Below are 96,555 nucleotides of genomic sequence, written 5' to 3' on the forward strand. Positions count from 1 at the left end.
GCCGGATGCCCGACGCAGCAACTCGGACTTGTGGGCGGCGTAGGCCCTTAGTTCCTTCTTGAGCGGACTACTCACAGCTTCCTTCATACACCGGGATTGTACCTCAGCACCCTGCAAGCGCAAGCCTCGGGCGCAGGTCACCTCGCCCGACCTTCGACCACCGCAACCTCGTCATCGGGCGATTCACGCTTCGCGTCAGGAATCGGCAGTTGCGTCGCCGGGAACACGCGGTTCATTTAAGTGAACCGCGTGGGGTGGCAGTGGGGAATAGGGATGAGGGGCTGGGGATTAGGGACCAGGGTTTGAGGACTAAGGAATGAGGGTAGAGGAATGAGGGATGAGGATTGAGGACGAAGGACGAGGGACTGGGAGACTAGCGACTCGCGCCGGCGGCGCGCCCAATCTCGAATCGGAAATGGGTTGCCCGCTCGGCCGAGTCCGGTCAGTTAGCTGCTTGAGTCGGGCAGTTCGACGGTCGTCGTTCGGCCTTCGGTGTTTCTATGCGTCAGGCATCGCCTACGCTGCCCAGCGCGGGGCGATGAGTTCGGCCTGCTCCATCACGGTCTTGGTCGCCTGCTCCTGCTTGTCCGGCGGGTAGCCGTGGTTGCGGAGCACCCGCTTCACGAGCACCCGGAGCTTTGCCCTGACGCTTTCTTTCATCGTCCAGTCTATCGAAACATTGTTCCGAATCTTGTCCGCTACCTCGCGCGCTATCGTCCGTAGCGCCTCGTCTCCGAGGACTGCCACCGCGCTGTCGTTCGTCTCCAGCGCATCGTAGAACGCGAGTTCCTCAGGCGACAGCTTGAGCTCCTCTCCCCGCTGAGCTGACTTCCTCATCTCTTCGGCCAGCTTGATGAGCCGTTCGATGACCTGCAGTGTCTCGATGGTCCGGTTGTGGTACTCGGTAATGGCCCGCTCCAGCATCTCGGCGAACGACCGCGACTGCACAAGGAACGTCCGCGACCGCGTCTTTATCTCGTCGTTCAGGAGCTTGCGCAGCAACTCCACCGCGAGGTTCTTCTGCTTCATCCCGCGCACCTCGGCCAGGAACTCGTCGGACAGAATCGAGATGTCCGGTTTCTTCAGCCCCGCCTCGGCGAAGATGTCTATCGGCTTGTCCGCCGATATCGCCCGCGAGACTATCTGCTTGATGGCGAGGTCCAGTTCCTCTTCGGTCAGCCTGCGGCCCGGCGACTTGCGGCCAAGCGCGGCCCGCACGGCCTGGAAGAACCCGACGTCGTCCCGGATCTCCTTCGTCTTCTCGTGCGGCACCGACAGGGCGAACGCCACCGACAGTTCCTTCACCACCTGCGCGTAGCGCTCCTGCCCGTCCTCCTGCGCGAGGATGTGCTCCTGCGCCTTGGGCAGCAGGGCAACCCGCTGCGCCGGCTTGCCGGTCCAATCCGACCAGTCGAACCCATGGAACATCGCGCAGCAGACCTCGTACTTCTCGAGCATCTTGGCGACCGCTTCTTCCTGGCTGAATGTCGGCTTGCCCTTGCCGCCGCTCTCGGTGTACGCGGCCAGTGCCTTCTTCAACGAGTCCGCGATGCCGATGTAGTCGACCACCAACCCGCCCGGCTTGTCGCGGAACACACGGTTCACCCGCGCAATCGCCTGCATCAGCCCGTGCCCGCGCATCGGCTTGTCCAGGTACATCGTGTGTAGGCACGGCGCGTCGAACCCGGTCAGCCACATATCGCGCACGATGACAATCTGGAATGGGTCTTTCGGGTCCTTGAACCTGTCCGCGAGCTTCCGCCGCTTCTCCTTGTTGCGGATATGCGGCTGCCACTCTGCCGGGTCAGTCGCGGAACCGGTCATCACGACCTTCACGCGGCCTGCCTGCCGCGCCCCGCCGATAGCCGGCGCAGGTGGGTCTGACCTCCGAGCCCGGCCAGATTCAATCAAGCGCCGGATGCGCTTGCGCCCGAACCCCGTCTTCCACTCCTTCTCGACGCGGACGGCCTCTTCGCGCGATGCCACTATCTCGTAGTGAGCGATCCAGCGAGGTGGATGCCTCTTTGTCCATTCGGCAGCGGTCCCGGCTTTGTGCTCGCCCCAGCGGCGCATCAAGTCGTCGGTCTGCCCGATATAGATGCTGTCGTCCTCGCACATCAGGGCGTACACGCAGTACGTGCCGGTCGGCGGCGCAGGCAGGCCCGTTTCCTCGTCCCCGCCCCAGCCCGGCCTGAGCTTCACAATCTCGTCGTGCAGGTCAACGCATATCCGGCGGCTCATGCACACGACCATCGCCTTGCCGTCCATCACATCCAGCCGCTGCTCCCAGTGCTCGACCAGGTCCTCTGCGACCTCGGCAATCCGCTTCTTCGCGCCGACGACCTTTTCCAGCCGCGCCCAGCGGGACTTCAGCTTCTCCTTGTGCTCGACTTCCTCTTCCTCGGTCGCCTCCTCGAACTCGGCGTCCACCTTCGGCTTCTCGGTCTCGGGCAGGTCAATCTTCGCCAGCCGGCTCTCGTAGTAGATCGGCACGGTCGCCTTGTCTTCGACCGCGCGCTGGATGTCGTAGACGCTGATGTCGTTCCCGAACACCGCCCGCGTGTCCCGGTCAGCGGAAGAGATGGGCGTGGCCGTGAACCCGATGAACGACGCGCCCGGCAACGTGTCGCGCATGCTCCGCGCCAGCCCGTCAATGAAGTCGTACTGGCTCCGGTGCGCCTCGTCCGCAATGACAACTATGTTGCGCCGATTAGTCAGCGCAATACCCTCACTCTTGCTCCCTCTCCCATTGGGAGAGGGATGGGGTGAGGGTGCCGACTCCGTCGGCATGAACTTCTGAATCGTGGTGAACACCACTCCGCCTGATGCGACCTGTAGCAGCTTGCGCAGATGGTCCCGGCTCTCGGCCTGTACCGGTTCCTGCCGCAGCAGTTCCCTGCAACCGCAAAACGTGCCGAAGAGCTGGTCGTCGAGGTCGTTACGGTCGGTGATGACCACGAGCGTCGGGTTCTCCATTGCCGGATGCTCGACAATCCGGCCTGCGAAGAACGCCATGGTCAAGCTCTTGCCCGAGCCTTGCGTGTGCCAGACCACTCCGGCCCGGCGGTCGCCCTTGGGCTGTGAAGCCCGAACAGTCGCATCAACCGCGGCCTGCACCGCATGGAACTGGTGATACCCGGCCATCTTCTTCGTGAGCCTGCCCGACCCATCGTCGTCGAACACGATGAACCAGCGCACGAGGTCGAGGAACCGGCGCCGGTCGAACGCCCCGCGCAGCAGCACTTCCAGTTGCGGCCGCGAAGTCGGCTCGACCTCCTGGCCCTCAATCGTTCGCCACGGCAGGAACCATTCCTTGCCCGCGGTCAACGTGCCCATCCGCGCCTCAAGCCCGTCGGAAATCACCAAGGCATCGTTGTAGGTGTAGAGCGAAGGAATCTCGACCTTGTAGGTCTGGTACTGCCGGTACGCGGACCAGATGTCCGCAGCCTCGTCTGCCGGGTTCTTGAGTTCGATGCCGGCCAAAGGCAGGCCATTCACGAACAGCACGATGTCTGGCCTGCGATTGTGCCCGTTCTCGGTAACGGTGAACTGGTTCACCGCTACCCAGTCATTGTTGTCGAGGTCGTCGAAGTCAACCAACCGAACCGGATGCCCGCGCAGGTTGCCGTCCGAGGCCCTGTACTCGCTCGTGATGCCGTCCACCAGCCAGCGATGGAACTGCTGGTTATTGACGACCACCAGCGGCGCGTCCGGCCGCAGCACCCGCCGCTCCGCATCAGCCAGTGTGTCCTCGGGCAGGCCCGGATTCAGCCGCTGCACAGCGGCCCGGAACCGCTCCAACAGCACCGTGTCGCCATAGTCCTTCCGCTCAGCAAACAACTCACCCGGCGCAATCTCAGGGCCGTGCTTCACCTCCCAGCCCAGCTCTGCCAGCCAGTCTAAGGCAGCATCTTCGACGACGGATTCGGAGAAACGTCCTATCGCCATCTACACGCCACCAGCGCTTCGGAAAGGACGAAGTTGTAAGGACAAATGACAAACCAACGCGGAAAGGAGAAAGTACGAAGAGGAGAGTCCGAAGTCCGACTTCGTCATTTCCACTTTCCTCTTTGCTTTGTCCTTTGCACTTTCCACTTTCCTTTTGCCTTGCTACCCAATTCATTACCCAATTCGCACGACACTACCCAATTCCTTCGATGGCGCCTCTGCGGCCTCATCACGCCTCAGTGTCTCCGGCCACATCAAGGGCAAGAGCCAGCGGAACCGCCCAGATGCGCGGTGTCATCTGCGCGAATTCATCGCCCGTGTGGATGAGAAGTCCGTGCCCAGCAGCACCCCGGTACTCATCAAGAAAGGCGGCTAGCCCTTCCGTGTCTGCCAGGTGCGGGCGTCTCGACGTCTTGACCTCGACCGGCGTCAGTCTGCCCTCGTGCTCGATGATGAAGTCCACTTCCTTGCCCGCGGTTGTTCGCCAGTACAGAACTTCCGGGGCAGGGGTCAGCGTCTCACGCCAGGCCAGCAGGTCGCCAAGAACAACGTTCTCCAGGATGAAACCCGCCATGTCGCTAGCGGCAATCTGCCCGGCTGCGTGCAGACCGGCCAGGAAACAGGCCAGACCCGTATCGCTCAGGAAGAGCCGCGGCGCTTTGATCAGGCGCTTCGTGCGGTTCACGGCGTAGGCGGGCAACCGCTGAAGTAGATACGAGGCCTCAAGCAGGTCGAGGTAGCGGTGAGCGGTGGGCTGCGCAAGTCCGGCGTCGCGCGCCATGTCGCTCTGGTTCATCAGGCGTCCCGTGCGCAACGCGGTGATGCGCAGCAGGCGGCGGAAGTCGGCCAGGCGCTCGATGGTCGAGAGCATCTGCAGGTCCCTCTCCAGATACGTCTTCACGTACCCGTCCAACCACTCGACGCGGGTTTCACGGTCCCGGGCCAGCGCGGCAGGCGGCAGCCCGCCGGCCAACGCCGCGTCACGCCAGTCCATACTCCGTACTCGTCTTCCGCGGAGACGCTCGGGCGACTCCACAAGAACATCCCAAGGGCCGCACGCGCCGCAGCCGGCCCGTTCGGAACAGGTCATGGGCATAAGCGTCTTGTACACCGCGCGCCCGGCCAGCGACTCCGAGACTCGGCCGAGCAGGGCCAGATTCGATGAACCGGTCAGCAGGAACTGCCCGGCCACACGCTTGCGGTCAACCCGCCGCTTGATTGCCAGCAGCAACCCCGGACTGCGCTGCACTTCATCAATGGTCAGTGGAACTTTGGCGTCGAGGAGGGTGTCCGGCTCACGTTCGGCCCGGTCGGCCATCTCCACATCGTCCAGGCTCACGTAGGCGCGGCCCTGGCCGAGAATGTCGCGCGCAAGCGTGGTCTTACCGGTCTGGCGCGCCCCGGTCAGCACTACCACGGGCGCGCGCGACAACGCACGCCTCAGGGCCGGGGCCAGACAGCGCCCAAGCACCTCGTGACGATTATTCATGTCATGAATGATAACTATACCGTGTCCCGATGCAAGCCCCAGCCGCCGCCGGCACCCTCAGGCGGCGACCAGGTCTCAGCCCCTGGCCCGGTGCCCCAGACTCCAAGGTCAAGCTGAGATGGCCCGCTTGACCATCAACCCCGTGGGGCTACCTCCGTTCATGCTCTACCTGCTTCGCACTTCGCCGGAAAGAAGACCCCAGACCTGCCTATAGTCTTCCCCGGACATCGTAGCACCCGTGGGGGCGAATCGGCCCCATTCATCGTCACCTAGGGTCCGCAGGAAGTCACGGGCCACACCAACGGTCTGAGTGCCTGCAGTGGTACCGGTCTTGCGTTCGAACTCAGCCCCCAACGGCTCCGCGATGCTCCTTGGAACGCTATTCATACGCATGAGCACCGCCGCCTCGGTCTTGACGCCGTGATAGACCATGGCGGGGAGACTGTTGATGCTGCGCCTCGCTTCTGGTGATAGTCCGTCGAAGTCAACGCCGCTCATCTTGCATAGGGCAGAGAGTCCCCAAGGACCGTTATTAGTGAGGACCTTATAGATTGCTTTGCAGGTACTCGTTAACGCATCGGTGTCCGTCTTGCCCCGGAAGAACTCGGACGCGATTTCCTGAATCGAACGTCCGTCGACCCAGGCGCGCGTGATGTTCGCTATGAGTTGGTGGGACAACCCTTCGGAGCCGATCTCTGACAAGGCACCCTTGATTTCCGGAATCTGCATCATGATACCGACTAGATTTGGCAGCTGAGATGTAGCCGCGCTGCTAAAGAGGCTCATCGGTTCCCAGTCTGTCGGAGTCAATTCGCGTTGTAGTGTCCTCAACCCCCTCAAAGCCGCGACCACACCTTCTGGCGCGAATCCTGTAGCATCAGCCAAGGATGCAGGACCTGGGTTGGCAGCCAGCGTCCGCGCATAGTCGCTGGTGGCATTCAGTAGAGCTTGCGCCTTCTGCCCAGCGCCGACGTCCGAGCGTGCCTGCAGGACGCCGAAGCCGTAGGTGTTCCGTAGGAGTTGTTCCGTTTCTGCTAACACTGCGTCGAGATTCTGCTTCTCATTCCAGAGGTGGGCGACGTAGCATCGAAAATCGGACCATTGGTCTTGCTGAATGACGTTGGAAAGCTGATTGAGCTTGCCTTGGCGTTCCACTTCGTCGAGTAGCCCGATCAGTCGAGAGATCAAAGCTCCAGTGGTCTGGCTGACGAACTGCTTGTTTCCGTTCGGGTCGTTGCCTGCGGCCAGCCCTACGATGCCGACGCTCTCTTGATTCACCCGGCCTGCCCTGCCCGCGAGGTTCCAGAAGGTTCTTGGGTTCATCTCTTTCCCGTAGGGGTACTTTCTGGTCGCCAGGAAAATGGAAGAGACGGGGAAGTTGATGCCGTGGATGAGGGTCGTCGTTGTACAGAGCACACGCAGAGCCCCGATTTCCGCGAGCCACTCCATGAGCGCGCGGGTTTCGTCCGACAGACCCGTATGGTGAACCCCGACGCCACAGCCGAGCATTTCGACGAGCTCGAACTGCGGACTGATCTCTGTTTTCAGGAATCGCTGCACCAGGGTGATTTCCGGCGGCACGTCCTTGAACGGCTCGATGCTGTCCTTCACGGTCCGCGCGACGGACCAAACGTGGTCTATCTTCTGTGCAACCGCAATGCTGGTCCCGCGTTCGGAGAAGACTTTCGCCATGGCTCCTGCCTGGACCGACACACCCTTTGCTTTGGAGAATGGAATGCTCAACGGCTTGATGGTACCGACTTGGTGCCAGCCACGAAGATGAATGGTTTTGGGCGTGGTAATCAGGGTTTCGTACTGGAGTTTCCATCCGCCGCGAACAGAGTCGTCCTCTATGGCGTTGAAGAGCCCGACGGCTCGTTCATTCGGTTGCCACGGGGAGGTCCCGATGCTTATCGTCTTGCCCGCATCGGCTCCTAGCCATCTCGCCAAGTCCCCGGCGTTCGGAACATAGGGCATCAGCAGGAGGAAATTCGCCCGGTCACAGTCACGTTTGATGGTCGCCAGCAGGAGCTCAATCCGCAGACCCCGCTCCTCATCCTCGATGTTGTGTGCCTCGTCCAAGACGACAAGCGCCAATGGACGCGCGACTTTCTTGTTCCGAATCACCAGTTGCAGCTTCTCCGGCGTGGAAACCAGGACGTGAAAAGGAACGGTGTCCGTCTGCGAGAGCATCGCGTCCTCGAAGGTGTCTATCTCGATGGCCCCAGTTAGTTGCTCGACTCGGATGTCTAGTGGGCTGAAGTCCTCCCGGAAGCGTCGGGTCAACTGGGCCACGAGGGCGCGCGTCGGCGCGACGTAGGCAACCCATCCTTTCTCCACGTCGAATTGATTCAACGCCTGAAGCATGCGGAACTGCGCCAGCGTGGTCTTCCCTCCGGAGGTCGGAAAGTCCACGACCACCGCACGGCTCGCTTGGTCCAGCAACCCCTGTTCCTGCACCGCCGCGCGCTGCGGAGGCAGTAGTTCAAACATCGAGCGCGTCTTGGTCATGCTCTTCACGAAACTAGCAACACGGGAGTTGACGGCCTGAGCCACCTTCCAGAGCGAACCGGCGACCATCCTGCGGGAAGTGGCGTGCAGCCATCGAAGGATAACCTCGAGCGGAGCGTCTTGCGCGGCAGTGGCCGCTCTCCGGCCGGCCTCGAAGTGTTTGTCCAACTCGGCGTCAATCCCCACTGGTTGCCCCTGCAAGGTGTAGACCGCGAGGAGTTCCGTCGCCTTCGCCCAGTGGTACAACGCGATGAGGTGAAGGGCCGTGGCCTGCGCCTCAACATCGTCCCGGTTGGCCAGAACGCCTGTCTCGTACTGCACCTGGTCCTTGCGAAGACCAGCAACAACCTCCCCGACACCGTCGATGTCATCCCAGCCCTGTTTGCGCAGCAGTCGCACCCAGCAGTCGAACAGCCGATAGAGGACTCGACGGTCCCAGCTCACGTCCGCGACCGACGGTGGTTTGACCTCGCGGTCATGGTCCTTGAGCCAACGACGGAGGTCGGTCCACTGGTCACCGCAATATGCCAGCGCGGCCAGGTGCAAGACGTGGTATATCCGATCTTCAGGACCAGGCGGTATCGGCAAGGTTCGTCTCAAAGCGTATGCCCTGTAAGTCCCGGCCTGCGCCTGCAATCGCAGTTGAACACGTGCCACATCGTCCGAAGGATGAAGGAGCGCGTCCAGCCCCTCTATGGCCGCGATCTCATAGGCCATGGCTGCGCGCTCGACCAATCCACTGTCCGCAATGGTCTCATCTAGGTCAATGGTCATCTGGTGTCCAACGGCGGAGCGCATCACGCGAACCTTGGCCACGTCGTCGGCTCGCGCCAGTCTCTCGCCGCCGATGGCTTCGACCGCCCAATGATGGTCAACGCGGTTCAGGGCGTCTTCGGTCATGACCGTTTCAGTTCTTGCCATGTTCGCCCCCACGCGCCTGCAGGGCGCGTTGTGCAAGCGTACTGACGGACCTGCGCGGTAGGTACATCGCGCGCAACTCTACGCTCGTCTCCGCCGGGCAGCCGAGGGCCAACGTCTGCGCGCGGCTTGCCAAGTCTTCGCGCTTCGGCTCAACGTCTCTTACGAGGACCCCGAACAGGGAGAAATCGGCCGGGTTGGCGAGATAACGAGTCACGGCGCTTTGGTATCGAGGGAACCAGTCCTTTCCGTTCGCATGGTGTCCAAGGTACTTCACCAGAGGGTCCTTCACGTCCGTAGAATCGCGCAAGGCCTCCAATTGTCTTTTCAGGCCGTGGCGTCCGTCCATCACACTCGGCGGCCACGCTTCCTGCCCGGAGGTCTTTACCTCCCCAAACGCGAAGCGATGGGCATTTGCAGTTGCATCGGTCTTCTGGAAGCCCACGAGGTCTGTCCCCGAAGGGCTGGCGGCGGGGTTCTTGAGGTCCCGGCCAGATGGCCAAGGGAATTCGCAAGCTCGATGCTCGACCAAGAACGCTTCGGCCAAGCCTTCGCCGACGCGCCAGTTCTCCGGGGCTGCGCGACTACCAAGGACGCGTTTGACGCTCCCATCTGAGAAGCCTGTGGTCACGGCGCTCGTAAGGATAGCTTGAAGCTGGGCCGTCCCGGCGTCATCCCAAAGAATACGCGAGACGAATCCGCTCAGGGCCGCTTTCAGATCTGGCTCACTGAAGCTAGCCCCACGGGCAATGACCGGCGGTGAGTCGGCGTTGTACACCTCAGTACCGGCTGGAGTGGTAGCTTGCACTTGTCTAGCTACTGCGGCCACCGAGCATGGGCAATTCTACGTAAATGCTGATGGAACTGCAACCTTCTCCTCTCCGCTCATCAGCTTTGGCAGGAACGCGGACGTTTCGGCTTCGGCCCACACCCGCCGCCGCCGTCGTGCCCCGTCGCCATTCTCAGTTGTTCTCCCTCACCGAATCTTCACTTCCCCGCTCATCAGCTTTGGCAGGAGCGCGTCGCGGATGGCGGCGAGGGTCCGTGATTCAATGCGATTGTATGCAGCCTTCTGGTACAGCGGCGCGCAGATACGCTGGAACCCGTCCAGAATCGGCGCGGGCGGCAGCGGTATCGGCAGAGCTGCGATGACTTCGGCATGCACTGACGGATACGCGCCGCCGTCTGCCTGCGTCCCAAGATGCTCAAAGACGTCCGGTCGCGTCAGTGCGGCGTGGACGAAACTCCAAGGCGCCGCCGTTGGCGAGAAGACGGCGAAACCGGTAGAGGCAATCAGGCTCGTCGGCGGGTTCAAGCACAGGAAGTACGACTTCCGTTCCGGCCTCACAGTCGAGAGTACCGTGTCACCGTGCCGCAGTCGACGACGGGCTCTACTTGGCTCCGTGCCTCGGGAGAACACCTGCACGTTCACTACGTCGCCTCGCGTGACCTCGGATATCTCGATGTACTCTATCCGGTCCAAATCGTCGGTATCGCGTAGCGTCCACGCATTGAACTTGGCCACGTCCGCAACCGTTCCCGCTTTCCATCCCTTCGGAATCCCGCCCAGCGGCGAGTCGGTCATGCCCTTGTCGCGGAAGGGCTCGAAGTCCACGAACCATGACTTGAAGATCGCCCGTGCCATCTGCGCCAGCGTCTCGTTCATCTTCCGATTCAGCTCAATCTTGTCATCCAGCGCGCCGAGGATGCGGGCGATTGTACGTTGTCTGGCCACATCGGGAGCAGCGACGCGGAGCGCAGCGATATCCGGCCCCGTAATCGTCGTCACCGAAGTGCCGCGTGCGATTGACAGAAGTTGCTCCTGGCCCGCCGGGGAGCGGAAGTGGTAGAACCAGTATCGCGGTGCGGTACTCTCGCTGTCTAGACGCACGCGGATGAGGTTCGACGCGAACGTTGTCCTCCGGGACAACTCGCCCACAATGGCGCAATGTCCAACGCCCGCTGCGACAAGCGACGTGCGACAGAACAGCAGGTCATCCTTCACAACCTCCAACCTATCTAGTTCCTGCGGGGTAAGGTCAAGCAGATCCCGCTGTGCATCACAGACAACGTCGGTGTGGTATACCTCGCCCATCTTCACCACCGGCACGCCGTGGCCCTGAAACGGCGGCCCCTTGTGTATCCCGTTCCGCGTAGGGATGTCCATCAGGTCACCGAACGACGTCTCCCGCCACTCGCTCGGCATGGTCAGTCCTTGAGGAAAGAGTGAAGAGAGAAGAGTGAAGAGTGAGGATGGCTCACGGTTTGCGGCTGCGGCGTCTGCCGGCAGGTTTGTCGCGGGCGATGAAGTCGGAGCTGGAGCCGGTTCGGTCGTCGTCCGGGCCGAAACCGATGCGGCGCTTCTTCGGTTCCGGTGCGGGCGGCTGCATGAGTTTGCGGATAGCGTCGAAGACGACCTTGAACTGGACGTCGTACTTATTCTCCAGTTCGTCCATACGGCGGGCGAGGCCGGCGTTCTCGGCTAGGACTCGGCGCAGGCGGACGAATGTCCGCATTATCTCAACGTTGACCTGCACGGCTCGCGTGCTGCGCAGCACGCTCGACAGCATCGCCACTCCCTGCTCGGTGAAGGCGAGGGGCGGGTAACGCTCTCCACCCCAACTTGAGGTCACAAATTGTGACCTCAAGATGCGGTACTCGTCCGGCGTCAACTGGAACATGAAGTCTTCCGGGAACCGCTCTATGTTGCGCTTCACAGCCTGAACAAGCACTTTGGCCGGTACGCCATAGAGGGCGGCCAAGTCCGTACTGAGCATCACGCGATGGCCCCGTATCACCAATATGGCCTGTTCTATTCGTCGGGCCGGCATTAGCGGGCCACTTGATGTGCCAATTTGGCACTTCAAGTTGGTAGGACTATGCTCCATGTCCCAGTCCTTTCAGGTTCTTCCGAATCTCTCTCCAGCCCCGCCGACTCGGCGTTTGTGGCAAGCGCCGCTTGCACAATTGGCAATCGCCTGGACGTCATGGTCCCCGGCGAGAGTGAAACAGGCTGTTTCACTATTGCCCCGTTAGGATACTCGGCGGCGACGCGCACCTTGATGTTGTCACGCAGGGCAGTACAGCCGTATGGCAATTGTGCAACGGACCGTTGCACAATTGGTCGCTTAGAGGCCATGCCCCAGTCCTTTCAGGTTCGTCCGAATCTCTTTCTCCAGCTTCGCCGATTCGGCGAACTGCGACTCAAGCTCGGTGGTCAAGCGCTTCATCTTGGCCGCAAAGGGCTCGGCGTCCTCGGGCTGCGGTTCAGCGCCAACGTAGCGGCCGGGCGTCAGAATCCAGCCGTGCGAGCGTATCTCATCCAGTGTGGCAGACCGACAGAACCCTGGTATGTCTACGTATGCGGTGCTGGCTGGATTGCCCTCACCCGACCTTCGGTCACCCTCTCCCAATGGGAGAGGGTTGGGGTGAGGGTGAGCAGGATTGCACCTCCATGCGTGGTACGTGTCAGCAATCCTGCGTATGTCTTCTGGCATCAGTTCAAGATGCGTGCGGTCCACCATCGTGCCGAGCTTTCTGGCATCAATGAACAGGGTCTCGCCCTTGCGGTCGCGCAAAGCAGGGACAGTCCCGTCTCCGCTCGTTCCTCGCTTCGCTTGGTACAGTCCCTGTTTTGCGCGGGTGACGAACCAGAGACAAACGGGTATCTGCGTGGAGTAGAAGAGCTGGCCGGGCAGGGCAACCATGCAGTCAACGAGGTCTGCCTCGATGATGTTCTTGCGGATTTCGCCTTCCCCGGACTGGTTGGAGGACATCGATCCGTTGGCGAGCACGAATCCGGCCGAGCCGGTCGGCGCGAGGTGGTGGATGAAGTGCTGGACCCAGGCAAAGTTGGCATTGCCTTCGGGTGGCACGCCGTATTTCCAGCGCTTGTCGTCCTTGAGCCTATCCCCGCCCCAGTCCGAGTCGTTGAACGGTGGGTTGGCCATCACGAAGTCGGCTCGCAGGTCCTTGTGTGCGTCGTTGTGGAACGAGCCCTCGTTGTTCCAGGCGATGTTGCCCTCGATGCCGCGGATGGCGAGGTTCATCACGCAGAGCCGGTAGGTGGTCTGGTTCCGCTCCTGGCCGAAGATGGATACGTCGCCGACCTTGCCGCCGTGCTCCTGCACGAACTCTTCGCTCTGCACGAACATCCCGCCGGTGCCGTTGCACGGGTCGAAGACGCGGCCCTTGAACGGTTCGAGCATCGCAACCAGCAGGCGTACCACGCAGCGAGGAGTCCAAAACTGGCCGCCTTTCCTGCCTTCGGCGAGGGCAAATTCCCTCAGGAAGTACTCATAGGCCCGGCCGAGCAGGTCCTTGGACCGGCTCTCCTTGTCGCCCAAGGCGACCCCGGCGAACAGGTCAATCAACCCGCCAAGCGTGGTCTTGTCTATCTGCTCACGGGCGTAGTTCTTGGGCAGCACGCCTTTGAGCTTGGGGTTGTCGCGCTCCAGCGCGGTCATCGCGTTGTCGATGAGCAGGCCGATCTTCGGGTCTTTGGCGCGGCTCTGAAGGTAGGACCAGCGGGCCTCGGGCGGCACGAAGTAAATCTGCGCCATGGTGTAGGAGTCGCGGTCCTCCAGCGCTTCCTTGCGCTGGGCCGCGTCCTTGGCATACCATTCGCTCTTGGGGTTGGCGGTCTCGCGTTCCAGTTCGGAGTGGCGCTCGACGAACACGTCGGAAATGTACTTGAGGAATATCAGGCCAAGCGCGACGTGCTTGTACTCGGCCGCGTCCATCACGCCGCGGAGCTTGTCCGCAGCCTGCCACAGTTGGGCTTCAAAGCCCACGTTCGCGCCGTTGCCGTTCTTCTGCTGAATGTTCTTTGTTCTAGCCATTACGCCTCTCCTCAGGTGTCCCCAAAGGGGAGCCGTATGATAGTTTCGCGACTGACAAAGTCAAGCTGTCTGCAACGACGCAATGACGGGCATGGGCCCGTCCCGGTTGTAGATTGACGATTGGAGATTGGCCACGGCTGATAGCGGGCACCATGGTCATTTTAGATTTTGGATTGATGATTGAAGATTGGGCACGGCGGCGAACGGGCATAATGGCGATTTTGGATTCTAGATTGACGATTGTGGATTGGCCAAGGCTGCAAACGGGCATTCTGGCGACTTTGGATTCTAGATTGACGATTGGAGATTGGGCGGGCTTGTATATGTATTTGGCTACAAGACGCCGGGGTGGATTTCGTGCCTATCCGCTTGAAACGCTAGGCGTTAGGCCGGTGGCCCGCAAATCGACACCCCCACCCAGGGGATTACCCCGCAGATAGTAGACAGAATTCAGTAGACAGTAGACAGGGGGGTTATCTCCACCGCAATTCCCGGATGAACCTCCACCGGAATTCGCCGGGTTGGTCTACCGGTTGCCCTCCAACTTGCTCTCAGGGTTAGTCTACGGGTTGCTCCACCGGTTCCTCTCCGGGTTGGTCGGAGCGTTCCGGCCCGAGTAAGTCCGCGGGTTCCTGTCCGGGTTGCTCCCGAGGTAGCTCTGACCGTTGTCCTCCAGATTGCCCGGAGAATTGCTTCCCGGGTTGCTCCTCACGTTGCGGCACGAATTGCAGGCCACTCGACGGCCGCCAGACGGCGGGCCGCATTTCGCAGCAGTCCGTCCCGCGTCGTGTAGTTGGACTTACCCCGCCCGAAGCCGGTTTCTTTGCCCGCCGCCGCGGATAAGCGCCGAGTTGGGATTCCGCGCGTGGTTGCGGCCGCACGGCTGCCGGCTGTCAGCCGTCAGCCGTAAGCTGGCTAGTACTCCGCGTTGTCGATCTGCGCCTTCTGGAGCGCGCCGGAGTAGTCGAAGTACACCGTCTTCGGTTCGGAGAAGATGTCGTACGCGGTCCAGCCGCCTTCGCGGTGGCCGTTGCCCGTGTCCTTCACTCCGCCGAACGGGAAGTGGCACTCGGCCCCGATGGTCGGAGCATTCACGTAGGTGATGCCCGCCTCGATGATTTCTACGGCCTTCATCGCCAGGTTGACGTTCCGGGTGTAGATTGAGGACGACAGGCCGTAAGGCGTATCGTTCAGGACCTCCACCGCCTCGTCGAAGTCCCTGACCTTGATGCAGGAGAGCACGGGCCCGAAGATCTCTTCGCGGGCGATGCGCATGTCCGGAGTCACGTCGGCGAACACGGTCGGCTGGTAGAAGAAGCCCTTGTCATAGGCCCCGCCCTTGAACGGTTCGCCGCCGCAGAACAGCTTCGCGCCTTCCTTCTTACCGATTTCGACGTAGCCATGGACGGTCTCACGCTGGCCCTCGCTCACGCACGGCCCGACCTCGTTCTTCTCGTCAAGCCCGTTCCCGACCTTCAGTTTGGTGGCGCGGTCCACGACCATCTGGACCAGCTTGTCGTAGACCCCGGCCTGGACGATGAGCCGCGAGGTCGCGGTGCAGCGTTGTCCCGTCGTACCGAAGGCGCCCCAGAGCACGCCTTCAAGGGCGAGGTCGAGGTCCGCGTCGTCGAGCACTATCTCCGCGTTCTTGCCGCCCAGTTCGAGCGAGCAGCGCTTCAGGCTCCTGCCGCAGACTTCGGCAATTCTCCGCCCGACCTCGGACGAACCGGTGAACGACACGCCGCAAATGTCCGGGTGCTGGAGCAGCGCCTCGCCCACGGCCGAACCGCCGCCGTAGACGATGTTCACAACGCCCGCCGGCACTCCGGCCTCGGCGAGCGCCGACACGAACTCGTGCACCGATGCCGGCGTGTAGGTAGCGGGCTTGATGACCGCGGTGTTGCCGCAGGTCAGCGCCGGGAAGAGCTTCCACGAGGGAATCGCCATCGGGAAGTTCCACGGGCAGATCATGCCCCAGACGCCCATCGGCTGCCGGGTGACATAGCCCATCTTGTTCGCCAGTTCGCTCGGCACGACCTTGCCCCAGAGCCTGCGGCTCTCACCTGCGGCGTAGAGGCCGGTGTCGATGGCCTCCTGCACGTCCCCGCGCGTCTCTTTGAGCACCTTGCCCATCTCGCGGGTCATGATTTTCGCGCACTCTTCCTTGCGGGCAATCAGCTTCTCGGTCGCCCGGCGCATGATCTCGCCGCGCGCCGGTGCGGGCGTCGCCTTCCACTTCGGGTACGCAGCCCTGGCCGCGGCCACTGCCTCAGCCACGTCCGCGGCATCCGACAGCGGGAAGTTGCCAATCAGGTCGTCGCGATCCGCCGGATTGCGATTCTCGTACGTCTTGCCTGACTTCGCAGGCACGAACTTGCCGTTGATGAAATTCTTGTACTCAGCCATTTCGTCTCCTGTTTGAGCGTTTATGCTATCGCCAAATCGGCCGAGGTCAACGTGGCCGGTCAGACCGGCGACGGCCCTGGGCCTGCCGCGTACGAGACTGGCCCCTTGGTTGCCGATCACGGACCATGAAGTCTGAAGCCACGGGCACGACGCGCCGGGTGTGACGCCCCGCAGTACTCAAATAGGCATCGGCGGGCGAAGTTCGGGCTCGCCGGCGCGGTTGCAGATTCAGGGTGACCCGCGCATCGAGTGCAAGCGCTATCTTGGCCATGGTCTCGATGGAGAGGTTGTACTCGGTGTTGAGTATGCGGGTAACGTAGCCGCGGTTCGTACCCAGCTTCTCCGCCAGCTCTGTCCGCTTGACTCCCCGCGCTTCGAGCAGTCTCACAAGGCCATCGGCAAAGGCCAACTTCATCTCTTCTGCAAGGAGACGCGGGTCGTCTTCCGCCTGCCGCGACCATTCGCGGTATCGCTCAAGGCTCGTGCTCATCAGTACTCCTCAAGTAGCCGCCGCCTCAGTGTCTTGACCTTGGCAACGTGCGTCAGTAGTTCACGCGAACCTGGTTTCACGTGTCCGTGCGTGCATACCCAGTTCCTGCCATCCTGGAAGCAGAACAGCCTGACCGGAGGGTTTCGCAGCTTAAGCTCGTACACACCCGCGTCCAGCCGCATTAACTTCTGCTGGTTCGGCACGAACCCGTTGTCGGCCAGCGCACGGATGAGCGCCTCCAGCTTCAGGCGTACATCCTCCGGCAGATCCATCAGAAAGTCCGAAATCTCACACTCGTCATCCACGGTGATGGCAAAGACCGTGCTCCGCTGACCGGAGCGCAGCACGGCACGACTCAGCACGATGCTACCTTATAAGGTAACGAAGTCAAGCTTGGGACGGGCTTTGAATGCGGGGGCCGTCAGGCCGCGGCCGGAAGACGAAGGCGGAAGGGCACGAAGCGTCAATGGCCAAGTTCCCATGACCTGTCCGATCTGAGCCCAGTTCGGACTTCGGATTTCAATCGTCATTCGAGCTTCGTCGTTCGGACTTGGAGCACAAGTGGTCATTGGTGCCAGGGAATTGCACCTTCCACTTCCCCGTGACCTAGTCCTCAAAGAGAGATACCGTCTTGAACTGGCTCACGTCTACCAGGCCGCGGTCGGTGAGCTTCAGCTCGGGAATCACCGGCAGGGCAAGGAACGAAAGCGCCATGAACGGATTGGCCAGGCGCGAACCCCACACTTGCGCCTTGGCCAGCAGCTTCGAGAGACTCTCCGCCACCTCTTCGGCGGGCCGATCCGACATCAGGCCGGCAATCGGCAACGGCAGGCTGGCAGCGACCTTGCCGCCGGCAACGGCAACCATCCCGCCACCCAGTCGTTTCAGCTCCTTTGCCGCCTTGAGCATGTCATTGTCGTTCGTGCCGACGATGATGATGTTGTGCGAGTCGTGCGCGACGGTTGTGCCGAGAGCGCCCTTCTTCAGTCCGAAGCCGGTCACGAGGCCGAGGCCGATGCGGCCGCTCGCCCTGTGCCGCTCGACCACCGCCAGCTTCAGGATATCCCGCTCCGTGTCGGCCACGACCAACCCCTTCTCCACGGTCGGCGCAAGGATGTGCTTCTCCGTTATTATCTGGTCGGGCACAAGTCGGATGATACGGGCAAGCTCGCCTTGCACCGCGATGGCGAAGCTCTTCGCGGTCAGGTTGCCGATGTTGACGGTGCCGGTCACGTTCCTGTCCTTGAACTCGGGCAGTTTGACCAGCAGCTTCCGGTCCTGAACGACCGGCTTGCCGTTCTTAAGCACCATCCTCACGTTGAAGCGAGGCAATTCTCCGACGACCACGAGGTCGGCGACATAGCCGGGCGCAACCGCTCCTTTGTCTTTGAGCCCGAAGTACTCCGCCGGGTTCAAGGTGACCATCTGAACCGCAGCCGCCGGACTCATGCCCTGGGACACGGCCTTGCGCAACGTGTCGTCAAGGTATCCATGGTGCAGCAGTTCCTCCGGATGCTTGTCATCGGTGACCAGGCAGCACCGGCGCAGGCAGAAGTCGTTGATGACCGGCAGGAGCCCGGTCATGTTCTTTGCGGCCGAGCCCTCCCGCACCATCACCCTCATGCCCGCGTCAAGCTTCTCCATTGCCTCGTGCGGCCCGATGCACTCGTGGTCGCTGCCGACCCCGGCCGCAATGTATGCCTGCAGGAGCTGACCGACCACGCCCGGGGCATGGCCGTCGATCGGCTTGCCGGCGTCCTTTGCCGCCGCCAGCTTTGCCAGCACTTCCTTGTCGCCAAACGCCACGCCCGGGTAGTTCATCATCTCGGCAAGACCGATGACGCGCGGCAGTTTGAGCAGGTCGGCCGTATCCCTGGCCGAAACGGTCGCGCCGGAGGTCTCCATGCTTGTTGACGGTACGCAGGAAGGGGCCATCAGCAGCACCTCCAGCGGCATGCCTTCGCTCGCCTGCAACATGTACTTCACGCCGGGGACGCCCAGCACGTTGGCAATCTCATGCGGGTCGGCAACTACCGTTGTGGTCCCGTGAATCAGGGCGAGCCGGGCGAATTCACGCATCGACAGCAGCGAGCTCTCGATATGGATGTGGCCGTCGATGAAACCGGGGAGCACGTACTGGCCGGCGAGGTCGTAGCATTCAAGCGCCTTGGTGTATTCCGGTCCGACGCCGGCGATTCTGCCGTCCTTCACGGCGACATTGGCGTGCGCGATATGACCGGTGAAGACGTTCACGACCTGCGCGTTGGCAAGGACAAGGTCAGCCGGTTCGTCGCCCCGCGCCACGGCCAGCAGCGCCTCGATCTTGGGCTTTCTATGTTCAGCCTTCATGCTTCATCCTCTCGTCTTCGGCCACTCTGTTCTTGATTCACGTGCAATCCCCAGGCCCCAATTGCCAATTCCCAGCCAAGCCCCAATGTCCGAATGCCCAATGCTGCACGGCATGTGGGGCCTGGTCATTTACTCGTTGATTGGTCATTGGCACTTGGTCATTGGTCATTAGGTCTCGACATAGCCGACATACGGCAGGTTGCGGAACCGTTCGGCAAAATCCAGCCCGTAGCCGACCACGAACTTGTCCGGTACTTGGAAACCTACGTAATCGACCTTGATGTCCGCGCGGCGCCGGTCAGGCTTGTCCAGCAGGGCGGCGATCCTGAGGCTGTGCGGCTTCCGAATCTTCAGCGTATCGATGATGTGCCCGAGAGTCAGGCCTGAATCCAGTATGTCGTCCACGACCAGGAGGTCGCGGCCCTCCACCGGAGCCTTCAGGTCGAGAACGACCCTGACCACGCCCGAGCTGTCGCTTCCCGACCCGTAGCTTGACGCCATCATGAAATCCACGGTGACGGGAATGGTCATGAGTCGGACGAGGTCGGCCATGAATATCCAGGACCCCTTGAGCACACCAACGACCAGCAGCTCGCGGCCGGCATAGTCGGCCGAAATCTGGCCGGCCAGCTCGCGCACGCGGTCCGCTATTTGTTCCTGGGTAAAAAGGACTGCCGGGCCGGAGGCGATTGGTTCCGTGCGGCCGGAGCCTGGGTTCACCATCCGGACACCGACACAACAAGGGAACCGGCATCCGGACCTTGTATCTTTGTGCCTTGGTGTTTCATTCCGATGCGGGTCTCGGCAGTCTGCCTTGGAGTAAATCGGGGCGACTGGATTTGAACCAGCGGCCTCTTGGTCCCGAACCAAGCGCGCTAACCAGCTGCGCTACGCCCCGGAAGATTGGGGTTGGGTATCGGGGGTCGGGGATTGGGTTCAAACCCTTGCCCCTGACCCCTGATCCCTTCCTGTGGGAAATCATAGGCCAAAACCCCATGCAGTCAACACATGCCCGCCCTAGCCCCTGGTCCCTCGTCTCTCGCTATCGTGGACAAAGGGTACGAACGTAACGCCCATCAGGTGCCGCTGGACAAGCTTCTTGCCGTGCTTCACCACCAGCGTAAGCGACTGTGTTCCCGTCGGTCCGACCGGCACAACCATCTTACCGCCGTTTCCCAACTGCTCGGCCAGCTCGTAGGGCAGAGTATCGGCCGCGGCGGTCACAATTACCCGGTCATACGGGGCGAATTCGGGCCAACCGAGGTGTCCGTCGCCGATGCGAAACCGGACGTTGCGTATGCCCAAGCGGAGCAGCGCGAGCCTGGCTCGAACCGAGAGACTCTCGATGACCTCCACGGTATAGACCATCTTGGCGAGGCTCGCGAGGATCGCGGTCTGGTACCCGGAGCCGGTCCCGATCTCAAGCACCCTGTTCTCCGGCCCCACCTCGAGCGCCTCGGTCATCGCCGCGACGATGTAGGGCTGGGATATCGTTTGCCCGTCGCCGATGGGAAGCGGATGGTCTTCGTACGCGTTGTGCCACTGCCCTTCCGGCACAAAGAGATGCCGCGGTACCGCGGCCATCGCTGACAGCACCCGCGGGTCTCGGATACCACGAGCGGCAATCTGATCCTCGACCATGCGCCTCCGCGCCTGCACGTAATTATCCATCGCCCCAGTATAGAAGCTGCGCGGAGCCGGTCAACGAACTACCCAGGTTCGAAACCCGAAGATCGAATGACGAAGCTCGAATTCCAGGTTGGACCATTCTCCGCATTTCGGGCTTCAATCGGACTTCGCGCGAAAACGGGGACTGTACCGCGCGTCATCGCGCTCCGAGGGACTGTCCCCGCTTTCGCGCCATCCTGTCCCGTGCAGCGCGACGGCCAAGTGGATCATTGTCCACGTGTCATTGTCCACGTGGACATCGCTGGGACTCGCGGTACACTGCACGACATGAACGACAGCATCAACTGGGCGCGTGAATTCCCCGCCGCGATAACTATCTGTGACCGCGACGGGGTCATCGTCGAGATGAATGACAAGGCGAAGAACACCTTTTCCGGCGACCACGTCGGCAAGAACGTGCTCGACTGTCACCCGGAGCCCGCCCGCACCAAACTGGCTGAGCTTCTTGCCACAGGCAGGAACAACGTCTACACGATTGAGAAAAACGGGAAGAAGAAACTCATCTTTCAGTCACCCTGGTACAAGGACGGCCGGTTCGCCGGGCTCGCAGAAATCTCACTCGAACTTCCCGCGACCATCCCCCATTTCGTTCGCGGCTAGGTAGCGCCGTCCAGCATTGCATCCGGCCCCGCCGCCATGTCGCTCGCGGCCAGATAGATGCCGGCGCAGATGACGGCACCGCCCAGAACCTCGTACCAGGTCGGTGCCTGCCGCAGAATCAGCCAGGCGAGGAACGTCGTGCCGACCGGTTCTCCGAGCACCGCCATCGCCACGGTCGGAGCGGGCACGTATCGGAGCGCCCAATTGAAGCTCGTGTGACCGAGTAGTTGGGGGCCAAGTCCGAGCAGCCCGATGAACATGTAGGCCTGCCAGCGGTAGCCGGTGAACGAATGGCGGCTCAAGAGCATCGCCGCCAGGAGCAGCACGGCCGCAGCGCCATAGACCACGTATATGTAGGACAGGAGAGAAAGCCGCGGGCGTACCCGCCGCCCGGCCATCAAGTAGCCTGCCGCACAGGCGGCGCCACCCAGAGCAAGCAGGTTCCCGCTGGTTGCGCCGCCCGACTTGAGCTGCGGTCCGGCTATGACCACCGCGCCGATTATCCCGAGCACGACGGCCAGAGCGATGCGCCACGACACCTTCTCGCGCAGGACGAGCGGAGAGAGCGCGGCCGCGAATATCGGGTTCATGGCAACCAGCACTACCGAGCTTGCTACCGAGGTGCGATTGAGCGACTCAACCCAGAGCGCAAAATGAGCGGCGAGCAGCGCGGCGGAGACCAGCATCGGCCATATCGACACCGCCCTCAGCTCGGCCCGGCGCTCCGCGAACCTTGCCCAGAAAAACGGAGTGAGGACGACCGTCGCTACGGCCATGCGTCCGGCAGCGATGACGATACTCGGCGCGGGCGCAACCCTGATGAGTATCGAAGCGAACGACAGCACCACGACGCCGGCGCCAAGACCGGCAATCACCCGCGGCCGCGACGCACCTGAACTCCGCACGTCCGACTTCGACGCTCGGGCTTCGGCGCTTGGACTTGACGGCATCGCCTAACTCTGACGGCAAAAGTGCGGCTGTCAAGCAAGACCGCTTGAAGAAGCGCTGAACCGCTGCCTCGGCCTGCAAGCCATCAGCCGTCGAATCCGACCGCTCCTAACTGCCAACAGCTCTCTGCTATCTCGGGCGCGCGCCCGCCCGCTTGACATTCGTCCGCCCTGTCCTAAGATAAAGTCTATGCTAGCACAAGGTCGCCCGGCCTTGACGGAAGCCAGAAAGTGTCCCTCTTTTTCCCGAAATCCCCGCATTGACGGAGATTTGATTGTACGTCATGTCCGCGGTATTATCAGGAATCAACCGAAGAGTCTGGAATGGAGGATACAACATGCAAGTGTGGAGAAGCTACGGATCTGCCCACTCGGCAGACATCAACATCGTGGGCAGTTTCGCCACTGTCGCAGACGCCGAACGTGCACACGAACTGCTGGCTGATTTCCTGCGAACAGCATTCGCGGCGACGAACGGAAAGTCCCCGGATGACACGGATCTTCAACCTGTCCTGTCCAACTTCTACGAGAGATGGAAAGAGAAAGACCCGTTCATCGTATACCACGGCCCGTCCCTTGAGGAATTCGAGGGCATCGGATGGGGTGACGACGGCGCGGCCATGCCGGAGAAGGAGGGCACGCAGGTGTCCTTGCGGCACATCCGGACAATGGACATTGGTGGTATAGTCAAGTTGATGCTAGTTCGGGAGGCAAAGGACGTAGCCATCACTGGTCGACGCGGTCCGTGAAACTGAGAGAGGAATCAGGTTGGCTTCACGCATACGACCGGGTTTCTGGCCTACACGTCCGCACCCCGACTGCAGAGCAGTCGACTCCTAGGTCTGCCCTCGGCCCAGCCGTACTCAGTCTGGCTGTAACATATGCATGCGATCTCGCGTGCCCGTTTTGCTACGCCCCCAAGGACTCGCATGAGGTAGACGTCGAGGACGCCGTCGGGTGGTGTCGAGATCTCGATGCCCTTGGCACGCTGGAAGTCGCGCTCGGTGGAGGGGAACCTTTTCTCTACCAGGGGCTTCACGAGCTGTGCGCAAGGATTTGGAACGAGACAGCGATGGGTGTGTCTATCACTACAAATGGCCAGCACATCGACCTGGCGTCGGTTGATTCACTTCGCAACGTGCTATCGATCTTGCGTGTGTCCATCGACGCGCCGGAGCCTGTCTACTCGACAATCAGACAGCGATCTTTGGAGCCGTTGCTTCGGAAGCTGCGGCAGCTATCAGGACTGCCCATTGGCATAAACACTGTTGTGAACTCCCTCACACTACCACATCTGGACGAGACGTTTGCACTCGTCAGGTCGCTTGGCGCGGTCAGTTGGCTTCTTCTACCGGAAGTACGCGCCGGGAAGTACGCATTGAGCCGCGCCGAATGGAAGCAGATGGACCTGTGGCTCCTTGCCCACTGGCAGGCCTATCCCATGGAGATCCCCGCCGCTGCGGCGGAGCATCTCACCTGCCCAGTGCTGCTGCTAGACAAGAATCCCAGAGACTACGCCCATATAGGTGCGGACGCCGTCCTACGTAGAAACTCCCATTCGGGTTTGGGCGTGGAACTGTCTAACCGGACCCTCAAAGAAGCCCTCGGCCTTCTCTGGGAGCGGCAGTCTCCGTAGGCATTTGTGCGGACTCACGTGGCACTGGAGTATGAAGCCACGCTGCACGCCTGCTGTACCTAACTACTTTCCCTCTCCGTCCCCTTGACATGCTGGCCCGAACTACCTAGAATAGCCAGCACAAAGGAAGCAGTATGCCCATATTCCCGCGCCAGCGAAAAACTAGGTGGTATCGTGAAAGAAGCGCTGGCGGCTGCGAGATGTGTGGCTGGCGACTGCCCGGTCGCCCTAATAGCGGCCTCCACGCCTGTCACATCGTGCGCAGGAAGAACCAACAGGACAACGTGCTGATGCTATGCCCTAGTTGCCATGTGGCCTTGGACAAGATACTGAAGCCAGCGCTGCACCACGCGATTCGACGCTATAACGACGGGCGAGTTCCAGGGGATTGGGCCGCCCTCAGCGCCCAACGTACGACGCGAGGAAAGGAAGTCACGTGAAACTGGTGACTGGCGCGGCGCGGACGCTCGCAGCCGGTGCTAGGAGGTCCGTATATGGAACATCGTGAGACGACAGAGCTCAGCGCAGTTCTGGAGAAGGACCTGGAACAAGCCTTGGATGCGCTGGGCGTGTTGGAGCCGCTCAGAGCAGGGCAAGCCTGCTGCAGATTCTGCAGACAGACAGCCACGCTGGCGAACCTGTTCGGCTACTACCCGGATGTCGAGGGCGTTGCGCTTGTATGCGACAGCCCGACGTGTATCCGGACGCTAATGGACCTTCTCCGGACTGGTGATGTGAAGCTATGAGTTGGAGTACCGTGTTGACGATGCTGAAGTACTTCGGCATCGGCACGCCTGGGTTCTTCTTGCTTGGACTAGTCCTCTACATGGCCATCAAGTACCCAACGAGATTCACCAAACTGCTTGCCATCCTAATGGCTCTTGGTTACAAAGTCTTCAAGGCAGGCGAGCGTAAGGCGATCGCTCTCAACATCGAAGGCAAGGTCAATGATTTCGTGCACAACGCGGCCTCGCAGATAACTGGCATGCGAGCCGCGCAGGTCAGAATCGTGTGGACTGACGTCGCGACGACCAAGGCGGAGTTCGTGGCTCAGGATCGGCTTGTCATCAACATGAAGCGGTTTGCCAATCAAGACCGCAACTTCGTGCATGCCACGATGGCGTTCATAGCAGTGGCGTTCCTGCCTCGCGCGAAGAAACTGCTCACGGTTACCCAGCGTTCCGCGCTTGACCTATACACTGCCCAGACCCTGTTGGCGGAACAGGCGGGCCCTCTTCTGGAGCACTTCTTAGATGACTTCTGGGGCAACGAGGCCGCATCGCGACCCAAGGTCATGGAACTGGTAGAGGACTTCTACCTGATCGACAAGGTGGGCCTCTTTCGGCCGGTCCTCATCCAAGAGTTGGAGAACGTGGGCCGCAAGGTGTTCCACCGTGACCGCCGCTTCCTGGTGGCGACCGATGTTTCCACTCTTGTAAGATTCCTATGCAGATACGCGAAACGGTCGGTAGGAGACGAAACCGTGCCACTGCGACACCTCGGGGCCTACTGCAGGTGCCAGATCATGATAATTGCGCGGCATGCGAGGCTTGTGAAAGGGGACATCGAACCCTACGTCACTTTCATTAGGGAGGTCTTCGACAAGAAGGTGGAGAACCTATACCTAATCGGCCCGGCTGCACCAGATAACTGGGAATTCATGAACGCAATCGCTACTGAGGCCACCCGTCGCCTTCCCATTACAGAGGTTGCAACCAAGAGGTATCCCGGCAGCATCCTTGTCAAGGGCAGGCGCACTAAAGTCGAGAGCTACCTCATTCATCTCAGGAGCAAGGAATCAGTGACGTACTTCGACAGGGACTACGAAAAGGAGTTCATCATTCCGGCCCTTGGCGAAAGCCGAACAGAGCCAGCCCCAGAGTGCGACGCCTCTGTTCCTGCATCCTCGCGTCCGTCGTCGTCCGCCTGACGATGAGGACCTGTAGCCGGGTCGGGCGTAGGAGATTCCGGGACTCGCTACCTAACTCCGGGATTTCGGGGACGCTTGCTTATCTAATTCCGAATCCTGTCAATAGAGTGCAGCCGAGTCCGACGCCGCCGCTGACGACGCGGCAAGTTAGCAGGTAGCAGTGAGCAGTTAGTCGCGCCGCAGGCACGGGTAACCAGCGCGGCGCGTTCGCGCCCAAGGTCAGATTCCAGTTCCCAGTTCCCGGCTCCGAGCACAGACCCGACCCGCCGCACAAGCAGGCGCGGCTGGACGGGGTCACCAGGTCGCCGGTCAGCTCACGCTTCCGTGTCCTTAGCGGGGCACCGGATACGGGCGCAAGGGTTGGCGGCTCTATCGTCATCTACAGCAATGCCTTATGGGGTCGCTCCGGCACAGTTCGCTGTCTTGACTCCCGACCCAGCCTGACTATTCTGTCCTGTCCCGCACCCCCTACCGGATTCAGGGACCCGCTCCCCAGAGGGTCGGTGGAGGCACTGGTGGGTCCGCCTGGGGACCCCCTCCGGGGACCGTCCCCCCTCCGGGTCCCCCTACCGTCCCCGGAGTGGCTAGTGGGAGCGTCTGTGGAGGGGCTCGGTTGACCGTCAGGAGAATGGGTCCTGGGACCATCCGGGGAAGGGCTGAGAGGAGTATCTGGGTGGTGGGTCCAAGGGCGCGGGAGGGTGCTGGGGAGGAAGGATGGAGGATGGAGGATAGAGGACGAGGAACCAGGGGTTAGGGGCTAGGGGCCAGGGATTGGGGACCAGGGAGGAGAGGCAGTAAGGATGAAGAACGGATGTAGAAAGGGAGGTCAGAGATGGCTAGACGTCCGGTTGAGGTCAGAGTGGCGAAGTGGACGGCGAAGATGAAGGGAGACGCCATGTCTCCAGCCATGGAGCGCAAACTCGAGCATGCCGGGGCGAAGTATACCGCTTGGGCCGAGCTGTCGGTGCAGATTGAGATCTCGGTAAGAGGGGTCCTGAACGGAGCCGAGGCCGGGCACCCGGTTCCGATGAGTTCGGTGCCGTCGTACCTGGCCTTTGCCCAGCAGGTGGCGAAGGTAAGGGGTAGGTTCATCGGCGACACCGCATCGGCCGAGATTGAGAACCTCAAGACGAGTTGGGCCGCGCGCGGGATTGACCCTGTGATAATGGCCAGAATAGTGGAGGTGCTCTGATGGCGAAGTCGGCAAAGAGTCGCATAGACAACTGGGTTGCCCGCATGCAGGGCGAGGCGGTCTCGGGCAACACGAAACGGGTCCTGGACCCGACCAACGCCCTCCCCACCGCGGGTACGGCAGCGTATATGAACGCGACCGAGGCCATGTGCGCCCGCGAGGACGTGGTGAGAAACTACCTTGGGGAGCAAGGTGTCAAAACCATCCTTTACCCTTGGTATCTGGCCTTCAGTCGTCAACTCTTCAAGCTTGAGAATCAAGGCTACACGCTGAACGCCGGGAAGGGTTCTCCGGGCTATCTGGAGGCCGCGACCTTGAAGGAGAAATGGACGAGCAAGGGGCTGGACCCGGCAACGCTCGAAGGTATCCTGGGCCTCTTTACCTGACCCTGACCGGCGCGGGATGAGGGCTGGAGGCGGCACGAGAGAAGCCCTTCGACCAGCTTCCCGGGGAGCTTGTCTATGGCTTGCGCTACTCGCCCGGAAGCGGTAGCCGCTTGAAGAAGCGCTGAACCGTCGGCCGGCCGGATTCAAAGCGCAGGGCCACTGCCCCATCGACTCGCGTGTCAAAGTAGTTCACCGCGGTGCCTTCAAACCGCCGCTCCAGCCTCGCCGGGGTCGGGTATCTGCCCATGACTAGAACATAGCTCGGCTGCACGCGCTGATACAGGGCTTCGGGGTTTCCTTTGAGGCTGCCGTGATGCGGCGATTTCAGCAAGTCGGCGCGCATGGCTACGCCTGCGAGCAGATCCGGATTGTCGAGGTCGCCGGTCAAGAGCATCTTGAACCCGCCTTCTGTTACTGACGCGACGAGCGACATGTCGTTTGTCGGGGCCCTTCCGGACAGATACTGCAGCCTCGTCGCGTCGTCCGGCCAGAGGAAATCAAACCCGAACCCGAGGCCGGAGACACGGGCTCCCTTCCCGACCACGACTACGTCGGTTCCATCGGCGCGCAGCCGGGCCAGCAGGGTCTGGTAATCCAGGTCCTTGCTCTCAGTCGTCGACACGAGCAGTTGTCGAACCCGGACGCGCGCCGGCAGGTCCAACAGCCCGCCATAGTGGTCTTCGTCAGGGTGGGTCACAATGACGGCGTCCAGCGTGTGGATGCCTCGGCCGCTCAGATAGTCGCGCAACACCCCGGGGCCGTTGACGCCCGCGTCAACAAGGACCTTGTGACCGAGGCTGTCTTCAAGCAGAATCGCGTCTCCCCTCTTTGGGTCCAGAAACGTCACCGAGTTGGAGGACTTCCTCAGGACTCCCTGCCAGGCCACGACGGCAAGTCCTGAGAGCAGCAAAACCGCGAAGCCTGTTCGTGCCCGAGCGCGCCTCAGCTTCAGCGCTAGCAGACCGAGCAGGTAGGCCCAGCCAACCCAAAGCCAAGGCAAGCGACCCGGCTCCCAGATGGCCCAGCCCATGCTGCCCATGAACATGGTCAGTTTCAGCAGTGCGAGCAAAACCAGCCCGAGAGTATGAGCAAAGATTGAAGCCAGCCAGTGGCTTACGAGATTCGCCAGCAGCACCACAATCCCCAGCGGCATGGCAAGGCCGAGGAGCGGCACAACCACCGCTCCGGCCACAAATGCCAAGAGCTGAACCCGATAGAAGTGGTGCAACAGCAACGGAGCAGTGGAAAGCGCTGCGGCAATCGAGACGATGGCCGGGCCCAATACCCAGCGCGCAACGCGGCTTTGGACCAGGCCCCGCACTAGCTGCTCGACCGGCCGGGCAACAAGAGCAATGCCGAGAAAGGCGGCGAACGAAAGCTGCGCCCCAGCGTCAAAGACCGCGAGCGGGTCGAACACCAGCAACAACACCGAACACGCGCAAAGCGACGCCACCGTCGATACGCGTCGTTGAGTCGGAACGCTCAGCAGCATTGCGCAGGCCATCAATCCTGCTCGCACCGGCGCTCCAGACCTGCCCACAAGCAGTAGATACAGCAGGATCCAGGCCGTGCTTGCCCAGAAACGCCGCCACCCGCGCACGCCGAACAACGAAAGCAGCATCCACAGGACCCCGGCCACGATGCTGACGTGCATGCCTGAAACCGCCAGAGCGTATGAAATACCTGAGTCTCTGAATTGCTCCTGCACACTCCTGGGTAGCCCGCTGCTCCCGCCGAGCAGTATGCCGACAAACAACTCACCCTCAGTGCCGGGCAAAGACCGACCGAGGACTCGAAGAATGTACGCACGAACCGGCGCAATCAGCCGATTCAGAATGAAAGGCCCTTTTCCGCGCGCGAGCAAGACCACGTCCGACGCTCGCGCGCTCGCGCTGCCGACGAAGCCCCGGGCAGCGAGAATGGAGTTGAAATCGGTGACTCCCGGGTTGCGCGGGTCATCCAGAGGCTGGATTGGGCTGTACACCCGCACTACATCCCCAGGCTTGAGTCCCGGTGTGCTGTCTTTGGACCAAAGGTAGACCTTCCCGTGCCACGGTGCCGCCAGCGAGACCACGGCTCTCTGCACACGGCCGGCCGCAGGGTCGGACTCGACCACACCCACGAACTGCTGAACCATGTACAGTCGCGGGTCGACCGCTGTCGGCGCACGAGCCTGGGCATACAACAGAGCAGCGACCGCGACTGCCGGGTACAACGACCATCCGTGGGTCATCCGTACCAGCCCTGCCGCAACTGCCACGACGACAGCGACCAGCCAAAGCGGAACCGGCAACAGACGGCTCAAGGAAATACCCGTCGCGACTGCAATCAGAACCCTGACGGCCGCGTGCCGCATCCCAAGCTCGGCAGGGCCCGAGAACGTCCCGGTGGAACTCACAATTCAGGAGAGTATGCGCAAGTCCCTTGCTGTCAAGCAGGACGTAAGGACTGCCCGCCCTGAATCGGTGGTCCCACCTGAGCATCAAGTTCTCAAGAGTGTAGAAACAGCGCACAAGCAGCGGCCAGTTTGGTCGGATCTAAGGGCATGCCGGGTTTCGATACGAGCGGCGAACAACTGCCGGATAGCCGGCACGGCAGTTGCAGGCGGAACTGTAACCATGGACACTCGGACTTCCGGCATTAAGCTATCTCCGTCCGCCAGCCGTGCAAGCGACGCTGCGCGGACAGAAATTCCGTCGTAAGGAGCAACTTCGTCATCGAACCCGAACTCACTAACTTCCTGATTGACATGCGGCTGGCCATTGCTACAATTCGACGCTAGTACAATGCTGAGCGCAGTGGGCTTACTCGTCCTACTCAGTGCGAACCCAACCGGTTCGAGCGCTGGTGCCATTGCGGTCACCGTCCGGAACCCTGCTCAACTGACATCGTTCGAGTGGCAGAATATCTCCTCGCCGCAGTACGCCGGGGAGTCAATCAGCGTCGTGGTCCTCGCGCTGGACGCGGATGGCAACACCTATCCTTTCAACGGCATTGCGCTGCTTTCATCGACCGCTGGAGATGCGTACGTCTATCCCAAGTACATAACGTTCAGCAACGGTCATTGTAGTGCCAAGGTGGTCGTGACGATCGCCGAGAGCATCGGACTCCAGTGTGCAAACGACACGGTTACCGGGTCGAGCAACATTTTCGACGTCCTCCCGGGAGAGCCGGCCCGGCTGGTGGCGATAATGCCCGGCGAACAGCTGACGCCCGGCATCCCCGGGGGCCACTCCGGATGGCCCGATACCCATGTTGCGGGCGACACATTCCCGATCACCGTGTACATGACGGACGACTGGTTCAACCTGACACCATCGAGCGGCGACAGCGTGTTCTTTGGCTCGGATGATGCGTTCGCCGGACTGCCGCGAGGCGGGGCACTGTCAAATGGAACCGGCTCCTTTTCTATCAGCCTGCGCGCCGCCGGCGTCCGTCACGTCTTCACCAACGCGGGGCACGACTCGACTATCCGGGCGGACACGTCCGCCGTCAGCATCCTTGCGGGTACGTACGCCGGGATGTTGCTCGTCGCACCCGGCGAAGCGTTGCTGCCGGGGGACACGACGACCGATGTCCACGCGACACCGGGCAAGTCCGGGACGCCGTACCCCGAGTTTCTGCGCACCGCTTTTGCCGTCTCCGCGTACGCATGCGACGATTGCTGGAATCCATGCGCCGGACCGGGCGACACGATCTGCCTGACGTCGGGCCCCTGGGATTTGTGCTCGCCACCGATCGCCGTGCTAAACGACTCCGCGAAATTCACCTTCCAGTTCACCATGCGTGGGGAGAACCGCCCACTCTGGGTGCGAGACAGCACAACGAAGGCGCAGTCCTACGTGACCTACATCGACGTGCGCGCGCTGGGATCCACCATCTCGGTCGATCCACACACGCCGGACACAATCCGTGCCGGCGACACGGCCGCGGTCAAGGTGCTCGTACGCGACGTCAACGGCCAACCCATCCCCACGGCCCTGGTTCAGTTTGCGCGGTTCAAAGGCAGCGGGACGATGATCGAGCCAGCGCTGCTAACCGACACTAACGGCTACGCGACTTCCCACTTCGTGTGCATGCCCAGCCCTGCGTCGGAGCAGGATTCCATCAGAATAAGCTCGGGTGGCGTGAGCATCACCATCGGCATCTATGTACGCCACCTCTCGGACAGCCTCTTCGCGTTCCCCAACCCGTTCGGTTCGGTCAACCGCGACCGGACGGAGATCTTCTACTCGCTCCAGCAGGCGTCATCGGTCAGAGTAACCATCTACGACCTGTTCGGCAACGAAGTCTGGGCGCGCCACTTCGATCAGGGAGGACCGGGCGGCATGCTTGGCGATAACACCGTGTACTGGGACGGCACCAACAACCGAGGCTTGCGCGTCGCCAGCGGCGTCTATCTTATCCAGGTTCTCGGCACGCTGAATACGGGTATCAGCTTCAAGAACCTCTACCGCGTCGGAGTAGTCTGGTGAGACACAGGACTCGAGGATTCAAGGAATCGAGGATTCCAGTGTCCGGTACTAGACCTCTCGAATCCTGGCATCCTGGAATCCTGTTTCCTTTGCTTGCAGCCTGTGGCTTGCTCTTCGCCCAGGAAGGTGCGCCGGGCACGTTTCTCAACTACGCGATCGCGCCGCGCAGCCTGGGCATGGGCAAAGCATTCACGGCCATATCCGACGACGTCCAGGCCTGCTACTTCAACCCGGCCGGGTTGTTCCAGCTCAACGCCCAGGAGGTAATGGTTGCGCACTCTGAGCTTTACGGAGCCCGACTGGAGTACGTCGGTTGGGCGCTGCCCACTCGCGAAGCCGGAACGTTTGCCGTGTCACTGCTCAATGTCGGAGCCGAGGGCATAGACTCCCGGGGTTCCGAGAACGACCGAGGTGCGGGCTACTTCAGCGAACAGAACGCGTTCATCGCGGCCTATTCCTACAATCCCTGGCAGTTTCTTGGATTCGGCGGCAGTCTGAAGCTGATCGCGGAGAACGTATCGTTGTACACCGGCGTCGGGATCGGTGCCGACGTCTCGGCCCTGGTGAAACTTCCCCGCCCATTCAGCTTCGGCGTCGTGCTTCAGAACCTTATCCAGCCAGTCCTCACGATGCACGACATGCAGGAATACTATCCTCGCAACCTCCGTCTCGGCACCGCAGTCCGGTTGGTCGACGACCGAGTGAGGATAGCCGCGGACATGGTCGTGACCGATTTCACCGACAGCGCCTGGCGCAGCGTCGCGCCCCACGGCGGCATCGAATTCGAACTCGTACCCAACACGCTCATCCCGCGCGTCGGCCTCGATGCGAACGAAGTCAGCGCGGGCCTGGGGGTACACAGGGAATGGGGCAAGATGGCCCTTGGTGTCGACTACGCATTCCTCCTGCACTACCGTTCCGGCTACACCCTCCCTCCGACCCACAAGCTCGGCGTCTTTCTGACGTTCGCCGGGTACCGCGTCTGGATCGACGCTCAGCCGGCTGTCTTCCGCCCTAACCCCGAAGACAAGGAAAACGTGCTCTGGATGGACGTCCGGCTCAACCAGCGGGCGAATCCCAAACGCTGGCAGGTTCTGGTGAAGAACCAGTATGGTGAGGTGGTTCGCACGTTCAGCGGCTGGGACGCCCCGCCGCTGCGCATGACCTGGGACGGCCTCGACGACGCCGGCCGCCTGGTGTCAGATGGCCGCTACAGCTACGACATCGTGGTCGTGGACCAGCGCAACTGGCCGCTCCATTTCTCCGGCTCGCTGACCGACATCCGGACCGGCGGGCCCCGAGGCAAGCTGGAAGTCAAACCCAGGCAGCAGCAATGAGAAACAGGATTCAAAGGGTCCAGTGTTCGGACGCTGGAATACTCAATTCCTCGATTCCCAGAATCCTCCTTCTGGCGCTTGCGGCTTTTGGCCTGCTTAACGCCGGAGCGCTGTCACCGAGAGAGTCACGCCAACTGGCCGAACGCTACAACGCGGCTCAGGTCGCGGTCAGTCAACACGACTACGTCAAAGCGGGCGCGAATCTGGAAGAATTGGTCCATGATTTCGGGACCAGCGAGTTCGGCGACGAGCTTCGCTACGCGCTGGCCGAGACGTACTTCAACCGCGGTCAGTACGAGCGTGCCGCCGACATCTTCGGTGACCTGCTCGAGAACCCGCACCACTCCTATATCCGACCCGAAGCGATGTACGGCGTGGCAATCTCGGACATGATGCTGGGCAATTTCCGGCAGGCGCAGCTTGCGATTGAGAAACTGTCAAAGCAGCAGGGCTACGACAAGGACGACCGCACCAACTTCGCGATCGGTGTGCTGCACTACTTCCTGAAGGACTACGACCAGGCGATCGCGAATCTCAGCGGTCTTGAGATACCGGAGGCGAAGTTCTTCCTGGGCAAGGCCTACGCGTTGACCGGTCGGCCCTTACCCGCCATCCTCAAGTTCAAGGAAGTCACCGACACGGTCCCGAACACGGAACTGGCAACGATGGCCCAGTTCGCCGCCGGCCAGGCTCTGTTCATGAACCATGACTACGATGGCGCGGAGGCCAAGTTCCGGTTCTTCGTTGACAACTACAGCTACTCGCCGCTGGCCGACTATGCCGGCTATTTCCTCGGCTGCGCCCTTATCGCCAAGAAGCAGTATTCCGCAGCGATCGAACGCCTCACGCCGCTCACGCGTAACGCCAACAACCTGCTGGCCGCACACGCCAACTACTTCATCGGCTATGCGGACTTGGCGTTGAACCAGGCCCAGCCTGCGGTCGAGCGTTTCCAGCGCATCCGCGCGAGCTACTCACGGACGCGTGTCGCCAACTACGCCGACCTGCAGCTTTCCCGTGCCATCCTCGCCAAGACGGACACGGCTCAGGCGCTGCTCGCCACCAGCCAGTTGGCGGCCGTGTTCAAGAGCGGTGACCTCTCAGGCATCGGCAACTACATGTCTGGGGTCATCTACTACCAGTTGGCACAGTACGACAACGCCACCCGGCAGTTCGAGGCCATCCTCGTCAGCCACGCCGCCACTGCCCTGCGCGAGCCGGCGTGCGCGATGCTGCTCCTGTCCCTGAACAACTCCGGCCAGTACGAAAAGGGAGTGGCGCTGGGCACGAAATACGTCGCCGACTACCCGAACGACACCACCGAGTGGCGGGCCAAGACGCTCTACTTCCTGGCCGACGGCCTCTACTACGACCACAAATACAGCGACGCCGATGCCTACTACCAGCAGGCCTACGCTCATCCGGCGGCTTCCGATATCGCCGTCTATGCACGGCTCGGCCGCTGCTACAGCCTCTATCACCTCGGCCGGCTGGACGAAGCCATCCGCGGCTTCAAGGGACTGCTCACCGCGCGCCTTACCGACACGCTCTTCACCGTCAGCGCCTATCTCGGCTATGGCTATTCGCTCTTCAACCAGAAAGAGTACCTCAAGGCGCTCGACGTGTTCGAGCCGCTGTACAAGACCTTCCCGAAACAGGCAACCGCCGCGGTACCTGCCTATTTCTATGCCGGGTACAGCTACTACCAGCTCGGCTACTACGGACAGGCGGTAGACGCCTGGAGCGAACTCATCAACCGATTCCCGACCGACAGTGTCAAGACGCCGGAAGCGGCTTTCCGCACCGGCGACACGTATTTCAAGGCGCTTGACTACGACAAGGCGGTCGGCGTCTTCAACTTCGTCGTGGAGCGCTTCCCCTTCTCCCAGTTCGGTGCGCCTTCGCAAGCGTTAATCGCCCAGTGCTTCTACAACCGGAAGCAATACCTCGACGCGGTCCGCGAGTACCAAAAGTTCCTCGACCTCTACCCCACTGACGCGCAGGCCGTCAGCGTTCGCAAAGGCCTGGAGACGAGCTACTACCTCGCCGGCCAGGAAGACTCCGCGATCATGGAGGACTTCCTCAGGCGCTTCCCGCAGTCGGAAATGGCGGCGGATGGCGGGTACAGCAAGGGCAAATCGCTGTTCGACGCCGGCAAATACGAACAGGCCATCGCCGAACTCCAGAAGGTCGTGGTCAACTTCCCAGGGTCAACCACTGCCGCCGACGCCCAGCTCCTTACCGCCGAGGCCTACGCGGGAATGAAGCACTGGCCCGACGCGGTGCAGGCGTACCAGAAATTCCTCGACTACTTCCCCAAACACGAACAGCGCGCCGGTGCCACCTTCAACCTTGCCACCGCCTTTTTCAACTCCGGCGACTACAAGCAGAGCATCAAATACTTCCAGCTCGTCATCGACTCATTCCCGCAATCCGAATACATTGAGAGTGCCCGCAAGAATGTAGACATCTGTCAGAAGCGACTCGGGGCGGACCAGTCGGAGGGTGGGACGACGACACCACAGGCTGCCCAGCCTGCCCCGACGAGCCGGGCCGTTGCGCCGAAGCCGGCCCCAAACAAAGGAGACCAGAAGCAATGATTCTCGGACAGAGCCTGATGACGATATTCCGACACAGTTGGGTCATGGTTACCCTGCTTATCGCCTCCATCGCTGCGCTGACTTTGATCGTCGAGCGCCTCTGGTATTTCTCCCGCAATCGCTTCAACTCCAGCAAAGGCTTGATTGAGCTACGCCGATTGCTGACCAGTTCTACGCCGGCCGATGCCCTGAACTGGGCGCACAGCCAAAAGAACCCGATGGGCCGACTGTTCACGGTCGCGCTCGAGAATGATACGCTACCCGGAGATGAACTGTCCGACCTCCTCTACAGCCTCATCCTAGAGGAACGTCTCCGGTTCGAGCGCCTGGTCGGCGGCGTGGGTTCACTGGCAAATGTCGCCACGTTGCTGGGTCTGCTCGGAACTGTCACCGGTCTCATTCGCTCGTTCGGCAATATCGCGGCCACCGGGTCGGGTGGACCTGCAGTGGTGTCGGGCGGCATCGCGGAAGCACTGGTGGCAACGGCATTCGGCCTGTCCATCGGCATCCCGACCCTGTTCATGTACAACTACTTCACCAAGAAGGCTGGTGATGTGACCATTGCCTTGGAGAGCACGTCGGATCGGCTGATTGTCATGTTCGCCCGTATGCGTGACCGTGCCGGTGCGGAAGCGCCGACCGCAGAGCCCACCGCGCCACGCTCGGGTCGGCCGAAGCCGACGACCGACGATTCATCCTGGAGATTCTGATGCGCAGGCGGCCCGAGCGACATCACTCCGGTGAGTTGATATTGACTTCGCTCGTGGACATAGCCCTGTGTCTCGTTCTCGGGTTTCTCATAGCGATGCCCCTCTTCTTCGAGACCGGCATCTTCGTGTCCGCGCCGGGCGTCGCGCTCGCCAGCAGCGGCGAGCAGGGTTCGGACATCAAGGCGCAGATCTTCCTGACGAACGACGGGCGGGTCCTTCTCAATGAATCCGAGGTGTCTATGGCGCAGCTCACCGACCTGTTACCCAAACTGCTGGACCGAAGTCGGGAGAGACGCGTGGTCGTTGCCACCGAAGACCAGGTAGTATACGACAAGGTCATGCAGGTCCTGGACCTGGCCAAGCAGTCGGGCGCAGCCGACCTTGCCTTGTTGCGCACCCGGAGCGCACCGTGAAGGGCGTAGCCAACATCGATATCCTGCCGCTGGCGGCAGTGGCACTCGTGCTGGTGCTCATCATGATGGTGGTGTCACCGCTGGTCGTCTCCCGTAACAGCACCCCGGTAGACCTGCCGCAGACCCACACCTCCGAGCGCAAGGTGGAGAACGACCTTACGATCACCTATACGGTTGACGGAAGGCTGCTCGCTGACGACAAACCGGTCGCCTCCCTTTCCGAACTCGAGAACATAATCCAGGCGCAACTGGCCAGGGACCCCTACATTCTGGTAGTCATCCGTGCCGACAAAGAATGCCTGCACGCCCGAGTGCTTGACATACTGGCCACGGCCCGGCATGCCGGCGCCCTGCGCATTGCCTGCGCGACCCGGAAGTACCGGGAAGGGTAGCAGCCATGTTCGAGGAACGGACTGTACTTCGGACCAACATGTCGCTTGTGATCGCGGTCGCCATCCACATCGCCGGGATACTGCTCCTGTCGCGACCGGCGGCTCATGTCGATTCGGCCGCAGACCTACAAGAGGTCAGTTTCATGGACGTCACCTACCGCCCGGAAGTCGCAAAGGTACTCCCGAGGTCAGCGATACCGGGTGGCGGCGGGGGCGCAGCCCAAGGCGCCCCGGCGGATTTCGGAGCCGGCGCACCTGCCTACGGCTCAAGCAGTGGCGGAGAGTCCAGTCCCATCGACATGAGTGCGGCAATGGCAAGGGACAACTCCCAGGCGCAGATCAACATGAACCGTTATGACCTCGATCGCGGCTCTGGGATGGACGTGATCAGGCTGGGTGGAACCAGCACGACAAAGTCCACCGATGAGATCCTGGCGCAGCCGAAGGTTGAGCTGGCTCGCGGTTTGGCTCATGGCGGTGGAAGCGGAGGTGCAGGGGCATACGGATTACGCGGGATGCCCGGAGTGCCACAGCCTCAGGCAGAACTGACTATCGAACACCGCGAGCTTGCGAAGCCGGCCGCCGCCGCCCTGCCCGCAACCGCGGCCGAGGATTTGCCCAAAGTCACGGCGCCGATGTCCCGCGGCACGAACTTTGCGATTGCCGGCCCCATTTCCCAGCGTGCGATCACCCGAAAGGTCGTGCCGAACTATCCAAAGTGGGCGCTTGACCGTCGAGTGTCAGGTACAGTTGTCGTACGTGTCTGGGTACAACCCGACGGCCAGGTCAAGGGCGCGCCCACCGTCGAGTCGAGCTCGGGCTATCCGGACCTCGACGAAGTGGTTGTGGACGCCCTGCGCGGATGGGTGTTTGCGCCACTCGGCTCAGGAGTCACGGCTGAAGACCAGTGGGGAGTAATAACGTTCAAGTTCATGCTTGCCTAACATTATGTCGCTACTGATTGCCCTTCTGCTGTTTTCCCGAACGTTGGCTCCGGCACAAGCCGGTGCCGACGCGGCGGTCCAGCGGTCTGACACGACCGAGACCCGTCCGGCCAAGAACTCTGACCAGCATGCGATCGGCGAAGAGGTCATAAAGGGGCAGACCGCAGTCAATATCCAGGACGTGAAGCCCTACTTCCCGCCTCAGATTGACCCGTACTCGCCGGTCAACGAGCTACTGGTTCCGGCAAGCTACGTGCTCGACGAAGGGCTCTACCATTCGGTCGACTCGGTCACCGTCCCCCGGCACTTCGCGCTCTCATCCTACCTGCGCGTCCCGACGGAGCGGGACTTCATCTATGGCGACATGATGGTTTTCCTCCCGAACTTTGAGGATCGCGTCGTCAACTGGGACCTGGTCGTGTCGAACTCACTGGGCGAGACAGTGCGCCGTATCGCCCGCAACGGCCAGCCGCCTGCGGTCCTCAACTGGGACGGCAAGACCGACGCGGGTGAGCCGATCGCTCCCGGGGAAGTATACAGCTTCACGTTCAATGCCTATGACGCGCAAGGCAACCAAACGCGGATTCCCGGCACGCCTCAGCGCGTCAACGGCATCGTGCAACAGGTGGGCGATGAGTACGTCGTCTCGATCGCCGCCGACCAGATCTTCGCCGAGGATGGCGCGCAGTTGCTGGAACAGGCGGCCCCTCGCCTCGACGAAGCAGCCAACGTCGTCAAAGAGAAATTCCAGAAACAGGTTCTGGTCTATGTGTACAGCGAGCAGGAGCGACTCTCGGCTGACCGCTGCCGCGTGATCGAGTCCGAACTCGGCCGCCGGGTCGTGCTGCCGGCAGGAGCTCTCGATGTCGTCCCCAAATTCGTGCCGGGCCTGCAGCCGAAGCTCTCCAAAATCGAAATCCACGTCCTCTAGCCCGAACCGGGACGGACCGTAATCCAGAAGTCGGTGTGTGCCCGCCTGAATTGACGAATCGGCGCTCCCGACTATGATTAGCGGAATGAACAAAACTGCGGCGCAAGAATCACCACTTGCTTCACCATGCCCGAGTCACCCGCTCTCAGCCGTCATCGCCGGTACCGGTTCCCACGTCCCGGAGCGCGTGCTGACGAACGCAGACCTTGAGAAGATGGTCGACACGTCCGACCAGTGGATAACCGAACGCACCGGGATGAAGGAACGTCACATCGCCGCGCCCGGAGAGGCCGCGTCAGACCTTGCCATGGTCGCGTGCGAGAAAGCCCTGGCGGAAGCAAACGTCAAGCCCGAGGAAATTGACCTCATTGTCGTCGGTACCGTAACTGGAGACATGCCGTTTCCTTCGACTGCCTGCGTTCTGCAGCAGCGGCTCGGTGCGAGGCACGCCGCCGCGTTCGACGTGAGCGCCGGCTGCACCGGCTTCATCTATGCGATCAGCGTCGCCCGGCAGTTTGTGTCTACCGGCGTCTACCGAACAGTCCTGGTGGTTGGCGTCGAGGTGCTAAGCAAGATCACCGACTGGACCGACCGTTCCACCTGTGTCCTGTTCGGGGACGCGGCCGGCGCGGCCGTGCTGAAGGCCAGCGAAGAACCGGGCACCGGCATCCTTGGTACTTACCTGGCTGCCGATGGGACCGGAGGCGAGCACCTGTACATGCCGGGCGGGGGTTCGCGCAATCCGGCAACCGTAGAAACCGTGCAGCAGCGTCTGCACACCTGCAAGATGAACGGCAACGCCATCTTCAAAGTCGCAGTCCGCAGCATGGCGAAGACGGTCACCCAGTTGCTCCACCAGACCGGGCTGCATGCCGATGACCTGACGCTGCTCATCCCCCACCAGGCCAACCTGCGTATCATTGAGGCGACCACCAAGCTGCTGAAGTTCCCGCCGGAACGTACGTTCGTCAACATCGCGAAGTACGGCAACACCTCGTCGGCTACCACCATTGTCGCTCTGGACGAGGCCCGCAAGGCCGGCAGGGTCCATCCCGGCGATGTTGTCATGCTGGTCGCATTCGGCGCCGGCCTCACCTGGGGCGGCGTCCTCATTCGCTTCTAGCGCACAAACAGAATCAGAGGACTCCGGCAATCCGGAGGTCCGGAGTCATGACCAGGGTCGCGGATTCCCAACCCCCGCGCGTCTTCGTATCAGCCCCGACTGGTAAGCGGTGCAAGCCGGGCCACCGGCAAGGACTGATACCACTCGATCAGGGGCTGAATCTCGTCGCGGTGCCCGGACGCCGCCAGCGCAGCAGCCCGCCGCATGACGAAGAACCGGTAGCGCAACAGGATCTCCCGTGTCCGCGCGTCAGGTTCGCTGCGTGGCAGACGGACAGTGAGCTTCGTATAGTCGAATACGGGCAGCGCCGAGCCAGCCGCAAGCCCGGAATCCGGGGCTTGAGGCTTGAGGCTTGAAGCTTGTATCTGGAACAGGAGCCCGACCGGGGCGCGCGGCACACCTGACAACATCTGACCGGCATCGGTCCCTGCGTCCACGTCAAAGGTCGTGTAGGCCGGTCGTTCCGGGCTGTGGGTAACGAAGCTCTCGAGTAGTCTGATGTACCGGCGCTGTATCTCGGCCGGGTCTTTCAGGCGGTCGTGCTCAAACTCATCAAGGTACTGGCGGTAGCTGGCAATCTCCGTCTGCGACCGCTGAACCAGCCAGGGGTAGGCGCGAGCGAGGTAATCGAAGTACCACGAACGCCGGAGAAGCTCCTTGTCGATGACGCAGACATCCGGTCGCACCTGCTCGACGTGCTGCAGGTAAAACAGCGGCGAGTAGACATCCCACCAATCGGTGATGATGGTCGCGTTATGCCCGGCTGAGACAAGTGTGTTCATTGCCTGGTCGTAGGCGACGTAGTCGCCCTGCAAGCCGGCGACCTTGTAGTTCAGCACCAAGGCGGCAATCCCTAAGAGCCATGGCACCTGCCTGACGATGGTCCTGGCTGCTGGTCCGACATTCGACACTCGGCACTCGACACTCGTCACTAGCCCATCGAGTCCCACCATCCCGAATACTCCCAGTACAACCAAACAAGGTATGTAGTACGAGTCGATGTCAGGAATCGAATAGTTAATGGCATATAGGAACGCTGCGACGGCAGAAACCGTCAAGCCGATGGCCAGACTCCGCCTCTGGCGGAACAGCCGCGCCACCCCGTACAGCACAACCGGGACAAGCACGTACAGGAAACCACGGGCCAGTATCGCTGTCCCGCGCCCGGCGTTGCGCATCACCTCACCGAATGGCTGAGAGAACATCCACACCTGGTACTGCCAGCCGGTCATGTGGCGTATGAGGTGAGTGATGTCTACGGGATTGTCCCATGCCAGCAAGGGCCCGGCCCTGGCGCGAAGCACCAGGAACAGATAAGGGGACATCCCAAACACGAACAGCAAGACCAACACCGGAATCCGGCGTACCAACTCGCGACGATACGCCAGTACGGCGGCCATCGCCGCCCCCAGAACGGTGCTTGTCGCGGACATGTGGTTGGTCAGAGCAAGCCCCATGAGGTACGCCACAACCAGCAGCGGCCCTCCCCGCATCGACGCCTCAGCCGTCAGCCAGAGCAGCACAACCATGACGAGCGCGAGAGCATAGACCTCGACGTCGACCGCCGCGCTCCACACCGGGCACGAAAAACCCAGGAGCAGCGCACCGGTACCCGCCACTACCCTCGAAACTCCCAACCGGAGTCCCAGCAGTAGAAAGAACCCAACGCCGCACGCGGCCAGCACCGCGCTCAATACTGCCACGCGGTTGGCAACATTGGCTACAGGGATGAGGCTCACGATCCGACCAAGCATGGTGTACAATGGATATCCGGTCGGATGCAGGATATTCATGAGGTGACAGCCGGCCGCAAGTTCGCCCGAGTCAATCAGGCCCACGGTTGGCGAAAGAGTGAGAAGGTATACGACGAACGCCAGCGGGACGACAAGCCAGACGAGGTGGCGCGTCCTGGAACCCAATTCCTAATTCCTAATTCTCAATGACTAACGAATACCCAACCCCGAATGCTCGGGCAATACCGGAGGCCGCCTTGCGCTCCAACTGCTCACTGTCATCCTCCTGGTGCTTGATTGGCAATTGGTCATTGGCACTTGGTCATTTCCCCCATGTCATTCTCCTAGATACGCTGCTTTGACCTTCGGGTCACGCAGCAACTCAGCCGCCGGGCCGGAAAGCACGACCTTGCCGGTCTCAAGCACGTAAGCCCGGTGTGCAATCTGCAGGGCCATGAACGCGTTCTGCTCCACCAGCAGAATCGCCGTCCCCTCGCGGTTGATCTCCCGGATTATGTCGAATATCTCGCGCACGAGTATCGGCGACAACCCCATCGAAGGCTCATCGAGCATGAGCAGCTTGGGTCGCGCCATCAGGCCGCGTCCCATCGCCAGCATCTGCAACTCGCCGCCGGAGAGCGTTCCCGCGGTCTGGCCGAGCCGTTCCCGCAGCCTCGGGAACGACTTGAACACCCTGTCGAGAGACGAGGGACCAGGGACGCGGGACTGGGGTCCGGACCCTGACCCCTCGCCCCTCGCCCCACGCCCCCGGCTATATGCCCCGAGCAGCAGGTTCTCGCGTACCGACAGGTAAGCGAAGGCCTGCCTTCCCTCCGGTACGTGGGCAATTCCCGACTTCACGACCCGGTGCCCGGCCAGGCCGTCAATCCGTCTTCCTTCGAACTCTATCTCGCCCTCGGCCGGCTTCATCAGCCCGGAGATGGTGCGCAGCGTCGTGCTCTTGCCCGCACCGTTTGCCCCGACCAGGGTGACGATCTCACCCTCGCCTACCTCGAACGAGATGCAGTGCAGGGCTCGAATCGCGCCATAGTCAACCGACATGCCGCGGACGCTCAGGAGCAAGAGACGACCCCTGTCACTGGCCAATTTCCCAATTGCCAATTACTAATGCCCAACGAAGTCCCGAATACGCCTGGGACGCAGCCATTCGTTGGGAATTGAGAATTAGTCATTGGTCATTTTCCCAGGTACGCCTCGATCACCTTCGGGTCCTTCTGAATCGCCTCGGGCGCGCCCTGGGCGATGACCTCTCCGAAATCCATCACGACGACCCGGTCGCACACACCCATCACGACCTTCATCTGGTGTTCTATCAAGAGCACCGTCAGCTTGAACCGTTCCCGGACGAACCGGATGAGTTCCATCAGTCTCCCGACCTCGAACGGATTCATCCCGGCCGCGGGCTCGTCCAGAAGCAGCAACTTCGGGTCGGACACCAGCGCCCGCGCGAGTTCGACCCGCCGCTGCTCGCCGTACGGCAGGTTCCGCGCCAGTTCGTCCCGCCTGCCTTCCAACCCAAGGATCGAGAGCAGTTCAACCGACCGTTCAGTTACCTGCCGTTCCTCGCGTTTGAACCCTGGCCCGCGCAGGATCGTGCTCACGAGCCCGGCCCCGCCCCGATGATGGTACGCGACCCGGACGTTGTCGAGCACCGAGAGTTCCCTGAAAAGACGGATGTTCTGGAACGTGCGCGCGATCCCTCGCTGGTAGATGCGGAAAGGCTGCATCCCGGCGATGTCGATGCCGTTGAAGCGTATGGCGCCCCCGGTCGGGACGTAGTTCCCTGTTATCAGATTGAAAACGGTCGTCTTGCCCGCGCCGTTCGGCCCAATCAGGCCGACCAGCTCGTGGTCGGCGATTGACATGGTGAAGTCGTGGACTGCGACCAGGCCGCCGAAGGCCTTGGTGAGCGATTTGGTTTCGAGGACAGGAGTCATGACCTCGTTGCCGCCGTTTGTCCCACCACTGGATTCAGTGCCCCTGGCGCAGCAATTCCCAATTGCCAATTCCTAATGCCCAACGAAGTCCCAGTGCAAACTGTGATTTGGTCATTCGTTAGGAATTGGGAATTAGACATTGGTCATTTCCTCGCGGATGGCTTCAGGAATCTGAACTCGGTCCCGGCAAAGATGCCGCCCGGCCGGACCAGCATGAAGATGATAAGCAGCAGCGGGTAGATGACCCAGCGCCAGTCCTGAACCGACGGCGGCAGCAAAATGCGGAGCCCCTCCAGCAGGAACGTCCACGCCACCGCAGCCACGATCGTACCGGAGATGCTGCCTAAGCCGCCCAGCACAACTACCAATAGCACGTCGATTGACTTCAGGAAGTCAAAGTTGGACGGGTGCAGGAACGTGAAAAGGTGCGCGTACAGGCCACCGGCCACCCCTGCATACATGCAGCCGATGACGAACCCCAGCGTCTTGTACCGAGTGCTGTCGATACCCACCGCCTCGGCCGCCAGTTCGTCCTCGCGCACCGATATCAAAGCCCGGCCGATACCGGAGAAGACGATGTTGCGCAGCACCACGACCGCGGCCACTGCGAGGGGAAACACCCAAAGGAACGAGGTCAGCTTCGGAATCGCGCTCATACCCCGTGACCCGCCCATCATCGGGATTACCTTGTCCGCGTTGTCGAAAAGCACCTTCACGATTATCCCGAAACCGAGTGTCGCGATGCCGAGGTAGTCCGACTTGAGCCTGAGTATTGGCAGTCCGATGAGCAGGGCGACCAGTCCTGCCACCAGCGCCCCGGCCACCAGTCCGACGAGCAGAATCGCGGGGCTCTGCCCGCCGATGCTGCGAGTGACGATCGCGGCAGTGTACGCGCCCATGCCGTAGAACGCGGCGTGGCCCAGCGAGAACTGCCCGGTGTAACCGTAGATGAGGTTCAGCCCCAGCGCCGAGATGGTCACGATTCCGGCCAGACAGATTATCTGCTGCCAGTAAGGATTAAGCGCGCCCGCCAGTATCAGCGCTTCGATGCCGACGAATACGGCAACAGCGACTAGCAGCGCGACCACACCGGCACCAAGGCCCCTGCGTGTACTCATGCTTCTCTATGACCACCAATTCCCAATTGCCAATTCCCAACTAATGCACGAATGCCCAACATGCGCCTTGGCAATTCTATCACATGGAACTTCGTTGGGAATTGAGAATTAGTCATTGGGAATTATCGCTATACCTTTTCCCTTGTCGGCCTGCCCAGAATCCCGGACGGCCGCACCAGCAACACGATAATCAAGATGCCGAATGCCACCGCGTCGCGGAAAGTCGATGAGATGTAGGCGGAAGTGAAAGTCTCGACTACGCCCATGATAAGCGAGCCGAGCATCGCCCCGGGAATCACGCCGATTCCACCCAGCACCGCTGCCACGAATGCCTTCAGCCCCGGCATCACGCCCATGAAAGGGTGTATCTGCGGGTAGGCGATACCGTAGAGCACGCCGCCGGCTCCGGCCAGCGCCGAGCCCACGCCGAACGTCACCGAGATAACCCAGTCGACGTCGATTCCCATCAGCCGCGCCGTGTTGTGGTCGTAGGACACCGCCCGCATCGCCAGGCCGGTCCGGGTCTTGTTCACGAACAGGGTCAGCGCTACCATCAGCAGGGTCGAGACCGCGAAGACTATTATCTGGATGTTGCTGACCGACACGCCGCCGATGTGAAACGACGTGACGGCGAACGGTCTCGGGAAAGCCCGATAGTCTGGCCCGAACACGAACTTCAGACTGGTAAAATACTCAAGGAACAGCGAGACGCCCATGGCGGTTATCAGCGCCGAGATGCGCGGAGCGTTCCGCAAGGGGCGGTAGGCGACGCGTTCGATGAACATGCCCAGAGCGGCGCACCCGACCATCGCGGCAACGATGGCGAGCGGCCAGGGCAGCTTCCAGCTCGCCAGCGCGAAGAACCCCACGTAGGCCCCGACCATGAAGACGTCCCCGTGCGCGAAGTTGATGAGCCGCACGATGCCGTAGACCATGGTGTACCCGAGGGCAATCAGAGCATAGACGAAACCGAGCTGGAGGCCGTTTATCAACTGCTGGAGGAAGTACGACACGCGCAATCAGAATCCCAAAACCCCATCGGAAGTCAAGCCGCGCAAGAGTGCTCGTTCATCGTCCATCGTCAATTCTGGTTTCTGATATCTGGTTTGTCCGTTTCTGGCCAATCTGTGTAATCTGCGTAATCTGCGGTTACTCGTCCTTTCGTTCATCTTCTCATCGTCCGTCGTCAATTCTGGTTTCTGGTTTCTGAATTCTGCTCTATCCGAATCCTGAGTCTGCGGTTATCCGCCTCCGAGTTCTGGGGTTCCTACGTTCTGGTTTTGGAATCTGTGTAATCTGCGTAATCTGTGGATGTCCGCTCCTCTTCAGGTTTCTGCATTCTGGTTTCTGGATTCTGGTTTCTGAACTGTCCGCATCCTCACTCTGGCCTGCCTTGACTTGGGGTCTGGGTCCGTCTAGAATAACCCCTCAGGTTAGTTCAGAAAGGAGGCCGTGTGACCCGACTACATGTGCTCCTGTTCTTTTTCGCCGGGCTGGCCGCCTGGCTGCCCGCGCAGGATATGACAATTGACAGCCACGGAGTGCCATCAGTCATCGGCACCTATGGCAGGTTCAGGCAAAACAGTTCAGCCTTCACCTGGACCGCATTCGATTCGACCCGCACACATTGGGACCTGACTTCCTACCCCGGCGGCGAATGGTCAAGGGTAGGCATCGTCGACTGGACGACCGGCAGTCCGCCTGCTCCTGAAACGACGCAGGCTGACGCGCCCGACCCGCAGGTGATGGAAGTCGACACGCTGGGCTCGGGCTCGGTCCAGGACATCTACGAGTACCGAGACTCCTCCGCCCTGTACATTGACGGCATCGACTTCCAGCAGGGCGGCTACCGCTTCCTCGGCAACTTCCGACCGGACGCTGCCGTCTACGCGACGCCGCTGCGCTCCGGTTCGAGTTGGGCGAGTTCCATCAACTGGCAGTGCGAAATCACCCCGGGCATCCCCTACACCGCGACCGAAACCCACACCAAGAGCGTTGTCGCCAGAGGCAAGGTCAAAGTGCCGATGTCCGGCGACTACTACTGGCCATGCCTCGTCGTGCGCGACCACATGACCTTCACCGACAACCTCGGCAGCAACGACGCGCGGTGGATATACGAGTGGCTCGTACCCGGCCATTTCAGCGGTGCCAACGGCGTGGCCGCGGCGATGAGCCCGAGCAACGACAACCCGAACTTCACCACCGTCGCCGCCATGATGCAACTCTCATCCGCCTCCATCCCGAACTGGGACCTGCTCCCGCCCGAGTTCTCAAACGCGCGCGTCTGGCCGGATACGACCTTTGCCGGCCCCTACGTGGTCTGGACGGTGATACGGGACAACGACTCGGTCGCCGAGGAATCGCTCTTCTACCGGGTGGACTCGGGCGCGTGGGTCGGGTCGCAACGCGATTCCGCCAGAGCCGACACCTTCTACTTCACCATCCCGTCGGTCACGCACTCCTCCCGAATCGACTACTACTTCTGGGCAAGAGATCGCTTCTCCACCGACAACGACATCGACTTCTGGACCACGTGGCCGGTCTGCTCGCCGGAGAGCACCATGGTCACCTTCCACGTAGACTTCACCGGCGCGGCGGAACAGGAACCGGCGATTCCCGGCCGCATCGGGCTCTCGGCCGCCCCCAACCCGTTTGGCGGCTCCACCACCTTCTACTTCAACTACCCCAATACGCGGCAGGCGACCATCAAGGTCTTCTCCAGCTCCGGCGAGCTCGTCCGCAACCTGGAGATGTCACCGGTCCCGACCCTCGGATTCCAGGCCCACTGGGATGGCAGAGACGAATCAGGCCAGCCGGTGCCGGACGGCACCTACCTCTACCGCGTAGAAAGCGGCGGGTACATCGAGACGCGCAAAGTGACTCTGACGAGGTAGGAAGTGATCCAGTGGTCCAGTGATCGAGTGCAGGATCGTCACTTGGTGTTCCCTAACTGGTCACTTCCTGCCGCATGCACCTGGTCAGTTGAGCCCGCGAGAGCGCTGGCAGCAAGGAGTTGACCCAACATGGAACTAAGGCCAATAGCAATCGAACGTCCCGATGATACAAACGTCATCATCGGCCAGGCACACTTCATCAAAACAGTGGAAGACATCCATGAACTGATGGTAACCACGGTGCCGGGCGTGAAGTTCGGGTTGGCCTTCAACGAAGCATCCGGCCCATGCCTTGTCCGACACTCGGGCACCGACCCTGAACTGGAGAAGCTGGCCGTGAAGAACTCGCAGGCAATCGGCGCCGGACATACCTTCACCCTCATCCTGCGCGGAGCCTACCCCATCAACGTCCTGTCGCAGCTCAAGGCGCTCTCCGAGGTCTGCTCCATCTTCTGCGCCACGGCCAACCCGGTCGCGGTCGTGGTAGCCGAGACCACGAGCGGACGAGGCATCATGGGCGTGATTGACGGCGAGTCGCCTAAAGGCATCGAAGGCGACAAAGACATCGCCGACCGCAAAGCCTTCCTCCGCAAGATAGGCTACAAGCAGTAGAATCCACGCTCACCCTTCCCTCTCCACTGCAAAGGAGAGGGCTTGTTTTTCACCATCCGCTGTCCGCCAACCACCCCTTTCAGCCGGACGATCTTCAATCTCGAATCTAGATTCCTAAATGCCCTTGAATGCTCCCTTAGAAGCTCGTCAGAAAGCTCGTTTCAGAGCTCGCCGGAAAGCACCTTAGAATGCATACTCAAGAGCTTACTCCATAGCATCTTCCATTGCTCAACTCAAAGCTCGTCACATCGCATCGCGCATCGCTCATCTCGAAGCTCAGCGCATTGCTTCTCACATCGCTCGCTGCAAGGCTCGGTCGAAAGCTCGCGTCAAAGCACCTCCGAAAGCTCAGTTCAAAGCTCATTTCAAGGCTTGTTTCATGGCTTCTTCGAACGCTCCTTCGAAGGCTGGCCCCCAGGCGACCCCTATATGCGGATTCTCCGCGGCCCGAAAGTGCTTAAATGACCGAGAGCAATTGAGTTACGCTCGATTGGCGAGTGTCACCAGACCCTCAGTTCTTTTTGTCCTTTCGGTGAACCCGGGGTCCCTCCGCTCATCGTTCCATGTCCCGGGTTTCGGCTCTTGGCCTTTGGCTTTTGCCTTTTGACCTAGTCCCCGTCGTCGCGTCCCAACTCCTTTCCGCTAGTGCATTTCTGATTTCTGGTCTCTGAATTCTGGTTTCTGCATTGTCCGGTTTTCTCTATCCCCTGGACGGCTGGGGGAGTTCCTGCCCCTTGTGCGGTCCTCGTTCCTGCACCAGCTGCAACCGCCCCAACAATGCCGGCAACAGCAGCCGCTTCTGCGTCTTAAACAGCCACCGCTCCGGCCCGATGAACGGCCTTCGCTCCGACGTCCGCAACAGCGACTGTTCACGGTACTGCACCTGCGCCCTGAACCGCACCCGGTCCCGGTATCGCAACGGCTGCCGGCCCTGGTGCCGCAACGACTCTCGTTTCTGCGCCGGTTCCCGGCCTCGGAATGGCACCAGATCAACCTACAGCAACGACCCTCGCTCCGGCTCCTGCTTCGGGCCAACCAGCAGCCCTCGTACCGGCCTCGGCCCGGCCATGTCAGGAACCTGCCGGGGCTCTGCAGATTAACAGGGCGGGCTTTCGCCCGCCCTTGACCTGTCTGCTGTCTACCGTCTGCTGTCTTCTTGCCGCTTACCTCGTCACTACCGCCTTCTTCACGTCCCGGAATCCCGGCGCGGCGAGATGACAGAAGTAGACGATCATCGCGTCCCTGCGCGCAAGGTCAATCCTCTAGCGTGTCCCTGGAACTGGACCCCGAAACCGACGTTGAACCGCCAAGAACGCCAAGGAAAAAGGAGAGAAGGACGTTCCTTGTCCGGACCCTCTTTGTGTCTTTGTGCCTTGGTGGTGAGTTCCTGTTTCGGTTCTGGAGCCGGGAATGGCACTTGACGCTCGGTAGTGTTCTGCTAGACTGAAGCATGAGTCCCCGAGTCCAACTCGATCGCGAGAAGCTGGCCGAGTTCTGCCGGCGTAACCACATCCGGAAACTCTCGCTGTTCGGGTCAGTGCTCACCGACCGTTTCGGCCCCGACAGCGACATAGATCTCCTCGTGGAGTTCGAGCCGCACAACGGTCCCGGCTATTTCGGCCTGGCACGGATGGAGCGGGAGCTTTCCGAGTTGGTCGGCCGCAAGGTTGACCTCAGGACACCTGCCGAACTCAGCCGATACTTCCGGGACGAGGTCTGTGCCGGTGCCCAGGTACAGTATTCCGCGGCCTGACGCAATCCGTCTGCGCCACATGCTCGACGCCGCCCGTGAGGCGCTGGAGTTCGTTCGGGGCAAGACCGAAGACAACATCGGCGAAGACCGCATGCTTGTTCTCGGCCTCGTCAAGGAAATCGAGATCATCGGCGAGGCTGCCGGGAAGGTGTCCGAACCCACCCGCCGTCATTTGTCGCAGATACCGTGGCAGGACGTAATTGACATGCGGAATCGCCTGATACACGTCTACTTCGACATCGACGTCGGCGTGGTCTGGGACACAGTGTCCAAGGACCTCCGACCGTTGATTGCCGTTCTTGAGAGGGCACTGGCGCACACCCGGCTCTCCAGCCTGCCCCATAGTTGACACCTCCGCTGCCGCCGCTAGAGTGTCCCATCGGAGGACGAATGACCAGAACCGACATCCTTGAGGAGATCAACAAGCTGCCGGCTGACGAGCGACTCGGCATCGTCGAGTTAGCACTGCGTCAGTTGCGCGAGCAGTTCCTGGCAGGTCGGCTCGATGTGAACGCCGAGCGCCGGGAACGCCTGAGCATGGCGGCCGACTCGCTCAAGTCTGCCTACGAGACTGACGCCGAGCTCACTATATTCACGACCCTTGACCGCGACGACTTCCATGTTCCGCGGTGAAGTCTGGCTGATAAACCTCGACCCGACCATCGGGTCGGAAATCCGCAAGACACGTCCGGCCGTAATTGTGAATGACGACAGCGTGGGAACGCTGCCGCTCAAAGTGATCGTGCCCATCACCGAATGGAAGGAACGGTACGCCATCGCCCCCTGGCTGGTCCGGATCCCGCCATCGTCGGACAACGGGCTCGACAAGGAATCGACGGCCGACGCCTTCCAGGTGCGATCCGTGTCTCAGCAGCGGTTCGTCCGCCTACTCGGCAAGCTGGCCGGTCCGCAGATGACAGAAATAGCTCGATCCTTGGCCGCTGTGCTCGCCATCGAGCAGTAGGCCCCGCAGCCCTCCGCAGTCCGTAGACCCCGCTTCTCCGTCTTAGACTCAGGGGCGGGCTTTCGCCCGCCCCTGCCCTGTCTACTGTCTACTGTCGCCTGCCTACTTGCCGCTCACCTCGCCACCACCGCCTTCTTCACGTCCCGGAACCCCGGCGCGTCGAGATTGTGCACGTAGCCCGCAGGCGGACCTCCTTTTCCCGTCTCTTTCGCCTGCTGAAAAGAGGCGGCGCGGGTCGCCCCGCGCCGCCACAGGAGTTGCATCAGCTATCTGCTTATTATCAGCTTCCTCCCGGCCTTGTAGTCGCCAGCCTTCATCGTACAGAAGTAGATGCCGTTCGACGACACGCGACCGCGGTCGTCCCGTCCATCCCAGGTCAGAGTGTAGACTCCGGCGGGTCGCTCCGAGTCCAGAATCGTCTTTACTTTTCTGCCTGACGCGTCGTACATCTTCACAGTGACATGCGTCGGCCGCGGTATCTGGAACCGCAGCATTGTCCGGCCTCGGCTCGGACAAGGCGCAGCGTCATAGAGCATCGCCTTCATCGGAATCGGCTGGGTCAGTGCCATGACGCCTTCCCTCTGAATTCGGCGCGTGCTGAAAGCGTATAGCCTCAGTCCAGCGAGCGCCACTCGCTCTCCTGAGAGCCGGACCAGGCTGAACGGCAGGGTCGTGCCATTCTCGTAGCATCGCCTCGGGATAACGAGCCGCACGGTATCCGGTCTTCCCGGCCCGAATCGCAAGCGGGCTATCTCCTCGCCCCGCGAGCGGATCGATTGTTCGGATACCTGGCCGGGCGGTGCGATGAACTCCGCGAGATAGCCGTAGCTGGGGTTGATGTACCTTATCAGGTAGTTCAGCGAATCCTGGCCATAGTCGAACCTCGCCGCGCCGCTTGAGTCGAGTCCGCAGCGGTTCACACAGAACGGAGATGCTGCGGCATGCCCACAGACCACGTTGTGCGAGGGCGACATCCGCCACGAAGCCGCCTGCCCTCCCTGCAAGTCCAATCTGCGGAACCTGATGCTGTAAAGCGACGTGCCGACATTCTCCGTCCAGATACCGTAGATTGCATCCACCACCGGCACAGAGTCAATCAGTTCGGCTCGGACATCCATGTTGAGGTACTTAGAACTCACATTCGGTGACTCGCTCAGATTGCACGTGAGCGTGCACGTTTTGGCCCACACGTCGTCGACGCTGCTGGCGTCCCACTGCTGCCATCCCAAGGTGTTCGCCTTCGAGTACACGGGGTAGTCCCCGCTCGTTGAAGCTATGCTCGTTGCGTTCCATGTGCCACCGCTGACGGGACGACTGGCCATCTGAAGCTGGCCGGACCGCGAGTGGCGCCAAACGAGGTAGAAATTGTCGCCGTATACCGTGATGAAGGGATGGATAGCAGAGTCGGCGACTTTCACGTAGCTCGGTGGTGTTCCATTACTGAACGTGGCGCACATGGCACAGTTGGCTCGCTGCCAGGCCACGCAGATTGGACCGTCCGGCGCACACGCGACGCTGACGAAACTATCTATGGACATGGCCGTCGTCTCAGCGATCGAAGACGAAGTGCCTCCAAGTGTATCCACCTTGACCAGCACGATCTTCGCCTTCCGTCTTCCCGCGTCGAAACTGGGAAAGGCGCAGTACGGATAGCTGGACGGAATGGCTGCCTGCACTCGGTCGACGGCCGGAGGCGTGGAACTGGCCGTGTTCAGCGTCATGGCCGTCCAAGTGCTATCGGTGCGCATCATCTTGCAGAGTATCCCGTTATTGCTGTAGACAATCGTCGGCAAGCCGGCAGCGTCGAGCGCGACGCTTGGGTAGTCGCCCTGGTCTATGGAAGTCGGAGTGCTCCACGTCTCGCCGCCGTCGTGCGAATAGGCGTACTTGATGGAGTCTCCCGCGTCATAGACGACGTGAACGCCCAAGCCATCAGGCTGGATGACGAGTTTCCTGCCGCTATTCGGCCAACTCGCGAGCGAATTCGACGTGGGCGGGAACTGATACCAAGGAAGCATAACCGACCCGGACACGAGAGTGTAGGGGCCAACTCCTTGAGTCGAGCTGGCTGAAGCAAACACACGCAGGCGGCTACCTGCGCAACCCTCAGGATAGCAGAGGTAGTAGTTTGAAGTGAATACAGTATCCTTGAACCAACAAGCGGACTGTGTTCTCAGCGCGTACTGGATGTTCCCACGGGACTCAGGATAGTACTCGTAGACCAGCATAGGCAGGTTCAGCGGGTTGGCAACGAACTTGGGATGAGTGTAACTCAAGTCAACGCCACTGTCGGTCACGGTCTCCTTGCCCGGACTGGGTGCGTACCCAGACGTCCCCCTGATGAGCCGGCCAAACTCCAGCGAGTCACCACCATTCACCCAAGCCAGAAGCACGTTTGAATCATTCTCAAGCGTCGCCGTGAGGCCGTAGACGAGGCCGCTATGCAGGTCTGTGTCACTGAAGCTGCTCTGACCAGCATCCATGTAGGAGATTCGAATGATGCTGTCATCCTCGGACCCGGCGTAAGCAGAGATGACCACTCTTCGGCCGGTTGTGTCCACAAGCATCGTCGGACTGTTTGCGTTCGAATACGGCTCGATGCTGTCCAGTACGCCTACCCCCTCGCCTTTTGGATGTGCCTTAAGCAGGAATTGCGCGAAGTAAGTACCTGGGTGGCACGGAGACACCGAATCCTTCCCAGCATAGTTGAGCGCTGCGCATCCTGAATCATGCCTGATACCGAACGATGCAGCGGGCGGTGATAATTGTGGCGGGTTGCTGCTATTCGGGTAATTGAATCCGAATGTGAACGCCAAAGCGGGGCTGCTGTCATTGAACCATTGCCCGTACTGATTCCGAGATGACACGAAGTAGCTCATACTCCACGGGTTGCCCGACTGCACTCGCCACCAACAGCCTGGCCAGAGGATGTATGGATTCCCGGCACTGTCCAGTGCGATAGCCGGTGACGCTCCCTCGGCCGCGGCATACTCGTAGCAACCAAGATCGACGCGCTCGGGCAGGTCCCAAGTCTTTCCCCCATCGGACGAATGCACATACATGACGCCCTGCGACTCAGTGTAGTAAGTCATGTGTACATCGTTGCCTCGGATGGCGACCTTCTCCTGGTTGTTGAAAGCCGTGAGCGGGAGAGAATCGGAGGAAACGATGATGGCTACCTGCGCGTAGGGCGTTGTATCCGATTTCCAGCTGTCCCTTTCAGCCCACACCCGATACCGATACGTGTCTCCGAAGGCGACGTTGACATCCTCGTAGTGAATGGTGTTGGGCGGCAGCAAGCCCACTGATGGAATGTACGTCGGCAATGAGTGATTCACAGTCTTCTCAATCCGATACCCGTACTCGTAGGAGGAATTGTCCGTCCAGTTCAGCTCAACGGCGAGCGGGCCCGGGGTAGAGTTGCTCAGCGTCGCGGTCAGGCCGGTAGGGGGAGCCAAGTCGTACAGTCTGAGAACGTATGGCCAGAAATCTTGTGCTCCTGTCAATGGATTCTCATCAGGCATCCGCGTGCGAGTTGGGTCCCCGCTCTTCAAACGCTGCTGATAGAGTTGGTTCGCAGTGAAGTTGGAATCGGCTTGGTAGGCGAGACCATAGTCAGAGTCAAACATGAGGGTCCCGTCGCCAGAAGAAGAGTTGTTGGCGTAGATGACGAAGGCCACCTGAGTAATGCCCTTCTGCAATTCAAAGCCAAGGGAATCGCGGCAAAGGAGGTATCGACAAGATTGGATTGTACGCTTCGCGAGGGTCTCGCACTGACCCGCGCGGTTCTTGCCCAGAACCTTGATAGTCACGAAGTCCGTGAAGGGTACGATGTCGTAGTGCAGATACGCGGCAGTGGGGTCGCCAAAGGGAATCTCAAATGGATAATAGAGCAGCGAGTTGCCGATTACGAAGCAGGCATTCGCAATACCCGGTTGCCGGAGGCTATCTCCTCCCAAGTACATGCCACCGACCAGACCGGCCTTGCGCGCCAGTCGATACACATCCGCTCCGGCCTGGTAGTGATAGTTCATAGAAGTCGCAAGGTAGTCGGGTCCCTGCTCCAGGTTCTGCTTCATTTCGTCGTATAGAGATGAAGCGACGTCTGCCTCATTGCGATACGTAGTCCGAAACCGAGGGTCGTAGCCCCCCTGCCCTCGGTAGGACCCCTGCCACTTGTCCAAGTAATGCTCCTGCCTCTGTAGGCTCGTCTCTAGCCCAGACGGCATCGATTCCCCGTACAGTTGGTGTATTCGCTCTACTTCATGTCGGTAGCTGTACAGCTCCGGCTGACTCTCGAAGTAGGTGTACCAAGGGTTACTCCCTACGCCGACTTCAGGCACGAAAGCCTGCAGCTCCAGTCGGATGATGAGGCGCAGCGCGAGTTCTGCCAGGAAACGGTAGGCAGGGTTGTAAGCCTTGAGGGCGTCGAGTACCCAACTGTCCAGGTAATCGGCGCTCAGATTCCCAACGTAACTATTGATATCTGAGAAAGTCCAGTTAGGGTGCGAGTAAATGCCGCCGGCGCTATTAGCGTCCAGATGGTCATAGCCTGCCAGGAAGAACCACGTGATAGCGTACCCGTGCAGATACGCCTTCAGCTTCCCGGGCGTAAGACCGTTCACATCGAAGTACGTGTTGGCGAGCTTGACAAAGCTGTCAATCGCGTAGAATCCTGTTGCTGTCTGCCATCCGGCCCAGTCTGGTGGGTCGTTGGTGTCATACTCGAACCAAAACTGCATGGGGTTCGGGCTTATTACGTACACCGTCTGGCCGCCTACTTCCCAATCGCATATCTTTGAATACAGGAGTGAGCTCATCGAGGTCCAGTCTGCCTGACTGTAGTACGTCGGCTCGAACAGATTGGATTGCGTCTCGGCATCAGCTAGAACCTCCCAGTCATCCTTGGCGTCCTGGGTCTCTGCTAGGTAGTCCGACCCCCAAAGGGACGGCTGCTGCATAACACCAGCTTGCAGGTCCTCCACGACGTGATAATAGGCGCCATAAATCAGACTCTTGGCAAATGGAGAGTAGTTGTGGGCTTTTGCATAATCTACCATTTCCTTCAGCTTGGCCAGATCGTAGTTGGGCGCATCGTTGTGCCAGTCGATACGATGGGTGCCCGAGTCGTTCATCACTGTGTCGTAAGTGGCATCCTGAATCTTCAGCGGGTCAACCAGCAGCCAGTTGAAGGGGGCATCGTGCAACCCCTCGATGACCTGCTTCGAGGCATCCAACCCGGTAGGATCTAGTAGATCTGGCAGCATTGTTCCAATAAGATAGAATTTCCTCACCGAGTGCTGATAACGCGCGGCATAAGAGCCGGTATCGTATGTGGCTGTCAAACAAGTATAGAAGCTGCTGTCGAAGTCGCGCCACACGTCGAAAGTCTTGCTTGCGATAAGTGCGTGCTCTATTCCGGAGTATCCGCACGCCACTGCGGACGTCGCCAGAATCAGGAGCAGCGCTCTCCTGTACAGACGGTCTGTCTTCACGTTTCCTCCTTTTCTTTGTCGGGCTCTATCTCAGAGACCTGACGACTGCTGCCGTCGTGGGCCCCAATTCAGATTACTTCTTCCACTTGATGCAGGCATAGTACACGTCAGGCCTGGCCGTGTAGAGAGTCCCTCGGCTATCCCAGACCACGTGGATGTTCCCGAGCCCGTCCGCAGCCGCACAGCAACGGCTGAAAGGGTTCAGTGTGTCTGACACCGTGACAACATCCCACCCGCCCGACTTGCGCGCTACTCTAAGCCCAGCCGGGACGCCACCCCAGACCGCAACTGGGCACCCATCCGCATCAATCGTCAGGCCCAACGGGTTCACAGTACGGCTCGGGCAGCTTGTGTCCAGGTCTGACCAACCAGTTCCCCATTTGTAACGCATGAGCCCCAGCCCGCTTCCAGCTACCAGCGTGGAGAAGCCCAAATAGCAGTTCGAATCTCCACATGCAAGAGCCGGAAGGGATTGCATCAGTCCTCTACCAGACACAAACTTTGAACTGGCCCACAGGCCATCTACTGGCTTCACGGAGTAGCAGAGAAAATCAGCCAGCGAATCTGCATCCACATTCCATGCTGCGTAACAGCGTCCCGCGGCGTCCACCGCCAGTTGGCCTTCGAAATAAGCCTTGTCCAGTACCTGTACCTGGGCCCAGGAGCTCTCCGGGGCCTTTGATGAGTAGCAGACCTCGTCCGATGACAAGTTCCAGAATAGCAAGTGAAGGCGACCGGCCCCATCAACTGCCAGCCGTGGCCTTGCGGAAACGCCTCTTGAGATTGTCTCAGCGACGGTCCATTGCGACCCAATCCGCGATTGGCAGACGATGACCCATCCTCCGACCTCTCCTCGCGCTACGAACTGCGACCATGCCAAGTGCAACGTCCCGTCGGGCCCGAATGCCGTCGATGGGTCGCGCGAAGGTTCAGAGGCCTTTGAAACATTGAAGGGTGCCGTCCATTCAGAACCTGGAGAGGCCTTCTCGACCAGCCACACGTTCTCTTGACCCGAGGCAGAGTCAGACCACGCAATCACAACGTGTCCATCCTTAGTACATGTAATGCAGGGACTCTGACTGAAGGAGGCATTATTGGAGATGTTCTCGATCTCAAAGCTCGGCTCGGGTGCGTGACATAGAGAACCTGTCGCCAAGAACGAAACGGCTGCAAGCATAAGCAAGCGCACGACGCCAACGCGGAGGCATTTCGCGAGCTTCCCAACCCCCGAACGGACAAGAATCATGTAGTTCATGGACTCAAGTTACTCGGTCTTGAATCACGGTCAACAGTTGTGGCACCGAATGGGGCAGCCAGATTCTGGGTGCACGTGGCAGTGCCATGTGAAACGAGGCAATCGAAGCTAACCAGTCTTCGCGAAACCACGCGGGAGTTTAGCCGACGGACCCGCCTCGCGTCAACGTGCCCTGTAAACTCGCGGGGAGGGGTTGAACCTATCGTAGAATCAGCACTTAGCCACCGACGTCAGGCAGGCTCACCCGTCTTTGGAGCTTACGGGCCGCAAGGGCCCCAGCACTGACGCTGTCGCGCACTAGAACATGAACGGCGGCCTGTAGGCCGCCGTTGTTCGACCTCTGACGATTCTCTAAATACTCCCGACTCTCCTCTCTCGATTCCCCTCGACTATCTCGTCACCACGACCTTCCGGACCGCTTGTGCTTGGGCTTCTCTCACAAAGTACACACCGGGTGCCAGACGGCTCACGTCATTCGCGCCGGCGTGCAGCACCGCGACATTCCGCCCCGATGCGTCCAGGAGTTCGGGCCGCAAGACGTTGGCTGTAAGCTGTTGGCCCATCATCAGCACTCCGCGCACGACTGTCGGCTCGCTCAGCACCGCTCGCACTTCGGCGTTCGGCGTTTCTTCCACGCCTCCACCGTAGTACTGGCATATCTGAAGACCGCGCGTATCGTCCGCTACGTAGATATAGCCTCCGCTAGCCGCTGCTCCAAAGGCCTGGCCTTGAGTGTTATAGTATCCCACCTGACTTGGGTGTGCCGGGTCAGCGACCGAGACAACACCCAAAGTCGGACCGCCTGTGCAGTACGCGTTGCCACCGTCCAGAACGATCTTTATGACACCTGGTGTGTTCAGGTGCCCGACTTCGGTCGGATGCGCCGGGTCTACGACCGAGACGACCCGCAGGCCGGCCCCATTGTCTGCAACGTACGCGTAGTCGCCGCTCACGGCCACTCCGTAGGGGTAGTCCGGCATGAATAACTGTCCGACCTCGACCGGGTGCGCCGGGTCCGAGATCGACATGACGCGCAGACCGAAAGTATCAACCACATAGGCGTAATTCCCCTGCACTGCCACGTCCTCGGCGCTGCCCGTCGTCGCGCAGTATCCTGCCTCGGCCGGGTGCGCCGGGTCTGAGATTGATATAACGCGCAGACCGGAACTGTCCCCGACGTAAGCGTAGCTACCGCTGACGGCTACGCCAAAAGCCCCATGAGTCTGGCAGTGGCCGACCTCGGTCGGGCTGGCCGGGTTAGAGACAGAGATGACATGCAGTCCTGATGAGAGGGCGGCCACGTAGGCGTAGCTGCCGCTCGCCGCGACCCAACCGGCCTGACTGGGCGTATCAACAGACCCAACCTCTGCGGGATGAGCAGGGTCGGCCACGGTGATGACTCGTAGCCCGGAGTTCCAGTCGGCAACGTAGGCGTAGCTGCCGGCCACGGCGACATCGGAGGCAGACCCCGGCGTATCGCAGTGACCGACCAGACGGACGCCAAGCGAGTCCGCCCGCGCCATGCCTACTAGCAGCAAGCTGAGCGCGAACATCAGTAGATTCCGAGAATGACGACTTACTTCGATCATGTCAGCCTCCTCTTTGCGTTACCATCTTGAAACCATTAGGATAACTTCCCGTGCCATTCCTGGTGAAGGTCTATTGCGGAACGGTCGCAAACGTAGCATGGTCGTTGCCATTAGTATAGTCTGTCTGTCCTAAAGTCAACAGGGATAGGTCGCCGTACATGCAATGAACCCACTCAGCCTACGGGCTGAAGTCCGTCGCCGGGCACTTCGTGCCGGCCGTCAAACAGGCCCGCCCACCTGAGGCAGACGGACCGAACTCGCCGGCCGCACGCTTCCTCGACCCTGCGGACGAAGACAAATGGACCGAACGGTTTGCCGGTCCTGAGGCACAACTCCAAAGCTGCCACGAATCTTTCATCCTCGGGTGACGTGAGAAAGGCGCGCCAGCCGGGAGGACTCGGAATCCGCTCGACGTGCGCCGACAGCAGTCCACGCGACAGAACTCCCGCATGCTCGGCTGCGCTGTTCAAAGCGCACGGATCGAAGGGCCCAATTGAATCAGTCCGTGCCGTAGCCAGGTCTACATAGCGTAGGACCTGCCCTGCGACCTCATCGGCAAATGGACAGGCGTTGTACGGGCCCTCCCAGAAGGGAGCCACCCGGTGATGAATCTCATTGAACCTGCGGACCAAGTTATGGTCGGCATTCATCAGTGCCAGACTGATATCATGCGGGTGCCTCGGGATCACGACGAGCAACACCCGGTCCGACATGATGTTGTATCCGCAGAGTTGTATGCCGTGCTTGTACAGGCTGGCATGGAGTGTAGCAAGAGCCAAGTAACGGTCATGGAACTCGAACGGGAATCGCAGGTCGTGCCGCACCCGCCGCTCCACAAGATGGAATATCCCCGGGACCTCGATACGAGAGACGTGGCTCATTGGCTAACTCATGCTGCTGCCGACCGAGACCTGTGCTTCACGGGTGCGGGCCGCAACCCTTTACGCGCTGACGAATCGCTCATCATGTCGCGGCCCGCACCCGTCGTATCCGGCTCGGTCGGTTCGAGGAGGCAGGGTACGAAACGAACGACGTTCATATGCCTTCGGTCAGGACGATAAGCCCGTCCCCGACATCACCCTTCACTCGCCGCTCCCAATCGCCATCACCGTGCCGCGGGCGAACAACTCAGACCCGCGACTGAAGCTGTTCACGCGAAACGCTGGGCAAGTCTTGGGGACAATCGCACCCTGCCCAATCGCACGTTTCATCGCAGTACCACCTTGAGCCTGGCTTGCTCCTTGCCCATATCGAGCAGCAGGAAGTAGGCCCCCGGGCTAAGCTGCGGACCTTTGCCGTCAGAGTTCCAGCTCAGTCTGTGGACTCCTGCCTGCTGCCGGCCGGCGTCGAGTACGCCGATCAACCTGCCGACCGCGTCGTGCAAAGTCGCACGAACGTGAGCTGATGCCGGGAGTTGGTACTCCACCTGGACGTCGTCATAGCGGCTTATGATGTGTGCTAGGCCAACTGCTCGACACGTCGTGCTGGTCTGACTGCCGTCCATCACAGACCCCGGTGGTTGAAGCCGGTAGAAACTGCTCCTTGGGTTCCCACTGTAGTCCGAACCAGCGATCAGGTAGATGTTCCTGTTGGTACCGTACACAAGGGAAGCGCCTGGTCCGAGTCTTGATGGAAACCGGGATCTGTAGCATGAATCCCGGCTCACCTGAGAGAAGTCCACCCAATGGGGCGAGTGCGCTGGGTCGAAGTAGTATGGGTCATCGGAAGTGTCCGACCCTCCGAATGCGGCCCACGGATAGAACCCGCTCGCTTCGGTCGCGTCGTGAGTGGTCAGAGACGTGCCGGGATTCTCGGGCAACGGCGCGGATTCGAGCGTGTCCCACTTGTTGCAGGATATGTCGTACCCGTAGAAGCCCGTCGCATTACCGCCGACGAGCGCGAGTATTGCCGCATGTCCGAGTATGTCCGCATCGTAAGCGGTAGCCGCACCTGTGCCGACACTCTGAGGCACGCCGGCAAGTTGTTGCCAGCCGCTGTTTACCTCGAAGCTATGTACGCTGCTCCACGACCAAAGGCCGCCCATGAGCGCGGCTGAACGCCAATAGTAAGACCCGTTGCTGAGGCTGAGACCGTTCTCCACGAATTCTTCATGCTCTGGAAGGCTCTTGAGTGTATCTATCACGGTGGTGTCGAAGCTGGGGTCTCTCGCGACCTGCAGCCGATACCGAGTCGTAATGGCGCTGCCCCACTGGAACAACGGCGTGCGATCCGCAATCTGAGCGCCGTCCGGCGGGTAGATGCCGCCTGAGGGCGTCTCGGGCAGCGAGGTCGGAATCGAATAGCGCCAGAAATCGGTGCCGCCACCCGACACGCAATAGAGCCACCCGGGTACCGGACATGTCTGTCCGTCGTAGCTGACATTCGGCTGATACGTTACGCACGCGCCGGAACCAAGGCTGAACGGGAGACCTTCGCTGTGCCAGGAATTGTCGTAGAGAGAGTACCAGTATAGATACGGGTCTCCGTCCTCATTCCCGATGGCGAACAGAACGCCGTCCTCTTGCCATTGGAACGTAAGGCCAGTGTGCTGCAAGGCATAATCGGGCGCGTCGCCGACCATGTGCCATGACCCGTCGCCGGGTTTGTAGTACCCGGCGTGAGTCTGGCCGTTGACTGCATCGGGGAACAGTCCCCAGACGCTGTCTTTGCCCCACGTAATGAGCGAGCCGGCTTCCTCGTCGGCACCGGCCGGGACGGAAGTCAGTCCCTGCCAGGCCAGCGCGGCGACCGCTGCGAGCATTACGCTGATTACTACCTTCCTTGCCATTGCGCGCCTCCTTTGTTCAAACCTCAGTGCCTTCTCGGTTCATATCTTGCCGGCCCAGACTTCCCGCACGGCTCTGGCCAGCGGGCCAAGCTCATAGGCATCGCCGCGGTATTCAACACAGGCGTAGCCATTACCGCCCGGCCGTTCGACGACGACGTCGAACAGGACGTCTCTGGGGCTTCCGCAGCGAGGTTCAAGCGCCAGCTCCCTGAAGATCGTGCCTAGAGCGACTAGCAGACGTTCTGCCGGACTGCCCAGCAAGTCGGCCCCAAGGAAAGCAACCAGCGGGACTTTGGGAGAAGGGGCCAGGGGCTGGGGGCGTCCTGGGTGAGTTTCCAGTTTCCAGTTTCCAGTTTCCAGTTGGTCATTGATCATTGGTACCCAGTCCCCTGATGGCGGGCCCTTCGTCGTGGAGATTGACCCTTTGCCAGGCTTCGCGTATGTACGGGGTGGCCGGATGATAGCGGAACTCGCTGGGATTGGCTGCCGTGGAGAAGTTGCCGGGAAGAAGAGCGATTGCGACCGGGACCCGACAACCGAGTTCCCGGGCCCTCGTGGCTACATCAATGAAGTCCTTAGTCTGAATCGACATGCTGTCTCAGGAAGCATGAAGTGTGCTAGCAACCGGCAAGTGGCGTAAGCTAGCTCCAATCAGGTAGATGCGCTATTTCGGGCTTGTGGAATGGATGAGAACTGCTGCCACTCATGGCAGTGACTGGCAGGGCAGATTTGCAGGTAAGCCGAGCTTATGCAAGAAGTTAGGGCATGACTGCCATGAATGTCAGTGAACTGCCATTTGTGGCAGTAATTCGGGCCACCATCACCCCTCCCTCTCCCTCAAGGGAGAGGAATAGAAAGGAGGGGGTAAGCCGGGGACTATTCCCCGAGGATGTCAGTCGGGATGGCTGGTGAGGTGGTGTTTGCGGAGCAGACGATAGAAGTGCCTCTCGCTGAAGCCTGTTAGCCTGATAGCCTCAGACGTATTCCCCTTTGCCTGTCTCAAGGCCTCAATCAGCATGGCTCTTTCAGACTCATCCGTCTTTGCGTGAACTCTGCTACGCAGACCCTCCGGCGAGTGCTCGGTAAATCCGGCTTGGCGCTGCCTGAACTCAGGCGGAAGGTCGGTGGTCTGAAGTTCATCGCCCTCGGAGATAATCACTGCCCTTTCGACCACGTGCTGAAGTTGACGGACGTTGCCGGGCCAGGGGAACGCGGCAAAGAGAGCCAAGACCTCGTCGCTCGCGCCGTGGACCGGCCGGTCGTATTCCTGAGCCGCGCGGGCGATGAAGAACAGCGTCAGCACAGGAATGTCTTCCGGCCGCTCGCGCAAGGGCGGCACGACGAGTTGGACCGTGTTGAGCCGATAGAGCAGGTCACGTCGGAACAGGCCCTGGCGTTCGCGAAGTTCCAGGTCAATGTTCGTCGCCGCAACAACCCGAGCTTCTATCCGCGTATCCTTCGTTCCGCCGACGCGCACGACCGTCCTGCTGTCGATGGCCCGCAGCAGCTTTGCCTGCAAGTTCACAGCCATGTCTCCGATTTCGTCAAGGAAGATAGTCCCTTTGCCGGCCAGCTCGAACTTGCCCGGGCGCGCCACGACGCCGGTTGCCGCTCCTGCTTCAATCCCGAAGAACTCGGCTTCAAGCAGGCTTTCCGGGACGGCCGCACAGTTGACCGTCACAAAGGGAAGGTCGGCGCGAGGGCCCGACTCGTGCAGGGCGCGGGCGATGAGTTCCTTGCCCGTGCCGCTTTCGCCGCGTATCAGCACCGGAACGCGGGGAGCAGCCGTTCGCGTAACGAGGCCGAGCACGTTCAGCACGCTGGGGTTTCGACCAACAACGCCTTGGAAACGCAGCCCCGGAATCCGCTGCTGAGAGTCGGACTCGATGGCCCTGAGCTTCCCCAATTTCGCGAGCGCGGGCGCAAGCGTGCCGGCCAGAAGCTCCAGCGTTGCGGGACTGACGCGCGCCTCCAGAGACAGGGACCGCCTGAGCACGACGAGACCGACCACACCTTCGGCTTGTCTGACCGGCAGCAGCAGCTCAAGGTCGGTCTGATCCAGACCGGGGGCAGTTCCTCGTTCATCGTTCATCGTTCTGAGTTCATCGTTCAGCCGCGTAAGGTCCGGATTGCCGAGGGTCGCGACCGGCCTGCTGCCAACCAGCACGGCGCCCTGATTGAATCGCAGACTATCGCACAGCATCTTCAGAGCCTGCACGATGAACTGCTCGGGCGCCAGCCCAAGCGCGGTGATACCCAGCAGCGCCTGGAGCAGAGCGGTGTCGCGGTCGGTGCGCATCTCAATGCGGTAGAGCAGCCGACTCGCCTCTTGGCCTTCCGCTACAACGCCGAGCCGGCGGAACGTCCGGGCCGCGTCCTGCAGTACCGCCAGAGCCTCGTCCCACTGCCGAACTTCCAAGAACTGTCGGCCGCGCTGAAGTCGAGTGAGGGCAAGCTCGTATGTGTCACCGAGCGGTTTCAACGTAATCTCGGAGCGACTGAACAGCTCCAAAGCCTGGTCCGGGTCGTCGCGGGCAGCGGACAGGAGGGCGCGAACGCGCAACACGTCGCCCTGTTCTTTTGTCAATCTCAGGTCGACTGCGTGACGCTCAGCCTGATCCAGCAAGTCACCAGCAGCATCGAGCCGGCCCCGTGCCAATGCGAGCTCAGCCCGACGGCAGCAGACGGTAGCCAACAAGCAGCGATCTCCGGCGGCCTCGCACAGCCGCGCAGCATCGTTTAGAACTTCCTCTGCCTGAGCCAGGTCTCCATTGCGGAAATGGGTCCAGCCCAGGTCAGAGAAAGCTTCCCGATACACTTGACCGGAACGCTGCTTGCCGCGTTCTCCTTCAATGACAGCGCGGAACATGAGTACGGCAGTTTCGTAGTCAGACCGCTTGAGCGACAACTCGCCGAGCGCCATTCGAGCCGAAGCCAGCGGGTCAGCGAATTCATGCTCCTCGCAAAGGGCGATTGACCGGTGAAAGCTCTGGGTCGCCTCGGTCCAGCGGCCCATAGCGGCAAGAGTCCAGCCGATGTTGTACAAGCTCATGGCCCGGCCACGCGCGTATCCGGCTTTAGTGTTCGCTGTCAGGCACTGCTGGTAGCAAGCGAGCGCCTCTCCAAATTCGCCCTGCAGACCAAAGACGCCGCCGAGCTCATTCAGCGCAATCCGTTCTCCCTGCTCGGACTCGATTTCTCGGGAGGCCTCCAGGAGCTGCTTGAAGTAATCGAGGGCAGACTGAAGCTCGCCGTGCTCGCGGTGGATAATGCCGAGGAGGTTGAGTCCGCTGGCACGCACGCGACGGTCGGCGGTTGCATCCGCGACTTGGAACACTGTCTCGGCACAGCGCGCCGCGCCATCGAGGTCGCCGGCGCGGCGGAGCAGTTCGCCGAGCATGTACGCGGCCCTGCCCTTTTCCTTGAGGCGGGCGGCGGCATCGGCTTCGGCCAGAACCTGTTCCAGCAAGGGTCTGGCCTCCACCGGGTCGCTGAGCCAGAGCGCCTCGGCAAGGAGCAGAGCAGCCTCGACCCGTTCTGCCGGCGTCGTGGCCGCGGCCAACTGTGCGCGCAGCGCCCGTACCTTGTCCGGTGCGTCAGTTGTGCCACTCATGATGGAACAGTGGTCAGCATAGTCCTGACGTCCCCCAAGTCAAGCCTGCTCGGGGTCCTGACAGAGGAACCGCAAGTCTGCCGCGCAGGCCTCCGAAATCCCTCCTTTCCGCGCCACACGCTCCCCGGTCCGGACCGGAAACGACAGGGGCGGCCTTGCGGCCGCCCCGTGTCTGGCAGGAGTGGAGGCGTTATCCCGGTACGGAAATCCTTAGGTCGAGCGCATTCGGAAGTCCGATGTCACAAGCCGGAAGTAGGATAGGCCCTGACTTCTGAGTTCCGAATTCTGCGCTCTGAGTTCTGCACTTGTCCGGACTGCACTTTCGCCCGTTCCGCTGACCTGACGGAAGCGTGGGCCGGATGCGCGAGTTCCGGTCTGCCCGTCTGCATTCTGCACCACGCATTCGGAATCCTGGAGTCGTCCGAGTCTGCTCATGTCAGTCCAGTTGCCGGCGGAGGAAGGCCGGTACGTCCAGATTGTGCTTGTCAACCGCCATCGTGACTTCCTTGCCCATCGTCCGCTTGATGGACGGGAACAGGTCCATTTCGGCAAGCAGGTCGCTGACCTCGTCGACCTTGGGCAGCGGGTCGCTCAGGCCCGTGGCAATCATGGTGACCCTCATGCTGTCGCGCAGGTCTTTGCTGCGGGCCGCGCCCATCCGGACGTCGGCCTGGCCATTGGTCGCGTTGTAGACCGTGGTCGCAGCCTCGTCCACCTCTTTCAAAGTCATCGCGTCGTCGCCCGTGATGTTGAGCAGTATCTTGCGGGCGCTTTCCACCATCACGTCTTCGATCAGCGGGGATTGCAGGGCGCGATGGGCGGCTTCCGAGGCCCGGCCCGGGCCGGACGCGATGCCGACCGACATGATGGCGCCGCCGTGCTCCGACATCACCGCGCGCACGTCCGCGAAGTCGATGTTGATGAGCTGCTTGGTGATGACGACCTCGGCGATGCCACGGACCGCGTTGAGCAGTACGTCGTCGGCCAGCCGGAATGCCTCGAAGCACGGCTTCTCGCCGTATTCCGCCAGCACCCGCTGGTTCGGCAGCACGATGAGCGTGTCGACCTGCGGCCTGAGCGCCTCGATGCCCCGCAGTGCCCGCTGCTCGCGCTGTTTGCCTTCGAACTGGAACGGTTTGGTGACCACGGCCACGACCAGCGCTCCGCTCCGCCTTGCGACCTCGGCCATGACCGGCGCCGCGCCGGTCCCGGTGCCGCCGCCCTCGCCGACCGCGAGGAACACCATGTCGAAGCCGGACAGGGCCTCGCGGAGTTGTTCAATCGACTCATCCGCCGCCTGTTTGCCGATGTTCGGGTCACCGCCCGAGCCCAGGCCGCCGGTGAGTTGGGCGCCGAGCTGTATCTTGTTGGGCGAGAGCGACATCCCCAGCGCCTGCAGGTCGGTATTGACTGCGTGCAGCTCGACGCCGGATAGCCGGGCGTCGATCATGTGGTTTATCGCGTTGCATCCTGCTCCGCCGACGCCGAATACGCCGATCCGGGTCAGGCTCCTGTCTTCTCTTACCGGTTCGATCATGCAGTGCCTCCGTTAGCAGATTTGCGATTTCCGATTTGCGATTTGCGATTTCCCGACATGGACCTCCGTACCAACTGCCGGGCAACACGACAATCGTCACTCGTCATTCGTAACTCGACAATCACGAGAACCAGCCCCGGACTTCCTCGCCGACACCGGACCAGAATCCCGGTGCCGGAAACTGACTGGACGTCTTGCCTTCGACCCCGCAGCGAATCAGTCCGACGGCCGTGGCAAAGGCCGGGTCCTTGGTCACCTCGGGCGGCCCGCTCACGCGGTCCGGCCGTCCCAATCTCACCGGCATGCCGAGTATCTGCTCGGCAACCAGGTCGATTCCACTCAGGCTCGCGCCGCCACCGGTAATCACCGCGCCGGCCGAAAGCCCTTCGCCGAAGCCCGATTTCCTGACCTCGGCGTCACACAACGTAATAATCTCCTCGGCGCGCGGCTGGATGACCGAGGCCAGCAATCGGCGCGAGACCGGTTTGGGCCCGCGGCCCGACGCGTCCTCAACCGATATCGCCTCGTCCTTCTCAATCTGGGTCGCCATGGCCGCGCCGTATTTCCGCTTAAGCTCCTCGGCCTGGCTGAACGTCGTGCGCAGGCCGATGACGATATCCTTGGTGATGTTCGTCGCTCCCACCGGCAGCAACTTGGTGAAGCGAATCTCGCCGTCCCGGTAGATGGAAACGTCAGTGACGCCGCCCAGGTCAATCAGCACCACCCCGAGGTCTTTGTCCTCTTCGTCGCAGACCCCGTAGAGGCTGGCGATCGACTGGAGAACCAAGGCGCGGTTTCTCATTTCCAGCCGTTCCATGACGCGGTAGATGTTCTCGACCGCGGTCACCGCGCCTATGATGAGCAGGGCCTCGACCTCAAGCCTGACCCCGAACAGCCCGAGCGGGTTCCTTACGCCTTTCTGCCCGTCAACGATGAATTGGGTAGGAACCACGTGCAGTATCTGCTCGTCGTTGGGCAGCCGGACGGTCTGCGCCTGCTTGATGACGTCCTCCACGTCGCGCGGGCCGATGCCGCGCGCCGGCTTGCGTACCGGCACCGCCGCAGTTCCGGTCAGGTGCTTGATATGCTCGCCCGAGATGCCCACGAAGACCGGATACGACTTGAATTTCCCGCCTGCCATCGCTTCGCACTGCCGGGCTGCCGTCTCAACCGACTGCGCGGCCTTGTCGAGATTGACTACCACGCCGTGTTTGAACCCGTCGGGCGCGGCCGTGCCGTGGCCAACGATGTTCGTCTTTCCGGCATGGTCGGTCTCGGCCACAAGACAGGCAACCTTGGTGCTGCCGATGTCCACCGCCGCGGTCCGCCTCACTTTCGCCATACTACCTCCTCAGAAAGGGGTCCAGGGGTCAAGGAACCAAGGATTCGAGTGTTCTTCACTTGACCCCTTGAATCCTGGAGTCCTGGAATCCTCTCCTCAGCCCTGCCGCTACCTGCCATTCGCCACTCCGGTCTTGTTCTGGGAATTCTGCATTCTGAGTTCTGAATTCTGAATTCTGGTTTCTCCGGGTCCTGGAAGATACTGCACTTCCTCTTCGAGCAGAATCCCGGTCCGCTCTTCGACCGTCGCCTTCACAATCTGGGCCAGTTCGTAGACATCCGCGAACCGCGCCTTGCCGGTGTTCACCAGGAAGTTCGCGTGCTTCTCCGAGACCTTGGCGCCGCCGACGGTCTTGCCTTTCAACCCACACTCCTCAATCAACTTGCCTGCCGGAACCCGTCCCCCGTCTCCGGTCTCAGGATTCCTGAAGAACGACCCGGCCGATGGCTCCTTCGGGTGCTTCTCCCAACGCTGCTTCCTGATTTCCTGTGCGGACTCGCCCCGCGCCCCCCGCCCCCCGCCCCCCGCCAATGCCATCGTCACTTCTACCGCGACCAGGCCGCGGTCTATGATCGGCCGCCGATACTCTCGACGCAGTTGCGCACCGGTCAGCGTTTGCTCGTTACCGTCTAGGTCAATGGCAGTGACGCTGGAGAGTACGTCGCCCAGAGAACGTCCGAGCGCGCCGGCATTAGTGCGAAGTCCGCCCCCGACCGTTCCCGGGATACCGGCGAGAAACTCAGCCCCGACAAGGCCTTCACGCTCAGCGATGGTCGCCACCTCGTCAAGGTTAGCACCAGCGCCGCAGACCAAGGATAGGGGTTGGGGATTAGGGTCTGGGGATTGGGGTTCGGACCCTAGCCCCTCGCCCCTAGCCCCTGGCCCCTTCATCTTTGCCAGCTCGCCGCCGAGCGTTATCACAACCCCGCGCAGGCCCTGATCGGACACGAGCACGTTGGACCCCCGGCCCAGCAGCCACATCCGGACTCCGGTATCGCGGCACACCTGAACCACACGCGCGAGCGCCTGCCGGTCGTCAACGCGGACCCATGCGTCGGCCAGGCCGCCGATGCGGAAGCTCGTGTGCTGAGCCAGCGGCTCAGCGAACTTGAGCTCCGCCGCGCAGCCGGCTAGAGCTTCGCCAAGATTTCGTCGCCAATCGAGCATATGTTTCCTGCTCCGGCAATCAGGACCACGTCGCCTTTGCGCAGCCTGTCGGTGAGCACACCGGGGATGTCGGCCATGTCGGGGACATAGCTCCAGCCCGCAAGCCTCCAGCCTCCAGCCGGGACTCCGGACTCCGAAGCTTGTGGCTTGTGGTCTGATGCCGCTTCTACTGCCCTAAGAATCAGGGTCGCGTCCACTCCCGGGATCTCGGGCTCGGACGCCGCGTATATCTTCGTCAGGATGAGTTCGTCAGCCGCGGCAAAGCACGTTCCGAACTCTTCGGCCAGCGCCCTGGTCCTCGTGTACCGGTGGGGCTGGAACACAATCAGGATGCGCCGGTCGGGAAATGCGTGGCGCAGTGCTTCGAGGGTAACCCTGACCTCGGTTGGATGGTGTCCGTAGTCGTCGTACACCATGATCCCGTTCTTCTCCCCAAGCTTCTCAAGGCGGCGATGAACTCCGGAGAAGACGGCCAACGCCTGCGCCATTGCGTCAAAACCAATGCCGAGTTCGGTGCCGGTCGCGAGCGCCGCGAGGGCGTTCGCGACGTTGTGCGCACCGGGCACCGGCAGGTTGAATCGGCCAACCTCTTTGCCAGCATAGAGCAGCGTGAAAGCGCTTGAGAATCCGTACAACTGGACATCCTTCACGCGAAAGTCCCATCCCCCGTCGCCCGGCCCGCGCCCCTCGATTCCGTACGTCACGACTCTCCGCTTGGCCCGGTTCCTTATCGACCGGACCGCGGGCGAATCCATGCAGAGCACGACCGCGCCGTAAAACGGAACCCGGTTCACGAACCTAGTGAACTCCCGCTTCATGTCGGCCAGGTCATGGTAGACGTCCAGATGTTCGCGCTCGATGTTGGTCACGACTGCGATGGTCGGGTAGAGGGCAAGGAACGAACGGTCGCTCTCGTCCGCCTCGGCGACGAGGTACTCGGACTGCCCGAGCCTTGCCCCGGCATCGGCCCCCATGACGCGGCCGCCGATGACGCTCGTCGGGTCGAGCCCGCCACGCTCCATCAGGTGCGCGACCATCGAAGTGACAGTCGTCTTACCGTGACTGCCGGATACGGCCACCGAGAACTTCATGCGCATCAGCTCGGCCAGCATCTCCGCCCGGCGGATGACCGGGATCTCCCTGGCGCGCGCGGCCTCCAGCTCCGGATTGTCGGACCGGACGGCCGAAGAGTAGACCACGACCTGGGCGTCGGCGCAGTTCGCGGCGTCGTGACCTGTTGCAACCCGGATCCCGGCTTCGGCGAGCCGGTGCGTCGTGTCACTCTCTTTCACATCGGAGCCCGTCACCTCGAAGCCCATGTTCCGGAGAACGAGCGCGATGCCGGACATCCCGATACCGCCGATGCCAACGAAGTGGACTCGCTTCAGGCGGCCGAACATCACCGTTCCTCGTTCATCGTTGTTCGTTCATCGTTCACCGCGTCTGTGCGTCCCCGGGTCTCGGCGCTTCTCTTTCCTGGGGCCGGGGATCGGGGGCCCTAGTCCCCAGTCCCTCGTCCCCAGTCCCTAGTCCCAGCTCCTCTGCTACTTTGCGGGCTATCGCCGATGCCGCGTCGGGCCTGGCGACGGAACGCGCTGCCGCCTCCATCCGGCGGCGACGGGGCTCGTCTTCCATCAGGGCAAGGACCAAGCCGGTAAGCCCGGACAGGCGGCTCTGGTCCAGCACTGAGGCCGCCCCGACCGACGCCAGGTACTCAGCGTTCGCGTCCTGGTGACGGTCGGTGGCATGGGGGAATGGAATGAGTATGGCGGGTATGCCGAAGGCAACCAGCTCGGAAAGGACCACGCCGCCTGCCCGGGAAACCGCAATGGTCGCCCTCCGGTAGAGTTCCTCCGGATGGTTGGTGAACTCCACTATCTCGCAGTTCTTCGAATGGACGCGGGACCGGACGAAGTCGTAGTCGCGCCGGCCCGCAAGGATCATGAAATTCAGGTTGGTCAACGCCGCTGCCGCATCAATGGCGGCGGCATTGAGCGCCTGAGCCCCGAGGCTACCGCCGATGAAAAGCACGGTCCGGCCATCATCGCTCCGGATCCCCTGGTGGAAATCCCTCCGCAACGGATTCCCGGTCACGCTGCTGGCTCCCGGAAACGACTTCGCGCTGGGAAAGGCGAGGAAAGACTCGCGCGCCTTCGACGCGAAGAAGCTCGTCACCCGGCCGGGGATGCAGTTCTGTTCGAGGAGGAAGTAGGGCGTGCCGGCGAACTCGGTCGCCGCGAGCAGGGCGGCGGTCGCGAATCCACCCGTGGCCACGACTCCGGACGGCCCGACCCGGCGCAGCAGACGGATGGCCTGCATCAGTCCCTGACCGAGCCGCCAGACGGCCTGGGCCTTCCGGCCGACGCCCTTGCCGTAGAACCCGCCCGCGGCCAGTGGCTCGAAAGCGAAGCCGTGCTCATCCGCGACCCGGTTCTCAAGCTCTAATTCTCGCCCGGCCCACAGAACTTCGATTCCCAGGTCCCTCATCTCGATGGCAAGGGCAAGCGCCGGAAACACGTGGCCGCCTGTGCCGCCCGCGCCAAGTATGACCTTCAAGGAGATGCTCTACGCAACAGGCTGGACGCAGCACGCCGCGATGGAGCGTGGCGCACACTGTAATGCGCGTGGGACGTCGCTCCGGGGAGCTTCGCGCCGAATCCGCCAAACACCAGGACCTTGTGTCGGGCCGGGCTCGACTGCCGTCCGAAGCCGGCCGCCCGATAGCGCGACGCCGCAGGCATGTTCATGACTGTCCTCGACCGCTTGTACCGCGATATGTTCAGGAGCACGCCCGCCGCAAACAGGTTCGACAGCAGGGCCGAACCGCCGGACGATATGAAAGGCAACGGTTGGCCGGTCGTCGGAATAACTCCCAGGGTCACGGCAACGTGCACGATGGCGTAGAGGAATATTGCGAAAGTGATTCCCGAAGCGAGAAACTGGCCGAAGGGCGCGGAACTCTCGTTGCTGACCCTCATGCCGTACAGGAACAGGATCAGATAGAGCAGACAGACGGCCGCACTGCCGATGAACCCGAACTCCTCCCCTATTTCGGCAAAGATGAAGTCGTTGTACATCTTGGGCAGGAACTGGTACTTCTGTCGACCCTCGCCCAGGCCACGGCCGAAGGGACCTCCGGAACCGATGGCGATCAGCGATTGCTCCTGCTGGTGGTGTTTGCCGCTTGTGAACCGTTCCCAGCGATCGTGCGCGTAGGATATGAAGCTTATCGCACCGACAAAGAGCACTACCGCGGCCACGACGGTCAACAGCACGTGCCACCACCTCACACCGGCGATCACGAAGACCGCGAGGCTGACCACGGCGATGATGAAACTCGTTCCCACTGCCGGCTGGAGCAGAGTCAGCCCGACGACGCCGAACACCGCGGCACCGGGCACCAGCAACCCCCAGACCAGGCGTTTTTCGAGTCCCTTTCCCTTGGCCCAGTCGAAGTATCCGGCCAGCCACACCAGCAGTCCGTACTTGGCGAACTCGGCCGGCTGGAACGAGAACTTGTCGCCGCCGAGTGCGCGCTTGACGTCCTTGAACATGAGACCGGCCACGAGCGTGAGCATCAACATCGCCACCGACCCGAAGAGCAGCCACCACTTGACTCTCCGGTTCCAGGTCGTATAACGCAGCTTTGCACCAAGGAACAGGACCAGCAACCCCGCCGCTGCCCTCAGCACTTGAGAACTGAGAAAAGCAACTCCCTTGTGGCAGGTCGTCGCGTAGACGAGCGTCACGCCGATCAGGACCAGCGTGACGACCACGAAGAGCAGCGTCGAGTTGATCGGCCCGGACGGCCGTTCCGGGCTCCCCGATTCCAACCTGAAGTTAGTCAAGTTTGCTCACCTCCCTCCGGAACGCCTCACCCCTTGCCGCGAAGTCCTGGAACAGGTCGAAGCTGGCGAAACCCGGTGCGAACAGCACCTTGTCACCGGCCCGCGCCTTGGCCCGGGCGGCGACCACGGCTGACCCGAGATCAGGAAGCACGTCGTAACGCCGAAACCCGATGGCCTCCAGCTCGCGCGCGAGACGCGCGCTGCTCTCGCCGACCAGCAGGACCCAGCTCGCGTACTTCCTCATGGCCTTGACGTAGTCGTCCGTCGGCAGCGCTTTCTCTCTGCCGCCGGCAATGAGAATGACTCGACGGGGGACCGGGGACAGGGGACCGGCTCTCCGTCGTCCGTCCTCCGTCCGCCGTCCTCCGCCGAGGGCCACCGCCTCCAGCGAGCGGACGCCCGCGGCGGGGTTGGTCGTCATCGAGCTGTTGATATAGTCAACGCCCTTGAGTCGGCGGACATGCTCCAGCCGGTGCGGCAGACCGGCAAATGTCCTGAGCGCGCGCCGGATCGGAGGCAGGCGCACTCCGAGCAGCCGTACCGCGGCGATGGCGGCAAGGCAATTCTGGATGTTGTGCAGCCCCGGAAGCCTGACCTGCTGAATCGGCAGCACATCCCGGCCCCCGGTCCAGAGGCACCCGTCCGCCACGTAGGCGTCGGCGCTGCGCCGCCGCAGGGAGAAGAAACGCTTCTGCCCCTCCCCGCGGTTCCGCGCCGCGTAGACCAGCGGGTCATCGTGGTTGAGGACGGCGTAGTCACACCGGGTTTGCCGGTCGAGGATTCTGAACTTGCAGTCGGCGTAGCGACGGATTGTCCCGTGACGATTGAGGTGGTCGGCGCTTATGTTCAGGACCACCGCGACCTTCGGCTCCAGCCAGCGCGCTCTTTCGAGCTGGAAACTGGATGCTTCGACCACGTAGTAGTCTTTGGAGCCGGCCAGCAGCGCCGCAGACAGCGGCTGCCCCGGAGCCAGATTGCCACCGCAGAACACGCGCTTGCCTGCATTCTCAAGCATCAGTGCGATCAGGGCAGTCGTGGTCGACTTGCCGTTCGTCCCGGTGATGGCGACAATCGGCCCACCGACAAATCTGCTCGCGAGGTCGAGTTCGTCGACAATCGGAATCGCCCGCTCGCGCAGAACGCGAACCAGGTCATTCGCGTCGCTGATGCCGGGACTCACCACCGCCCAGTCGACGCGCGCCGCTTCCGGCCGCCGGGTCGTCGTCATGCCCGCCTTACGAAGACGCGACACCGGTTCTGAATCCAGTGCGGCCGGGTTCTCGTCGCTCCCGATGACCTTCGCCCCGACCTTGAGCAGGAATCGGGCAACCGACGTACCGGAGCGACCCAAGCCGACGACCAGAACCTTAGTACCACTCAAAGGGATCGAGGGATCAAGGGATCGAGGGATCAAGGGATCGAGTGCCGGGCACTTTGTCCCTCTATCACTTTGTCCCTTCATCCCTGCTCTGAACCTCGACCTCGACCTCTGCCTCATCTTATCTTCAGCGTCCCCAGCGCCGCCAACCCGAAGAGGACAGCAAGAATCATGAATCGAGTGACAACCTGCGGTTCCGACCAGCCCGCGAGCTCAAAGTGGTGATGAAGTGGGGCCATTCGGAACAGCCGCTTGCCCCCGGTGGCATGGAAATAGCCGATCTGCAGGAGTGTGGAGCCGGTCTCCATGACCAGTACGCCGCCGACTATCGGCAGCAGCATTTCGTGCTTGCAGAGTATTGCGGCGAGTCCGAGAATGCCGCCCAGCGGCAACGACCCGGTGTCGCCCATGAACACCTGCGCCGGCCAGGCGTTGAACCAGAGGAACCCGAGACAAGCCCCGACCATGGCCAGGCAGAAGACGGTCATCTCGCCGCCGGTCGGCACGAACATGATATTAAGGTACTGAGCGGTCTTGAAGTTCCCGGCGACGTAGCTGAGCACGGCGTAGCTGCCAAGAGCTACGGTCACAAGCCCGGCCGCCAGGCCATCCAGGCCGTCCGCCAGATTCACGGCATTTGACGCCGATACGATGACCAGCATCACAAACGGGATGTAGAACCACCCATACTGCACGACGATGTTCTTGAAGAGCAGCACGTTCGTCGTCGAGCGGTTGGCCGGGTCTACAGGGATGAAGTAGAGCACGGCTCCGACGAAGAACGCGAGCGAAAACTGACCCACCAGCTTCACCGTCTTGCTCAAGCCGCGCGGCTTCCGCAGCTTGACCTTGACGTAGTCGTCGACGAATCCAAGCAGACCAAGCCAGGTCACGACCAGCAGACCCAGTTGTATCTGCCGGTTCCTGAGGTCGGCCAGCAGGAGCACCGAGACAATCCCCGCCGCCAGTATGAGAAGGCCGCCCATCGTCGGTGTACCGGCCTTGCCCTTGTGTCGCTCCGGCACTTCGTCGCGGATGTTCTGGCCGATGTTGAGCCGCCGCACCATCCGGATGAGCGGCTGCCCGAGCAGGAGGACGAGCATGATGGCCAGCCCGCCGGCAGCAGCCGCCCGGAACGTTATGTACCTTACGATGTGGAGCGGACCGAATGACCCGCGCAACGACATCAGCAGAGAGTAGAGCACCTAGGCTGTACCTCGCAATAGATCGAGGATCGTCTCGCGGTCGTCGAAATGCCTGCGCTCGGTGCCGACAATCTGATAGTCCTCGTGTCCCTTGCCGGCCACGACGACCGCGTCGTGCGGCTTCGCTTCGACCAGAGCGCGACGGATCGCCTCTCGCCGGTCCGGTTCCACGACTCTGGGCGCCGTACCCATCCCCCGCAGAATCTCGTCGATGATTGCCTGTGGTGACTCGCCGCGGGGGTTGTCGGACGTGACGACCGGCACGTCGGCGAGTTGGACTGCCGCCTCGCCCATCAGCGGCCGCTTGCCCCGGTCGCGGTCGCCGCCGCACCCGAACACCACGATAACCCGGCCGGTGGTGAATTCCCTGACCGTCGAGAGTACGCGGCGCAGGGCGTCGGGCGTATGAGCGAAGTCCACGTAAACCCGGAATGGCTGCCCCGCATCCACCGGTTCGAGACGGCCCGGAACGGCCGCAAGTGACTCTGCCCCCGCCGACATTGTCTCCGGGGTCCAGCCGAGGGCCTTGCCGGTGGCGACGGCAGCCAGCAGGTTGGACAGGTTGTGCCGGCCGAGGAGCTTGAGTCGCACCGGCCAGACATGGCCGTCGATACTCACCTCGCAATCGAGTCCGTCCGGTCGCACGCCACTGACCCTGCCCCATACGTCCGGTACCGGCTCTAGGTCCGGTCTCGTCCCGTAGGTAATAACGCGGGCTCGGGTCTGGTGCGGGATGTCTCGTCCCAGCGCGTCATCGAGGTTGGTGACCGCGGCCGCGTTCGGCATCAACCCGGTGAAGAGCCTCATCTTTGCTTCACGGTATGCGTCCAGAGTGCGATGGAAGTCGAGGTGGTCCTGAGTCAGGTTCGTGAACGCGCCGACCTTGAAGTCCAGGTCAAACACACGGTCGAGCGCCAGCGAATGTGATGACACCTCGGCGATGCAGAGCGGAATCTGCCGCTCAGCCAGCCGGGCGAGCAGTCGCACGAAATCGAGGCTCTCCGGTGTCGTCTGTCCGGCCTTCAGCGTGTCGCTGCCGTCCCAATACTCGATTGTCCCGACGAATCCCGGTTCGATGCCCGCCTGCCTCGCCATCGCCCGCAGCATGAAAGCGGTCGTCGTCTTACCGTTGGTCCCGGTGATGCCGACCAGGTTCAGCTTCCGGGCCGGGAAGTCGTAGAACCGGTTCGCCACCTGGGCGAGGAAACGTCGTGGGCTCTTGGTCTGGATTACCGCGACCCAGTTCCTGCGCACGCTGTTGACGTCGGCTGTGGCAACAGCGACCGCACCGCGGTTAACCGCCTCGTCGATGTATTCCTGCCCCGAGACCTTGAACCCTTCAATCGCAACAAACAGGTAGCCCGGCTTCACCGCGGCCGAGTGGTAGGCAAGTCCCTTGATCTCCATTGCCGAGTTGCCCTGCACCGTGCACGGAACGCCCTTGGTCAGGTCGATGATGCGTTTCATCGGTTGCTCCCCGCGGCAAGCTGGAAGCCGCAAACCCCATGCCCCGGAGTCCGGCTTGAAGCTTGAAGATCGAGGCCCGAAGCCCTGCTCCTCATCCGCTCGAGTAGAATCAGGCTCTCCCCAATCTGCTTGAAGACCGGGCACGCCGCGGTTCCGGCAAATCGCTCGGTCTTCGGTTCGTCAATCAGCACCGCAATCACGTACCGGGGCCGTTCCTTGGGAAAGAAACCGATGAATGTCATTCGGGACTTGGTCTTGGAGTAGCCGCCACCCGGCTCCACCTTCTGAGCGGTACCGGTCTTGCCGCAAACCGACACGCCGTCGATCTGTGCCAGCACCCCGGTCCCCTCGGTGACTACGCGTTCGAGAATATCCTTCATCCGGCGAGCCGTCTCCGGCCGGAGCGCTTGTCGCAGCCGGGCCGGGCCGAACTGCTGCACGATCCGTCCCGATGAAGCCCGAGGTCCGAGGAACGGGATCTGAAATGCGGCGCTGGAAGTTCCGGGCTGCCGAACCGACTCGATAAGATAAGGGCGAAGGTAGGTGCCATCATTCGCCACACACAGGTATGCCGCTGCCAGTTGCAGCAAGGTGACGGTCACGCCTTGACCGAAGACCACATTCGCGAAACGGAGCGTACTAAGTCGCTGCGGCGGGTCGATCCAGCCGCTTCCCTCGTTGGGTAGACCGATGCCCACCGAGTTGCCGAACCCGAACGCCCGCGCCAGTTCGTAGTACTTACCCGGGTTGAGCTGCATCGACAAGAGTGCGCAGCCCGGGTTCGATGACTCTATGAACAGACCGGAGAAGTCGAGAATACCGTGCCTGTGGGCGTCATGGATCTTGTACTTGCCGATCTGGATGAACCCGGAGGACACGTCAAACGTCTCGCGCGTCAACCGGTCCGCATCCGGACTCTCGAGCGCCGTAGCGCAGACGACAATTTTGAAAGAAGACCCCGGTTCGAACTGGTCTGAAATGGCCGCGGACTTGTACGATTCCCTGGGGAAAGCCTCGAAGCGATTCGGGTCATAACCGGGGTAGTCGGCCAGAGCCAGAATCGACCCCTTGGTTGCATCCAGCACTATCGCCGAGCCGCGCAGCGCCCCGCACTCCTGCACGCGTCGTTCCAGGGCGTCGTAGCAGATGTGCTGCACGTCGAGGTCCAGTGTCAGATTGATGTCCAGACCGGCGGTCGGCAACTTCGCCGGGAAGCTGGGATACGGAAACGCCCGGCCGATCGCGTCCTTCTGAAGCAGGACCCAGCCGTCGCTGCCGCGCAGCACCGAGTCGTACTCGAACTCCAGACCGGCAAGCCCGCAGGTATCGCCGGTGAAGCCGACGACGTTCGCGCACAGCTCGCCATGCGGGTATGCCCGGACATGCTCGTCGTCAACATACGTACAATTCCCGAATTGCCGCTGGATCAGCACCCGCCGCAACGAATCTCCGATGGCGTAGTCGACGTGACGCATGAACGAGAACAGGCACCTGCTTCCGTAAAGGTCCCTAGCTATGGCGCCGCGCTCGGCCAGACCGAATCCGGCCAGGATCCCGGCCAGGGTGTCCTTGTCACGCGCCCACTGCGGCAGAATTCGAATGGAGCAACTGGAACGGTTGTACGTCAACGGCCTGCCTGCCGCATCGAAGACCCGGCCCCGCGCAGCATGCACGGCGAGAGTCTCGCTCTGCTGCCCGGCGGCCTCTCGCTCGTAAGACTTCCAGCGCCCAAGTTGAACGTAACCCAACAGGACAAGCAGGCCGATCCAGACCGCTATCGCCGCGGCAACCAGCACCTTCGTCCGACTAATGGGTTGGTGCATCAATCCCTTGCTTTGCCAGCGCGACGGCTTGCCCCGCCGCAGGATTCGGCCAACCTGCCGGTGCCGGCGGGCGCCCCTGTGCAACCCAGAGCGACTCCATTCTCACGAACCCGGACAGCCGAACGATGTCGGCATTGACCTCGTCGAGTCTCTCCGATAGGAGTTGTCGCCGTGTTTCAAGTCGAGACAGGTTGCGCGTCAACCTCATGCTGTAGCTATGCTGGTAAAGGTACGCTACCGCCAGCGCGCACAGCACAAACACCAGCAACATACGCCTGGCCATGCTCACGCGACCACCTCCGCGGCCCGGAGCCGCGCCGACCGCGAACGGGGATTGCCCGCCACTTCATCGGGCTGCGGCCGGACCGGCTTCGGCGTCAAGATGCGCAGCCTGCCGGAAATCCTTCCCGCCCGCAGGAACTGCTTCACTTCCTTGTCCTCAAGCGAATGATACGAAAGCGCGACCAGCCTGCCGGACGGAACCAGTACCTCCAGCGCTCCGGCCAGCCCGCGCCTGATGTTTTCGATCTCGTGATTAGTCACTATTCGAAGCGCCTGGAAAACCCGCGCCAGCGCCTTGCGGGCGAACCGCGCCGGGACCGCATCCCGCACCGCCCGAGCCAGGTCTCCGGTCGTCCGCAGCTCGCGCCGTCGCTCATGAATCACGCGCGCGACACGACCGCTCATCGGCTCCTGGCCGAATGCCCGGAACCAGTCCCGTAAGGTCAACTCGGATGACCGGTGTATGATGTCCAAGGCCGTGGGCATCTCGGCGGTCTGGTCGAACCTCATGTCAATCGGGCCGTCAGCTTCTATGGCGAACCCCCTGGGTCCGGACGTAAGCTGGAACAGGCTCGCGCCGAAGTCGAACAGGACTCCGGTCACAGGCCCGAGGCCCAGCTCGCGCACAAGCGCGGGCAAGTCTGCGTAATTTGCATGAACTAACTCCACATTGCGGAAGCTACTGAGTTGCCCTCTCGCCGAGGCTATCGCCTCGGTGTCGCAGTCTATTCCTAACAGGCCGCGGGACCACCGGTCCGACCCGACCGGCTGGTCGCCCGCGTTGACGGCCGGCTCGTCGTTGCCGGCACGTCTCGTTCCGCTGTCTGTTCCCTCGGAACCCGCGGCGAGCGCATCGAGAATCGCCCGGGCGTGGCCGCCTCCACCGAGACAGGCGTCCACGATGACGCCGCTGACCGGCCTAAGGTACTGGAGTACCTCACGACTCAGTACCGGCTGGTGGTACACCGCGCTGATCCTGCCCGCCGCGTTCCACGGCCTTCTCCTCGACCGCCTGCCTGCCGTCAAGTCTGACCATCAGTTCGTCGTACAACGGCATGTTCTGAGCGACGAAATCATCAAATCGCTGGGGGTTCCAAATCTCGAAGAAAGAACCCTGACCTATGAACCGTGCCTCTGTCCCGATGCCCGCCATCTCCATCAGCGCCTTCGGCAACAGCACGCGCATCTGGCCATCGAGCTCTATCTCATTCGTGCCCGAGAACAACAACCGACGCAGAACCAGATCTTCCTTGTTGTAACGACCAAGATTCCTGAACCGCTGGGCGTACGACCGCCACTCAGGTCTTACGTGCGCCTCGATGCACCCGGTTGCTCCGCGCAGCAGGGCTATGTGGTCCTCGGTGCCGGTGGGGAAGTTGCGCCTGAAACTCGAGGGAATCGCGACCCGATTCTTGGTGTCTACCGCATGCGTGTAGTCACCAATGAAGAGAAAGTCGTAGTTATCGTCAGCCACTTTTTACCACTTATCTTGAATCAACCTTGAGTCTACATTTATCAGTTCCCCACGTCAAGCTAGAATTAACCCTGTGCGTCATCATAACAGGTTGAAACAGCGTTACTTAGTATTGTGTGGTTAGATTCAGGCCACGACTCGCGGTAAGGGGTGTGGAGGTAGAGCAAAAAGAGCCGATAGCTGCGCCTTCCGCACATCTTGACAGATTCTCTCGTCCTGGCCGCACATCAAACCAGGACTCTCAGGCACGAGTCCGAAAGGTCCGGCGGAGATCGAGATCGAACGCCCCTGGGTGACGCGGGCGCCGGGGTGATTCTGGTGACACTCCGCCTCTATTGACCGGAATCTCGTCAATGCACGAGCTCGCCGCTGCGTTGGCTCTGCTCAGGCATCTACATGGCCACACTCGACGCCGCGTAACAATCCGGCATTCCCAAGAATGTCAATGACGCTCGCTGAGTATCGCCCATCTATGCGGAGCCCGTCGACCGGCGCGAACACTTCCGCGGTCCCCTGAAGCCGGCCGCGACCAGACAGCAGGTTCGACTCGGCAAACTGCCAGGCATCCAGCCGGTCGCTCTGCTGCTGACAACCCCGCAAATGTGAACGCCGGTCTGACGCCGCTTCCCTGACTCCAGCCGGACCTGGGTTCATCCTCGCCGGAGGAAGTCGCTCGCAAAGGCATCTCGACATGTCGAATGAGCTTTCAGCCAGCCGCACATCTGAATACCGGATGACATTTGCCTCTGCCAATAGGTCAGCGTCTACTAGACCAATCGATAGACCATCATTCGGACTATATACTAGACAAATCACCGGCAGGTCATGTGGAACGTCTACCATAACGTGCAATGGAGGAACCCATACACTATCCATCGCACCAACATACAGTCATATCCCTGAACCGACAGCATGACGGACTGATAGACATACCAACGGATGTACCACTACTCCGTCGATTAGACCAACCTACAGTCATACCTCTAGCCCATCTCATAGACCGTCTACCATACCGTCTACTAGACCGTCCGGGGGACGGTCTACCAAATGCCAGTATCAGAGCTAATCTCAGCAATATTCTATGCTGTAAATATCGTATTTGCGTAAGATAAGTCACTAATACTGGCCAGTTACCGGACTTGATGTTGAGTCGGAAGGCCAACACGGCCATTGCGCGGCGCGGAATGTGGTGTATGATAGCTGTGGCTGACTTCGGTCTCGGCCGGCGGCTGCGGCTCGCACCGGACCGGAATCAGCAGCCCGAGATGAAAGGAGAATACAGATGCCGGATAAGATGAAGCGATTCACGAGTTGGAACGTGAAGTACAACACCGAGCGCATCAAAGCCACCCTCGATGAGATGCGGCCGGACATGCAGGCCAGATACCAGACGGCGATGACCGCCATGCTCGCCAATGATACCAAGGTCAAACAGGTCCTGAACGGCAAGTCGGTCAGTACGATCTTGTACGTCCCCTACCTGAGTTTCGGCCGGCAGCTTTGGAAGTACTCGCGCGAGCAGGATATCGACGGCCACAGCCTGCAGCTTGCGGCCGAGGTCCTGCGCAACAAATGGAAGGCCCGCGGCCTCGACGAAGACGTGCTCCTTGCGATCCAGCGGGAAGTCTGCAGCGTCCAGCCCGAGCCCTAGCGCCACCGGCCCGTCCGCAGGGACTCAAGCCGATCCTGCCCAGGAGTCGGCATCGTGTCCCGAAGCGGATTGCAAAGCCGGCTTGACCGCGGTCGGTGTTGAGGCTATATTGATACTGCACACATGAGGCGAAACATGAGCACAGTTGATGACACGGTCAAGTTGATAAGGGAGTTGCCCGACGATCTTCAGGCCGAGGTGGCCGACTTCGCTCGGTTCTTGAAGGAATCCAGAGCCCGACCGAAGCGCACCAAATTCCGCCTCGATTGGGCCGGCGCGGGCCGTCACTTGAAAGACAAGTTCACGTCAGTCGAGCTTCAGCACAAGACCCTCGACTGGTGGTCGGATGACATACCTGCTCGACAGTAACGTCTGGCTCGAATTGCTGTTTGAGCAGGAACGGTCTGAGGATGTACGACGATTCCTTGAGACAGTACCGATGGCCCAAATCGCCATCAGCGAGTTCTCCGTGTACTCAATCGGCATAGCGCTCGCACGCAACGGGCTGGAGCTAGCCTTTGTCCAGTTCGTCTTGGATACTCTTGAGGGAACAGCGCTTACCCGTATCCGACTCGACACAGCGGACCTCAAGGAGGTCATGGGCGTCAGGAAGCGCTTCCGACTCGACTTCGACGACGCCTACCAGTACGTAGCGGCCAAGAAGAACGACCTGACCCTCGTCAGCTTCGATGCCGACTTCGACCGAACCGACCGCGGCCGAAAGACTCCCGCGGACGTACTCGGTGAGCCACCCGCTGCCCGCGACCAGCCGCCAACAAAGCCTGCCCGCCCCCGACACCGCAAGCGGTGACCCGAATGCTGCTAACGAGCGCCCCGCGATGCGATCCGAACCAGCCCGGCCTTGACGGAAGCCAGAAATATGGGAAGTGCCCCCCGCCCACGAACCCTGACATGTCAGCGATGAAGACTGGTGTTCTGCTGTCCGTCCTTGCGGCCGTCACGGTCGTCTGCGCGCACGACGGACTGCCCGGCCCGACCCACGGGAACCCGACACGAGCGTGGGCGAGCTACGGCGAAGGCCTGGGTTTGCTACTAGCCGCCGGAGAAGTGAGCGCGAGTTTCCAGACCGGACATCGCCTGTTCACGGCCCGATGCGCCGCAACGGGATTCGGAGCGGTTGACATGGGCTGGGTCGTGATGAGTGATTACGGGTTCCTCTACGGGGTGAGCACGGCGGACAGGTACACCAACGCGTCGGCATCGGTCGGGTTGAGCTACGTATCGGGGCAACTGGGCGACAGGAGAGTCCGGACCGTTGGCATTCCGCTTGAGGCCAACTTCACCGTGATCCCTTGTGCCTACTTCGGACTCGGCGCCGGCGTGTTCGGGAATCTCAATTTCACATTGCCATTCTGCGGCGGCGTAGTCTTCCTCCGGCTGGGCAAGCTGCGCTGAGCGTGCGCTCGGAGTTTCGCTTGCGGCCTTCTTCCTTTGCCCTGATTCTATACTTCCAACTTCGGAAGAATTAGGGACAGTGGGGCTGTTGAAAAAGTCTTGACATCTTTCTGACGGCTGGTGCGTCTAAGAGCAGTGATGCCCAACCGAAAGGACGCCACTGACAATGGTAGGTAATCAGGACCGCTGGCATGAGGACATCTTTGTCGCCTGCCCGCTCCGCGACCTGGTGCCGGATGATCACATCCTGAAGCAGGTCGACCGAGTGCTGGATCTGTCCTGGCTGCGGGACGAGGTTTCGGACAGCTACTGCTCGAACAACGGTCGTCCTAGTATCGACCCGGAAGCGGCGCTGCGCTTGATGTTGGCCGGGTATCTGGAAGGGATTGTGCATGACCGCGTGCTCATGCGGCAGGTCCAGGTAAACATCGCTATCCGCTGGTTTGCCGGTTACCGACTGCACGAGGTCCTGCCGGACCACAGCAGTCTGACGAAGCTACGGCAGCGGTGGGGCGAGGAGCGTTTCTGGCGTATCTTCAAACGGACCGTAGGTGAATGCGTACGTGCCGGGTTGGTAGACGGCAAGACGGTGCATGTCGATGCGACGCTCATCCGGGCCGACGTGAGCTGGGAAAGCCTGGTCGCAGAACATGTTGAGCAGGTGATAGCGGAGAACGAAGGCGTGGAGTCCAGTGGCGAGACGGAAAGTAAGCCTCGCCGGCGGCCGGGCCGGCCTCGGACCCGGCCGGAGCAGCGTAAGAAGCGGAGTAAGACCGACCCGGAAGCGACGATGGCGACCTCAAGTCACCGGCGGCGTATGGAGCCGTGCTTCAAAGACCACATAGTGGTAGACGACAAGGCCGGAGTGATACTGGATGTGAAGGTGACGACGGGTGAGGCGAGTGAGTGCAAAGAACTCATGTCGCAGTTGGACCGGGTGGAAGCGCAGACTGGCGAGAAGGTAGAGGTGGTGACGGCCGATGCGGGCTATGGGCGGTCGGAGAACTACGCGGCGCTGGAAGAGCGGAGAGTGCAGGCGGCGGTGGTGCCGCAGCGTGAGGCCCGGACAGCAACGAAGCTGCCGTTGCGGCGGTTCAAGTACGACGCCAAGCACCAGTTAGTACGCTGCCCGGCCGGGAAGATACTGCACCGGCAGGGAGAGGCGCCGACCGCGAGAGGTTGGATCTACCGGGCGCGAGCGTGTGACTGTCGAGCGTGTCCGCTCAAAGGGCGGTGCGTGCCCAGGACGGCGTCGGTCCGGACAGTGCTGATTGTAGATGGGTATGAGGCGCTCTTGCGTGCGCGGCGGGCAAGGAGCCGGGGCTGGGACGAAGAGAAAAGAGAGTCATACCGGCGGCACCAGTGGTGGGTGGAGGGGCGGCACGGCGAGGCGAAGGTCCAGCATGGACTGGCCCGGGCGGTAAGACGGGGACGATGGAACGTGGCGATTCAAGCGTATCTGACGGCCGCGGTGATCAATCTCAAGCGGCTGGCTGCGGCGCTTGCCGGGAACCCTCCATCAAGGCTGGTTTTCAGTGCGCTGACACGACTGGTTGGTAGTTTCTGTCGACGCCTTGGTCTAGACCTTGCTGCAGTCCGCACCGCTGTCGCTTGACGGCGCCCAAGACAGGGGTTTTTCAACAGCCCCACAGTCGCCATATTTCTGGGCGATGTCAAGGCGCGGCGCGGCCGGTGGCCGCGAGTTACCAGTACCCAGGTTCCAGTTCCCAGTTGAGGACATCGGACGACGTTGCACGTTGTACCAGTCCGCCAACCAACGTGGCTGGTCGAGACCATGACGGCAGCCGACAGCCTGCAGCCTGCGGCTTGCGGCCGGGACCTGAGTCAGGGAGTTGACTCGCGTCCGGAGGGCAGTAGGATTTGAGTGATGGCAAAGAAAGACAGCATCATTGACGAGATACTTCAACTTCCCCGCGAATCCCGGGCGCTTCTTGCCGAGAAGCTTCTGGAGAGCCTGGACTATGAGGAAGGCTTCGAAGTCAGTCCGGAATGGATGGACGAGATCAGGCGACGCTGCCGGGAGATCGACGACGGAGCAGTAACGCTTTCCTCAAGCGAAAAGGTATTCGAGGAACTCGACAGTAAGCTCGCATGAGTCCGGTCGAGTTCCATCCGGCAGCACGCGAGGAGCTCGTACAGGCTGCACAGTACTATCAGGCCCATAATCCCGGTCTCGGACGGCGCTTCGCCTTGGCCGTGCGCGATGCGGTCCACCGGATACAAGAGTTCCCGTTGCTATACCCGGTTCTCGAAGGCGACATACGTCGTTGTCGGGTTCTCCGTTTTCCCTACGGTGTCGCATACCGCGCCAAGCAGGAGCGGATAGAGGTCCTGGCAGTCATGCATCTGCACCGGCGACCCGGGTACTGGAAGTCCCGAACCGGGCAGGACTGAGACCAACGAGCAACCAGGGGCAATTCCCACTTCTCTGAGCGACTCCCAAGGCGCGCCATGACAGGATGGTCGTCCACGCGGAGAGTGATGAGCGATAAGCGATGAGTGATGAGTGCGGAGCGACCAACGAGGGGCGGGAACAGTGAACGACAAGCGTGGAACGATGAGTGCCGGGCGCGACGGAATTGCGGGCTGGTCGAGGCGATGCAGCCGACGGCTAACCGCTAGCGTCTGACAGCTTGCCGCTCACAGCTCACGGCCCGCCGACCACAGTCAGACAATAGGCGGTTGAGTCAACCTGCTGGCCAGAGGCACCGCCGGATTGGGTTCTGACAGAGGACTGGCATTCTCCAACTCGGGACTCGTCTTCGTAATCTGCGGCCTACTTGAGGTATCTGCGTCATCTGCGACATCTGCGGTTACATCCGGTTTGGTTGCGGGCTCCGAGGCCGCGCCGGGAACTCTGTGGTTCTCAGAGAGGCGGAATCGCTTGACATGCCGCCCGATTCCTGATTGAATGGCACATGCACTCAGGCACATTTGCCGCTCGTACAAAATGAAAGGGCAGTCGAAGATGACCACCGCGGCCTATCTGCGCGAATTGCGCAAGACGTTCCCGAAGTTGGCGAAGAAACACGGGACTCCTTTGTTCATCGTGAGCAAGACGCTGTTGCTCGAACAGGTCGCGCGGTTCCGCAAGCTTCTGCCTCGCGTCGAGCCGTTCTATGCGGTCAAGGCTAACCCCAATCCTGACGTACTGAAGGTACTGGCCCAGGCCGGGCTCGGGTTCGACGTCGCGTCGCCGCAGGAAATCGACTGGGTCCTGAATGCCGGAGCGACTCCGGACAAACTGGTCTACGCCAACACCATGAAGCGCAACGAGTCCATCACGTTCGCCTGCAAGCGTAAGGTGAACCTGATGACGTTCGACTCGGAGTATGAGCTGACCAAGATCGCCCGCTACGCTCCCGGCGCTTCGGTGATGGTCCGCATCAAAGTCCCGAATGTCGGCTCGATCATCGAACTGTCGCTCAAGTTCGGCGCCGACCCCCAGGACGCGGTCCCGCTGTTGCTCAAGGCTGCTCGGCTCGGGCTCAAACCGGTCGGCGTCAGCTTCCACGTTGGCTCACAGTGCACCCACGGCGACAATTACCTCGAGGCCTTTGAGCTGTGCAAGATAATCGTCAACGATGCGATGCTCAAGCAGCTCCCGCTCCAGATGCTCGACATCGGCGGCGGGTTCCCGATTCGTCACTTCGACACCGACGAGGACTGGTTCGCCAACATGGCCCCGGCGATGAACATGGAGATGGAGCGATTATTCGACCGGAGCATCAGGATCATCGCCGAGCCGGGCCGGGCTATGGTCGGCCCGGCGTGCATGCTCCTGCTTAGCGTCGTGGGCAAGTCAATCCGTAACAACAAGCACTGGTACTTCCTTGACGATGGCGTGTACGGGGCTCTGTCCGGAATAATATTCGACCACTGCAAGTACGAGTTCAACGTCCTCAAGAAGGGGCCGAGCCAGCTCACGACGCTGGCCGGACCGACGTGCGATTCACTCGACATCATCTCCGGCGCCGAGGAGCTTCCCGAACTCGACTTCGGCGACCTGGTCTACGCTCGAAACATCGGCGCCTATTCGCTGGCCAGCGCCACGACCTTTAACGGTATACCTCCGGCCAAGCCGATCCTCGTGCCATGAAGAAGAGTGCTCAAGTGATCAAGAGGTCTAGTGGTCAAGTGAAGAAACCCCGCACTGGACCACTGGACCACTCGACCACTCGGTCACCTCGGGTCCGCGCGGACCTCACCGAGGTGCCGGAATGGCTGCGCAAGCGCGAGTGCCCGCATAAGGAAAAGTACATGAGCGGCAAGCGCATAATGCCGACCGGCATCACCGGCCGGGAAAGGCTGCCCGGCCTGATGGAGGGCACTTTCCTTGCTTACAACGCGGCACGACTGCGGCAGGGCTGCGAGCTCTTCACCGAGAAGATGCTCACGCAGGACACCTTTGTCGGCATGAGCCTAGCCGGAGCGCTTACGCCTGCCGGTCTCGGCTGCTCGGCGATTGTCCCGCTCATCAAGGCCGGATTCGTAGACTGGATCGTCGCGACCGGCGCCAACATGTACCACGACCTGCACTTCGCGTTCAACCTGCCGCTCCATGTCGGCTCGCACGTGGTGGACGACACCGACCTCCGCCGCAACGACGTTGTCCGCATCTACGATGTGTTCCTCGGCTATACCGACTGCCTGATGGCGACCGACAAGATTCTACGTTCCATCCTGGTTCGGCCGGAGTTCCAGAAGGAAATGGGCACGGCCGAGTTCTACCATCTGCTGGGACGATATGCGGCTGAGTGGGAAAGGAAGACCGGCAACAAGGACGTTTCAGTTCTGGCCGCAGCATATCGCGCGGGTGTACCCATCCACACCAGCTCGCCCGGAGATTCGACCATCGGCATGAACATCGCGGGCCTGGAACTCAAGGGCCTGAAGCTGCGCATCAACCCTTCAACCGACGTCAACGAGACAACGTCCTACGTGCTCCACGCCAAGCGCTCAGGCGGGAAGTCGGCCGTCCTGCTCATTGGCGGCGGCAGCCCCAAGAATTTCACGCTCCAGACCGAGCCGCAGATACAGGAAGTTCTGATGATCAAGGAGCTCGGTCAGGACTACTTCTTCCAGATAACCGACGCGCGGCCCGATACCGGCGGTCTGTCCGGCGCCACGCCGCACGAAGCCGTGTCGTGGGGCAAGGTTGACCCGGAGAAGCTGCCGGATGCTCTGGTCTGCTACACCGACGTGACGATCGCGCTACCGATGCTCGTGCACTACGCGCTCGCGACGCATCCTCGGCGCAAGCTGCGCCGTCTCTACGACAAGCGTTCCAGGTTGATGGAAGATCTCACTCGCGAGTTCTTTGCACACACGCATTTCTGAATAGGACCTATAGGTCCTATACGACCTAATCCGCTACAGCTTTTCCAGCTCATCGCTGATCAACTGCCGCTGGTACAACTTCCAATAGAGCCCCTGCGCTGCCAGCAGGTCATCGTGCTTCCCCTGCTCCTTCACCCTGCCCGCATCCAGCACGTAGACCCAGTCGCAGACGCTCAGCACCGAGAGCCGGTGCGAAACGATGATTACCGTGACGCCGGGCAACTGATTCATCATCCGGTTGACCAGTTCCTTCTCGGTCTCGGCATCGAGCGCCGAGGTCGCGTCATCGAAGACCATGACCGGCGGGCGCCCGACCAGCGCCCGGGCAATCGCCACGCGCTCCTTCTGGCCGCCTGATAGCCGAGTCCCGCGTTCGCCCAGCATCTCATCCAGTCCTTTGGGGAATCCGGCGACTTCTTCTGAAAGCTCGGAGCCGGCCACGACCGCCTGCAACTGCTCGTCGGTCACGTTCTCCCGGCCGAACGCGATATTCCCTTTGACCGAGTCGGAGAACAACTGCGCCTCCTGCGGCGCATAGCCAAAGAGCTGCCGGTAGGCGTCCAGGTCAAGCTCCTTGACGTCCTGACCGGAAAGCGTAACCCTGCCCTGCTGCGGGTCGGCTTCCCGGAAGAGCAGCCTGAAGATCGTGCTCTTGCCCGAGCCAATCGTTCCGGCAATCCCGACTTTCCGGCCCGGAGGAAAGGTCAGGTCCGCGTTCTCAAGCACAATCCTCGTGCCGTAGGAAAAAGAGACGTGGTCCAGCTTCAACTCGCCGGGTTTGGGCTGCTTCGGATTTGCCGGCGGCTCGACTTCGGTCGGGTGGGTCCTGAGCGAACCGATGCGCTCCGCAGCGCCCTGCGCTCTCCGGCCAGACACGAAGACGTTGCCGATGTCGTACATCGGGCCGAGCAGCATCAGGATATAGGCGTTGAACGCCACGAACTCGCCCAGGGTCAGGTGCGCGTGCACGACCAGCATGCCGCCGATCCAGAGCACCAGCAGCGTAGCGAACTCGCCGATGGCATTGTAGAGTATGCCGATCTTCGCCTCGGTTCTCGCCTCGCCCATCGCCACCGCGATACGGTCGTTGAGCGTGCCCCGGAACTTGTGGCCGAGCTTCTCCTCCATGGCGTAGGACTTCACCAGCCTGATGCCCGTGAAAGCTGACTCAAGCTGGTTGTTGATTTCTGATATCTTCTGCCGCCACTTCATGAACCAGGAATAGACCAGCGGGCCCAGCCGCAGCCAGACGTACACGCCCAGCCCAATGGGAACGACAGTCACGAGTGTCAGCATCGGGTTCATGTGCAGCATGATGGCGAGCGCGAACAGCACCGTGAACGCGGCGGACACGAACCGGAACATACCCGAGCAGGCGAACCAGGACAGCTCGCCCATGTCGTGGTCGAGCCGTTCCATCACGTCCCCGGTTGGGAACTGAGCGCTGAAAGTGTGGCCCATGTCGAGCACTCGGCGGAAAATGGCGGTCCTGACTTTCCACGCGTAGAGCTCGTTAATCCGGCCGCGCGAGAACGGCAACAGCACGTCTCCGATGACCCGCAGGAAGCCGAACCCGAAAAGGAACAGGACGTACCTCACCAGTTCTCGCTGGGAAATGCCCCGCTTGATACCGTCGATTATCATTCGCAGGAAGTACGGGAAAACCATCGAGATCGCGGTAACCACGATAGTGGCGAGCACGAGCGTAACCGACCAGCCCGGCCGCTCGCGCCAGAAGTCGAACACAACAGACATGGGCCGAGGTTGAGACTGAGGTTGAGATTCGGAAGGAGTCATTCCCATCTTGACCTTAGCCTTGACCCATGCCCACGTATTGCAGCCGGTAAAGTCGCGAGTAGATGCCGTCGCGAGCCAGGAGCTCATCATGTGTGCCCTGCTCCGTGATTCTCCCCTTGTGAACCACCAGCACTCGGTCCGCCATCCGAATCGTGGCCAGGCGGTGCGCGACGATGATCGCGGTCCGACCCTTGAGCAGTTCCTCGAGCCCTTCCTGAATCAGGTGCTCGGTGTGCGGGTCGACCGAAGACGTGGCCTCGTCAAGAATCAGGATTTCCGGGTCGCGCACCATGGCCCGGGCAAACGCCAGGAGTTGCCGCTCGCCCAGGGAGAAATTGCCGCCGCCCTCAGTCAGTACCGTGTCGAAACCTTGCGGGAATCTCGCAATCGCATCGTGAATCCGCGCGCGCTTCGCGGCCTGTACTACCTGGTCACGCGATATAGTCTCGTCGAACAGCCGCAGGTTGTCGAGCACCGAACCCGGGAACATCACCACTTCCTGCGGGACGAACCCGACCGCCGACCGAATCCGGTGCTTGTCCATCTGGGCGACATCCTCTGAATCGCAGAGAATCCGACCCGACTGCGCCAGGTAGAACTTCATCAGCAGATTGACAATCGAGGTCTTGCCGCCGCCGGTTTCACCCACCAACGCGACCTTCTCCCCCCTGCGCACGACCAGGTTGATGTCCTTCAGCACCATGTTCTGGCCGTCGTAGGCGAAATTGACGTTCTCGCACCTTATCGCCTCTTTGAGTCTCAGCGGCCCGGCCCCGGTCTTGCCGGCGGGCTCCGGCGCCTGGTCGAGTATGCCGAATGCCCGCTCAGCCGACGCGAAGGCGCGCTGCATGACGTTGATCTGGTCCGAAATCGCCCGCAGCGGCCCAAACAGCCGCGTGATGTACGACACGAACAGGAACAAAGTGCCGATGGTCAACTGCCCCCTGAGCGCCCACACCCCGCCGAAGCCAAGCACGAGCCCGGTTCCCAGTATTTCGCCGAAATCCACCAGCATCCACACCGACGACCAGAGTATCGAGGCTTTCAGCTCGCCCTTGTACTTCAGCCGGTTCAGGTCATCCATCCGCTGGGCAAAGCGCCGCTGCTGGCAGAAGACCTGGATTACGGGCAATCCCTTCAACGTCTCGCTCACGAGGTTATTGGTCTCGGCCACGGTCTTGCGCACCTGCATGTACACCGGCCGCACCCTTTTCTGGAACAGCCAGAAGGCAACCACAAAAGGCGGCAGCAGCACCAGCACCAGTGAGAACAACTTGAAGCTCGTCACTCCCATGATGACGCACATCCCGACGAGCATGAGGACGCTCTGCAGCAGCACGACCGACGTATTCGTAAAGAGCATCTTCAGCGCTTCGGTGTCACTCTCCACCCGTGAAATGAGCTTGCCGGCCGGCATCTTGTCGAAGAACGACATCGGCAGGTCGAGCACGTGCTGGAACAGCGCCTGCTTCAGGTCGGCCGCTCCTCGCTCGCCCACCAGGGCGAGCCAGACCCTTTCAAAGTAGGCGGCGCTCAGAATGAACGCCTGGATGGCGAGATATGTCAGCGAAGTTACGGCGAGGCCGCGCAGGTCACCGTGCCCGATGTTGACATCGATTGCCCGCTTGAGCAGCACTGGCCCCAGCAGGCCCAGTCCGGTCGTCACCAGAAGCAGCGAGCCGGCCGCGAGCACGAGCCTGAGGTAACGGCGGAAGAACGGCCAGAGCCGCCGGATGTACGTCCCGGCCTTGCCGGTCGGCTTGCTCTCATCGAGTTCGCTGTCGATGTCGTGCCAGTGCATGAAGCCGGTATTATTGCGGGAGAATCGCCCCATGTAAAGGACGGAGGCGCTCTGAGGAAAATGCCCATTACCAGATCGCAATGACCAGTCGCTTTGAGAAACCCCAAGCACCAGTCACCTCGGTCCTTGGACCGGGTCATTCGGGGATTCTGGCTTGATTGGTAATTGGGGTTTGGCCACCGGGATTTTGCCCTTTGACTTGTCCCAGTTATCTCCTATCTTCAATTGTGCCCGAGTTGCCCGAACTGGAAGTAACCAAGGACCGGCTTCGCCTTGCGCTGGCCGGACGGCTCGTTGCCGGTGCGACGGTGCACTCACCGGTCGCGCTCAAGACCGTCACCCCGCCGCTTGAGGCCCTTACGGGCAAGCACGTCCGCTCGGTCACCCGCCTCGGCAAGGTCATCTGCATCACCTTCGCTGGTTCCGCACAGAGCTCGCCGCCTCCCTCGCCCCCTTCGTCATTTCCCCTTGCCACTTCTCCCCTTCATTTGTGCATTCACCTCATGCTCTCGGGCCGGTTCGCGTTTGGGCCGACTCACGCGCCCCTGAACCGTCTTCACGCCTTTGCCCTCCACCTTGACGGCGACGAAGACCTGCGCGTCATTGAGGATACAACTCATCACCGCCTGAGCGTCTACCTGGTCAATGACCCGCAGCAGATTGACATCATCGCCCGGCTTGGGCCCGACCCGCTCAGCCCGGAGTTCACCCTCGCCCGATTCCGGCAGGCGTTGGGCCGGCGCAGTCGGACGCTCAAGCGGTTCCTGACCGACCAGTCGGCTGTCGCCGGCATCGGCAACTGCTTCTCCGACGAGATTCTCTTCGAGGCGCGGCTCTCACCCTTCGCGCTCTCGACCGCTATCAAGCCCGAGGCGACAATCCGCCTCTACACGGCCACGAAGAAAGTGCTGCAGGACGCCATCCTGCACCTGCGTTCGCTGAATCGTCTGCCCGAAAGGAAGGACCGCACGTTCCTGCGCGTCCACGACCGGCTGGACCAACCCTGCCCGGTCTGCGCCACGCCGGTCAAACGCGTGAGCTTCCAGGAATCCACGCTCTACTACTGCCCCACCTGTCAGACGGATGGCCGCGAACTCGCTGACCGCCGCTTCTCCAAGTTCCTCAAATGAGCGCGTCCGCCTCCGGCATTCGACATTCGTCATTCGACATTCGACATTCTCGTTTGGTCTCGGTCTGCTCCGAAATCGGCCGCGGGCATCCATCCTACCTCGATTCGGTCCTCGCGGTGCTTTCTCGCCGTTGCGACGACCGCGTCGATTGTCACACGATACCCGAGCTGTGTGCCGGAGTTTCCGGCCTGGCCTGGCGGCTGGCGGGAACCGCATACCGCATCGGCGGTCGAGGCGGCCTGTCGACGTCCCTGTACAACAGCCTGCGTCCGACTGACGGCAAACCTTCGGCAATGCAGATTTCGCTGCTCGGCCGCGGTCTGAGGAAACGGTTGTCCGGCTATGAAGGCATCTGCATGGTTGACCACCCGCTGCTTGCACACATCCTGGCTCCGGTCTGCCGCGTCGCCTACGTCCACGGCGAGATTGCCGCGCCCAGGATCGCGGCGGTACCCGGTGCATGGCGCACGTTTGTACCGCTTGAGGCCACAAGCCTCAAGCTGCGAGCCTTCGGAGTGAAACCGGAAGCGACTTCGGTCGTCGGCTTGATGATTGAGCCCGACCTCGTGGCTGCAGCGGAAGCGTCCTACCAAGCGAGGCAGTTGCGTCTCGGCTCAGAGCGACCTTTGGTCGTCGGCCTGTTCCTATCCGGCGCACGACCCCGACCCCATGTCGCCCGTCTGACCGCCTGCGTCGAGTCTCTAGCCAAGTCCGGCCACAGGGCCTTCGTATTCCCGGGCCCGGGAGCGCCAAACGCTGCCGAGATGCGGTCGGAGCTTAGTCGTCGCGGCATTCCGGATGATGCGTTCCATGTCATCTCGACCCGTGGCCGCAGCGATGAGACCAGGCGCACGGCCGAGCTGCTGCCGAGCATTGACGTGATGATCGCAGCCGCTCACGAACGCACCAATTGGGCAGTCGGACTTGGTCTGCCGATGTTCGCGCTCCTCCCTCACATCGGTCCCTTTGCCCGAGAGAACTTCGAGTTCGCCGTTGCCCAGGGCGTCTGCCTGCCTCTGACCACGCAGCGGGACGCAGCCGAGATCGGCCCCGCGCTCGACGCCCTTCACCGGGACGGCGGGCTTTCAGGCATGAGTCGGGCCGGCTGGGGCAAACACGCCATTACCGGCGCTGCGAAATGCGCCCGCCTGTTGCTCAATGAAACCGAATGAGACCGGCCGCCGCTACGACCGTATTGCCGAATGGTGGGATGCGCAGATGGTCGGCAAGACAGTGGGTATCGCCTACCTCCACCGCGCCATCGGACTTGCGCGGACGCACGGCTCAGCGCTCGACGTCGGTTGTGGTGTGGGGCGACTGAGCCGCCTTCTGGCTGAAGCCGGATTGACCGTCACCGGCGTCGACGTCTCAGCCAAGATGATCCGTATCGCCGCCGGCCGTCTCCCCGGCATTCGCTTCATACGCGCCGACTTCCTTACCTGGCAGCGCCCCGTCGAATACGACCTTGTGGTTGCCTGGGACAGTCTCTTCCACGTGGCGCCTGACGGCCAGGTCGAGGCAACTGACCGGCTCTGCGACGCAGTCGCGCCCGACGGCATCCTGCTCTTCACCTGCGGTGGCATCGGCGGCCGTAAAGGGCGCCGCGGCTTCATGAACGGAGTGGAATTCCACTATGGGTCGCTCGCGGAACCGGAGTACCTTGACATCCTAAAGAAGCACTGCTGCGACTGCCTGGCGGCCGAACGCGACCAGCTTCCCTACGACCACCTCGTCATCCTCGCCCGCAAGACAGCCGCTGTCTGATTCCTCGAAGGGGGCTCGCCGGACCTCAGTGTTGGCCGGCGTACGGCGGGACCGGCCACGTTTGCCAGCCCCGCCGGGCAATT

At 61.4% G+C, this 96,555-nt stretch carries 80 protein-coding genes and 1 tRNA gene; 34 read left to right on the forward strand and 47 right to left on the reverse strand.

All coding sequences use genetic code 11. The features are described 5' to 3' along the window. Window positions 1-516 precede the first annotated feature (516 nt). The 15 genes from VMH22_02560 to VMH22_02630 form a co-directional block, all read right to left on the reverse strand. Window positions 517-3,948, reverse strand: coding sequence for an HsdR family type I site-specific deoxyribonuclease (locus tag VMH22_02560; GenBank protein HTW90568.1), 3,432 nt, complete (start codon window positions 3,946-3,948; stop codon window positions 517-519). 229 nt (window positions 3,949-4,177) lie between these two features. Further along, window positions 4,178-5,437, reverse strand: coding sequence for an ATP-binding protein (locus VMH22_02565; GenBank protein ID HTW90569.1), 1,260 nt, complete (start codon window positions 5,435-5,437; stop codon window positions 4,178-4,180). Window positions 5,438-5,602: 165 nt separating this feature from the next. Further along, entirely contained in the window at window positions 5,603-8,869 is a 3,267-nt protein-coding gene (locus VMH22_02570) for a DEAD/DEAH box helicase (GenBank protein HTW90570.1), read from the reverse strand. Further along, window positions 8,856-9,674 (reverse strand): hypothetical protein, encoded by an 819-nt coding sequence (locus VMH22_02575; GenBank protein ID HTW90571.1) that lies wholly within the window; start codon window positions 9,672-9,674, stop codon window positions 8,856-8,858. The genes VMH22_02570 and VMH22_02575 overlap by 14 nt, the downstream gene beginning before the upstream one ends. Window positions 9,675-9,842: 168 nt before the next feature. Continuing rightward, window positions 9,843-11,072 (reverse strand): restriction endonuclease subunit S, encoded by a 1,230-nt coding sequence (locus VMH22_02580; protein HTW90572.1) that lies wholly within the window; start codon window positions 11,070-11,072, stop codon window positions 9,843-9,845. Window positions 11,073-11,124: 52 nt separating this feature from the next. Continuing rightward, on the reverse strand, window positions 11,125-11,697 hold the full coding sequence (locus VMH22_02585; protein ID HTW90573.1) for an ORF6N domain-containing protein: 573 nt from the start codon (window positions 11,695-11,697) through the stop codon (window positions 11,125-11,127). A gap of 297 nt (window positions 11,698-11,994) precedes the next feature. Beyond that, the gene (locus tag VMH22_02590; GenBank protein ID HTW90574.1) at window positions 11,995-13,707 is read right to left on the reverse strand and encodes a class I SAM-dependent DNA methyltransferase; all 1,713 of its coding nucleotides are present in this window, start codon (window positions 13,705-13,707) and stop codon (window positions 11,995-11,997) included. 562 nt (window positions 13,708-14,269) lie between these two features. After that, window positions 14,270-14,419, reverse strand: coding sequence for a hypothetical protein (locus VMH22_02595; GenBank protein HTW90575.1), 150 nt, complete (start codon window positions 14,417-14,419; stop codon window positions 14,270-14,272). A gap of 203 nt (window positions 14,420-14,622) precedes the next feature. Further along, window positions 14,623-16,113, reverse strand: coding sequence for an aldehyde dehydrogenase family protein (locus VMH22_02600; GenBank protein HTW90576.1), 1,491 nt, complete (start codon window positions 16,111-16,113; stop codon window positions 14,623-14,625). A gap of 46 nt (window positions 16,114-16,159) precedes the next feature. Then, a complete protein-coding gene (locus tag VMH22_02605; GenBank protein HTW90577.1) occupies window positions 16,160-16,603 on the reverse strand; it encodes a helix-turn-helix transcriptional regulator in 444 nt (147 codons plus the stop codon). Further along, entirely contained in the window at window positions 16,603-16,965 is a 363-nt protein-coding gene (locus VMH22_02610) for a type II toxin-antitoxin system RelE/ParE family toxin (GenBank protein ID HTW90578.1), read from the reverse strand. The genes VMH22_02605 and VMH22_02610 overlap by 1 nt, the downstream gene beginning before the upstream one ends. A 244-nt stretch (window positions 16,966-17,209) precedes the next feature. Then, window positions 17,210-18,952, reverse strand: a complete 1,743-nt coding sequence (ade, locus tag VMH22_02615) for an adenine deaminase (protein ID HTW90579.1) — start codon at window positions 18,950-18,952, stop codon at window positions 17,210-17,212. A 168-nt stretch (window positions 18,953-19,120) separates the two neighbouring features. Next, on the reverse strand, window positions 19,121-19,675 hold the full coding sequence (gene hpt, locus VMH22_02620; protein ID HTW90580.1) for a hypoxanthine phosphoribosyltransferase: 555 nt from the start codon (window positions 19,673-19,675) through the stop codon (window positions 19,121-19,123). A gap of 101 nt (window positions 19,676-19,776) precedes the next feature. Next, window positions 19,777-19,850: transfer RNA gene (locus VMH22_02625), tRNA-Pro, on the reverse strand. Window positions 19,851-19,969: 119 nt separating this feature from the next. After that, entirely contained in the window at window positions 19,970-20,623 is a 654-nt protein-coding gene (locus VMH22_02630) for a protein-L-isoaspartate(D-aspartate) O-methyltransferase (protein ID HTW90581.1), read from the reverse strand. Window positions 20,624-20,908: 285 nt separating this feature from the next. Between VMH22_02630 and VMH22_02635 the strand changes: the two genes are divergently transcribed. Next, complete coding sequence (locus VMH22_02635) at window positions 20,909-21,241, forward strand: diguanylate cyclase (protein HTW90582.1); 333 nt, start codon at window positions 20,909-20,911, stop codon at window positions 21,239-21,241. Here the strand turns inward: VMH22_02635 and VMH22_02640 are convergent. Then, entirely contained in the window at window positions 21,238-22,191 is a 954-nt protein-coding gene (locus VMH22_02640; GenBank protein ID HTW90583.1) for a DMT family transporter, read from the reverse strand. The two genes, VMH22_02635 and VMH22_02640, sit on opposite strands and share 4 nt — an antisense overlap. Window positions 22,192-22,526: 335 nt before the next feature. On the opposite strand from VMH22_02640, the gene VMH22_02645 reads away from it, so the two are divergent. The 6 genes from VMH22_02645 to VMH22_02670 all read left to right on the forward strand — a co-directional run bounded on the left by VMH22_02645 (window position 22,527) and on the right by VMH22_02670 (window position 27,332). Beyond that, on the forward strand, window positions 22,527-22,937 hold the full coding sequence (locus VMH22_02645) for a DUF6375 family protein (GenBank protein ID HTW90584.1): 411 nt from the start codon (window positions 22,527-22,529) through the stop codon (window positions 22,935-22,937). Then, complete coding sequence (locus VMH22_02650) at window positions 22,934-23,824, forward strand: radical SAM protein (GenBank protein ID HTW90585.1); 891 nt, start codon at window positions 22,934-22,936, stop codon at window positions 23,822-23,824. Before VMH22_02645 ends, VMH22_02650 begins: the two co-directional genes overlap by 4 nt. 494 nt (window positions 23,825-24,318) lie before the next feature. Next, on the forward strand, window positions 24,319-24,570 hold the full coding sequence (locus tag VMH22_02655) for a hypothetical protein (GenBank protein HTW90586.1): 252 nt from the start codon (window positions 24,319-24,321) through the stop codon (window positions 24,568-24,570). Continuing rightward, complete coding sequence (locus tag VMH22_02660) at window positions 24,567-25,754, forward strand: hypothetical protein (protein ID HTW90587.1); 1,188 nt, start codon at window positions 24,567-24,569, stop codon at window positions 25,752-25,754. Before VMH22_02655 ends, VMH22_02660 begins: the two co-directional genes overlap by 4 nt. An 832-nt stretch (window positions 25,755-26,586) precedes the next feature. After that, window positions 26,587-26,946 carry a hypothetical protein gene (locus VMH22_02665; protein ID HTW90588.1) on the forward strand — a complete coding sequence of 120 codons (360 nt, stop codon included), beginning with the start codon at window positions 26,587-26,589 and terminating at the stop codon, window positions 26,944-26,946. After that, the gene (locus VMH22_02670) at window positions 26,946-27,332 is read left to right on the forward strand and encodes a hypothetical protein (GenBank protein ID HTW90589.1); all 387 of its coding nucleotides are present in this window, start codon (window positions 26,946-26,948) and stop codon (window positions 27,330-27,332) included. The genes VMH22_02665 and VMH22_02670 overlap by 1 nt, the downstream gene beginning before the upstream one ends. A gap of 85 nt (window positions 27,333-27,417) precedes the next feature. Here the strand turns inward: VMH22_02670 and VMH22_02675 are convergent, their stop codons facing one another. Beyond that, window positions 27,418-29,730 (reverse strand): ComEC/Rec2 family competence protein, encoded by a 2,313-nt coding sequence (locus VMH22_02675; protein ID HTW90590.1) that lies wholly within the window; start codon window positions 29,728-29,730, stop codon window positions 27,418-27,420. A gap of 388 nt (window positions 29,731-30,118) precedes the next feature. On the opposite strand from VMH22_02675, the gene VMH22_02680 reads away from it, so the two are divergent. The 9 genes from VMH22_02680 (at window position 30,119) to VMH22_02720 (ending at window position 40,257) form a co-directional block, all read left to right on the forward strand. Further along, on the forward strand, window positions 30,119-31,807 hold the full coding sequence (locus VMH22_02680) for a FlgD immunoglobulin-like domain containing protein (GenBank protein ID HTW90591.1): 1,689 nt from the start codon (window positions 30,119-30,121) through the stop codon (window positions 31,805-31,807). 107 nt (window positions 31,808-31,914) lie between these two features. Next, complete coding sequence (locus tag VMH22_02685; protein HTW90592.1) at window positions 31,915-33,144, forward strand: hypothetical protein; 1,230 nt, start codon at window positions 31,915-31,917, stop codon at window positions 33,142-33,144. Beyond that, on the forward strand, window positions 33,141-35,744 hold the full coding sequence (locus VMH22_02690) for a tetratricopeptide repeat protein (GenBank protein ID HTW90593.1): 2,604 nt from the start codon (window positions 33,141-33,143) through the stop codon (window positions 35,742-35,744). Before VMH22_02685 ends, VMH22_02690 begins: the two co-directional genes overlap by 4 nt. Beyond that, complete coding sequence (locus tag VMH22_02695) at window positions 35,741-36,454, forward strand: MotA/TolQ/ExbB proton channel family protein (GenBank protein HTW90594.1); 714 nt, start codon at window positions 35,741-35,743, stop codon at window positions 36,452-36,454. Before VMH22_02690 ends, VMH22_02695 begins: the two co-directional genes overlap by 4 nt. After that, a complete protein-coding gene (locus VMH22_02700; GenBank protein ID HTW90595.1) occupies window positions 36,454-36,867 on the forward strand; it encodes a biopolymer transporter ExbD in 414 nt (137 codons plus the stop codon). The genes VMH22_02695 and VMH22_02700 overlap by 1 nt, the downstream gene beginning before the upstream one ends. Further along, window positions 36,864-37,259, forward strand: a complete 396-nt coding sequence (locus tag VMH22_02705; protein HTW90596.1) for a biopolymer transporter ExbD — start codon at window positions 36,864-36,866, stop codon at window positions 37,257-37,259. Before VMH22_02700 ends, VMH22_02705 begins: the two co-directional genes overlap by 4 nt. Before the next feature lie 5 nt (window positions 37,260-37,264). Further along, window positions 37,265-38,203, forward strand: a complete 939-nt coding sequence (locus tag VMH22_02710) for an energy transducer TonB (protein HTW90597.1) — start codon at window positions 37,265-37,267, stop codon at window positions 38,201-38,203. Next, complete coding sequence (locus VMH22_02715) at window positions 38,196-39,134, forward strand: FlgD immunoglobulin-like domain containing protein (protein HTW90598.1); 939 nt, start codon at window positions 38,196-38,198, stop codon at window positions 39,132-39,134. The genes VMH22_02710 and VMH22_02715 overlap by 8 nt, the downstream gene beginning before the upstream one ends. A gap of 85 nt (window positions 39,135-39,219) precedes the next feature. Beyond that, window positions 39,220-40,257 (forward strand): beta-ketoacyl-ACP synthase III, encoded by a 1,038-nt coding sequence (locus VMH22_02720; protein HTW90599.1) that lies wholly within the window; start codon window positions 39,220-39,222, stop codon window positions 40,255-40,257. 89 nt (window positions 40,258-40,346) lie between these two features. Here VMH22_02720 and VMH22_02725 read toward each other — a convergent pair whose 3' ends face one another. The 5 genes from VMH22_02725 to VMH22_02745 all read right to left on the reverse strand — a co-directional run bounded on the left by VMH22_02725 (window position 40,347) and on the right by VMH22_02745 (window position 46,079). Then, a complete protein-coding gene (locus VMH22_02725) occupies window positions 40,347-42,176 on the reverse strand; it encodes a DUF2723 domain-containing protein (GenBank protein ID HTW90600.1) in 1,830 nt (609 codons plus the stop codon). Window positions 42,177-42,326: 150 nt separating this feature from the next. Next, window positions 42,327-43,052 carry an ABC transporter ATP-binding protein gene (locus VMH22_02730; GenBank protein ID HTW90601.1) on the reverse strand — a complete coding sequence of 242 codons (726 nt, stop codon included), beginning with the start codon at window positions 43,050-43,052 and terminating at the stop codon, window positions 42,327-42,329. A 134-nt stretch (window positions 43,053-43,186) separates the two neighbouring features. Further along, complete coding sequence (locus tag VMH22_02735) at window positions 43,187-43,948, reverse strand: ABC transporter ATP-binding protein (protein ID HTW90602.1); 762 nt, start codon at window positions 43,946-43,948, stop codon at window positions 43,187-43,189. Window positions 43,949-44,091: 143 nt separating this feature from the next. Next, entirely contained in the window at window positions 44,092-45,066 is a 975-nt protein-coding gene (locus tag VMH22_02740) for a branched-chain amino acid ABC transporter permease (GenBank protein ID HTW90603.1), read from the reverse strand. A gap of 128 nt (window positions 45,067-45,194) precedes the next feature. After that, window positions 45,195-46,079, reverse strand: a complete 885-nt coding sequence (locus VMH22_02745; protein HTW90604.1) for a branched-chain amino acid ABC transporter permease — start codon at window positions 46,077-46,079, stop codon at window positions 45,195-45,197. Between the two features lie 441 nt (window positions 46,080-46,520). Here VMH22_02745 and VMH22_02750 point away from each other — a divergent pair, with 441 nt between their 5' ends. From VMH22_02750 to VMH22_02775, 6 genes are all read left to right on the forward strand, one after another. Next, window positions 46,521-47,960: a FlgD immunoglobulin-like domain containing protein gene (locus VMH22_02750; protein ID HTW90605.1), complete on the forward strand. Its 1,440-nt coding sequence runs from the start codon at window positions 46,521-46,523 to the stop codon at window positions 47,958-47,960. Between the two features lie 129 nt (window positions 47,961-48,089). Then, window positions 48,090-48,572, forward strand: coding sequence for an adenosine-specific kinase (locus VMH22_02755; GenBank protein HTW90606.1), 483 nt, complete (start codon window positions 48,090-48,092; stop codon window positions 48,570-48,572). A gap of 1,450 nt (window positions 48,573-50,022) precedes the next feature. Beyond that, a complete protein-coding gene (locus VMH22_02760) occupies window positions 50,023-50,325 on the forward strand; it encodes a nucleotidyltransferase family protein (GenBank protein ID HTW90607.1) in 303 nt (100 codons plus the stop codon). Further along, on the forward strand, window positions 50,297-50,674 hold the full coding sequence (locus VMH22_02765) for a HepT-like ribonuclease domain-containing protein (protein HTW90608.1): 378 nt from the start codon (window positions 50,297-50,299) through the stop codon (window positions 50,672-50,674). The genes VMH22_02760 and VMH22_02765 overlap by 29 nt, the downstream gene beginning before the upstream one ends. A gap of 41 nt (window positions 50,675-50,715) precedes the next feature. Further along, window positions 50,716-50,958, forward strand: a complete 243-nt coding sequence (locus VMH22_02770; GenBank protein ID HTW90609.1) for a hypothetical protein — start codon at window positions 50,716-50,718, stop codon at window positions 50,956-50,958. Continuing rightward, entirely contained in the window at window positions 50,945-51,289 is a 345-nt protein-coding gene (locus VMH22_02775) for a type II toxin-antitoxin system PemK/MazF family toxin (protein HTW90610.1), read from the forward strand. Before VMH22_02770 ends, VMH22_02775 begins: the two co-directional genes overlap by 14 nt. 113 nt (window positions 51,290-51,402) lie before the next feature. Here the strand turns inward: VMH22_02775 and VMH22_02780 are convergent, their stop codons facing one another. The 23 genes from VMH22_02780 to mraZ form a co-directional block, all read right to left on the reverse strand. Continuing rightward, the gene (locus tag VMH22_02780; GenBank protein ID HTW90611.1) at window positions 51,403-51,552 is read right to left on the reverse strand and encodes a hypothetical protein; all 150 of its coding nucleotides are present in this window, start codon (window positions 51,550-51,552) and stop codon (window positions 51,403-51,405) included. 3 nt (window positions 51,553-51,555) lie between these two features. Next, on the reverse strand, window positions 51,556-56,784 hold the full coding sequence (locus VMH22_02785) for a FlgD immunoglobulin-like domain containing protein (protein ID HTW90612.1): 5,229 nt from the start codon (window positions 56,782-56,784) through the stop codon (window positions 51,556-51,558). Window positions 56,785-56,857: 73 nt separating this feature from the next. Beyond that, window positions 56,858-57,262, reverse strand: a complete 405-nt coding sequence (locus VMH22_02790; protein HTW90613.1) for a hypothetical protein — start codon at window positions 57,260-57,262, stop codon at window positions 56,858-56,860. Window positions 57,263-58,428: 1,166 nt separating this feature from the next. Beyond that, on the reverse strand, window positions 58,429-59,628 hold the full coding sequence (locus VMH22_02795) for a hypothetical protein (GenBank protein HTW90614.1): 1,200 nt from the start codon (window positions 59,626-59,628) through the stop codon (window positions 58,429-58,431). Between the two features lie 173 nt (window positions 59,629-59,801). Continuing rightward, on the reverse strand, window positions 59,802-60,509 hold the full coding sequence (locus tag VMH22_02800; protein HTW90615.1) for a hypothetical protein: 708 nt from the start codon (window positions 60,507-60,509) through the stop codon (window positions 59,802-59,804). A gap of 201 nt (window positions 60,510-60,710) precedes the next feature. Next, the gene (locus VMH22_02805) at window positions 60,711-60,839 is read right to left on the reverse strand and encodes a hypothetical protein (GenBank protein ID HTW90616.1); all 129 of its coding nucleotides are present in this window, start codon (window positions 60,837-60,839) and stop codon (window positions 60,711-60,713) included. Further along, a complete protein-coding gene (locus tag VMH22_02810; GenBank protein HTW90617.1) occupies window positions 60,836-62,416 on the reverse strand; it encodes a FlgD immunoglobulin-like domain containing protein in 1,581 nt (526 codons plus the stop codon). Before VMH22_02810 ends, VMH22_02805 begins: the two co-directional genes overlap by 4 nt. A gap of 39 nt (window positions 62,417-62,455) precedes the next feature. Beyond that, a complete protein-coding gene (locus tag VMH22_02815) occupies window positions 62,456-62,791 on the reverse strand; it encodes a hypothetical protein (GenBank protein ID HTW90618.1) in 336 nt (111 codons plus the stop codon). Beyond that, window positions 62,781-63,008, reverse strand: coding sequence for a hypothetical protein (locus VMH22_02820; protein ID HTW90619.1), 228 nt, complete (start codon window positions 63,006-63,008; stop codon window positions 62,781-62,783). The genes VMH22_02815 and VMH22_02820 overlap by 11 nt, the downstream gene beginning before the upstream one ends. A 300-nt stretch (window positions 63,009-63,308) precedes the next feature. Beyond that, window positions 63,309-66,029 carry a sigma 54-interacting transcriptional regulator gene (locus VMH22_02825; protein ID HTW90620.1) on the reverse strand — a complete coding sequence of 907 codons (2,721 nt, stop codon included), beginning with the start codon at window positions 66,027-66,029 and terminating at the stop codon, window positions 63,309-63,311. Between the two features lie 436 nt (window positions 66,030-66,465). Next, window positions 66,466-67,566: a cell division protein FtsZ gene (gene ftsZ / locus VMH22_02830; GenBank protein HTW90621.1), complete on the reverse strand. Its 1,101-nt coding sequence runs from the start codon at window positions 67,564-67,566 to the stop codon at window positions 66,466-66,468. 121 nt (window positions 67,567-67,687) lie between these two features. Further along, on the reverse strand, window positions 67,688-68,908 hold the full coding sequence (ftsA, locus tag VMH22_02835; protein ID HTW90622.1) for a cell division protein FtsA: 1,221 nt from the start codon (window positions 68,906-68,908) through the stop codon (window positions 67,688-67,690). 108 nt (window positions 68,909-69,016) lie between these two features. Next, window positions 69,017-70,075, reverse strand: a complete 1,059-nt coding sequence (gene murB / locus VMH22_02840; protein ID HTW90623.1) for a UDP-N-acetylmuramate dehydrogenase — start codon at window positions 70,073-70,075, stop codon at window positions 69,017-69,019. Next, window positions 70,039-71,475, reverse strand: a complete 1,437-nt coding sequence (gene murC / locus VMH22_02845; GenBank protein HTW90624.1) for a UDP-N-acetylmuramate--L-alanine ligase — start codon at window positions 71,473-71,475, stop codon at window positions 70,039-70,041. Before murC ends, murB begins: the two co-directional genes overlap by 37 nt. 34 nt (window positions 71,476-71,509) lie before the next feature. Further along, window positions 71,510-72,631, reverse strand: coding sequence for a glycosyltransferase (locus VMH22_02850; GenBank protein HTW90625.1), 1,122 nt, complete (start codon window positions 72,629-72,631; stop codon window positions 71,510-71,512). Next, on the reverse strand, window positions 72,628-73,923 hold the full coding sequence (locus VMH22_02855; protein HTW90626.1) for an FtsW/RodA/SpoVE family cell cycle protein: 1,296 nt from the start codon (window positions 73,921-73,923) through the stop codon (window positions 72,628-72,630). Before VMH22_02855 ends, VMH22_02850 begins: the two co-directional genes overlap by 4 nt. After that, window positions 73,916-75,304: a UDP-N-acetylmuramoyl-L-alanine--D-glutamate ligase gene (gene murD, locus VMH22_02860; protein HTW90627.1), complete on the reverse strand. Its 1,389-nt coding sequence runs from the start codon at window positions 75,302-75,304 to the stop codon at window positions 73,916-73,918. The genes VMH22_02855 and murD overlap by 8 nt, the downstream gene beginning before the upstream one ends. Before the next feature lie 113 nt (window positions 75,305-75,417). Then, the gene (gene mraY / locus VMH22_02865; protein ID HTW90628.1) at window positions 75,418-76,506 is read right to left on the reverse strand and encodes a phospho-N-acetylmuramoyl-pentapeptide-transferase; all 1,089 of its coding nucleotides are present in this window, start codon (window positions 76,504-76,506) and stop codon (window positions 75,418-75,420) included. Continuing rightward, window positions 76,507-77,973, reverse strand: a complete 1,467-nt coding sequence (locus VMH22_02870; protein HTW90629.1) for a UDP-N-acetylmuramoyl-L-alanyl-D-glutamate--2,6-diaminopimelate ligase — start codon at window positions 77,971-77,973, stop codon at window positions 76,507-76,509. Beyond that, the gene (locus VMH22_02875) at window positions 77,970-79,796 is read right to left on the reverse strand and encodes a penicillin-binding protein 2 (protein HTW90630.1); all 1,827 of its coding nucleotides are present in this window, start codon (window positions 79,794-79,796) and stop codon (window positions 77,970-77,972) included. Before VMH22_02875 ends, VMH22_02870 begins: the two co-directional genes overlap by 4 nt. Further along, window positions 79,780-80,079 (reverse strand): hypothetical protein, encoded by a 300-nt coding sequence (locus VMH22_02880; protein ID HTW90631.1) that lies wholly within the window; start codon window positions 80,077-80,079, stop codon window positions 79,780-79,782. Before VMH22_02880 ends, VMH22_02875 begins: the two co-directional genes overlap by 17 nt. Window positions 80,080-80,081: 2 nt before the next feature. Beyond that, a complete protein-coding gene (gene rsmH, locus VMH22_02885) occupies window positions 80,082-81,044 on the reverse strand; it encodes a 16S rRNA (cytosine(1402)-N(4))-methyltransferase RsmH (GenBank protein HTW90632.1) in 963 nt (320 codons plus the stop codon). Next, on the reverse strand, window positions 81,016-81,552 hold the full coding sequence (gene mraZ, locus VMH22_02890) for a division/cell wall cluster transcriptional repressor MraZ (protein HTW90633.1): 537 nt from the start codon (window positions 81,550-81,552) through the stop codon (window positions 81,016-81,018). The genes rsmH and mraZ overlap by 29 nt, the downstream gene beginning before the upstream one ends. Window positions 81,553-82,834: 1,282 nt before the next feature. On the opposite strand from mraZ, the gene VMH22_02895 reads away from it, so the two are divergent. The 9 genes from VMH22_02895 to speY all read left to right on the forward strand — a co-directional run bounded on the left by VMH22_02895 (window position 82,835) and on the right by speY (window position 89,980). Beyond that, a complete protein-coding gene (locus VMH22_02895; protein HTW90634.1) occupies window positions 82,835-83,203 on the forward strand; it encodes a hypothetical protein in 369 nt (122 codons plus the stop codon). Between the two features lie 135 nt (window positions 83,204-83,338). Then, on the forward strand, window positions 83,339-83,572 hold the full coding sequence (locus VMH22_02900; protein HTW90635.1) for a DUF2281 domain-containing protein: 234 nt from the start codon (window positions 83,339-83,341) through the stop codon (window positions 83,570-83,572). Further along, window positions 83,550-84,014, forward strand: a complete 465-nt coding sequence (locus VMH22_02905) for a PIN domain-containing protein (protein ID HTW90636.1) — start codon at window positions 83,550-83,552, stop codon at window positions 84,012-84,014. Before VMH22_02900 ends, VMH22_02905 begins: the two co-directional genes overlap by 23 nt. Before the next feature lie 110 nt (window positions 84,015-84,124). Then, window positions 84,125-84,619, forward strand: coding sequence for a hypothetical protein (locus tag VMH22_02910; GenBank protein HTW90637.1), 495 nt, complete (start codon window positions 84,125-84,127; stop codon window positions 84,617-84,619). A 166-nt stretch (window positions 84,620-84,785) separates the two neighbouring features. Then, entirely contained in the window at window positions 84,786-86,234 is a 1,449-nt protein-coding gene (locus VMH22_02915; GenBank protein HTW90638.1) for an IS1182 family transposase, read from the forward strand. A gap of 273 nt (window positions 86,235-86,507) precedes the next feature. Continuing rightward, the gene (locus tag VMH22_02920) at window positions 86,508-86,735 is read left to right on the forward strand and encodes an addiction module protein (protein ID HTW90639.1); all 228 of its coding nucleotides are present in this window, start codon (window positions 86,508-86,510) and stop codon (window positions 86,733-86,735) included. Next, window positions 86,732-87,034, forward strand: coding sequence for a type II toxin-antitoxin system RelE/ParE family toxin (locus tag VMH22_02925; protein ID HTW90640.1), 303 nt, complete (start codon window positions 86,732-86,734; stop codon window positions 87,032-87,034). Before VMH22_02920 ends, VMH22_02925 begins: the two co-directional genes overlap by 4 nt. 517 nt (window positions 87,035-87,551) lie before the next feature. Further along, window positions 87,552-88,739: a type III PLP-dependent enzyme gene (locus VMH22_02930; GenBank protein HTW90641.1), complete on the forward strand. Its 1,188-nt coding sequence runs from the start codon at window positions 87,552-87,554 to the stop codon at window positions 88,737-88,739. A gap of 38 nt (window positions 88,740-88,777) precedes the next feature. Then, window positions 88,778-89,980: a deoxyhypusine synthase gene (gene speY / locus VMH22_02935; protein HTW90642.1), complete on the forward strand. Its 1,203-nt coding sequence runs from the start codon at window positions 88,778-88,780 to the stop codon at window positions 89,978-89,980. 33 nt (window positions 89,981-90,013) lie between these two features. Here the strand turns inward: speY and VMH22_02940 are convergent, their stop codons facing one another. Both VMH22_02940 and VMH22_02945 read right to left on the reverse strand, forming a co-directional pair. Further along, window positions 90,014-91,867, reverse strand: coding sequence for an ABC transporter ATP-binding protein (locus tag VMH22_02940; GenBank protein ID HTW90643.1), 1,854 nt, complete (start codon window positions 91,865-91,867; stop codon window positions 90,014-90,016). Further along, window positions 91,791-93,578 carry an ABC transporter ATP-binding protein gene (locus tag VMH22_02945; GenBank protein ID HTW90644.1) on the reverse strand — a complete coding sequence of 596 codons (1,788 nt, stop codon included), beginning with the start codon at window positions 93,576-93,578 and terminating at the stop codon, window positions 91,791-91,793. Before VMH22_02945 ends, VMH22_02940 begins: the two co-directional genes overlap by 77 nt. 227 nt (window positions 93,579-93,805) lie before the next feature. Here VMH22_02945 and VMH22_02950 point away from each other — a divergent pair, with 227 nt between their 5' ends. Genes VMH22_02950 through VMH22_02960 form a run of 3 tightly spaced genes read left to right on the forward strand, consistent with a single transcriptional unit; the run spans window position 93,806 to window position 96,472 of the window. Beyond that, on the forward strand, window positions 93,806-94,708 hold the full coding sequence (locus VMH22_02950; protein ID HTW90645.1) for a DNA-formamidopyrimidine glycosylase family protein: 903 nt from the start codon (window positions 93,806-93,808) through the stop codon (window positions 94,706-94,708). A gap of 53 nt (window positions 94,709-94,761) precedes the next feature. Then, window positions 94,762-95,880 carry a hypothetical protein gene (locus VMH22_02955; protein ID HTW90646.1) on the forward strand — a complete coding sequence of 373 codons (1,119 nt, stop codon included), beginning with the start codon at window positions 94,762-94,764 and terminating at the stop codon, window positions 95,878-95,880. Continuing rightward, window positions 95,867-96,472 carry a class I SAM-dependent methyltransferase gene (locus VMH22_02960; GenBank protein ID HTW90647.1) on the forward strand — a complete coding sequence of 202 codons (606 nt, stop codon included), beginning with the start codon at window positions 95,867-95,869 and terminating at the stop codon, window positions 96,470-96,472. The genes VMH22_02955 and VMH22_02960 overlap by 14 nt, the downstream gene beginning before the upstream one ends. Window positions 96,473-96,555 lie beyond the last annotated feature (83 nt).

The organism is bacterium (assembly GCA_035505375.1).
Taxonomy (GTDB): Bacteria; Hydrothermota; Tepidihabitantia; order Tepidihabitantales; family Tepidihabitantaceae; genus UBA2258.

Coding starts and splice junctions, on each gene's coding strand:
- VMH22_02605 (HTW90577.1), bottom strand. CDS start 16,603: ATGAGCACGAGCCTTGAGCGATACCGCGAATGGTCGCGGCAGGCGGAA.
- ftsA (HTW90622.1), bottom strand. CDS start 68,908: ATGGCGAAAGTGAGGCGGACCGCGGCGGTGGACATCGGCAGCACCAAG.
- VMH22_02780 (HTW90611.1), bottom strand. CDS start 51,552: ATGCAACTCCTGTGGCGGCGCGGGGCGACCCGCGCCGCCTCTTTTCAG.
- VMH22_02735 (HTW90602.1), bottom strand. CDS start 43,948: ATGACTCCTGTCCTCGAAACCAAATCGCTCACCAAGGCCTTCGGCGGC.
- VMH22_02770 (HTW90609.1), top strand. CDS start 50,716: ATGACCAGAACCGACATCCTTGAGGAGATCAACAAGCTGCCGGCTGAC.
- VMH22_02880 (HTW90631.1), bottom strand. CDS start 80,079: ATGGCCAGGCGTATGTTGCTGGTGTTTGTGCTGTGCGCGCTGGCGGTA.
- VMH22_02925 (HTW90640.1), top strand. CDS start 86,732: ATGAGTCCGGTCGAGTTCCATCCGGCAGCACGCGAGGAGCTCGTACAG.
- VMH22_02945 (HTW90644.1), bottom strand. CDS start 93,578: ATGCACTGGCACGACATCGACAGCGAACTCGATGAGAGCAAGCCGACC.
- VMH22_02665 (HTW90588.1), top strand. CDS start 26,587: ATGGCTAGACGTCCGGTTGAGGTCAGAGTGGCGAAGTGGACGGCGAAG.
- VMH22_02635 (HTW90582.1), top strand. CDS start 20,909: ATGAACGACAGCATCAACTGGGCGCGTGAATTCCCCGCCGCGATAACT.
- VMH22_02690 (HTW90593.1), top strand. CDS start 33,141: ATGAGAAACAGGATTCAAAGGGTCCAGTGTTCGGACGCTGGAATACTC.
- ftsZ (HTW90621.1), bottom strand. CDS start 67,566: ATGATCGAACCGGTAAGAGAAGACAGGAGCCTGACCCGGATCGGCGTA.
- VMH22_02825 (HTW90620.1), bottom strand. CDS start 66,029: ATGAGTGGCACAACTGACGCACCGGACAAGGTACGGGCGCTGCGCGCA.
- VMH22_02810 (HTW90617.1), bottom strand. CDS start 62,416: ATGGCAAGGAAGGTAGTAATCAGCGTAATGCTCGCAGCGGTCGCCGCG.
- VMH22_02755 (HTW90606.1), top strand. CDS start 48,090: ATGGAACTAAGGCCAATAGCAATCGAACGTCCCGATGATACAAACGTC.
- VMH22_02920 (HTW90639.1), top strand. CDS start 86,508: ATGGCAAAGAAAGACAGCATCATTGACGAGATACTTCAACTTCCCCGC.
- VMH22_02740 (HTW90603.1), bottom strand. CDS start 45,066: ATGAGTACACGCAGGGGCCTTGGTGCCGGTGTGGTCGCGCTGCTAGTC.
- VMH22_02630 (HTW90581.1), bottom strand. CDS start 20,623: ATGGATAATTACGTGCAGGCGCGGAGGCGCATGGTCGAGGATCAGATT.
- VMH22_02730 (HTW90601.1), bottom strand. CDS start 43,052: ATGTCGGTTGACTATGGCGCGATTCGAGCCCTGCACTGCATCTCGTTC.
- VMH22_02655 (HTW90586.1), top strand. CDS start 24,319: ATGGAACATCGTGAGACGACAGAGCTCAGCGCAGTTCTGGAGAAGGAC.
- VMH22_02805 (HTW90616.1), bottom strand. CDS start 60,839: ATGAAACGTGCGATTGGGCAGGGTGCGATTGTCCCCAAGACTTGCCCA.
- VMH22_02760 (HTW90607.1), top strand. CDS start 50,023: ATGAGTCCCCGAGTCCAACTCGATCGCGAGAAGCTGGCCGAGTTCTGC.
- VMH22_02870 (HTW90629.1), bottom strand. CDS start 77,973: ATGAAACGCATCATCGACCTGACCAAGGGCGTTCCGTGCACGGTGCAG.
- VMH22_02795 (HTW90614.1), bottom strand. CDS start 59,628: ATGATCGAAGTAAGTCGTCATTCTCGGAATCTACTGATGTTCGCGCTC.
- VMH22_02775 (HTW90610.1), top strand. CDS start 50,945: ATGTTCCGCGGTGAAGTCTGGCTGATAAACCTCGACCCGACCATCGGG.
- VMH22_02800 (HTW90615.1), bottom strand. CDS start 60,509: ATGAGCCACGTCTCTCGTATCGAGGTCCCGGGGATATTCCATCTTGTG.
- VMH22_02910 (HTW90637.1), top strand. CDS start 84,125: ATGAAGACTGGTGTTCTGCTGTCCGTCCTTGCGGCCGTCACGGTCGTC.
- VMH22_02660 (HTW90587.1), top strand. CDS start 24,567: ATGAGTTGGAGTACCGTGTTGACGATGCTGAAGTACTTCGGCATCGGC.
- VMH22_02930 (HTW90641.1), top strand. CDS start 87,552: ATGGCACATGCACTCAGGCACATTTGCCGCTCGTACAAAATGAAAGGG.
- VMH22_02565 (HTW90569.1), bottom strand. CDS start 5,437: ATGAATAATCGTCACGAGGTGCTTGGGCGCTGTCTGGCCCCGGCCCTG.
- VMH22_02600 (HTW90576.1), bottom strand. CDS start 16,113: ATGGCTGAGTACAAGAATTTCATCAACGGCAAGTTCGTGCCTGCGAAG.
- VMH22_02790 (HTW90613.1), bottom strand. CDS start 57,262: ATGCAATCCCTTCCGGCTCTTGCATGTGGAGATTCGAACTGCTATTTG.
- VMH22_02895 (HTW90634.1), top strand. CDS start 82,835: ATGCCGGATAAGATGAAGCGATTCACGAGTTGGAACGTGAAGTACAAC.
- VMH22_02820 (HTW90619.1), bottom strand. CDS start 63,008: ATGTCGATTCAGACTAAGGACTTCATTGATGTAGCCACGAGGGCCCGG.
- VMH22_02680 (HTW90591.1), top strand. CDS start 30,119: ATGCTGAGCGCAGTGGGCTTACTCGTCCTACTCAGTGCGAACCCAACC.
- VMH22_02590 (HTW90574.1), bottom strand. CDS start 13,707: ATGGCTAGAACAAAGAACATTCAGCAGAAGAACGGCAACGGCGCGAAC.
- murC (HTW90624.1), bottom strand. CDS start 71,475: ATGTTCGGCCGCCTGAAGCGAGTCCACTTCGTTGGCATCGGCGGTATC.
- VMH22_02700 (HTW90595.1), top strand. CDS start 36,454: ATGCGCAGGCGGCCCGAGCGACATCACTCCGGTGAGTTGATATTGACT.
- VMH22_02815 (HTW90618.1), bottom strand. CDS start 62,791: ATGATCAATGACCAACTGGAAACTGGAAACTGGAAACTGGAAACTCAC.
- VMH22_02560 (HTW90568.1), bottom strand. CDS start 3,948: ATGGCGATAGGACGTTTCTCCGAATCCGTCGTCGAAGATGCTGCCTTA.
- VMH22_02580 (HTW90572.1), bottom strand. CDS start 11,072: ATGCCGAGCGAGTGGCGGGAGACGTCGTTCGGTGACCTGATGGACATC.
- ade (HTW90579.1), bottom strand. CDS start 18,952: ATGAAGGCTGAACATAGAAAGCCCAAGATCGAGGCGCTGCTGGCCGTG.
- VMH22_02645 (HTW90584.1), top strand. CDS start 22,527: ATGCAAGTGTGGAGAAGCTACGGATCTGCCCACTCGGCAGACATCAAC.
- VMH22_02695 (HTW90594.1), top strand. CDS start 35,741: ATGATTCTCGGACAGAGCCTGATGACGATATTCCGACACAGTTGGGTC.
- VMH22_02585 (HTW90573.1), bottom strand. CDS start 11,697: ATGCCGGCCCGACGAATAGAACAGGCCATATTGGTGATACGGGGCCAT.
- VMH22_02710 (HTW90597.1), top strand. CDS start 37,265: ATGTTCGAGGAACGGACTGTACTTCGGACCAACATGTCGCTTGTGATC.
- VMH22_02670 (HTW90589.1), top strand. CDS start 26,946: ATGGCGAAGTCGGCAAAGAGTCGCATAGACAACTGGGTTGCCCGCATG.
- VMH22_02640 (HTW90583.1), bottom strand. CDS start 22,191: ATGCCGTCAAGTCCAAGCGCCGAAGCCCGAGCGTCGAAGTCGGACGTG.
- VMH22_02900 (HTW90635.1), top strand. CDS start 83,339: ATGAGCACAGTTGATGACACGGTCAAGTTGATAAGGGAGTTGCCCGAC.
- VMH22_02940 (HTW90643.1), bottom strand. CDS start 91,867: ATGATGAGCTCCTGGCTCGCGACGGCATCTACTCGCGACTTTACCGGC.
- VMH22_02960 (HTW90647.1), top strand. CDS start 95,867: ATGAAACCGAATGAGACCGGCCGCCGCTACGACCGTATTGCCGAATGG.
- murB (HTW90623.1), bottom strand. CDS start 70,075: ATGCTCGATTGGCGACGAAATCTTGGCGAAGCTCTAGCCGGCTGCGCG.
- VMH22_02720 (HTW90599.1), top strand. CDS start 39,220: ATGAACAAAACTGCGGCGCAAGAATCACCACTTGCTTCACCATGCCCG.
- hpt (HTW90580.1), bottom strand. CDS start 19,675: ATGGTGAACCCAGGCTCCGGCCGCACGGAACCAATCGCCTCCGGCCCG.
- VMH22_02570 (HTW90570.1), bottom strand. CDS start 8,869: ATGGCAAGAACTGAAACGGTCATGACCGAAGACGCCCTGAACCGCGTT.
- VMH22_02875 (HTW90630.1), bottom strand. CDS start 79,796: ATGCACCAACCCATTAGTCGGACGAAGGTGCTGGTTGCCGCGGCGATA.
- VMH22_02915 (HTW90638.1), top strand. CDS start 84,786: ATGGTAGGTAATCAGGACCGCTGGCATGAGGACATCTTTGTCGCCTGC.
- VMH22_02905 (HTW90636.1), top strand. CDS start 83,550: ATGACATACCTGCTCGACAGTAACGTCTGGCTCGAATTGCTGTTTGAG.